84 protein-coding genes, 3 pseudogenes and 1 riboswitch (1 of these 88 running past the window's edge) are annotated in these 82315 nt (G+C 70.0%); of the genes and pseudogenes, 49 read left to right on the forward strand and 38 right to left on the reverse strand.

Annotation, left to right across the window (positions count from 1 at the left end):
- Positions 1 to 847: the 3' portion of a cystathionine gamma-synthase gene (locus tag AWC30_RS07895; protein ID WP_085109632.1), read on the forward strand. It extends 323 nt beyond the left edge of the window; only the last 847 of its 1170 coding nucleotides appear in the window; its start codon lies off the left edge, out of view; the stop codon is at positions 845 to 847.
- 6 nt (positions 848 to 853) lie between these two features.
- On the opposite strand, the gene greA is transcribed toward AWC30_RS07895, so the two are convergent.
- Together greA and AWC30_RS07905 are read right to left on the reverse strand one after the other, a co-directional pair.
- On the reverse strand, positions 854 to 1348 hold the full coding sequence (gene greA / locus AWC30_RS07900; protein ID WP_085109633.1) for a transcription elongation factor GreA: 495 nt from the start codon (positions 1346 to 1348) through the stop codon (positions 854 to 856).
- 219 nt (positions 1349 to 1567) lie between these two features.
- On the reverse strand, positions 1568 to 2002 hold the full coding sequence (locus tag AWC30_RS07905) for a DUF4307 domain-containing protein (protein ID WP_085109634.1): 435 nt from the start codon (positions 2000 to 2002) through the stop codon (positions 1568 to 1570).
- An 89-nt stretch (positions 2003 to 2091) separates the two neighbouring features.
- Between AWC30_RS07905 and mca the strand changes: the two genes are divergently transcribed.
- From mca to AWC30_RS07925, 4 genes are read left to right on the forward strand one after another with little or no spacing between them, the layout of a single operon-like run.
- On the forward strand, positions 2092 to 2964 hold the full coding sequence (gene mca / locus AWC30_RS07910) for a mycothiol conjugate amidase Mca (protein ID WP_085109635.1): 873 nt from the start codon (positions 2092 to 2094) through the stop codon (positions 2962 to 2964).
- On the forward strand, positions 2961 to 3251 hold the full coding sequence (locus AWC30_RS07915) for a hypothetical protein (protein WP_085109636.1): 291 nt from the start codon (positions 2961 to 2963) through the stop codon (positions 3249 to 3251). The genes mca and AWC30_RS07915 overlap by 4 nt, the downstream gene beginning before the upstream one ends.
- Positions 3238 to 5244, forward strand: coding sequence for a thioredoxin domain-containing protein (locus tag AWC30_RS07920; RefSeq protein ID WP_085109637.1), 2007 nt, complete (start codon positions 3238 to 3240; stop codon positions 5242 to 5244). The genes AWC30_RS07915 and AWC30_RS07920 overlap by 14 nt, the downstream gene beginning before the upstream one ends.
- Before the next feature lie 26 nt (positions 5245 to 5270).
- Positions 5271 to 5663, forward strand: a complete 393-nt coding sequence (locus tag AWC30_RS07925) for a nuclear transport factor 2 family protein (RefSeq protein ID WP_085109638.1) — start codon at positions 5271 to 5273, stop codon at positions 5661 to 5663.
- Between the two features lie 10 nt (positions 5664 to 5673).
- Here AWC30_RS07925 and trhA read toward each other — a convergent pair whose 3' ends face one another.
- A complete protein-coding gene (trhA, locus tag AWC30_RS07930) occupies positions 5674 to 6369 on the reverse strand; it encodes a PAQR family membrane homeostasis protein TrhA (RefSeq protein WP_234807992.1) in 696 nt (231 codons plus the stop codon).
- A gap of 71 nt (positions 6370 to 6440) precedes the next feature.
- Between trhA and AWC30_RS07935 the strand changes: the two genes are divergently transcribed.
- Genes AWC30_RS07935 through AWC30_RS07945 form a run of 3 tightly spaced genes read left to right on the forward strand, consistent with a single transcriptional unit; the run spans position 6441 to position 9603 of the window.
- Positions 6441 to 7232: a (2Z,6E)-farnesyl diphosphate synthase gene (locus tag AWC30_RS07935; RefSeq protein WP_085109640.1), complete on the forward strand. Its 792-nt coding sequence runs from the start codon at positions 6441 to 6443 to the stop codon at positions 7230 to 7232.
- Between the two features lie 45 nt (positions 7233 to 7277).
- A complete protein-coding gene (locus AWC30_RS07940) occupies positions 7278 to 8678 on the forward strand; it encodes a hypothetical protein (protein WP_085109641.1) in 1401 nt (466 codons plus the stop codon).
- A 49-nt stretch (positions 8679 to 8727) separates the two neighbouring features.
- A complete protein-coding gene (locus AWC30_RS07945; protein WP_085109642.1) occupies positions 8728 to 9603 on the forward strand; it encodes an alpha/beta fold hydrolase in 876 nt (291 codons plus the stop codon).
- On the opposite strand, the gene coaA is transcribed toward AWC30_RS07945, so the two are convergent.
- Positions 9575 to 10513, reverse strand: coding sequence for a type I pantothenate kinase (gene coaA, locus AWC30_RS07950; protein ID WP_085109643.1), 939 nt, complete (start codon positions 10511 to 10513; stop codon positions 9575 to 9577). The two genes, AWC30_RS07945 and coaA, sit on opposite strands and share 29 nt — an antisense overlap.
- A 72-nt stretch (positions 10514 to 10585) precedes the next feature.
- Here coaA and AWC30_RS07955 point away from each other — a divergent pair, with 72 nt between their 5' ends.
- From AWC30_RS07955 to AWC30_RS07970, 4 genes are all read left to right on the forward strand, one after another.
- Positions 10586 to 11776, forward strand: a complete 1191-nt coding sequence (locus AWC30_RS07955; protein ID WP_085109644.1) for a DUF885 domain-containing protein — start codon at positions 10586 to 10588, stop codon at positions 11774 to 11776.
- A gap of 183 nt (positions 11777 to 11959) precedes the next feature.
- Positions 11960 to 13246, forward strand: a complete 1287-nt coding sequence (gene glyA, locus AWC30_RS07960) for a serine hydroxymethyltransferase (RefSeq protein WP_085109645.1) — start codon at positions 11960 to 11962, stop codon at positions 13244 to 13246.
- Between the two features lie 38 nt (positions 13247 to 13284).
- Positions 13285 to 14109, forward strand: a complete 825-nt coding sequence (locus tag AWC30_RS07965; protein ID WP_085109646.1) for an acyl-ACP desaturase — start codon at positions 13285 to 13287, stop codon at positions 14107 to 14109.
- A 244-nt stretch (positions 14110 to 14353) separates the two neighbouring features.
- A complete protein-coding gene (locus AWC30_RS07970; protein ID WP_207568414.1) occupies positions 14354 to 15682 on the forward strand; it encodes an RNA 5'-3' helicase PhoH2 in 1329 nt (442 codons plus the stop codon).
- Here AWC30_RS07970 and AWC30_RS07975 read toward each other — a convergent pair.
- The 3 genes from AWC30_RS07975 to glpX form a co-directional block, all read right to left on the reverse strand.
- Entirely contained in the window at positions 15669 to 16751 is a 1083-nt protein-coding gene (locus tag AWC30_RS07975) for a hypothetical protein (protein ID WP_085109723.1), read from the reverse strand. The genes AWC30_RS07970 and AWC30_RS07975 overlap by 14 nt on opposite strands.
- 108 nt (positions 16752 to 16859) lie before the next feature.
- Positions 16860 to 18266: a class II fumarate hydratase gene (locus tag AWC30_RS07980; RefSeq protein WP_085109647.1), complete on the reverse strand. Its 1407-nt coding sequence runs from the start codon at positions 18264 to 18266 to the stop codon at positions 16860 to 16862.
- 28 nt (positions 18267 to 18294) lie between these two features.
- Entirely contained in the window at positions 18295 to 19356 is a 1062-nt protein-coding gene (glpX, locus tag AWC30_RS07985) for a class II fructose-bisphosphatase (protein WP_207568411.1), read from the reverse strand.
- A gap of 41 nt (positions 19357 to 19397) precedes the next feature.
- Here glpX and AWC30_RS07990 point away from each other — a divergent pair, with 41 nt between their 5' ends.
- Entirely contained in the window at positions 19398 to 20033 is a 636-nt protein-coding gene (locus AWC30_RS07990; protein WP_085109648.1) for a DUF4245 domain-containing protein, read from the forward strand.
- Between the two features lie 4 nt (positions 20034 to 20037).
- Here the strand turns inward: AWC30_RS07990 and AWC30_RS07995 are convergent, their stop codons facing one another.
- Complete coding sequence (locus tag AWC30_RS07995) at positions 20038 to 21189, reverse strand: AI-2E family transporter (RefSeq protein ID WP_085109725.1); 1152 nt, start codon at positions 21187 to 21189, stop codon at positions 20038 to 20040.
- 202 nt (positions 21190 to 21391) lie between these two features.
- Between AWC30_RS07995 and AWC30_RS08000 the strand changes: the two genes are divergently transcribed.
- The gene (locus AWC30_RS08000) at positions 21392 to 22264 is read left to right on the forward strand and encodes an SDR family NAD(P)-dependent oxidoreductase (RefSeq protein WP_234807985.1); all 873 of its coding nucleotides are present in this window, start codon (positions 21392 to 21394) and stop codon (positions 22262 to 22264) included.
- Between the two features lie 13 nt (positions 22265 to 22277).
- Here the strand turns inward: AWC30_RS08000 and AWC30_RS08005 are convergent, their stop codons facing one another.
- Genes AWC30_RS08005 through AWC30_RS08020 form a run of 4 tightly spaced genes read right to left on the reverse strand, consistent with a single transcriptional unit; the run spans position 22278 to position 25511 of the window.
- The gene (locus AWC30_RS08005; protein WP_085109649.1) at positions 22278 to 23396 is read right to left on the reverse strand and encodes a 3-beta-hydroxysteroid dehydrogenase; all 1119 of its coding nucleotides are present in this window, start codon (positions 23394 to 23396) and stop codon (positions 22278 to 22280) included.
- A 49-nt stretch (positions 23397 to 23445) separates the two neighbouring features.
- Positions 23446 to 23697 (reverse strand): exodeoxyribonuclease VII small subunit, encoded by a 252-nt coding sequence (locus tag AWC30_RS08010; protein ID WP_085109650.1) that lies wholly within the window; start codon positions 23695 to 23697, stop codon positions 23446 to 23448.
- Complete coding sequence (gene xseA / locus AWC30_RS08015) at positions 23687 to 24934, reverse strand: exodeoxyribonuclease VII large subunit (protein ID WP_085109651.1); 1248 nt, start codon at positions 24932 to 24934, stop codon at positions 23687 to 23689. The genes AWC30_RS08010 and xseA overlap by 11 nt, the downstream gene beginning before the upstream one ends.
- A 7-nt stretch (positions 24935 to 24941) precedes the next feature.
- Entirely contained in the window at positions 24942 to 25511 is a 570-nt protein-coding gene (locus tag AWC30_RS08020; protein ID WP_085109652.1) for a lipid droplet-associated protein, read from the reverse strand.
- A gap of 83 nt (positions 25512 to 25594) precedes the next feature.
- Between AWC30_RS08020 and AWC30_RS08025 the strand changes: the two genes are divergently transcribed.
- Positions 25595 to 26593 carry a 4-hydroxy-3-methylbut-2-enyl diphosphate reductase gene (locus AWC30_RS08025; protein ID WP_085109727.1) on the forward strand — a complete coding sequence of 333 codons (999 nt, stop codon included), beginning with the start codon at positions 25595 to 25597 and terminating at the stop codon, positions 26591 to 26593.
- 142 nt (positions 26594 to 26735) lie between these two features.
- Here the strand turns inward: AWC30_RS08025 and AWC30_RS08030 are convergent, their stop codons facing one another.
- Complete coding sequence (locus AWC30_RS08030) at positions 26736 to 27746, reverse strand: DUF6542 domain-containing protein (RefSeq protein ID WP_085109653.1); 1011 nt, start codon at positions 27744 to 27746, stop codon at positions 26736 to 26738.
- A 119-nt stretch (positions 27747 to 27865) separates the two neighbouring features.
- Between AWC30_RS08030 and ychF the strand changes: the two genes are divergently transcribed.
- A complete protein-coding gene (gene ychF, locus AWC30_RS08035) occupies positions 27866 to 28939 on the forward strand; it encodes a redox-regulated ATPase YchF (protein ID WP_085109654.1) in 1074 nt (357 codons plus the stop codon).
- A 194-nt stretch (positions 28940 to 29133) separates the two neighbouring features.
- A pseudogene (locus tag AWC30_RS18195) lies at positions 29134 to 29253 on the forward strand (type II toxin-antitoxin system RelE family toxin); the annotation flags it as partial.
- A 90-nt stretch (positions 29254 to 29343) separates the two neighbouring features.
- On the opposite strand, the gene arr reads toward AWC30_RS18195, so the two are convergent.
- Positions 29344 to 29754 carry an NAD(+)--rifampin ADP-ribosyltransferase gene (gene arr / locus AWC30_RS08045; protein ID WP_085109655.1) on the reverse strand — a complete coding sequence of 137 codons (411 nt, stop codon included), beginning with the start codon at positions 29752 to 29754 and terminating at the stop codon, positions 29344 to 29346.
- A gap of 104 nt (positions 29755 to 29858) precedes the next feature.
- Between arr and AWC30_RS08050 the strand changes: the two genes are divergently transcribed.
- The 3 genes from AWC30_RS08050 to AWC30_RS08060 are packed head-to-tail and all read left to right on the forward strand — an operon-like array spanning position 29859 to position 31402.
- Positions 29859 to 30155, forward strand: coding sequence for a hypothetical protein (locus tag AWC30_RS08050; RefSeq protein WP_133053673.1), 297 nt, complete (start codon positions 29859 to 29861; stop codon positions 30153 to 30155).
- A 16-nt stretch (positions 30156 to 30171) separates the two neighbouring features.
- Complete coding sequence (locus tag AWC30_RS08055; RefSeq protein ID WP_085109657.1) at positions 30172 to 30852, forward strand: cysteine hydrolase family protein; 681 nt, start codon at positions 30172 to 30174, stop codon at positions 30850 to 30852.
- Between the two features lie 37 nt (positions 30853 to 30889).
- Positions 30890 to 31402: an OsmC family protein gene (locus tag AWC30_RS08060; RefSeq protein WP_085109658.1), complete on the forward strand. Its 513-nt coding sequence runs from the start codon at positions 30890 to 30892 to the stop codon at positions 31400 to 31402.
- Here AWC30_RS08060 and AWC30_RS08065 read toward each other — a convergent pair.
- A complete protein-coding gene (locus tag AWC30_RS08065) occupies positions 31399 to 32292 on the reverse strand; it encodes a LysR family transcriptional regulator (RefSeq protein WP_085109659.1) in 894 nt (297 codons plus the stop codon). The two genes, AWC30_RS08060 and AWC30_RS08065, sit on opposite strands and share 4 nt — an antisense overlap.
- A 75-nt stretch (positions 32293 to 32367) precedes the next feature.
- Here AWC30_RS08065 and AWC30_RS08070 point away from each other — a divergent pair, with 75 nt between their 5' ends.
- Positions 32368 to 33609 (forward strand): MFS transporter, encoded by a 1242-nt coding sequence (locus tag AWC30_RS08070; protein ID WP_234807987.1) that lies wholly within the window; start codon positions 32368 to 32370, stop codon positions 33607 to 33609.
- Here AWC30_RS08070 and AWC30_RS08075 read toward each other — a convergent pair.
- Positions 33570 to 34265, reverse strand: coding sequence for a guanylate cyclase (locus tag AWC30_RS08075; RefSeq protein ID WP_085109660.1), 696 nt, complete (start codon positions 34263 to 34265; stop codon positions 33570 to 33572). The two genes, AWC30_RS08070 and AWC30_RS08075, sit on opposite strands and share 40 nt — an antisense overlap.
- Before the next feature lie 26 nt (positions 34266 to 34291).
- Here AWC30_RS08075 and AWC30_RS17775 point away from each other — a divergent pair, with 26 nt between their 5' ends.
- The gene (locus AWC30_RS17775; protein WP_165756461.1) at positions 34292 to 34450 is read left to right on the forward strand and encodes a hypothetical protein; all 159 of its coding nucleotides are present in this window, start codon (positions 34292 to 34294) and stop codon (positions 34448 to 34450) included.
- Here AWC30_RS17775 and AWC30_RS08080 read toward each other — a convergent pair.
- The gene (locus AWC30_RS08080) at positions 34447 to 35235 is read right to left on the reverse strand and encodes an adenylate/guanylate cyclase domain-containing protein (protein WP_372507098.1); all 789 of its coding nucleotides are present in this window, start codon (positions 35233 to 35235) and stop codon (positions 34447 to 34449) included. The genes AWC30_RS17775 and AWC30_RS08080 overlap by 4 nt on opposite strands.
- Positions 35236 to 35237: 2 nt before the next feature.
- A complete protein-coding gene (locus AWC30_RS08085) occupies positions 35238 to 36092 on the reverse strand; it encodes an alpha/beta fold hydrolase (RefSeq protein ID WP_234807988.1) in 855 nt (284 codons plus the stop codon).
- Positions 36093 to 36234: 142 nt separating this feature from the next.
- Between AWC30_RS08085 and AWC30_RS08090 the strand changes: the two genes are divergently transcribed.
- Genes AWC30_RS08090 through AWC30_RS08100 form a run of 3 tightly spaced genes read left to right on the forward strand, consistent with a single transcriptional unit; the run spans position 36235 to position 38943 of the window.
- On the forward strand, positions 36235 to 37149 hold the full coding sequence (locus AWC30_RS08090; protein WP_085109662.1) for an alpha/beta fold hydrolase: 915 nt from the start codon (positions 36235 to 36237) through the stop codon (positions 37147 to 37149).
- 9 nt (positions 37150 to 37158) lie between these two features.
- The gene (locus tag AWC30_RS08095) at positions 37159 to 38391 is read left to right on the forward strand and encodes a WS/DGAT domain-containing protein (RefSeq protein ID WP_109561978.1); all 1233 of its coding nucleotides are present in this window, start codon (positions 37159 to 37161) and stop codon (positions 38389 to 38391) included.
- A gap of 33 nt (positions 38392 to 38424) precedes the next feature.
- A complete protein-coding gene (locus AWC30_RS08100; RefSeq protein ID WP_085109663.1) occupies positions 38425 to 38943 on the forward strand; it encodes a DoxX family protein in 519 nt (172 codons plus the stop codon).
- Here AWC30_RS08100 and AWC30_RS08105 read toward each other — a convergent pair.
- Positions 38927 to 40336 carry a short-chain fatty acyl-CoA regulator family protein gene (locus AWC30_RS08105; protein ID WP_234807994.1) on the reverse strand — a complete coding sequence of 470 codons (1410 nt, stop codon included), beginning with the start codon at positions 40334 to 40336 and terminating at the stop codon, positions 38927 to 38929. The genes AWC30_RS08100 and AWC30_RS08105 overlap by 17 nt on opposite strands.
- Before the next feature lie 127 nt (positions 40337 to 40463).
- Here AWC30_RS08105 and prpD point away from each other — a divergent pair, with 127 nt between their 5' ends.
- The 3 genes from prpD to AWC30_RS08120 are packed head-to-tail and all read left to right on the forward strand — an operon-like array spanning position 40464 to position 44010.
- Entirely contained in the window at positions 40464 to 41966 is a 1503-nt protein-coding gene (gene prpD / locus AWC30_RS08110) for a 2-methylcitrate dehydratase PrpD (protein ID WP_085109665.1), read from the forward strand.
- Entirely contained in the window at positions 41966 to 42883 is a 918-nt protein-coding gene (gene prpB, locus AWC30_RS08115; RefSeq protein ID WP_085109666.1) for a methylisocitrate lyase, read from the forward strand. Before prpD ends, prpB begins: the two co-directional genes overlap by 1 nt.
- Positions 42883 to 44010, forward strand: a complete 1128-nt coding sequence (locus AWC30_RS08120) for a bifunctional 2-methylcitrate synthase/citrate synthase (protein ID WP_085109667.1) — start codon at positions 42883 to 42885, stop codon at positions 44008 to 44010. The genes prpB and AWC30_RS08120 overlap by 1 nt, the downstream gene beginning before the upstream one ends.
- A 9-nt stretch (positions 44011 to 44019) precedes the next feature.
- On the opposite strand, the gene AWC30_RS08125 is transcribed toward AWC30_RS08120, so the two are convergent.
- Positions 44020 to 44994, reverse strand: coding sequence for an acyl-ACP desaturase (locus AWC30_RS08125; protein WP_085109668.1), 975 nt, complete (start codon positions 44992 to 44994; stop codon positions 44020 to 44022).
- Positions 44995 to 45165: 171 nt separating this feature from the next.
- On the opposite strand from AWC30_RS08125, the gene AWC30_RS08130 reads away from it, so the two are divergent.
- Entirely contained in the window at positions 45166 to 46887 is a 1722-nt protein-coding gene (locus AWC30_RS08130) for a DUF3556 domain-containing protein (protein WP_085109669.1), read from the forward strand.
- A 313-nt stretch (positions 46888 to 47200) separates the two neighbouring features.
- Here the strand turns inward: AWC30_RS08130 and metE are convergent, their stop codons facing one another.
- The 3 genes from metE to AWC30_RS08145 form a co-directional block, all read right to left on the reverse strand.
- Positions 47201 to 49486, reverse strand: coding sequence for a 5-methyltetrahydropteroyltriglutamate--homocysteine S-methyltransferase (metE, locus tag AWC30_RS08135; RefSeq protein ID WP_372507099.1), 2286 nt, complete (start codon positions 49484 to 49486; stop codon positions 47201 to 47203).
- Between the two features lie 123 nt (positions 49487 to 49609).
- A riboswitch (cobalamin riboswitch) is annotated at positions 49610 to 49843 on the reverse strand.
- A 43-nt stretch (positions 49844 to 49886) separates the two neighbouring features.
- Positions 49887 to 50546 (reverse strand): NAD(P)-dependent oxidoreductase, encoded by a 660-nt coding sequence (locus tag AWC30_RS08140; protein ID WP_085109670.1) that lies wholly within the window; start codon positions 50544 to 50546, stop codon positions 49887 to 49889.
- 36 nt (positions 50547 to 50582) lie between these two features.
- Complete coding sequence (locus AWC30_RS08145; RefSeq protein WP_085109671.1) at positions 50583 to 51590, reverse strand: sensor domain-containing protein; 1008 nt, start codon at positions 51588 to 51590, stop codon at positions 50583 to 50585.
- Positions 51591 to 51774: 184 nt separating this feature from the next.
- On the opposite strand from AWC30_RS08145, the gene AWC30_RS08150 reads away from it, so the two are divergent.
- The 3 genes from AWC30_RS08150 to AWC30_RS08160 all read left to right on the forward strand — a co-directional run bounded on the left by AWC30_RS08150 (position 51775) and on the right by AWC30_RS08160 (position 54547).
- Positions 51775 to 52923 (forward strand): thiolase family protein, encoded by a 1149-nt coding sequence (locus AWC30_RS08150; protein ID WP_085109672.1) that lies wholly within the window; start codon positions 51775 to 51777, stop codon positions 52921 to 52923.
- The gene (locus tag AWC30_RS08155) at positions 52920 to 53720 is read left to right on the forward strand and encodes a crotonase/enoyl-CoA hydratase family protein (RefSeq protein WP_085109673.1); all 801 of its coding nucleotides are present in this window, start codon (positions 52920 to 52922) and stop codon (positions 53718 to 53720) included. Before AWC30_RS08150 ends, AWC30_RS08155 begins: the two co-directional genes overlap by 4 nt.
- Before the next feature lie 125 nt (positions 53721 to 53845).
- Entirely contained in the window at positions 53846 to 54547 is a 702-nt protein-coding gene (locus AWC30_RS08160; protein WP_085109674.1) for a CPBP family intramembrane glutamic endopeptidase, read from the forward strand.
- A gap of 21 nt (positions 54548 to 54568) precedes the next feature.
- On the opposite strand, the gene AWC30_RS08165 is transcribed toward AWC30_RS08160, so the two are convergent.
- Positions 54569 to 55366, reverse strand: coding sequence for an enoyl-CoA hydratase (locus tag AWC30_RS08165; protein ID WP_085109675.1), 798 nt, complete (start codon positions 55364 to 55366; stop codon positions 54569 to 54571).
- 89 nt (positions 55367 to 55455) lie between these two features.
- Here AWC30_RS08165 and AWC30_RS08170 point away from each other — a divergent pair, with 89 nt between their 5' ends.
- The 3 genes from AWC30_RS08170 to AWC30_RS08180 are packed head-to-tail and all read left to right on the forward strand — an operon-like array spanning position 55456 to position 58356.
- The gene (locus tag AWC30_RS08170) at positions 55456 to 56541 is read left to right on the forward strand and encodes a CaiB/BaiF CoA transferase family protein (RefSeq protein ID WP_085109676.1); all 1086 of its coding nucleotides are present in this window, start codon (positions 55456 to 55458) and stop codon (positions 56539 to 56541) included.
- 55 nt (positions 56542 to 56596) lie between these two features.
- Positions 56597 to 57361: a 3-hydroxyacyl-CoA dehydrogenase gene (locus AWC30_RS08175; RefSeq protein ID WP_085109677.1), complete on the forward strand. Its 765-nt coding sequence runs from the start codon at positions 56597 to 56599 to the stop codon at positions 57359 to 57361.
- Positions 57358 to 58356: an NAD(P)H-dependent flavin oxidoreductase gene (locus AWC30_RS08180; protein WP_085109678.1), complete on the forward strand. Its 999-nt coding sequence runs from the start codon at positions 57358 to 57360 to the stop codon at positions 58354 to 58356. Before AWC30_RS08175 ends, AWC30_RS08180 begins: the two co-directional genes overlap by 4 nt.
- A gap of 341 nt (positions 58357 to 58697) precedes the next feature.
- Here the strand turns inward: AWC30_RS08180 and AWC30_RS18200 are convergent, their stop codons facing one another.
- On the reverse strand, positions 58698 to 58826 hold the full coding sequence (locus AWC30_RS18200) for a hypothetical protein (RefSeq protein WP_109561980.1): 129 nt from the start codon (positions 58824 to 58826) through the stop codon (positions 58698 to 58700).
- Positions 58827 to 59004: 178 nt separating this feature from the next.
- On the opposite strand from AWC30_RS18200, the gene AWC30_RS08185 reads away from it, so the two are divergent.
- Positions 59005 to 61293 carry an MMPL family transporter gene (locus tag AWC30_RS08185; protein ID WP_085109679.1) on the forward strand — a complete coding sequence of 763 codons (2289 nt, stop codon included), beginning with the start codon at positions 59005 to 59007 and terminating at the stop codon, positions 61291 to 61293.
- A complete protein-coding gene (locus AWC30_RS08190; protein WP_085109680.1) occupies positions 61290 to 61931 on the forward strand; it encodes a class I SAM-dependent methyltransferase in 642 nt (213 codons plus the stop codon). Before AWC30_RS08185 ends, AWC30_RS08190 begins: the two co-directional genes overlap by 4 nt.
- Here the strand turns inward: AWC30_RS08190 and AWC30_RS08195 are convergent, their stop codons facing one another.
- The gene (locus AWC30_RS08195) at positions 61932 to 62651 is read right to left on the reverse strand and encodes an NAD-dependent deacylase (protein WP_085109681.1); all 720 of its coding nucleotides are present in this window, start codon (positions 62649 to 62651) and stop codon (positions 61932 to 61934) included.
- A gap of 36 nt (positions 62652 to 62687) precedes the next feature.
- Between AWC30_RS08195 and AWC30_RS08200 the strand changes: the two genes are divergently transcribed.
- Positions 62688 to 63110: an Rv1152 family transcriptional regulator gene (locus tag AWC30_RS08200; RefSeq protein WP_085109682.1), complete on the forward strand. Its 423-nt coding sequence runs from the start codon at positions 62688 to 62690 to the stop codon at positions 63108 to 63110.
- Here AWC30_RS08200 and AWC30_RS08205 read toward each other — a convergent pair.
- Both AWC30_RS08205 and AWC30_RS08210 read right to left on the reverse strand, forming a co-directional pair.
- The gene (locus tag AWC30_RS08205) at positions 63026 to 63880 is read right to left on the reverse strand and encodes a class I SAM-dependent methyltransferase (protein WP_085109683.1); all 855 of its coding nucleotides are present in this window, start codon (positions 63878 to 63880) and stop codon (positions 63026 to 63028) included. The two genes, AWC30_RS08200 and AWC30_RS08205, sit on opposite strands and share 85 nt — an antisense overlap.
- 12 nt (positions 63881 to 63892) lie before the next feature.
- A complete protein-coding gene (locus tag AWC30_RS08210) occupies positions 63893 to 64423 on the reverse strand; it encodes a DUF1697 domain-containing protein (RefSeq protein ID WP_085109684.1) in 531 nt (176 codons plus the stop codon).
- Positions 64424 to 64480: 57 nt separating this feature from the next.
- On the opposite strand from AWC30_RS08210, the gene AWC30_RS08215 reads away from it, so the two are divergent.
- Together AWC30_RS08215 and AWC30_RS08220 are read left to right on the forward strand one after the other, a co-directional pair.
- Complete coding sequence (locus AWC30_RS08215) at positions 64481 to 65170, forward strand: type 1 glutamine amidotransferase domain-containing protein (RefSeq protein ID WP_085109685.1); 690 nt, start codon at positions 64481 to 64483, stop codon at positions 65168 to 65170.
- A 36-nt stretch (positions 65171 to 65206) separates the two neighbouring features.
- A complete protein-coding gene (locus AWC30_RS08220; protein WP_085109686.1) occupies positions 65207 to 65650 on the forward strand; it encodes a PPOX class F420-dependent oxidoreductase in 444 nt (147 codons plus the stop codon).
- Here the strand turns inward: AWC30_RS08220 and AWC30_RS08225 are convergent.
- The 3 genes from AWC30_RS08225 to AWC30_RS08235 all read right to left on the reverse strand — a co-directional run bounded on the left by AWC30_RS08225 (position 65580) and on the right by AWC30_RS08235 (position 67927).
- Positions 65580 to 66962, reverse strand: coding sequence for an acyltransferase family protein (locus AWC30_RS08225; RefSeq protein WP_085109687.1), 1383 nt, complete (start codon positions 66960 to 66962; stop codon positions 65580 to 65582). The two genes, AWC30_RS08220 and AWC30_RS08225, sit on opposite strands and share 71 nt — an antisense overlap.
- A 79-nt stretch (positions 66963 to 67041) precedes the next feature.
- Positions 67042 to 67473 (reverse strand): hypothetical protein, encoded by a 432-nt coding sequence (locus AWC30_RS08230; protein WP_085109688.1) that lies wholly within the window; start codon positions 67471 to 67473, stop codon positions 67042 to 67044.
- 151 nt (positions 67474 to 67624) lie between these two features.
- The gene (locus AWC30_RS08235; RefSeq protein ID WP_085109689.1) at positions 67625 to 67927 is read right to left on the reverse strand and encodes a DUF732 domain-containing protein; all 303 of its coding nucleotides are present in this window, start codon (positions 67925 to 67927) and stop codon (positions 67625 to 67627) included.
- 110 nt (positions 67928 to 68037) lie between these two features.
- On the opposite strand from AWC30_RS08235, the gene AWC30_RS08240 reads away from it, so the two are divergent.
- The 3 genes from AWC30_RS08240 to AWC30_RS08250 are packed head-to-tail and all read left to right on the forward strand — an operon-like array spanning position 68038 to position 69500.
- Positions 68038 to 68613: an HhH-GPD-type base excision DNA repair protein gene (locus AWC30_RS08240; protein WP_085109690.1), complete on the forward strand. Its 576-nt coding sequence runs from the start codon at positions 68038 to 68040 to the stop codon at positions 68611 to 68613.
- A gap of 16 nt (positions 68614 to 68629) precedes the next feature.
- The gene (locus tag AWC30_RS08245) at positions 68630 to 68776 is read left to right on the forward strand and encodes a DUF1059 domain-containing protein (RefSeq protein WP_066857231.1); all 147 of its coding nucleotides are present in this window, start codon (positions 68630 to 68632) and stop codon (positions 68774 to 68776) included.
- A 19-nt stretch (positions 68777 to 68795) separates the two neighbouring features.
- Positions 68796 to 69500, forward strand: a complete 705-nt coding sequence (locus tag AWC30_RS08250; protein ID WP_085109691.1) for a maleylpyruvate isomerase family mycothiol-dependent enzyme — start codon at positions 68796 to 68798, stop codon at positions 69498 to 69500.
- Between the two features lie 7 nt (positions 69501 to 69507).
- On the opposite strand, the gene AWC30_RS08255 is transcribed toward AWC30_RS08250, so the two are convergent.
- Both AWC30_RS08255 and AWC30_RS08260 read right to left on the reverse strand, forming a co-directional pair.
- Positions 69508 to 70485, reverse strand: coding sequence for an Rv1157c family protein (locus tag AWC30_RS08255; RefSeq protein WP_085109692.1), 978 nt, complete (start codon positions 70483 to 70485; stop codon positions 69508 to 69510).
- 47 nt (positions 70486 to 70532) lie between these two features.
- Positions 70533 to 71135: a hypothetical protein gene (locus AWC30_RS08260; RefSeq protein WP_085109693.1), complete on the reverse strand. Its 603-nt coding sequence runs from the start codon at positions 71133 to 71135 to the stop codon at positions 70533 to 70535.
- Between the two features lie 110 nt (positions 71136 to 71245).
- Here AWC30_RS08260 and AWC30_RS08265 point away from each other — a divergent pair, with 110 nt between their 5' ends.
- Complete coding sequence (locus AWC30_RS08265; protein ID WP_085109694.1) at positions 71246 to 72499, forward strand: mannosyltransferase; 1254 nt, start codon at positions 71246 to 71248, stop codon at positions 72497 to 72499.
- Here the strand turns inward: AWC30_RS08265 and AWC30_RS08270 are convergent.
- The gene (locus AWC30_RS08270; protein ID WP_085109695.1) at positions 72486 to 72770 is read right to left on the reverse strand and encodes a 4a-hydroxytetrahydrobiopterin dehydratase; all 285 of its coding nucleotides are present in this window, start codon (positions 72768 to 72770) and stop codon (positions 72486 to 72488) included. The two genes, AWC30_RS08265 and AWC30_RS08270, sit on opposite strands and share 14 nt — an antisense overlap.
- Before the next feature lie 34 nt (positions 72771 to 72804).
- On the opposite strand from AWC30_RS08270, the gene AWC30_RS08275 reads away from it, so the two are divergent.
- Entirely contained in the window at positions 72805 to 73206 is a 402-nt protein-coding gene (locus tag AWC30_RS08275) for a (deoxy)nucleoside triphosphate pyrophosphohydrolase (protein WP_085109696.1), read from the forward strand.
- Here AWC30_RS08275 and modA read toward each other — a convergent pair.
- The 3 genes from modA to AWC30_RS08290 are packed head-to-tail and all read right to left on the reverse strand — an operon-like array spanning position 73193 to position 76403.
- Positions 73193 to 73966 (reverse strand): molybdate ABC transporter substrate-binding protein, encoded by a 774-nt coding sequence (gene modA / locus AWC30_RS08280; protein ID WP_372507084.1) that lies wholly within the window; start codon positions 73964 to 73966, stop codon positions 73193 to 73195. The two genes, AWC30_RS08275 and modA, sit on opposite strands and share 14 nt — an antisense overlap.
- Positions 73963 to 74991, reverse strand: a complete 1029-nt coding sequence (gene gnd / locus AWC30_RS08285; RefSeq protein ID WP_085109698.1) for a phosphogluconate dehydrogenase (NAD(+)-dependent, decarboxylating) — start codon at positions 74989 to 74991, stop codon at positions 73963 to 73965. Before gnd ends, modA begins: the two co-directional genes overlap by 4 nt.
- A gap of 23 nt (positions 74992 to 75014) precedes the next feature.
- The gene (locus AWC30_RS08290; protein WP_264000179.1) at positions 75015 to 76403 is read right to left on the reverse strand and encodes a glucose-6-phosphate dehydrogenase; all 1389 of its coding nucleotides are present in this window, start codon (positions 76401 to 76403) and stop codon (positions 75015 to 75017) included.
- A gap of 245 nt (positions 76404 to 76648) precedes the next feature.
- On the opposite strand from AWC30_RS08290, the gene typA reads away from it, so the two are divergent.
- Together typA and AWC30_RS08300 are read left to right on the forward strand one after the other, a co-directional pair.
- On the forward strand, positions 76649 to 78538 hold the full coding sequence (gene typA / locus AWC30_RS08295; protein WP_085109733.1) for a translational GTPase TypA: 1890 nt from the start codon (positions 76649 to 76651) through the stop codon (positions 78536 to 78538).
- Between the two features lie 265 nt (positions 78539 to 78803).
- Positions 78804 to 79904, forward strand: a complete 1101-nt coding sequence (locus AWC30_RS08300; protein WP_085109699.1) for an NAD(P)-dependent alcohol dehydrogenase — start codon at positions 78804 to 78806, stop codon at positions 79902 to 79904.
- A gap of 233 nt (positions 79905 to 80137) precedes the next feature.
- Here AWC30_RS08300 and AWC30_RS08305 read toward each other — a convergent pair whose 3' ends face one another.
- Complete coding sequence (locus AWC30_RS08305) at positions 80138 to 81244, reverse strand: AraC family transcriptional regulator (RefSeq protein ID WP_085109700.1); 1107 nt, start codon at positions 81242 to 81244, stop codon at positions 80138 to 80140.
- A 316-nt stretch (positions 81245 to 81560) separates the two neighbouring features.
- On the opposite strand from AWC30_RS08305, the pseudogene AWC30_RS08310 reads away from it, so the two are divergent.
- Positions 81561 to 81845: pseudogene (locus tag AWC30_RS08310) on the forward strand (IS1380 family transposase); the annotation flags it as partial.
- A gap of 74 nt (positions 81846 to 81919) precedes the next feature.
- Positions 81920 to 82315 (forward strand): annotated as a pseudogene (locus tag AWC30_RS08315) (helix-turn-helix domain-containing protein); the annotation flags it as partial.

The following is an 82315-nucleotide window of genomic DNA, read 5'->3' on the forward strand; positions in this document are numbered from 1 at the left end:
CGCCTACGGCGGAACCTTCCGGCTGATCGACAAGGTGTTCACCGGGTGGGGGATCGACCACACCCCGGTGTCGCTGTCCGACCCCGACGCGGTCCGCGCCGCGATCACCGACAAGACCCGGCTGATCTGGGTGGAGACCCCCACCAACCCGCTGCTGTCGATCGCCGACATCGCCGCGCTCGCCGAGATCGGGCACGCCGCGGACGCGAAGGTCGTCGTCGACAACACCTTCGCCTCACCGGCGCTGCAGCAACCGCTGACCCTGGGCGCCGACGTCGTCCTGCACTCCACCACCAAATACATCGGCGGGCACTCCGACGTGGTCGGCGGCGCCCTGGTCACCGACGACGAGGAGACCGACGCCGCGTTCGCGTTCCTGCAGAACGGCGCCGGGGCGGTGCCCGGCCCGTTCGACGCTTACCTCACCCTGCGCGGGCTGAAGACGCTGGTGCTGCGGATGCAGCGGCACAGCGAGAACGCCGCGGCGCTGGTCGAGATGCTGTCCGGCCACCCCGCGATCGCCCGGGTCTACTACCCCGGCCTGCCCGATCACCCCGGCCACGACGTGGCGGCCCGGCAGATGCACGGCTTCGGCGGCATGGTGTCGGTGCGGATGCGCGGCGGCCGCGCGGCTGCGGAGAAGCTGTGCGCGGGCACCGAACTGTTCATCCTCGCCGAATCGCTGGGCGGGGTGGAGTCGCTGATCGAGCACCCGGCGGCGATGACGCACGCCTCGACGGCCGGTTCCCAACTGGAGGTGCCCGACGACCTGGTCCGGCTCTCGGTCGGGGTGGAGGACGTCGCGGACCTGCGGGCCGACCTGCAGCAGGCGCTCGAAGGCGTCTAGCGGCGGCTAGCCGGTGTAGGGCTCGGCGCTGAGCAGCGTCACCGTGATGGTGCTGCCGTCGGGCACCGTGTAGCTGCGCTTCTCACCGACCTCGGCGTTGAGCAGCGCAGCGCCCAGCGGCGAGTTCGGCGAGTAGACCTCCAGGTCGCCCTCGTGGATGCCCTCCTGGCGGGTGGCGATGAGGAAGGTCTCGGTGTCGGACTCGTCGTCGTCGTAGTAGACCTTCACCACCGACCCCGGCAGCGCCACCCCGGACTGGGTGGGCGCCTCGCCGACCTTCGCGGTGTTGAGCAGATCCTGCAGCTGACGGATCCGCGCCTCCTGCTGGCCCTGCTCCTCCCGCGCGGCGTGGTAGCCGCCGTTCTCCCGCAGGTCGCCTTCCTCGCGGCGGTCGTTGATCTCCGCGGCGATGACCGGACGGTTGGCGATCAACTGGTCGAGCTCGGCCTTGAGCTTGTCGTGTGACTCCTGGGTCAGCCAGGTCAGCTGAGTCTCCGTCATCTGGTCACGCTCCTTGTGTCGTCTCCGCGAGGTGGTGCTCGAGCGGGCGCCGCCGCCGTCCGCTGGGAACGACGCGGTCACCCCGTGTATTGCCGTAACGCTGCGGTGCCAGTCTGTACCCGCGCTAATGCAGCAATACACGGTCCCAGCAGGAACCGTGTATTTGCTCACACGATACCACCGCGCGGCGCCCCACGGCGGGTCGAACGCGACCCGACCTCAGCTCGACCGCAGGTAGTCGGGCACCTCGGTGCCGCAGCCGTAGATGTCGCCCATCGCCGGCTTGGCGCTGGACTTCAGTTCCGTGGTCACCACCACCGTCGCCTGCGACGACGGCGGCACCAGCACCTCCCGCCGCCCGGTCTCGCTGCCGTCCTTGGCCCGGACCCGCACGATGCACTGCGCGGGCCGCGCCGGGTCGGCGCGGGTCACGGTGATGGTCACCGACACCGTCTCGTCGTCGATGAGCTCGTAGGCCACCAGCTTGCCGCTGACGTCGTCGCTGCCGAACCGCTGGTAGCCCAGCACCGCGATGACAGTCCCCGCGGCGATGGCCAGCACGGACACGGCGATGATCACCCGACGCCGCGGCGAGCCGGGCAGGCGACGGCGGCCGTACCGACTGCCGGGGCCGGGTGAGGCGGGTTGGGTCATGGTGACAGGATCGACTATCGGGTGGTCCTCGACAAAATGGAACTATTGGAACCAGAACGACACGACCGGACACAGGCAGGTGGGGGCACGTGAGTGGACTGCGGCTGATGGCGGTGCACGCTCACCCGGACGACGAGTCCAGCAAGGGCGCGGCCACCGTCGCGCGCTACGCCGACGAGGGGCATCGCGTGATGATCGTGACCCTGACCGGCGGTGAGCGCGGCGACATCCTCAACCCGGCCATGGACCTGCCGCACGTGCGCGGCCGCATCGCCGAGGTGCGCCGTGACGAGATGGCGGAGGCCGCCAAGATCCTGGGCGCCGAGCACACCTGGCTGGGGTTCATCGACTCCGGCCTGCCCAAGGGCGACCCGCCGCCCCCGCTGCCCGCCGACTGCTTCGCGCTGGCCCCGATGGAGGACGCCACCGCCGCGCTGGTGCAGGTGGTCCGCGAGTTCCGGCCGCACGTGATGACCACCTACGATGAGAACGGCGGTTACCCGCACCCCGACCACATCCGCTGCCACCAGGTGTCGATCGCCGCCTACGAGGCCGCCGCCGATCCGGCGATGTTCCCGGAGGCGGGGGCGCCGTGGTCGGTCGCCAAGCTCTACTACATCCACGGGTTCCTGCGCGAACGGATGCAGTTGCTCCAGGACGAGTTCGCCAAGCAGGGCCGGGAGGGGCCGTTCGGCAAATGGCTGGCGCGGTGGGACCCCGACCACGACCACTTCGCCCAGCGGGTCACCACCCGGGTGGAATGCGGGGCCTACTTCGACCGCCGCGACGACGCGCTGCGCGCCCACGCCACCCAGATCGACCCCAAGGGCGACTTCTTCGCCGCCCCCATCGACTGGCAGCAGCGGCTGTGGCCGACCGAGGAGTACGAGCTGGCCCGATCAAGGGTGCGCACGACACTGCCTGAAACCGATCTCTTCGCCGGAATCGAGGACCCCGAGTGACCCTGTTGTGGACGATCGCCCTGACCGCGGGGCTCTACGCCGACGACGCCCCGCCCAACACCGGCCCGGAGTTCGGCAAGGCCAGCCCGTTCGGCCTGCTGGTGGTGGTGTTGCTGCTGATCGGCACCGTGCTGCTGATCCGGTCGATGAACCGGCACCTCAAGAAGCTGCCGGGCACGTTCGACCCGGACAACCCCGAACCCGACCAGGCCGCCGACGAAGGCACCCTCGACCCGCCGGCCATCCCCGACGAGCCGCAGCGCGGGAAACCGCATGAGCAGGCCTGACCGCGCCGGCCGCAACACCCTGGCCGGGGCGACCAGCCCCTACCTGCGCCAGCACGCCGACAACCCGGTGCACTGGCGGCAGTGGACACCCGAGGCGCTGACCGAGGCCGCCGAGCGCGACGTGCCGCTCCTGTTGTCGATCGGCTACGCCGCCTGCCACTGGTGTCACGTGATGGCCCACGAATCGTTCGACGACGAGACGATCGCGGCGGCGATGAACGCCGACTTCGTCTGCATCAAAGTGGACCGGGAGGAACGGCCGGACCTCGACGCGGTCTACATGAGCGCCACCGTCGCGCTGACCGGGCACGGGGGCTGGCCGATGACCTGCTTCCTGACCCCCGACGGCCGCCCGTTCTACTGCGGCACCTACTACCCACCCGCCGCGTTCGTCGAGTTGCTCGCCGCGGTCACCAACACCTGGCGCCACCGCCGCGACGAACTCGAACAGGCCTCCGACCACATCGCCCACGAGCTCGCCGCGGCCGGCTCGGGGGTGCCCGGCGGCGGCCCGGCGCTGAGCGCGGCGCTGTGCGACCGCGCCGTGGCCACCGTCCTCGCCGACGAGGACCTCGCCCACGGCGGTTTTGGGGACGCCCCCAAATTCCCGCCGTCGGCGCTGGTGGAGGCGTTGCTGCGGCATCACGAACGCACCGGTTCGGCGGGCGCGCTCGCCGCGGTGGAGCGGGCCTGTGAGGCGATGGCCCGCGGCGGCATCTACGACCAGCTGGCCGGTGGATTCGCCCGCTACAGCGTCGACGAGGCCTGGGTGGTTCCGCATTTCGAGAAGATGCTCTACGACAACGCGCTGCTGCTGCGCTGCTACGCGCACTGGGCGCGGCGCACCGGCGACCCGCTGGCCCGCCGGGTCACCGACCAGACCGCGCGGTTCCTGCTCACCGATCTGGCCGTCGACGGGATGTTCGCCTCGTCGCTGGACGCCGACACCGCCGGACGGGAGGGCGCGACCTACGTCTGGACCCCGGAAGAACTGCGCGCCGCGCTCGGCGACGACGACGGCCGATGGGCGGCGCAGGCATTCGGTGTCACCGCCGCGGGCACGTTCGAGGCCGGCCGCTCGGTTCTGCGGCTGCCCACCGACCCCGAGGACGGCGACCGGCTGCACCGGGTGCGCGCCGCCCTGCTGACGGCCCGGCTCACCCGGGCACAGCCCGCCCGCGACGACAAGGTCGTCACCGCCTGGAACGGGCTGGCGGTCACCGCGCTGGCCGAGGCCGCCGTCGCCCTCGACGATCCGGGGCTCGCCGAGGCGGCCGCCCGCTGTGCGCGCGCCGTCACCGCCCGGCACCTGGTCGACGGCCGGCTGCGCCGGTCCAGCCTGGACGGGCAGGTCGGCGAGAGCCCCGGCGGACTCGACGACCACGCCGCGCTGGCGGTCGGCCTGCTCACCCTCCACCAACTCGACGGCGAGGACGGCCGGCTGCACACCGCGACCGGACTCCTCGACACCGCCCTGGACCGCTTCGCCGACCCGCAGCACAGTGGCCGCTGGTTCGACACCGCCGACGACGCCGAACAGATCCTGTACCGCCCGTCGGACCCGATGGACGGCGCCACCCCGTCCGGGGCGGCGACGATGGCCGAGGCGTTGCTGATCGCCGGGTACCTGGCCGACCCGCAGCGCGCCGGTCGCTATCGGCAGGCCGCCCTCGACACCCTGGCCGCCCACACGGTGCTGCTGGAACGTGCGCCGCGCGGCGCCGGGCATTGGCTGGCCGTCGCCGAGGCGGCGGTACGCGGGCCGGTCCAGATCGCGGTGGCCTGCGATCCGCGCCGGTCGACGCTGCTGGCCGAGGCGCGCACCCGGGCACCGGGTGGCGCGGTCGTGGTGGGCGGGCCCGCCGGCTCCACCGAGCTGCTGATCGGGCGGGACCGGGTGGGTGGCGCCGACGCCGCCTACGTGTGCCGCGGCACGGTCTGCGACCTGCCGGTCACCTCGGTCGACGGGCTCGCCGCGGCGCTCGGCGAGTAGCGCCGCGGCCGTGTAACCTGCCGCCCATGGCCACCGCAGAAGCCGCCGCAGCGCGCAGGCAGAAGATCACCGACACCGTCAACCGCTACCTGGAATTGGTCGCCGCCGGCGACGCCGACGGGTTGGTCGCCCTCTACACCGACGACGCGACCGTCGAGGACCCGGTCGGTGGCGACGTCCACATCGGGCCGGAGTCGATCCGGCGGTTCTACAGCGCGCTGCAGGCCGGCACGGTCACCACCGAGTTGGTGACCCTGCGGGTCGCAGGCAATGAGGCGGCGTTCCTGTTCCGGCTGACCATGCAGGTGGGGGACAACCGGATCCGCATCGAACCGATCGACGTGATGGCGTTCACCGAGGACGGCAAGATCGCCGCGATGAAGGCCTACTGGTCACCGGAGAACGTCGTTCCGCTGTGAGCCGCGGTGTTCAGTACAGCGCGGCGAACCAGATCGCGATGTACTGACAGATCGCCGCGACCGCGGTGAGCGCGTGGAAGAACTCGTGGTAGCCGAAGGTCCTGGGCCACGGGTCCGGCCAGCGCACCGCGTAGAGGATGGCCCCGATGCTGTAGAGGGCGCCGCCGACGGCCAGCAGCACCATCGCCGCCACCCCGGCGTGCTGCATGATCACCGCGATGAAGAACGCCGCCACCCAACCCAGCAGCAAATACAGTGGCACCCCCACCCACTTCGGCGCGGTCGGCCAGCACACCTTGAGCAGCACCCCGGCCAGTGCACCGATCCAGACCACCGCCAACACCAGCCGGCCCTGCGCGGGCCCCATCGCCAGCACCGCGAACGGGGTGTAGGTGCCGGCGATGAACACGAAGATCATCGCGTGATCGACCCGTTTCATCCGCATCCGGGCGGCCACCGATGCCCAGGTGATCCGGTGGTAGGTGGCGCTCACCGCGAACATGCCCACCACCGACACGGTGTAGACGAACGTCGACACCCCGGCCTTCGGACCGGCCAGCGGCCAGGTGACCGCGATCAGGGTGGCCCCGGCGATCGCCGCCACCACCGCCGAGACCAGATGAATCCAGCCGCGGGCCCGGGGCCGGGCCGCAACCGGCGGCGGCGCGAAATCGAGGGGCTGCACGAGGTTGGGGCCGGTGTCGATACTCACTCTTGCCTTCCCTCCCGCGGGATCACCGGTGGACGTTGCCGACCTTCACAGTAGTCTCGGATTCCGTGGCGATCATTCCGCAGCGTCTCAAGGAGCCGGTTTACCGGCTCTACGAGCTGCGCCTGCGCCAGGGGCTGGCCGCCAACCACTCGAAGCTGCCGCGGCACATCGCGGTGCTGTGCGACGGTAACCGGCGCTGGGCGCGTGACGCCGGCTACCACGACGTCAGCTACGGCTACCGGATGGGCGCCGCCAAGATCGCCGAGATGCTGCGCTGGTGCCAGGAGACCGGCATCGAGGTGGCCACCGTCTACCTGTTGTCCACCGAGAACCTGCAGCGCGACGCCGACGAACTCGGCGCGCTGATCGAGATCATCACCGAGGTCGTCGAGGAGATCTGCGCACCGGAGAACCGCTGGAGCGTACGCACGGTCGGCGACCTGGAACTGCTCGGCGCCGACGCCTCCCGCCGGCTGCGCGACGCGGTGGATTCCACTCGGGACAAGAACGGCGGCTTTCACGTCAACGTCGCGGTCGCCTACGGCGGGCGCCGCGAGATCGTCGACGCGGTGCGCGCCCTGCTCGGTAAGGAACTGGCCGAGGGCCACAGCGGCCAGCAGCTCATCGAGGCGGTGACGGCCGAAGCCATCTCGGAGAACCTGTACACCTCCGGACAACCCGATCCCGACCTGGTCATCCGGACCTCGGGGGAGCAGCGGCTCTCCGGGTTCCTGCTGTGGCAGAGCGCTTACTCCGAGATGTGGTTCACCGAGGCGTACTGGCCGGAGTTCCGCCGGGTCGACTTTCTGCGGGCGCTGCGCGACTACAGCGCCCGGCGCCGGCGCTACGGCCGCTGAGCGTTCGCACCGTTCCGCCGGCCCCTCGCGTGGAAGACTGACACCGTGGCTGCGTTGTCGGCGGTGGTGTTCGCCCTGAGCTGGTGGCTGGGCCTGTATCTGCTGGCGCGCAACCCGCGCAAGCCGGTGCTGGCGTGGGCGGCGGCCGGGCTGTGCGGGTTCGCGCTGGTGGTGGCCGTCGACGCGGTACGCCTGGTCACCGGGGGCGATCTGCTCGACCGGATCGAGATCTACCTCGTCGCCTTCCCGGCCGCCGCCTGGTTCGCGGTGCTGCTGGAGTTGGCGCGCCCCGCCGACCGCCGGGCGGGCCGGGCCGGCACCCTGATCCTCACCGCCGCGGTGACCGCGGCGCTGCTGGTGGCCGCGGCCCTGGCGGGCGGCGTCGGCGGGCCACTGCGGACCGGGCATTGGCTGATGTTCGCGGTCATCTCGCTGTCCACGCTGGCGGCCATGGGCCACGCCGCGCTGCGCACCGCCCAACCCGGCTCGGTGGTCGGGGTGGTCGTGGTGGCGACGCTGTTCTTCGCGTTGGCCAACGCGATCCTGATCATCCCGCTGGGGCTGATCCCCAGTGCGGTGGCGCTGGCGTCGACGGGTTTCGACGTTCTGCTGCTGGGCGTGGCGGTCGCGGTGTGGGATGCCTTCGACGAGGGGCAGGCGTTGCGCGCCGACATGCTCCGGTCGTTCCTGGGCGCGGTTGCGGTCGCGGTGGTCTTCGGACTGCAGGTGCTCGCCGCGATGGCGATGACCGAGACCGGGACCGCCACGCTGACCATCCTGGAATTCACCACGCTGGCGGTCGCCATCGCGCTGCAGGTCTTCGCCGGCCCGCTCTCCGGGCTGCTGGACCGGTTGGCGTTCTGGAACTCCCCGGCGCTGCGCGCCGACCGGGCCGCACTGCGCGACACCGAGTCGGCGTTGCCGCTGCGCGCGACCGGACCCCTCGACCACCTCGACGACGACACCTTCGCCCGGCTCACCCGCCGGGCGTTGAGCCACTACGGCGATCTGCCCAAGCTCATCGCCAGTCCGCTGACGGCGCTGCCGACGATCGATCAGCGGCTGGCCGAGCGCGGTGCCGCCGACCAGCCCCTGGAACGCGCCGCTGAGCTCAAAGCACTCCTGGCCGAGCACATCGGCAGGCTCAAACCCCGCGACGGCGGCGACTTCGGCACCACCGAGGAGTGGCGGCACTACAACGCGCTGTACTTCCCCTACGTCGCGGGGGTGCGCGCCTACGCCCAGAACGCCACCCCGGCCGGCCTCGACCCCACGGCTCGGCAGGCCTGGCGGTGGCTGATCACCGAGGTCCCGCAGCGCTCCCTGCACAACTGGCAGAACGCCGCGGCCCGGCTGATCGCCGCCGAGTTGCGCGCCGGCGCGGCGGCGGCCGGTGATGTGGCAGTAGGTGGCAGTGCGATGTCTACACCTGGCAGCCGCGGCTGAGCAGGGTCAACGGTGTCGATCACCGCGCAGACACCGTAGAGGAGCAGCCATGCCGACCCCGCCCGCACCGCAGCCCGACGACCGCGAGGTCGAACTGAGCATCGGCACCGTCCGCTACCGCGACGCGGGCGCCGGCGACCCGATCGTGTTCGTCCACGGCGTCTTCGTCGACGGCCGGCTGTGGCAACCGGTCGTCGACCGCCTCCGCGACCGGTACCGCTGCCTGACCCCGGACCTGCCGCTGGGCGCGCACGTCGTACCTGCCCGGCCGGGCGCCGACCTGCACCCCCGGGCGGTGGCGCGGGCGATCGGCGAATTCCTGGCGGCACTGGATCTGCGGGAGGTCACCCTGGTCGCCAACGACACCGGCGGCGCGCTCACCCAGCTGCTGCTGGCCGACGGCTGCGACCGGGTCGCCCGGGTGGTGCTGACCCCGTGCGACTCCTTCGACAACTTCCTGCCGCCCTCGATCCGGGTCCTGCAGATCGCCCCGAAAGTGCCCGGCCTGCTGGCCCTCGGCGGTGTGCTGCTGCGCGCCCGCTGGGTGCAGCGGCTGGTCTACCGGACGCTGGCCAAGGGGCCGGTGCCCGACGAGGCCCTGGCCGACTGGATGCGCCCGTTCAGCACCGATGCAGCGGTGCGCGCCGACGTCGGCCGGTTCCTGCGCGGCATCGACAACGCCGACACGCTCGCCGCGGCCGACCGTCTCACCGGGTTCGCCGCGCCGGTGCTGCTGCTGTGGCCCCGCAACGCGCCGTTCTTCCCCTACCGGCACGCCGAACGCTGGACCCGGATCATGGCCGACGCGACGCTGGTGGAGGTGCCCGACAGCCGCACCTTCGTCTGCCGCGACCAGCCGGCGTTCACCGCCGAGCGGATCGGGGCGTTCGTCGGCGCTACAGCTTACGGAGACGCAACCGGTTGATGGAGTGGTCGGCGTCCTTGCGCAACACCAGGGTGGCGCGCGGCCGGGTGGGCAGGATGTTCTCGATGAGGTTCGGCCGGTTGATCGAGCGCCAGATGTCCTTGGCCGCGGCGATGGCGCGGGTGTCGTTGAGCCCGGAGTAGTGGTGGAAGTGTGAGGCCGGGTCGGCGAACGCCGTGGAGCGCATGGCCAGGAACCGGGAGATGTACCAGTGCTCGATGTCCTCGATGCGGGCGTCCACGTACAGCGAGAAGTCGAACAGGTCCGACACCATCAGCGTCGGGCCGGTCTGCAGGACGTTCAGCCCCTCCAGGATCAGGATGTCCGGGTGGCGGACCACCTGTTTCTCGCCGGGGATCACGTCGTAGTGCAGGTGTGAGTACACCGGCGCGCAGGCGTAGTCGGAGCCGGATTTCACCGCGGTGACGAAGCGCATCAGCGCGCGTCGGTTGTAGCTCTCCGGGAACCCCTTGCGGTGCATCAGGTTGCGCCGTTCCAGTTCGGCGTTGGGGTAGAGGAAGCCGTCGGTGGTGACCAGGTCCACCCGCGGGTGGTGATCCCAGCGGGCCAGCAGGGCTTGCAGCAACCGGGCGGTGGTCGACTTGCCGACCGCCACGCTGCCCGCCACCCCGATGATGAACGGCACCGGCCGGTCCGGGTTCTTCGGCGGCTCGCCGAGGAACTCCGCGGTCGCGGCGAACAGCCCCTGCCGGGCCGCGACCTGAAGGTGCAGCAGACGGGCCAGCGGCAGGTAGACCTCTTCGACTTCGCGGAGGTTGACCTGCTCACCCAGGCCGCGCAGGCTGAGCACTTCTTCCTCGGTGAGCGGCAACGGGGTCGACATGCGCAGGGCACGCCATTCTTTCCGATTGAACTCCACGTAGGGGCTCGGCTCGCTCAGCCGCGGCATAGGGCCCAGTCTGTCAGGCCCGGGCCGGGCCGTAAGCGGGTGGGGCGGGTTTCGCCGCTAGCGTGGAGCCTCATGGAGCCCGCCACCCTGATCCGCGAATACCTGCTGCTCGGGCTGCGCTTCGACCGCATCGAGCCCGGTTACGTCGACGCGTTCACCGGTGACCCGGCGCTGCGCGCCGCGGTGGCCGACGAGCCCGCGCCCGAGCCGGCCGCGCTGGCCCGGCGGGCCGAGGAACTGTCGGCGGCGCTGCCCGCCGGCCTCGACGCCGACCGCGCGGACTACCTGCGGGCACATCTGCGGGCACTGGCGTGCGCGGCCCGCACGTTCGCCGGGGAACCGATCGGCTTCGTCGAGGAGGTGCGGGCCTACTTCGACGTCGAGATCGCCAAAGCCGACCCGGACGTCTACCGCCAGGCGCACCGCCGTCTCGACGACGCGCTCGGCGGGACCGGGCCGCTGGCCGACCGGATGGCCGCCCACCGTCGCGGCGAGGAGATCCCGCCGGCCCGGCTTGAGGCGGCCATCCACGCGTTCTCCTCGGCGCTGCGCGACCGGGTGCGCGCCGACTACCCGCTGCCGGACACCGAGACGATCAACTACGAGGTGGTCACCGACAAACCGTGGTCGGGGTTCAACTACTACCTGGGCGACTACCGTTCCACGGTCGCGGTCAACGCCGACCTCAAGCAGTCGATGTCCAACCTGCCGAGGCTGGTGGCCCACGAGTCCTACCCCGGGCACCACACCGAGCACTGCCGCAAGGAGGCCGGGCTGGTCACCCGCCTCGGCCAGGACGAGCAGACCATCTTCCTGGTCAACACGCCGCAATGCCTGATGGCCGAGGGGCTGGCCGACCTGGCCCTGCACGCCGCGGTCGGAGCGGGCTGGGGGCGGTGGGCCGCCGACATCTACGCCGACCTGGGGTTGCGTTTCGACGGTGAGCGGGCCGAGGCGGTCGCCGAGGCCGCCGCGGCGCTGGGCAGCGTGCGTCAGGACGCGGCGCTGATGCTCCACGACGAGCACCGCGACGTCGACGAGGTCGCCGGCTACCTGCGGCGCTGGCTGCTGGTCGACGACACCCGGGCACGGCAGATGCTGCGGTTCCTGTCCTCCCCGCTGTGGCGGGCCTACACCTCCACCTACGTGGAGGGCTACCGGCTGCTGCGCGGCTGGTTGGACGCGCGCCCGGCCGGGGTCGGCCTGACCGAACGGTTCACCCGCCTGCTCGACGAGCCGCTGATCCCGTCGGCGCTGCGCTGACACCGCGCAGCGAAGCGACCGCGGTGCTCGATCATCGAGCGGCGCCGGGACGGCCGGACACGCTCTTTCGGCGCCCCGGGGGCGTCCCGCCGGGGCCGGTGGCTGCTTTCGACCGGGCGGTCCGCCCGTGACAGACTGGAGGGCGTGACCGCTGCATCCCACGCCCCATCCGACACCTCCGTGATGTCGGCCTCGTTGGCCGAGGTCGACCCCGACATCGCCGATCTGCTCGGCAAGGAACTGGGCCGCCAGCGCGACACCCTGGAGATGATCGCCTCGGAGAACTTCGTGCCGCGGGCGGTGCTGCAGGCCCAGGGCAGCGTGCTGACCAACAAGTACGCCGAGGGCCTGCCCGGCCGGCGCTACTACGGCGGGTGCGAATACGTCGACGTGGTGGAGAACATCGCCCGCGACCGCGCCAAGGAGCTGTTCGGCGCCGAGTTCGCCAACGTGCAGCCGCACGCGGGAGCGCAGGCCAACGCCGCGGTGCTGCACGCGCTCATGAACCCCGGCGACCGGCTGCTGGGCCTGGACCTGGCCAATGGCGGCCACCTGACCCACGGGATGCGGCTGAACTTCTCCGGCAAGCTGTATGAGACCGCCTTCTACGGCGTGGACCCGGCCACCCACCTCGTCGACATGGACGCGGTGCGGGCCCAGGCCCGCGAGTTCCGGCCCAAGGTGCTCATCGCCGGCTGGTCGGCCTACCCCCGGATCCTCGACTTCGAGGCGTTCCGCTCCATCGCCGACGAGGTGGAGGCCACCCTGTGGGTCGACATGGCGCACTTCGCGGGGCTGGTGGCGGCCGGGCTGCACCCCTCACCGGTGCCGCACGCCCAGCTGGTGTCCACCACCGTGCACAAGACCCTCGGCGGGCCGCGCTCCGGACTGATCCTGGGCAAGAAGGACTTCGCCAAACAGATCAACTCGGCGGTCTTCCCCGGTCAGCAGGGCGGCCCGCTGATGCACGTCATCGCCGCCAAGGCCGTCGCCCTCAAGATCGCCGGCACCCCGGCGTTCGCCGAACGCCAGCAGCGGACCCTGACCGGGGCGCGCATCATCGCCGAGCGGTTGCTGGCCGACGACGTCGCCAAGGCGGGCGTGTCGGTGGTCAGCGGCGGCACCGACGTGCACCTGGTGCTGGTGGACCTGCGCGACTCGCCGCTGGACGGCCAGATGGCCGAGGACCTGCTGCACCGGGTGGGCATCACGGTCAACCGCAACGCGGTGCCCAACGACCCGCGCCCGCCGATGGTCACCTCCGGGCTGCGGATCGGCACTCCGGCGCTGGCCACCCGAGGGTTCGGCGAGACCGAATTCCGCGAGGTCGCCGACATCATCGCGGCCGCGTTGGCGGCCGGTGAGGGCGCCGACGTGGACGGTCTTCGGGCCCGGGTTACCAAGCTGGCCAGGGACTTCCCGCTCTACGACGGGCTGGAGGATTGGCCGCTGGTGGGCCGACACGCCTGAATTTCACATTTGACGTAAACCTCGGTTACAGTTACCTCATGGCACAGAAACCTGTCGCTAACGCGTTGACGCTCGAACTCGACCCGGTGGTCGGGGAGAACTACGACCGGCACCTCGACACCGAGGAGACCTGGTACGCCCACGATTACGTGCCGTTCGAGCAGGGCGAGAACTTCGCGTTCCTGGGCGGCCGCGACTGGGAGCCGGCGCAGGCGTCGCTGCCGCGCACGGTCACCGACGCGTGCGAGATCCTGCTGATCATGAAGGACACCCTCGCCAGTTACCACCGGGAACTGGTGGAGCACTTCATCCTCGAGGACAACTGGGCCAACTGGATCGGCCGGTGGACCGCCGAGGAGCACCTGCACGCGATCGCGCTGCGCGAGTACCTGGTGGTGACCCGCGAGATCGATCCGACGGCCAACGAGAACGTCCGCGTCGAGCATGTGATGAAGGGCTACCGGGCCGAGCGGCTCAGCCAGATCGAGACCCTGGTCTTCATGACGTACTTCGAGCGGTCCCATGCGGTGTTCTGCCGCAACCTGCGTGCCCAGGTCGAGGAGCCGGTGCTCAACGGGCTCATCGACCGGATCACCAGGGACGAGGAACGGCACGAGGAGTTCTTCGCCAACCTGGTGACGCACTGCCTGGAGAGCCACCGCGATGAGACGATCGCCGCGATCGCCTCGCAGGCCGCGGCAGCGGAGGTCATCGGCGCCGACATCGACGCCTACCAGGACAAGGTCGCCAAGATGGCCGAGGCAGGCATCTTCGGACCCGAGCAACTGCGCCAGGTGATCTCGGAGCGGATCACCGCATGGGGCGTGGCCGACCACCCCGATCTGGCCCAGTACGTTTCCTGACCCACGCCGCCGCCCGGTCGGCTCCGGCGTGGCACGGCGCGCCTGCGCTGCGGCGACGCGGTAGCGGGGGTAGCGTCGCAGTCGATGGCTAGCGACCTGCTCTGCTATCCGGGCGACACCTTCGAAGAGTGGACCGGCCCCGGTCCTGGTGCCGCGCCCCGCGTCGACACGCTCGCGGGGGGTCGCGCGAGCCATCCCCCTGGAGCGCTTCGTGACTGATTCGCCGTCGGTTCCTCAGAGCACCATCCGCAGCTACGTCATCGACACCTCGGTGCTGCTCTCCGACCCGTGGGCGTGTACCCGGTTCGCCGAGCACGAGGTGATCGTGCCGCTGGTGGTGATCAGCGAACTGGAGGCCAAACGCCACCACCACGAGCTGGGCTGGTTCGCCCGACAGGCGCTGCGGCTCTTCGACGACCTGCGGTTGCAGCACGGCCGGCTCGACCAGCCGGTCCCGATCGGGACCGAAGGCGGCACCCTGCACGTCGAACTCAACCACAGCGACCCTGCGGTGCTGCCGGCCGGATTCCGCACGGACAGCAACGATTCGCGCATCCTCACCTGCGCCGCCAATCTGGCCGCCGAGGGCCGCCGGGTCACCCTGGTCAGCAAGGACATCCCACTGCGGGTGAAGGCGTCCGCGGTGGGGCTGGCCGCCGACGAGTACCACGCGCAGGACGTCATCACCTCCGGCTGGACCGGAATGGCCGAACTCGAGGCGGCGCCCGAAGACATCGACACGTTGTTCGCCGAGGGTGAGGCCGACCTGGCGGAGGCGCGGGACCTGCCCTGCCACACCGGGGTTCGGCTGCTCGGCGGCGGTTCGCATGCGCTGGGGCGGGTCAACGCCGACAAGCGGGTGCAACTGGTCCGCGGCGACCGGGAGGTGTTCGGGCTGCGGGGCCGCTCCGCGGAGCAGCGGGTCGCACTGGATCTGCTGCTCGACGAATCGGTGGGCATCGTCTCGCTGGGCGGCAAGGCGGGCACCGGGAAATCCGCGTTGGCGCTGTGCGCCGGACTGGAAGCCGTGCTGGAGCGGCGCACCCAACGCAAGGTGGTGGTGTTCCGGCCGCTCTACGCCGTCGGCGGTCAGGAACTGGGATACCTGCCGGGCAGCGAGAACGACAAGATGGGGCCGTGGGCGCAGGCCGTCTTCGACACCCTGGAGGGGTTGGCCAGCGCGGCGGTGCTCGACGAGGTGCTCTCCCGCGGCATGCTGGAAGTGCTTCCGCTGACCCACATCCGGGGACGGTCGCTGCACGACTCGTTCGTGATCGTCGACGAGGCGCAGTCGCTGGAACGCAACGTCCTGCTGACCGTGCTGTCGCGTCTCGGGGCCGGTTCCCGGGTGGTGCTGACCCACGACGTCGCCCAACGCGACAACCTGCGGGTCGGTCGCCACGACGGGGTCGCCGCGGTGATCGAGAAGCTCAAGGGCCACCCGCTGTTCGCCCACATCACCCTGGTGCGCAGCGAGCGCTCACCGATCGCCGCGCTGGTCACCGAGATGCTCGAGGAGATCTGCGTCGACCCGGCGCTGAACGCCCCGCCGGGCCGATTCAGCGGCCGCTGACCTTCAGCGCGTCGATGATCTTCTGCACCTGGTCGTGACTGTCGCTGTCACCGATCGGCGTGGTGGCCACGAAGAACGTCACCGGATCGGTTTTGACGGTGATGATCACCAGGTTGTCCCCGGGGATCCCGCGGGTGGTGTCGGCGATGGTGACCTCGGCCTCCACCCGCTCGGCCTCCACCCCGTCGACCTTGATCGCGGATTTGGTGGGCGTGCCGAGGGTCGGCGACGCGCCCGCGAACCCCGGCCCGTCGGCGACGCAGGTCAGCAGCTTCGACGCCTGATCGGCGAGGCTCATGCTCGGCACGAAGTTGGTGACCCCGACCATCGCCTCCATCATCCAGTCCTCGGCGTCGGCGACCTCGCGGATCACCCCGACCACGTCGATGGCGTTGGGCAGGGTGGCGTCGGCGGCCGGCGCCCAGCCGGGGGCCGCGCTGAGCGGGAAGCCCAGCTGGCCGGCCTGCGCCATCGAGCCGGTCAGGCTGCCGCCGGAGACGTTTTCGGTGCAGTCGGTGGCGGTCTGTTCACCGCTGGCCGGCGCTGAGGTCGACGGGCTGGTCGACGGTGTGCTGCTCGCGGTCGACGGCGTCAGCGGCGGCTGCGAGACCGGGGAGGAGGTGATCAGCGACGGGGTGGCCGTGTTGGTGGTGTCGTCGCCGCGCAGCGCGAAGATCACCGCCACCGCCAGGATCGCGACGACCAGGACCGCCGCGATGGCGCCGATCACCCACGGGGTGCGCGACTTGCGCGGCGGCGGACCCACCGGGCCCGACGGCCCGGTCGGGTACGGGCTGCCCGGTGGGTAGCCGGGGTACTGGCCGCCCGGCGGGTAGGACGGGTAACCGCCCGGTGGCGGATACTGACCCGCCGGTGGCGGGGTCTGGTAGTACTGCGTCTCGGCGTAGGGGTCGGCAGGCGGCTGCTGTCCGGGTGGCGGCTGGTTGCCCCAGGCGGGATCCTGCCCGTAAGGGTTCTGCCCGTAAGGGTTCTGCCCGTACGGGTCCTGGCCGTAGGGGTTCTGGCCGTAGGGATCCTGGCCGTACGGGCCGCCGGGGGGAGCCGTCATCGCGGTACCGCCTTCACTGTCGTCATCCGAGGGCACCAGCCCCCGGGTATCCGTCGAGGTTCACGTTAGCGCGACGACAGGCCGGCCCGGCCCGCATGCACCGGGGCGTCAGTCGTCTTTGACCTTGGCCATCGCCAGCACGTCGAGCCGACGATCCAACTCCTCCTCGGAGAGCTTCTCGCCGATCAGGCCGCGGTCGATGACCGTCTGCCGGATGGTCTTGCGCTCCTTGAGCGCCTCCTTGGCCACCGCGGCGGCCTCCTCGTAGCCGATCGCGGAGTTCAGCGGCGTCACGATCGACGGGCTGGACTCGGCCTGCTGGCGCATGTGCTCCTCGTTGGCCACCAGCCCGACGATGCAGCGCTGGGCGAACAGCCGCGAGACGTTGGCCAGCAGCGTGAACGACTCCAGCACGTTGCGGGCCATCATCGGGATGTAGACGTTCAGCTCGAACGCGCCGCCCGCTCCGCCCCAGGCGACCGCGGCGTCGTTGCCGACCACCTGGGCCGCCACCTGGGTGACCGCCTCCGGCAGCACCGGGTTGACCTTGCCCGGCATGATCGAGCTGCCCGGCTGCAGGTCCGGCAGCTGGATCTCGGCCAGCCCGGTCAGCGGCCCGGACCCCATCCAGCGCACGTCGTTGGCGATCTTGGTCAGCGACACCGCGATCGTGCGCAGCGCACCGGAGGCCTCGACCAGCCCGTCGCGGGCGGCCTGCGCCTCGAACGAGTTCGCCGCGGGCCGCAGTTCGCTGATCCCGGTGTCGGCGACCAGCACCTCGACCACCTTGGGGCCGAACCCGTCCGGGGCGTTGAGCCCGGTGCCCACAGCGGTGCCGCCGATCGCCAGCTCGCCCAGCCGCGGCAGGCAGGCGCGGACCCGCTCCACCCCGGCCTCGATCTGGCGGGCGTAGCCGGAGAACTCCTGGCCCAAGGTCACCGGGACCGCATCCATCAGGTGGGTGCGGCCGGACTTGACCACGGTGCGCCACTGCTGGGCCTTCTCGGCCAGCGCGGTGTGCAGTTCCTGCAGCGCCGGGATCAGGTCGCGCACCGCGGCCTCGGTGGCCGCGATGTGAGTGGCGGTCGGGAAGGTGTCGTTGGACGACTGCGACATGTTGACGTCGTCGTTGGGGTGCACGGTGACACCGTTGGCCGCGGCGATCGAGGCGATCACCTCGTTGGTGTTCATGTTGGAGCTGGTGCCCGAACCGGTCTGGAACACATCGATCGGGAACTGGTCGTCGTGTCGGCCCTCGGCGATCTCGGCCGCGGCGGCGACGATCGCGTCGGCCTTCTCGGCGGCCAGCAGCCCCAGGTCCTTGTTGACCTGGGCGCAGGCGCCCTTCAGCAGCCCGAGCGCGCGGATCTGGGTGCGCTCCAGCGGCCGGTGGGAGATCGGGAAGTTCTCCACCGCGCGCTGGGTCTGGGCGCGCCACAGCGCGCTGGCGGGCACCCGGACCTCGCCCATGGTGTCGTGTTCGATGCGGTATTCGGAGTCGGCGCTGTCGGCCATCGGTGGGTAACCTCGCTGGGTCGGTGGGTCAGGGCAGGGGGTAGGCGGCTTTGGCGTCGCCGCTGAAGTCGACGGCCGAATACTCGGTGAGCTTCGACAGTCGGTGATAAGCCTCGATCATCCGCACGGTGCCGGACTTCGAGCGCATCACGATCGACTGGGTGGTGCAGCCGCCCGGGTAGTAGCGCACCCCGTTGAGCAGGTCGCCGTCGGTGACGCCGGTGGCGCAGAAGAACACGTTGTCGCCGGAGACCAGGTCCTCGGTGGTCAGCACCCGGTCCAGGTCGTAGCCGGCGTCGAGGGCTTTCTGCCGTTCGGCGTCGTCGGTGGGGGCCAGTTGGGCCTGGATCGCCCCGCCCATGCAGCGGATCGCGGCGGCGGCGATGATCCCCTCGGGGGTGCCGCCGATCCCGGCGAGCAGGTCGGTGCCCGACTCCGGGCGGCACGCGGAGATCGCGCCGGCCACGTCGCCGTCGGAGATCAGCCGGATCCGGGCGCCGGTGGCGCGGACGTCGTCGATCAGCTGGGCGTGGCGGGGCCGGTCGAGGATGCACACGGTCATGTCGCGCACCGACAGGCCCTTGACCTTGGCCACCGCCTCGATGTTGACGTTGATCGGGGCCGTGATGTCCAGGACGTCGGCGGCGTCGGGGCCGACGGCGATCTTGTTCATGTAGAACACCGCCGACGGGTCGAACATCGCGCCGCGCTCGGCGACCGCCAGAACCGAGATGGCGTTGGGCATGCCCTTGCTCATCAGCGTGGTGCCGTCGATCGGGTCCACGGCGAAGTCGCAGTCCGGGCCGTCGCCGTTGCCGACCTCCTCGCCGTTGTAGAGCATCGGGGCGTGGTCCTTCTCACCCTCGCCGATGACCACGATGCCGCGCATCGACACCGAGTTGACCAGCTCACGCATCGCGTCGACGGCGGCGCCGTCGCCGCCCTCCTTGTCGCCGCGCCCCACCCAGCGGCCTGCGGCCATGGCCCCGGCCTCGGTGACCCGGACCAACTCCATCGCCAGGTTGCGGTCCGGGGGCTCCGGGCGGGACGGGCGCGCCGCGGCGCCGGGGGTTGCGGTGGCGTCAGTCATGTGCCGATTGTCCCAGAAGGGGCGGCTGGGATACTGGTCGGGTGAGTACCGAGCCACAGCCGACGCCCAAGCCCGAGAAGCCGCGGGTGCTGCAGGACGGCCGCGACATGTTCTGGTCGCTGGCGCCGCTGGTGGTGGCCTGCATCGTGCTGGCCGGGCTGGTCGGGATGTGTTCGTTCTCCCCGGGTGGGGTGCGCAGCGGCCCGGCCCCCGACTACGACGCCGCCGCGGCGTTGCGTGCCGACGCCGAGACCCTCGGGTTCCCGGTGCGGCTACCCGCGGTCCCCGAGGACTGGCACTCCAACTCCGGTGGCCGCGGCGACATCGACGGCGGGCGCACCGACCCGGCGACCGGCCAGCCGACCCGCGCGGTGCTGTCCACCGTCGGCTACCTCACCCCCACCGGCCGGTACATGGCGCTCACCCAGAGCAACGCCGACGAGGAGAAACTCGTCGGTTCGATCCGCCCGTCGCTGCACCCGACCGGCACCGTCGAGGTCGACGGCGTCGACTGGGTGGTCTACCGCGACAGCGAGACCGAACCGGTCTGGACCACCCGGATCGGCGGTCCGGGCGGCTCCGCGCAGGTCGCGATCACCGGCGCGGGTGACGAAGAGGAGTTCCGCACCTTCGCCGCAGCCGTCCAGTCCCAGGACCCGCTGCCCTGGCAGCATTAGCCGATCAGGTGCGGGCGAACCGGTCGCGTAGTTTCTGCAGCCAGGCCGGCCCGGCGGAGTCGTCCTCCTCGTCGGAGTCCCCCTCGTCGGAATCGAGTTCGACGCCCTTGTAGACGGCCAGATAGACGTTGATCGTCGTGACGATCACGATCATCAGCACCGGGCCGATCACGATGCCCCAGAAGCCGAACATGGTGATCCCGGCGAACACCGCCAACAGCATCAACGCCGGATTGAGTCGCGCGTCACGGGGCACCAGGATGGGCCGCAGCACGTTGTCGATGTTGGTCACCACCACCAGGTGGAACAGGAAGACGAACGCCCCGCCGATGATGTTGCCGAAGAACATCATCCCGATCCCGAACGGCATGGTCACGATCCCGCCGCCGAGCGGGATGATCGACAGCGCGGTCAGCAGGATCGCGAAGATGAAGAACCCGCGGTGGAAACCGCCGAGGTAGATCGAGGCGGCGCCGGCCACCCCCTGGCACAGGGCGATGACGAACTGACCGCTGACGGTGCCGCGGACCATCGAACCCATCTTGCCCAGGTACAGGTCGGTGACGTCCTCACCGAGCGGGTTGAGCCGGCGGATCAGGGTCTGGATCCGGTCGCGGTGGATCAGCAGCGCCAGGAAGACGTAGAGGAAGATGATCGCGGAGGTCACCGCGCCGGCGATGCCGCCGACCGCACCCTGCACCTGGCCCAGCAGCCACTCGCCGCCCTCCTGCCCGACCCGGACCATGCCGCTGCGCAGCATCTCCGGGGTGACCGTCACATCGACGTAGGGCAACCGGTCGAGGGTGTCGTTGACCACGGTGAGCGCCTTCTCGCCCAGCTTGTCGGGGGTGGTGTCGCCGACCCACTCGGTGACCTGATCGACCATCCGGGAGACCTGCAGGACCGCGAGCACCAGGCACCCGCCGATCGGGATGAACACGATCCCCAGCGCGGCCAGCAGCGTCGCGGTGGCCGACAGTCCGGTCGGCAGCCGGCGCTTGAGCCGGTTGAACATCGGGGTGAACAGGTAGGCGCCCACCGCAGCGACCACGATCAGCACGAAGTAGCTGCGCAGGAAGTAGGCGCCGAAGGCCAGGGCGGCCACCGTCGCCACCGCCAGCGAACGGCGTTGGGTGAGGGTGAACTCCCGGTTGATCGCCATCACGATCGGGTGCACCTCGTTTCGGCTCGGCGGATCGCACCGCGCACACTCCTGGGACATCATTTCGTGTTCGGAGGATTGCCATCAGAGGTTTGCCTCAACCGCGGTGCTCCGCGCGGGGCGGCGGCGCTTGTTAGCCTACGGCGGAACCGCTTCGGCTTCGCTCACGCGGGCCGCGACACCAGGAGAATTCCCGATGGCCGCCGGGCTGTACCCCACGGTGATGCGCCACACCATCAACGCGCTGACCCGGCCGCTGCCGATCCCGCGGCCGTTCACCCCGAGTCTGCGGGACCGGGTCGAGGGCCGGACCGTCTTCATCACCGGGGCTTCGGGCGGGCTGGGGCGTCGGCTCGCCGAACGGGTCGCCGAGGCCGGCGCGACGGTGGTGGTCACCGCGCGCCGCGGCGACGAACTCGATGAACTCGTCGACCGGATCCGCGCCGCGGGCGGGACCGCGCACGCGATCCCCGGCGACCTCGCCACGGGTGACGGCGTCGACGCGGTCGCTGCGGCGGTGCTCGACACCGTCGGCGCGCCCGACGTTTTCGTGTGCAATGCGGGTCGGTCGATCCGCCGGTCGATCGCCGACGCCGAAGACCGGCTGCACGACTACGAACGCACCATGGCCATCAACTATCTGGGCGGCGTCGGGCTCACGCTGCGATTGTTGCCCGCGATGCGCCGCCGCGGTGGCGGGCACGTGGTGCACAGTTCCTCGATCGGGGTGCCGTCGAATCTGCCGACCTTCTCGGCGTACGTCGGCTCCAAGGCCGCACTGGATGCGTTCTTCCGGATCGCGGCGATCGAAAGCCGTTCCGACGGTGTGCGATTCACCAATGTTCATCTGCCGTTGATCGACACCGATATGGCCGCCGGATCCGACTGGGACGGCTACTCCCGGCTGTCCCTCGACGAGGGCACCGACATGCTCGTCGACGCGATCCGGCGCCGCCCGCATCAGCTCAACAATCCGCTGGGCTCGCTGACCGCGCTGGCCTACGCGACGATGCCCGGTACGTTCACCCGGCTGACCAGCCGCATGCACCGCCAGGTGCACGGCGCCTGAGGCCGGGGCCGGATCACTCCGGCGGGGGAGGGGCCACGACCGTGACCGCGTGCTTGTCGGTTTCGGCCTTGACCTTCTCGAACAACTCCACGTAGTAGGGCAGGCAGCGCTGCATGGCCTGCTCGGTGGTGTAGAGCTGCTGGTAGCCGAGGTCGCGGCCGGCCTTGGCGATGGAGAAGTAGTTGTCGATGTAGAGCCGCTCCACCGCGCCGGGTTCCACCAGCGGAGCGGGCAGCCCGAACCGGTAGTGCGCCCACTGCCACGCCGCCATCGCGGCGCGCACCGGCGCGCCGGGCACCCGCAGCTTGGGGAAGGGCTGGCCGCAGGCCTCCATCACCGGTCGGGCGAACTCGAACATGTTGATCGGTTCGCCGTCGTTGATGAAGTAGGCCTGCCCGGGCGCGGTGCCGTCGGGCACCAGGTGCTCGGCGGCGAGGAGGAACCCGTGCAGCAGGTTGTCGATGTAGGAGTTGTCCAGCTTGGCGTTCTTGCCGCCGATGAGCACCTTCACCTGGCCGGAGAGCATGTTCTCGAACAGCCGACGGAACATGGTCTGGTCGCCGTCGCCCCAGATGCCCGACGGCCGGATCGCGCAGGTCAGCATGCCCGCCCCGTCGGCGGAGTTGGCGGCCAGCACGAATTTCTCGGCGGCCACCTTGGTCTCGGTGTACAGGTCGTTGTAGTCGGTGGTGTAGGGCATGGTCTCGTCGCCGTTGCGGATCCGCTTGCGTCCGCCCATCACCACGCTGTTGGAGGAGGTGTAGACGAACCGCTGCACCCCGGCCAACTGGCCGGCCTCCACCAGGTTCTTGGTGCCGTCGACGTTGATGGCGAAGCTGCGCCGGCGAATCTCGTCGGTGACCTTGGCCCCGCCGGCCAGGTCGATGATCGCGGCGGTGTGGAAGACGGTGTCGATGCCCTCGACCGCGGCGGCCACGGTTTCGGGGTTGGTGATGTCGCCTTCGAGCACCTGCAGCTTGGGGTGTTTGTCCAGCGGCGAGGCGGCCAGGTCGAACGAGCGGACCTGGTGGCCGCGTTCCAGCAGGGTCCGCACCAGGTTGGCGCCGACGAAGCCGGATCCGCCGGTGACCAGGCAGCGGCCGAGTTCGGTGGTCAGTGATGCGTCACCCATGGCGGGGAGCATAACTGAAACGCGTTCCAGGATGACGATTTCGCGGCGGTCAGTCCGCCTCGGAATCGGTGTCGCCCAATGCGTCGGCGACCCGCTGCCGGGCCCCGGCCAGATGCTCCTCACACCGTTTGGCCAGGGCTTCTCCGCGCTCCCACAGGGCCAGCGACTCGTCCAGACTCAGCCCGCCCTCCTCGAGCCGGCGCACCACGTCGATCAACTCGTCGCGGCAGTCCTCATAGCCGAGATCACTCATGGCTCTAGCCGAATCGTCGGACGCCGGGTCCGGACCCTTACTCGCCATCGCTGCTCCCCTCACTCGTCGCGGCCAGGGCGCCGTCGCCGACCCGGATGCGCAGTCGGGTCCCGGCCGGCGCATCGCGCACCGACCGCACCACGGTTGCCGCGGTGCCGTCGGCCGGCACCGCCTGGACCAGGGCGTAGCCGCGGGCCAGCGTCGCGGCCGGCCCCAGCGTGCCCAACCGGGCGCCCAGATGCTCGATCCGCTCGGTCTCCCCGGCGACCAGCCGGGTGATGTCGCGTCGGATGGCGGCCCGGGCCCGGTGCACGTCGTCGGCGCGGGCGGTCAGGGCCGACAGCGGGTCGGCGAGCACCGGGCGGCCGCGCAGCTGGGCCAGCACCCGCTGCTCGCGGGTCACCCAGTTGTGCAGCGCGCGGGCGCTGCGCCGGCGCAGGTCGTCGAGCAGTTCCTGCTCGGCGGCGGTGTCGGGCACGATCCGCTTGGCCGCGTCGGTGGGGGTGGCCGCCCGCAGGTCGGCGACCAGATCGCACAGCGGGTTGTCGGGCTCATGGCCGACGGCGCTGACCACCGGGGTGGTGCACGCGGCGATGGCGCGACAGAGGGTCTCGTCGGAGAACGGCAGCAGGTCCTCCACGCTGCCGCCGCCGCGGGCGACCACGATCACCGCCACCTGCGGGTCGGCGTCGAGGTCGCGCAGCGCCGCGACGATCTGGGCGACCGCGGTGGGGCCCTGCACCGCGGTGTTGCGGATCGCGAAACGCACCGCGGGCCAGCGCGCGGCGGCCACCGCGGTGACGTCGCGCTCGGCGGCGCTGGCACGCCCGGTGATCAACCCGACCGTGCCCGGCAGGAACGGCAGCGGTCGTTTGAGGCGCGGGTCGAACAAGCCCTCGGCGTCGAGAAGCCGGCGCAGCCGTTCGATGCGGGCCAGCAGCTCCCCGATGCCCACCGCGCGGATCTCGCTGACCCGCAGCGAGAAGGTGCCGCGACCGGTGTAGAAGTTGGGTTTGCCGTAGACCACCACCCGCGTGCCCTCGGTCAGCGGCACCGGCGCGGCGGCGACCAGATCGCGGTTGCAGGTGACGGTCAGCGACATGTCGGCGGCGGGGTCGCGCAGCACCATGAACACGGTGCGGGCCTGGGCGCGCACGTTGATCTGGGTCAGTTGCCCCTCGACCCACACCGAACCCAGGCGGTCGATCCAGCCCGCGATCCGCACGGCGGCCGCCCGAACCGGGAACGGGTGCTCGGCCGACCCGCCCTGTGCGGGTGCGGTCATCGACCGGTCACTTGGCCGACGCGCGGGTGATCCTGTTGGCGAGCAGCGTCTGGAACGGGGCGCGAGCCTTGGTGGACTCCTCGTAGGCGAGCAGGTCCTGCAGGTCGGTCACGCTCAGCGAGGACAGCCGGGCCCGCAGCTGCGCCAGGGTCAGCTCGGGGTAGTTCATCTCGGTCACCACTTCCGGGGCCGGCGCGTCGGGGTCGGCGGCCGGCTCGTCGCTCGTCGGCTCGGGCTGCCCCTCGGTGGTGGAGTACAGGGCGAAGCGGCCCTCGGTGCGACGCTCCCCGTTGCCGGGCGCGGTGTCGGCGGGCTCGTCCGCCGATTCCGGCAGGTCCTCGTCGAAGGTCGCCCACTCGGGCTGCTCGTCGCTGGGCGGGAAGATCGTCTCCAAGGTGGCGTCGCCCTTGATCGCCATCTCGGCCAGGTTCTGCTGCGCCATCATCACCATGTGCGCCGCCTGACTGGCCAAGGTCATCGGGTACATCAAGATCGTCCGGGGCAGTTTGCGGGTCTCCTCGACGGCGATCGTCGCGGCACCAACCAGCAGCCGGACCCCATACGGTGCAGTAGCCATGTGTCAAGAGTGCCTCAACCGGGCGTGTAGACCAAACAGCGGCCGGTGGCAATCGGGTGCCGCCGGAACGTAGGCTGGTGATCATGCCGCCTACCGTCAACATGGGAATTCCCGGTGCGGCCAGTTCTCTCATCGAACCTCCGACCGGGAAACGAGTACTGCTGGCCGAGCCGCGAGGCTACTGCGCGGGCGTCGACCGCGCCGTGGAGACGGTGGAACGGGCGCTGGAAAAACACGGCGCACCGGTCTACGTCCGGCACGAAATCGTCCACAACCGCCATGTGGTGGACACCCTGGCCGAAGCCGGGGCGGTGTTCGTCGACGAGACCGACGAGGTCCCCGAAGGCGCCATCGTGGTGTTCTCCGCGCACGGCGTGGCACCGACCGTCCGCGAGTCGGCCGCCGAGCGGGAACTGCAGGTCATCGACGCCACCTGCCCGCTGGTGACCAAGGTGCACAACGAGGCCAAGCGCTTCGCCCGCGACGACTACGACATCCTGCTGATCGGTCACGAGGGTCACGAGGAGGTCATCGGCACCGCCGGTGAGGCCCCCGACCACGTGCAGCTGGTCGACGGGCCCGACGCGGTGGACTCGGTGGTCGTGCGCGATGTGAACAAGGTGGTGTGGCTGTCGCAGACCACCCTGAGCGTCGACGAGACCATGGAGACCGTGGACCGGCTGCGCGAGCGGTTCCCGACGCTGCAGGACCCGCCGAGCGACGACATCTGCTACGCGACCCAGAACCGGCAGACCGCGGTGAAGGCGATGGCGCCGGAGTGCGAGCTGTTCATCGTTGTCGGCTCGAGCAACTCGTCGAACTCGATGCGGCTGGTCGAGGTGGCGTTGGGGGCGGGCTGCCCGTCGGCGCACCTGGTCGACTACGCTGGTGACATCCAGGAGTCCTGGCTGGAGGGCGTGCAGTCGGTGGGGGTGACCTCCGGCGCCTCGGTGCCCGAGGTGCTGGTGCGTGGCGTGCTGGAGAAGCTGGCCGAGCACGGCTACGACAGCGTGCAGCCGGTGACCACCGCCAACGAGACCCTGGTGTTCGCGCTGCCGCGGGAGATCCGCGCGCCGCGGTAGTCCCACGGGGCCACGCCGGCCCTGGCCTTGCCGGCCCCCTTTTCCCCTCGACTCTGCGTTGAGCAGACAGAAGTGCGAGTAGATCGTTTGGTGGCCGCAGAGTCGATGCGGCGTGCCGGCCGCACGGCGGCGGCAGGTCCGGTCAGATGTCGAATTCCCAGGAGTCGGCGCCCCGCGGCGACCGCGGTTCGGGCGCGCCGCGGTAGCGGACCCGGGAGACCGGGTGGTGAGTGCCGTTGTCGGCGGTGGTGGGCACCCGTGGCCGTCGCGGCGGCGCCCATTCCGACGCGGTGGACGACTCGTAGCGGCCGGTACGACGCTCGTAGCCGCCGGTGCGGGGCTCACGCAGCGGGTCGCGGGGCGTTGGGCGCCGGCGCGGCGGCGGAACAGCCTCGGTGGGGTCGTACTCCCGGCGCGGCCGCGGCCGGCGGGGGCGATCGGTGGTGCGGGCCGCGTCGCGGGTGCGCTGGCGGCGACGCCGCTCGGGGGTCTCCTCGGCGGGACGGGGCCGACGCCGACGCGCCGGTTGTTCGGCGCCCTCGGGGCGGGGTCGACGCCTGGGCCGCTCGGTGGGCTCCCGGTCGACGGTGTGGCGACGGATCCGCCGGCCCGTCGACGTCGGTTCGGACCCGCCACCCCAGATCGAGCGCAGCTTCGCCGCGATGACGGCCAGCGGGCTCTCGGTCGGGGTCTCCTCGACCTCGGCGGCCGCAGCGGGGGAGGCCAACCCCAGCAGCCAGCGGATGACGCCGATCAGCAGCACCAGCGCCGAGGTGAACAGCATCAGCGGGAACCGCTCGATGAGCGGGTAGCCGCAGTTGATCAGCAGGTTGCGCAGCCCGCCGTAGCTGGATCCGTGGAACAGGAAATAGGCGCCCGGCACGGCGCCGAAGAGGATCAGTGGCGGTTGGATGACGGCGGTGAACACCCCCGACTGGCGCACCGCGAGGACGGCGCCGACACAGCCGAGGACGTAGAAGGTGGCGAAGACACCGGTCAGTTCCTTGGTGCCGGTGGTGGCGTCGAATCCGAAGCCGATCAGCGTCATCGTCACGGCCACGAGCACCGCTGCCCACCACGGAACCCCGGCGACACCGGGGTGGATGGAACGGTGATCGGCGGGCACCGCCCACCGGGCACGCTGTGCTGACACAGGTAGACCGTACCGGCTGAGCGGTCGGTGACGCCGCATCGAGGCCCTCAGGTGTGGCGAACGCCCCAGCATCCCGGCGTCGTCGCCCACCGGCGTCGGCCCGATAGACTCTGGTCCCTGTGAGCTTGAGCCTGGGGATCGTGGGACTGCCCAACGTGGGCAAGTCGACATTGTTCAATGCCCTGACCCGCAACGACGTACTGGCCGCGAACTACCCGTTCGCCACCATCGAACCCAACGAGGGTGTGGTGCCGCTGCCTGATCCCCGGCTGGCGACGCTGGCGGAGATCTTCGGCTCCGAACGGATCCTGCCCGCGCCGGTGACGTTCGTCGACATCGCCGGCATCGTCAAAGGCGCCTCGGAGGGGGCGGGACTGGGCAACAAGTTCCTGGCCAACATCCGCGAGTGCGACGCGATCTGCCAGGTGGTGCGGGTGTTCTCCGACGACGACGTCACCCACGTCGACGGCAAGGTCGACCCGAAGGCCGACATCGAGGTCATCGCCACCGAGCTGATCCTCGCCGACCTGCAGACCCTCGAACGGGCGCTGGGCCGGTTGGAGAAGGAGGCCCGCACCCATAAGGACCGGCGCCCGGTCTATGAGGCGGCGCTGGCCGCCCAGGAGGTGCTCGACGGCGGTACGACGCTGTTCGCCGCCGGGATCGACACTTCCTTGCTGCGGGAGCTGAACCTGCTGACGAGCAAGCCGTTCCTGTACGTGTTCAACGCCGACGAGGCGGTGCTGACCGACGAGGCGCGGGTCGCCGAGCTGCGTGAACTGGTCGCCCCGGCCGACGCGGTCTTCCTCGACGCCAAGATCGAGGCCGAGCTCGTCGAGCTCGACGACGAGTCGGCGATGGAGCTGCTGGAGTCGATCGGGCAGGCCGAGCGAGGCCTGGATGCGTTGGCGCGCGCGGGGTTCCACACGCTGCGGTTGCAGACCTTCCTGACCGCAGGGCCGAAAGAGGCGCGGGCCTGGACCATCCGGCAGGGCGACACCGCCCCGAAGGCCGCCGGGGTCATCCACACCGATTTCGAGAAGGGCTTCATCAAAGCCGAGACCGTCTCCTTCGACGATCTGGTCGAGGCCGGGTCGATGGCCGCGGCCAAGGCTGCCGGCAAGGTGCGGATGGAGGGCAAGGATTACGTCATGGCCGACGGGGACGTGGTGGAGTTCCGGTTCAACGTCTAAGCGTGCGTTGGCGGCGGCGCGCAAGCTCGGCGTACCACCGGTGGTGGCATGGGAGGAGGGCGCGACGACCCCGACGATCGCCGCAGTCGCCGTGCACGCCTGGTCATCCCTGAAATCGACACGATGACGGTGCAAAAGACCGATTTTTGGCTCTCTGTGCCTGCTGACGTGTCGATTTCAGGCGTTATCGCCCGCGATCGGGCGGAAGGTTCTCCGCCAAGCGTGGCGGATTCAGGGTGGTCTATGAAATTCACGACGACAAAGTCGTGGTTCGGGTCATCGACGTCCGTCACCGGCGAGACGTCTGTCGGTGACGCCATTCGGTGGAGGTCCGGTCCAACGGGTGAACGCGCATCGGTTCACGCGGTCAGCGGTCCGGTCGAGGTCCGTGTCCTATCCAGGTCCTAGTTGATGATCTCGTCGCGCTCGTCCGCCCGCAACGCGGCCAGCCGGTCTCGCCACTCCTGGAGGGCTGTGGGAGACAATCGCGGCCAGTCGTCGACTTCTGCGATGACCCGGAGGGGTTCTTTGCTGCGGTAGGAGCGGGTCGGATTGCCGGGGAACTTCTTGTCGGTGACGTTCGGATCGTTCTCGAACGCGCCGGTCGGTTCGACCAGGTACACCCGTGGGGCACCGGGCCCGGCCGCGAGCTCGGCAGCCAGTCCCGCGCCGTCACGCAGGGCGGTGAAGTAGATGTGGTTCATGGTGATTTCGGGCCGGTAGTTGGAACGAAAGCCCGCAGAGAGTAGCTCTCCGACCGCCAGGTCCGCCTTCGTGCCGTGGTAGAACGGCCCGTCGTCAAGCACCGGCTCCATCGCATCAGGCTATCGGGAGCACCCCCCGTCACTTCCGGAAACGGATCGCGAGGTGTGTCCCGGCCGTGACCGCAACGTGACAGCCATCCCGCACCCTCGTGGACATGGCGGCGGTCGAAGCGATCTATCTCGTGGCGGCCGTGCTGTGGATTCTGGTGGTTTCCGCCGCGGCGATCGTCGGATGCCGCGTTGCGCTCACCGTGCGCAGAAAGCGCAGCCGGGTGCGGCGGTGGGCGACGGCGGTGCGTGCGCCGATCGATATCGTCATCTCGTTGCGCGGCGGGGCGCGGACCGCGCCTTCTCGGACCCCCGCCGGCATCGCATTGCAACTGCAGCGGCTGGCCCGCCGGCGGCCGCCGGCCCGGTGGGCGGCGCTGCCCGCCGGGGCCAAACGGCGGTGAGGAGCGAGAGACCCGGATGAGCGAGTACACCGGGCCGCATTGGGACACCGCGGCGCTGCTGGTGATCGATCTGCAGCGTGACTTCCTCGACGACGGTGTGGCGCCGATCCCGGGCACCACCGCGGTGGTGCCTGCCGTTGCGGCGCTGGCCGCGGCGTTTCGCGCGGCGCACCGGCCGATCGCGCATATCGTCCGGCTGTACGAACCCGGTGGCTCGGATGTCGACCTGCCCCGCCGGGGCGCGATCGAAGCCGGTGCACGGATCGCCGCACCCGGCTCAGCCGGTGCGGAGATCGCCGCGGGCGTCGCACCACCGGCGACCCGGCTGGATCCCGCCGCACTGCTTGACGGGAAAGCGCAACCTGTCGGTGAGCGGGAAGTGGTGGTCTTCAAGCCCCGCTGGAGCGCGTTCCACCGCACCGGGCTGGCCGACTGGCTGGCGCAGCAGGACTGCGACACGGTCGTCGTCGCCGGCTGCAACCTCCCGAACTGCCCGCGTGCCACCCTGTTCGACGCCAGCGAGCGTGACCTGCGCGCGGTGCTGGTCACCGACGCGGTGTCGCAGACCAGCCCCGAACGGCTCGCCGACCTCGCCGGCATCGGCGTCGCACTGCTCACCGTGGCGGAGGTGACGCGCGCGTTCGCCGGCACTCACCCGCCGGGCGCCGGGCCCGGCGTGCAGACCGTGGATCACTGAATTACGCTTCGCCGAACGATTAAGGGAAGGTAGTTCCGTGACCACCTCAACGAGCCATATCGCTGAACTGATCGCCGGGACCGAGGCGGCGGTGACCGCCGACCCGGCCAACGCCCAGACGGTGTTCAAAGCCGAGGCGATCGCCCACGACGCGGTCGCCAGCACTGTCACCCTGGGCAAGTACCGCATCGAGGTCGACGAGCCGCCGGCGCTGGGCGGGCAGAACACCGCCCCCAACCCGGTCGAGTACTACCTGGCCTCCCTGCTGTCCTGCCAGGTGGTCACCTGGCGGTTCTGGGCGGAGAAGCTCGGCATCGCGGTCGAGGACATCTCCGCCCGCGCCGAGGGCGACCTCGATGTGCGCGGCTTCTTCGGGTTCGACGACGCGGTCCGCGCCGGGTTCAACGAGGTCCGCGTGGTCGTGACGGTGAGCGGACCGGAGACCCCCGAGCGTTACCGGGAACTGCACGAGGCCGTCGAGGCGCACTGCCCGGTGCTGGACCTGACCCGCAACCCGACCACGGTTCGCACCACGCTGGAAACCCGCTAGCCGGCCCCTCCCGGCAGCAGCGACAGAAACGCCCGGGCCGCCGGGTTGGTGGGAGTCGCGGTCCGGCCGGCCAGCGCCAGGCGCCGCGTCGGCGGCTCGCCGCCCGCCGCGACCGGGGCCAGCCGCGCCACCGGCAACCCGCTGAGCCGGGCCACCGGTTCGGGGACGACGGCCACCCCCAGCCCGTGCCGGACCAGGCTGAGTGCCTGATCCATCTGGCTGGTGCGAAACGCGATCCGGCAGGTCACCGCGGCCTCGGCGAACAGCGCCTCGACCGCGGTCTGCAACCCCAGGCCGGCCTGGAACTCCACGAACGGTTGATCGGCCAACTCCGGTAGGGCCACCGCGGCCCGCCGGGCCAGCGGGTGCTCATCGCCGACGACCAGCACCAGGTCTTCCGGGTAGTCGCGCAAGGCCACCAGCCGGGCCGGCAGCGGGGTGGCATCCAGGGCCACGAACGCCAGGTCAAGATCGCCGTCGTCGAGCGCGGCCAGCAGGTCCAGGGTCGGCGCCTCGCGCAGCAGCACCTGCACGCCGGGATGGCGGGCGTGCAGCCGCGCGATGGTGGCCGGCAGATCCACCGCGGTGAAGGTCTGCACCACCCCCAGCGCCAGTTGCCCGGCGTCGGTGTCGCGGACGGCGGCCACCGCGGCCTCGGCGGCCTCGACCGCCCGCACCACCCGGCGGGCATGCTCGAGCAGCACGCGCCCCGCCGCGGTCAGCACGACCGAGCGGGTGGTCCGCTCGAAGACCGTCACCCCCAACTCGCCCTCCAGGGTGCGCACCGAGGCGCTCAGGCCCGATTGGGAGATGTGCAACTCGGCGGCGGCGTGGGTGAAGTGGCCGGTTTCGGCGACCGCGAGGAAGTGCTGCAGCTGCCTGACCTCCATAAACTAATCATAGTTCTTAAATCAACAAGATTGAGTTGTTTTACAACAAAGTCAGGCGCGGGGAGCATGGAGCGCATGCCGCAGACCACCGCCGCCCCCCGCATGGACCGCCGCCTGGTCCTGGTCATGGCGATCACCTCCGGGCTGGTGGTGGCCAACAGTTACTACGCCCAACCCCTGGTCGGCACCATCGCCGACCACTTCGGCGCGTCGACCACCAGCGTCGGGCTGATCGTCACCGCCAGCCAGGTCGGCTACGCCATCGGGCTGGCACTGCTGGTCCCACTCGGGGACCTGATGGAGCGACGCCGGTTGCTGACCGTGATGCTCGTCGCCACCGCCGGCTGCCTGCTGGCCATGGCCTTCGCCCCGAACTGGCCGGTGCTCGCGGCCGCCGCGATCCTGGTGGGCCTCGGCTCGGTGGTCGGTCAGGTGCTGGTCCCGTTCGCCGCGACCCTGGCCTACGAGGAGGAGCGCGGCCGGGTCATCGGCAGCGTCATGACCGGACTGCTGCTGGGCATCCTGCTGTCCCGGGTGGTCGCCGGCCTGATCGCCGGCGCCGCCGGCTGGCGCGCGGTGTTCGTCGTCGCCGCGGTACTCATGGTGGTCGCCTGCGCCCTCGTGCGCACGCTGCCGGTGCGCGCCCCCGAGGTGCGGATGAGCTACGGCACACTGCTCGCCTCGGTCATCGAGATCGTCCGCGAGGAACCGGTGCTGCGACTGCGGATGTGGTACGGCATGCTCACCTACGCCTGCTTCGGAGTGTTCTGGACCAGCGTCGGCTTCATCCTCGCCGGCGGCAACTACCACTGGTCGGACACCAAGATCGGGCTGTTCACCCTGTTCGGCGTCGCCGGCGCAGTGGCCGCCAAATTCGCCGGCGCGCTGGCCGACCGCGGCTACGCGCAGGTGCAGACCGGGGCGTTCGTGGCGCTGACCGCGCTGAGCTTCCTGCTGCTGTGGATCGGCGAAGCCCAGGTGGTCGCGCTGGCGGTCGGGGTGGCGCTGCTGGACCTGGGCATCCAGGGCACCCACATCACCAACCAGAGCATCTTCTACCCGCTACGCCCGGAAGCCCGCAGCCGGCTCAACACCGCCTACATGACCAGCTACTTCGCCGCCGGCTCGGTGGGCAGTGTGCTCTCCGCGGTGATCTACGGCGCCTACGGCTGGGGTGCGGTGTGCCTGCTCGGCGCGGCTTTCCCGGTGATCGGCACCGGGATCTGGCTGGTGGAGATGGCGCGTCGGTCGGCGCCGTCCGCCGCTGCCACCGCCGATCAGCGGGCCAGCACCTCGATCTCACTGCCGAGCCGGTAACCGGGCACCAGCGGAAGGACGTCGCCGCTCCAGAACGTCCCCGGGTCGAACCAGCTCGAATCCTTGCCGGTGTCGATCAACCCCATCTCCTCGTAGGTGATCGCCACCGTCTCGGCGCAATACGCACTGCGCAGCCCCGCGTCCCGCCTACGGGCCTTACGTCGCTGGGAAACCTCACGAATCTTCTTGTCCACGAACGGGATCCCACGAGTCCAATCATCGGGCGTCGGCAGCCGGCCGCGAAACCACCGGGCGGTCAGCCGAGCGGTCGACGGGAACGGGGTGCCGTTCATCCGGGCGATCACCCGCAGTAGCCGATCCTCCTGCTCCCGGGTGGCATACGGGGTCAGCTGGCGCAGCCAGCACCGCTGCCCGTACCGGCCCATCCACTGCTCGACCGCCTCGCGGGCGTCGTTGAGTTGCACACCGCGCTGATGGGTCCCGGTCCACACGTCCAGCAGCTTCTGGCCCAACTCGGCGTGCCACATCAACGGCGGCAGGTCGTCGATGGCCACCGTCATCCCGACATGGTTCACCGGCGCGTTCGACAGCGCCTGGATGGCCCGGTCCGGGCGGGAACTGCCCCGAAACAGCCAGATGTCGCCGGTGCGGGTCTCCTCCAGCGCGCGGCGCAGGCTCACGGTGCTCGCAGTCACCCCAGCACTGTAGGCAGACTGTGACCATGCGCAAGTACTGGAAGTGGCTGGGGTTGGCCGGAGCCGTGGGCGTCGCCGCCGGTGGGGTGCTGGTCGTGCGGGACCAGCGGCGCCGCAAGGCCTACACCGCCGACGAGGTCCGCTCCCGACTCCACCAGCGGCTCGCCGAAAGCCAGCAGCGCTAACCCGCCACCGGATACAGCCGATGGCGACCGCTGAAACCCTTCAGCTCGACCTCGTGGCCCTCGGCGAAACCGATGGTGTCGATGCCGTCCAGGGCCGTGCGCACCGGCTCGCTCACCAGGATCTGACCGCCCTCGGCGGCGGCGGCGACCCGCGCGGCCATCGCCACGTTGCGGCCGAACAGGTCGTCGCCGCGGCGTACCGAGCGGCCCAGATGGGCCCCGATGCGGACCCGAAAGCCGGTGCGGCGCGACCGTAGTGACTCCTGCACGGCGATGGCGCACCGCAGCGCGGGCTCCGGCGCGGAGAACGCGATCATGAAGCCGTCGCCCTGCCCCTTGACCACCAGCCCGCCGTGTTCGTCGACCAGGCTGCGCACCAGCTTGTCGTGCGCGGCGATCAACTTCACCCAGGCCCGATCGCCGATCCGCTCGTTGAGGGCGGTGGAGCCCTCGATGTCGGTGAACACCAACACCACGGTGCCGTCGCCGGCCACCCGGGCCAGATCGGGCCGCTCCACCTGCGCCCAGCCGGCCAGATCCTCGATCGAGCTGCGCACCGCGGCGCCGAAACCCTCCCGCCGCACCAGGTTGGCGGTCTGCCACACGGTCTTCACCGCCTCCCGGCCACCGGAGAGCAGCAGCGCCCGGGCATCGAAGCGCTGCCGAAGCCGGTCGACCTCGGCGTCGCTCTGCGCCAGCCGGCGGGACCCGACCCGCCACAGCACCACCAGCGCGACCGCCTCGGCCAGTGCGATGACGGCCAGCACCCACACCGCGACCGTCACGGTCAGCTCGACTCGGAGACGAAATCGACCACCGCGGCACTGAACGCGTCGTTGTCGTCGCCGGCCGCGGTGTGGCCCGCGGAGCCCAGTTCGACGAACTCCGCCGCGGGCACTTTCGCCAGGAAGTCCTCGACGCCGGCAGTGCTCACCACATCGGAGAGCTTGCCGCGGATCAGCAGGATCGGGATCGTCAGATCCATCACCGCCCGTTCGAGTTTCGCGGTGCGCAGCGCCGGATCGTCGCCGGGCTTGGTCAGCAGCGCCGGGTCCCAATGCCAATACCAGCGCCCGTCTCGCTCCCGCAGGTTCTTCTTGAGCCCCTCGGTGCTGTCCGGCCGCGGCCGGTGCGGCAGGTAGGCAGCGATGGCGTCGGCCGCCTCGTCCAGGCTGGCGAACCCGTCGACGTGGCGGAACATGAAGTCGCGGATACGGGCGCTGCCGCTCTTCTCGAACCGCGGCACCACGTCGACCAGGACCAGCCGGGTCACCCGCTGCGCACCGGCCTGTTCGGCGGCCAGGATCGCGGTGAGCCCGCCCAGGCTCGCACCGACCAGCGCCACCGGGCCGCCGATGGCGTCGATGACCGCCAGCACGTCGGTGGCGAGTGTCTCGATCGCGTAGTCGGCGCCGGGGGAGCGCTCGCTGTCGCCGTGGCCGCGGCTGTCCAGAGCGACCACGTGGAAACCCCGCCCGGCGAGCACCTGGCCGGTCTTCTTCCAGGAGAACCGGTTCTGCCCGCCGCCGTGCAGCAACAGCACCGTCGGGTGGGCGCCGTCGGCGGCGGCGCGGTTCCACTCGTCGGCGACGAGCACCACCCCGTCGGCGCCGGTGTAGCGGGTGGTCTGCGGCTGCTGCACCCGCTCACCGTAACGCCCGCCGCCCGGCCATCGGCCGCTGCCACGGTGGGGGTACCCGCGGGCGTCGCGCATAGGTTGTAATCGGAGGGCGGCCGGGCGGCGCCCGGGGACACGGCGAGCGAAGTGAGGCGGGCAGACAGTGATGACCGAACCGGACTGGATCGACGTCCCGCCCGCCGATGACTCCCCGGTGGCGCTGAAGGCCCTGAGCTGGGGGCCGGCCGAGGGGCCGGTCGCGCTGTGCCTGCACGGCTTCCCCGACACCGCCTACGGGTGGCGCAACCTGGCACCACGGCTGGTCGATGCGGGCTACCGGGTGGTGGCGCCGTTCCTGCGCGGGTACGCGCCCTCGGCGATCGCGCCGGACGGCTCCTACCACATCGGCGCGCTGATGCACGACGCGCTGCGGGTCCGCGAGGCGGCCGGCGGCACCGCCGACGACGTGGTGATCGGGCACGACTGGGGGGCCCTCACGGCCACCGGACTGGCCGCCATGCCCGACAGCCCGTTCACCAAGGCGGTGGTGATGTCGGTGCCGCCGGTGGCGGCGTTCCGCGCGGCCACCGGCTGGTCCGACCGGCTGCGGCTGGCCGGTTTGCTGCCGGCGCAGGCGCTGCGCAGTTGGTACATCGGCTTCTTCCAGCTGCCGGTGGTGCCGGAGCGGGCCGCCGCGCGGGTGGTTCCGCTGCTGTGGCGGCGCTGGTCGCCGGGGTACGACGCCACCGACGACCTCCGCCACGTCGATGCGGCGATCGGCACCCCGGAGGGCTGGCGCGCGGCGCTCGGCCCCTATCGGGCCACGATCCGCAACCCCCGGCCGCCGGCACGCTACGCCGAACTGCACCGGCACTGGCAATCCGCGCCGCGGCTCCCGACGCTGTATCTGCACGGCCGCGACGACGGCTGCATGACCGCCGACTTCGTGCCCTGGGCCAGCCGGGTGCTGCCGCCGGGCAGTGACGCCAAGGTCATCGACCGGGCGGGGCATTTCCTGCAGCTCGAGGCCGCGGACGAGGTCGGCGACGCGGTGCTGGCGTTCCTCGACGTCCCGGGCTGAGCCGCCGTCGTGCCGGTGCACCCGATGGCCGCCGTGGACGCCCAGTTCTACTGGATGGCCGCGAAAATCCCCAGCGACCAGTTCCTGCTGTATGCCTTCGCCGGCGAGCCGGCGCATTTCGACGCGGCCGCCGACGCCGTGTCGGACCGGGCCCGCGCCTGCCCGGCCCTGACGATGCGGGTCGATGACGGCAACCCGCTGACCTACCCGCGCTGGGTGAGCGGGACACCGCCGCCGCCGGTGATCCACCGGCTCGACCGCGCCGACTGGACCGGGTGCCTGGACGCCGTGGCCGCCCTGGGGGAGCGGCAACTCGACGCGCGGGTCATGCCATGGCGCCTACACCTCTTCCCGGGCGTCACCGACATCCCCGGCGCGGGTACCGGGACGGTCGCGGTGTTGCAGGTCGCCCACGCGCTGGCCGACGGTGGCCGGGCCTCGGCGTTGGCCGCCTGGCTCTTCGGCCGACCCGATCCGGTGCCCGACGTGCCGGTCGTCCCGCGCGGGTTTCTGCCCCGGCGGGCGGTGGCGGCCGCGCGCGCCCATCGCCGTCTGGACGACGACATCGCCGCCGGAGTGATCGCCGCCAAATCCGGGTCGCGGCCGTTGCTGAGCACCAACGCGCAACCGGACGGTCCGCGCACCCTGCGCACCGTGGTGCGCCGACGCGCGCAACTGACCGGACCGACGGTCACCATCGCGGTCCTGACCGCAGTCGGCACCGCACTGGCCGCCCACCTCGACGAGCCCACCGACACCGCGGGCGCAGAGGTTCCGATGGCCAAACCCGGCCCGCGACTGGCCCACAACCATTTCCACAACGTCAGCGTCGGCCTGTACCCGCGGCTCGACCCGGCGCAGCGCGCGGAGCGCATCGCCGACGAGTTGACCGCCGCGCGCCGCCGCGCCGAACACCCGGCCACCGCTGCCGCCGACCGTGCGTTCGCGGCTGTGCCCGCGCCGCTGTTGCGATGGGGCGTCGGCCGTTTCGACGCCGCCACGCGCCCCGATCAGGTCTCGGGCAACACCGTGGTCTCCAGCGTGCACCGGGGTCCGGCCGACCTGCGGTTCGGTGACACCCCGGTAGTGCTCACCGCCGGCTACCCGGCGCTCTCCCCGGCGATGGGCCTGACCCACGGTGTGCACGGCATCGGCGACACCGTCGCGATCAGTGTGCACGCCGCGCACGCGGCCCTCGATGATGTCGACGCCTACCTGCGGCACCTGGAAGCGGCGCTCTAGCAGCCGGTCGGCTCTGCCACTAGCGTGGCGGTCATGAGCACCGACACCGCACTGGACACCGCCCTGTTGATCCTGCGCCTGCTGCTCGGCCTGACCCTGGCCGCGCACGGGCTGAACAAATTCTTCGGCGGTGGACGGATCCCCGGCACCGCCGACTGGTTCGAGAGCATCGGGATGAAGCCCGGACGCGTCCACGCGATCGCCGCGGCCACCACCGAAACCGCCGCCGGGCTGGGCCTGGCCGCCGGGCTGCTCACCCCGATCCCGGCCGCCGGGTTCGTCGCGCTGATGGTGGTGGCCGCCTGGACGGTCCACCGCGCCAACGGATTCTTCATCGTCGGCGGCGGCTGGGAGTACAACCTGGTGCTGGCCGGGTCGGCGGTCGTGGTGGCGATGCTCGGCGCCGGTCGCTACAGCCTGGACTGGCTGATCTTCGGCGACGACTGGGCCGCGGGCTGGTGCGGACTGCTGATCGCGTTGGGACTCGGGCTGGCCGGCGCCATCGGGCAACTGGTGCTCTTCTACCGCCCGACGGTCAGCCGGGACCGGTAGCCGGCGAGTACGGCAGTCCGCTGCTGGTGTTCTCGTCGACCACCACCGGCCTGCCCAGGTACGGGAAGGCGCGCTGCGCACACGACGGTCGGCTGCAGATCTTGCACCCGGCCCCGATCGGCACGGCGGTCGAAGGATCGTCGAGCGCCACCCCGGTGGAGTAGACCAACTGATCGGCGTGCGCCAGATCGCAGCCCAGTCCGATCGCGAAACTCTTCTGCTGGCCGAGGTATCCGCGCGACTCGGGGCTGGTGGTCTTGGCGATCCAGAAATAGGATCGGCCGTCGGGCATCTGGGCGACCTGGGTGACCAGCCGGCCGGGCTGGGCGAACGCGTCGTGGACCACCCACAGCGGGCAGCTACCGCCAACACGGCTGAAGTGAAACGCGGTGGCCGACTGACGTTTCGAGATGTTGCCCGCTTTGTCGGTGCGCACGAAGATGAACGGCACGCCGCGCAGTTGCGGGCGCTGCAGGGTGGACAGCCGGTGGCAGACGGTTTCGAATCCCACCTCGAACCGGCGGGCCAGCAGGTCGATGTCGTAACGCAATTCGGTAGCCGCGGTGTGAAACTCGGTGTAGGGCAGCAGGAAGGCGCCGGCGAAGTAATTGGCCAGGCCGATCCGGGCGACGCCGCGCGCCTCGGTGCTCAGGTGCGCATCCTCGGCCAGGATCGCCGAGATAAGCTCCGCCTGGCTGAGCAGCGCCAGCTGGGTGGCGATCTGGAAGGCGCGCTGGCCGGGCAGCAACCAGTGGGCGACCCGTAACACTTTGCCCGGGGCGTCGAAGTGGCGTTTGGTCTGCTCGCCGAGCCGGGTGTCGACGTGGACCACGATGCCGAAGCGCTCGGCCATCAACTCGGCGAGCTGGATGTCCAATCCACCGACCCGCATGCCGTGGTCGCGGAACATCTGCTCGGCGGCGGAGTCGAGCTCGCCGATGTAGTTGCTGCGGTCGTAGAAGAAATCCCGCACCTCCTCGAACGGCATCGGCCCGTCGGGGGCCGGGTCGGCGGCCGCGCGGAACCGGTAGCCCTCCAACTCGTCGCTGGCGTCGCGAAGCCGGCGATGCATGCTCACCACGGCCCGGCCCAGTTCGGGCATCCGGGCCACCAGCTCCTCGATCTGGCTCCCGGTCGCGGGATGCTCACCCGCCTCGGCGGTGAACACCTCGGCGAGGTCGGCGGCCAGCCGCGCGTCGGTGTCGGGGGAGAAGTAATGCGCGGGCAGATCGAAGCGCTCGGTCAACACCAGCAGCACCGAGACCGTCAGCGGACGCTGGTCGTTCTCCAGTTGGTTGACGTAGCTGGCCGACAGATCCAGCGCGCGTGCCATCGCGACCTGGGTGAGCCCACGCTCCTCGCGCAACCGTCGGAGCCGGGCGCCGGAGAACATCTTGGCCACCGCAGAACTGTACCGCGCCGATCGTTCACAACATTCGCATCCGGCTCGGCCTGAGGACGCAAAAATCCACATCAACAGGGGGCTTCCGCTTCTCGCGATCCTGCATATGGTGTGAATCATGCAGACTCATTCCGTTCACACCCGCCGCAGTGCCGAGGCGTTCCCCCGCACCGACGAACTGGCCTGGAAGATCGCCGAAGTGGCCGCCGACCCGGTGGCCGTGGAACCCGACACCGAGGCGATGGTGATCAACCGGATCATCGACAACGCCGCGGTGAGTGCCGCCGCGGTGCTGCGGCGCCCGGTCAGCGTCGCCCGCGCGCAGGCGCTGGCCCACCCGGCTGAGCCGGGCGCGGCGGTCTTCGGCGTCACCGGCGGCTACTCCGCGGAGTGGGCGGCCTGGGCCAACGGCGTCGCGGTGCGTGAACTGGACTTCCACGACACCTTCCTGGCCGCGGACTACTCCCACCCCGGTGACAACATCCCGGCGCTGGTCGCCGTCGGCCAGCACCTGGGCTGCACCGGCGCCGACCTGATCCGCGGGCTGGCCACCGCCTATGAGATCCAGATCAACCTGACCCGGGGGATCTGCCTGCACCAGCACAAGATCGACCACGTCGCCCACCTCGGGCCGTCGGCCGCGGCCGGACTGGGCACGATGCTGAACCTGGACACCGAGACCATCTACCAAGCGATCGGCCAGGCCCTGCACCTGACGACCGCCACCCGGCAATCCCGCAAGGGCCTGATCTCGAGCTGGAAGGCGTTCGCCCCGGCCCACGCCGGCAAGATCGCCATCGAGGCGGTGGACCGCGCGATGCGCGGGGAGGGCTCCCCGGCGCCGATCTGGGAGGGCGAGGACGGTGTCATCGCCTGGTTGCTGGCCGGCCCCGAGCACACCTACCAGGTCCCGCTGCCCGGCCCCGGCGAACCCAAACGCGCCATCCTCGACAGCTACACCAAGGAACATTCCGCGGAGTACCAGAGCCAGGCGCCCATCGACCTGGCCCGCCGGATGCGCGAGCGCATCGGCGACCTCGACCAGATCGCCACCGTCGTGCTGCACACCAGCCACCACACCCACGTGGTGATCGGCACCGGCTCGGGCGACCCGCAGAAGTTCGACCCCGACGCGTCGCGGGAGACCCTCGACCACTCGCTGCCCTACATCTTCGCGGTGGCGCTGCAGGACGGCAGCTGGCATCACCAGCACTCCTACGCACCGGAGCGGGCCCACCGGCCGGACACCATCGAGCTCTGGCGCAAGATCTCCACGGTCGAGGACCCGGAGTGGACCCGCCGGTACCACTCGACCGACCCGGCCGAGAAGGCGTTCGGTGCCCGCGCGGAGATCACCCTCAAAAACGGCGACGTGATCAGCGACGAACTCGCGGTCGCCGACGCCCACCCGCTCGGGGCGCACCCGTTCACCCGCGAGCAGTATGTCGCGAAGTTCCACGAGTTGGCCGCCGACGTGGTGGAGCCGGCCGAACGGGACCGGTTCGTCGCCGCCGCCGAAGGCGTCTCGGCGCTGGCCGGCGGCGAGTTGGCGGCCCTCAACGTGCGGATCGAGCCGGCCGTGCTGGACAAGGCGCCGAGCATCCCGGCGGGGATCTTCTGATGGCCGGCCTGCTGAACGCGGCCGCGGACCCCGCCGACAAGCGGGCGGCGTTTCGTCGCGGACTCGATTCGGGCCGGCTGCAACGGTTCCCCGGCGCGTTCTCGCCGCTGGTGGCGAAGCTGATCGCCGAGATCGGCTTCGACGGCGTCTACGTCTCCGGTGCGGTGCTCTCCGCCGACCTCGGCCTGCCCGACATCGGGTTGACCACGCTGAGTGAGGTCGCGGCCCGCGCCGGACAGATCGCCGCCGCCACCGACCTGCCGACCCTGGTCGACGCGGACACCGGGTTCGGGGAGCCGATGAACGCCGCGCGCACCGTCGCGGTGCTCGAGGACGCCGGCCTGGCCGGCTGCCACCTCGAGGACCAGGTCAACCCGAAGCGCTGCGGACACCTGGACGGCAAGGCGGTGGTGGAGACCGCCGACATGGTCAAGCGGTTGCGGGCGGCGGTCTCGGCGCGCCGGGACCCGAACTTCGTGGTCTGCGCACGCACCGACGCCGCCGGCATCGAGGGGATCGGCGCGGCGATCGAGCGGGCCCGCGCCTACGCCGACGCCGGTGCGGACATGATTTTCACCGAGGCACTGGCCGGCCCGGCCGACTTCGAACGGTTCCGTTCCGCGGTCGACATCCCGTTGCTGGCCAACATGACCGAGTTCGGTAAATCCGAGCTGCTCACCGTAGAGCAACTGAGCGATCTCGGCTACAACGCGGTCATCTACCCGGTGACGACGTTGCGTCTGGCGATGTTCGCCGTGGAGGAGGGCCTGCGCGAGATCGACCGGGCCGGCACCCAGGACGCGCTGCTCGACCGGATGCAGCACCGGAGTCGGCTCTACGAGCTGCTGCGTTACGCCGACTACAACCAATTCGACGACGAGATCTTCAATTTCACCGTGCGCGAAGGAAACCGATGATGATGACCGCCGATGCCGAACCACAGATCCGCAAGGGGCTGGTCGGGGTCGTGGCCGACACCACCGCGATCTCCAAGGTGGTCGCCGAGACCAACTCGTTGACCTATCGCGGGTATCCGGTTCAGGATCTGGCCGCGCACTGCAGCTTTGAGCAGGTGGCTTACCTGCTGTGGCACGGCGAGTTGCCCACCGACGCCCAGTTGGCGCTGTTCTGCCAGCGGGAGCGGGCCAGTCGCCGGGTGGACCGTTCGATGCTGTCGCTGCTGGCCAAGCTGCCGGACACCTGCCATCCGATGGATGTGGTGCGCACCGCGATCAGCTATCTCGGCGCCGAAGACCCCGAGGAGGACGACGGCTCGGAGTCGGCGAACTTCGCCAAGGCGTTGCGGATGTTCGCGGTGCTGCCCACCATCGTGGCCACCGACCTGCGCCGGCGGCGGGGTCTGGAGCCGATCGCCCCGCACAGTCAACTCGGCTACGCGGAGAACTTTCTGAACATGTGCTTCGGGTCGGTCCCGGACCCGGTGATCGTCGCCGCCTTCGAGCAGTCGATGATCCTCTACGCCGAACACGGCTTCAACGCCTCCACGTTCGCCGCCCGGGTGGTCACCTCGACGCTGTCCGACACCTACAGTGCGGTGACCGCCGCGATCGGCGCGCTCAAGGGTTCGTTGCACGGCGGTGCCAACGAAGCCGTCATGCACGACATGCTCGAGATCGGTGACGCGTCCCGGGCCGCGGAGTGGTTGCGCGGCAAGCTGGATCGCACGGAGAAGGTGATGGGCTTCGGTCACCGGGTCTACAAGCGCGGTGACTCGCGGGTGCCGACGATGAAGCAGGCCCTGATCCGGGTGGCGGGTGCTCGCGACGGGCAGCGGTGGCTGGACATCTACACCGTGTTGGAGACCGCGATGGCCGAGTCGACCGGGATCAAACCGAACCTGGACTTCCCGACCGGGCCGGCCTACTACCTGATGGGATTCGACATCCCGATGTTCACACCGCTGTTCGTGATGAGCCGGATCACCGGATGGACGGCGCATATCATGGAGCAGGCCACGTCCAACGCGTTGATCCGGCCGCTGAGCGCCTACTCGGGGCGCCCGCAGCGCGCCGTCGGGGTCTGACGCGCGGCGTCAGTTCCGGCTGCCGGCCGCGGCTTTCGCGTCGCGGTCGGCCTTGGCGGCCTGACGCGCCAGCAGGTGGGCACGACGCTCCTCGAAGCGCACCACATCCTGCTCGAGTTTCTCGACGAACTGGCCGAGCTCGTTGCGGATCTGGTCGCCGCGGGCGGAAAGGTCGGTGCGCTCGAAGACCTTCCAGGTCCGCAGTACCGGCATGACCACCTCGTCGAGGTGCTGGCGCAGGTCGTAGATGCCGTGCTTGACCATCAGCACGCCGTTGCGGCGCCAGTTGGGCATCCCGCGCCCGGGCATGTCGAAGTCCTGTATCACCCGGTTGATCGCGTCCATGGTCTGATCGGGCGCCAGGTCGAAGGCCGAACCGGTCAGATCCCGGTAGAACACCGCGTGCAGGTTCTCGTCCTGGGCGATCCGGCGGAGCATGCGGTCGGCGATCGGGTCGTTGCAGACCCGGCCGGTTTGCCGGTGGCTGACCCGGGTGGCGACCTCCTGCAGGGTGACGTAGGCCGACTGGATCAGCACGCCGCTGAAGTCCTCGGGGGCGTGGACACCGCGGGCGACGTGCGCCATCCGCGCCTTCTCCAACTCCACCGGGTCGACCCCGCGGGTGACCACCAGGTAGTCGCGCATGGCGATGCTGTGCCGGTTCTCCTCGGCCGTCCAACGGCCGATCCAGGTGCTCCAGGCGCCGTCGTGGGAGAAGTTCTCCGAGATGTAGCGGTGGTAGGACGGCAGGTTGTCCTCGGTGAGCAGGTTCACCACCATCGCGACTTTGGCGACCTCGGAGAGTTCCGACTGCTCCTCGGACCAGTCGGTGCCGCCGAGCGCAGCGTAGTTGCGTCCCTCATCCCACGGCACGTAGTCGTGCGGGTTCCAGGTTTTGGCGATCGCGAGGTGCCGGTTGACGTAGTCGCCGACCACCGGTTCGAGTTCTGTCAGCAGTTCGACTTCGGAGAGTTCCTTGGCCATCGTGCCCCCGCCTGTCAAGTGGGACCCGCAATATCCGTCCCACGATGTGTTTAGGGCCAGCGCCAACGCTACACGGCCAGCGCTTCAGGGTCACATCCGCGGAAGCGCTGCGGCGTGTTGTCAGCGGCGCAAACAGCCCCATTTTTTTAGAACACGTTCTAGTGTACGGCCATGGGGTTTCTCAAGCCAGAATTGCCGGTCGTCGACTTCCCGACCTGGAGCAAAGGCACCCGGAGTGAGAAAATCCGCCCGATGGCGCGGCACTGGGCCGAGGTCGGATTCGGCACGCCGGTGGTGCTGCACCTGTTTTACCTGGTCAAGATCGGGCTCTACATTCTCGGCGGCTGGCTCGTCGCGCTCAGCACCGACGGGATCGACGGCTTCACTTCCGTCGGCACCTGGTGGAGCGAACCGATCGTGTTCGAAAAAATCGTGCTGTTCACACTCCTGTTCGAGGTGATCGGGCTGGGCTGCGGGTTCGGCCCGCTGAACAACCGGTTCTTCCCGCCGATGGGGTCGATCCTGTACTGGCTGCGGCCGGGCACGATCCGGTTGCCGCCGTGGCCCGGGCGCGTCCCGCTCACCCGCGGCACCACCCGCACCCCGGTCGACGCCGCGCTGTACGGCGCGCTACTGGTGATGACCGGCTGGGCGCTGTTCTCCGACGGCACCGGACCCATCCCGCAGCTGGGCACCGAGATCGGCGTGCTGCCGGCCTGGCAGATCGTCGCGGTGCTGGCGCTGCTGGCGGTGCTGGGAATGCGCGACAAGGTGATCTTCCTGGCCGCCCGCGGTGAGGTCTACGGCCCGCTGGCGGTGGTGTTCCTGTTCGACGGTGCCGACATCATCATCGGCGCGAAGCTGATCTTCCTGGTGATCTGGGTGGGTGCGGCCACCTCGAAGCTGAACCGGCACTTCCCGTTCGTGATCTCGACGATGATGAGCAACAACCCACTGATCCGGCCGCGGGCACTCAAACGGCGGTTTTTCCGGTCGTTCCCCGACGACCTGCGCCCGGGCCGGCCGTCGAAGCTGCTGGCCCACCTCAGCACCGCGATCGAGATGGGCGTCCCGCTGGTGCTGTTCTTCTCCCACGGCGGCTGGCCGACGGCGATCGCCGCGTTCGTCATGGTCTGCTTCCACCTGGGCATCCTGGCGGCCATCCCGATGGGGGTACCGCTGGAGTGGAACGTCTTCATGATCTTCGGGGTGCTGGCGATCTTCGTTGCCCACCCCGGCGTCGGCCTGGGCGACCTGAACCATCCGGTGCCGGTGATCGCGCTGTTCGTCCTCAGCGCCGGCACCGTCGTGCTGGGCAACCTGTTTCCGAACAAGATCTCGTTCCTGCCCGGGATGCGGTACTACGCCGGGAACTGGGACACCAGCCTGTGGTGCCTCACCGCCGCCGCCGAGGAGAAGATCAGCCGCGGCGTCGTGGCGATCGCGAGCATGCCTGCCGCGCAGCTGGAACGGTTCTACGGCAGCAAGGAGGCCGCCCAGATCCCGATCTACATGGGGTACGCCTTCCGTGGCTTCAACACCCACGGCCGCGCCCTGTTCACCCTGGCGCACCGGGCGCTGGCCGACGTCGATGAGGACGACTACACCCTCACCGACGGCGAGCGGATCTGCTCGACGGCGGTGGGATGGAACTTCGGCGACGGCCACATGACCAACGAGCAGCTCATCGCGGCGCTCCAGCAGCGTTGCGGCTTCGAGCCCGGCGAAGTGCGGGTCGTCATCCTCGACGCCCAGCCGATCCACCGCCAGACCCAGCGCTACCGACTGGTCGACGCGGCCACCGGCGAGTTCGAGCGCGGGCAGGTCCGGGTGGCCGACATGGTCGACCGTCAGCCCTGGGACGACGATCTGCCGGTGCAGGTCACCGGCTGAACCGCGCCTGGACCTCGTCGATGTGTGCCCAGGCCCGGTCGGCGCCCGCCCATGCCCGTCGGCGCGTGCCCAGGTCCCGTCGACGCGTCGCCCAGGCCCCGTCGACGCGTCGAGATAGAAAATATGCAGCGAAAGGTCGAGAGAAGGCCTGCATAGCTTCACTCTCGCGGGCGTGGGGTCACGCAAGGGGGCGCCGACGGCAGCCTCGGCGGGCGTGGGGTGACGCAAGGGGGCGCCGACGGCAGCCTCGGCGGGCGGGTGACGAGTTAAGCGGGCCAGGGCCGGCGAGCACGCCCGCCGGCCCTCGAACCGCTCAGGCGTCGGGGCGGACCTGCTGGGCCGCGGCCACCAGGTTGGTCAGCGATGCGGTGACCTCCTCGGTGCTGCGCGTCTTCAACCCGCAGTCCGGGTTCACCCACAGCCGCTTGGCCGGAACCGCCGCCAGCGCCTCGCGCAGCGAGGTCACCATCTCGTCGGTGCTGGGCACCCGCGGGGAGTGGATGTCGTAGACGCCGGGCCCGACGCTGTTGGAGAAGCCGATCGCGTTGAGGTCCTCGAGCACCTCCATGTGCGAGCGGGCCGCCTCGATCGAGGTGACGTCGGCGTCGAGGTCGGCGATCGCACCGATGACCTCACCGAACTCCGAGTAGCACAGGTGGGTGTGGATCTGGGTGGAGTCGGCCACCCCGGAGGTCGCCAGCCGGAACGCGCCGACCGCCCACTTCAGGTAGGCGTCCTTGTCGGCGTTGCGCAGCGGCAGCAGCTCGCGCAGCGCCGGCTCGTCGACCTGGATCACCGCGATGCCGGCGTCCTGCAGGTCGACGGTCTCGTCGCGGATCGCCAGCGCCACCTGGTTGGCGGTGTCGGCCAGCGGCTGGTCGTCGCGGACGAACGACCACGCCAGGATGGTGACCGGCCCGGTCAGCATGCCCTTGACCGGCTTCTCGGTCAGCGACTGTGCGTAGGTCGCCCAGTCCACCGTCATCGGGTGCTGGCGGGTGACGTCACCGAAGAGGATCGGCGGGCGCACGCACCGGCTGCCGTAGGACTGCACCCAGCCGTTCTGCGGGGCGAAGAAGCCGTCCAGCTGCTCGGCGAAGTACTGCACCATGTCGTTGCGCTCCGGCTCGCCGTGCACCAGCACGTCCAGCCCGAGCTGCTCCTGCAGCGCGATCACGTCGGCGATCTCGGACTTCATCCGCCGGATGTACTCGTCCTTGTCGATCTTCCCGGAGCGCAGCTCGGCGCGGGCGATGCGGATGGCCGAGGTCTGCGGGTAGGAGCCGATCGTGGTGGTCGGCAGCGGCGGCAGGTGCAGCCGGGCATCCTGGGCCTCGCGGCGGGCGGCGGCGTCGCCGCGCTGCGCGCCGGTCGAGGTGATCGACGCGATGCGGCTGCGGACCTGCTCGTTGCGCAGCCGCGGGTCGGCCTTGCGCGACGCCACCGCGGCGTTGGACGCTGCGATCTCGTCGGCCACCGCCTCGCGACCGTCGCGCAGCGCCCGCGCCAGCGTCACCACCTCGGTGACCTTCTCGGCGCCGAACGCGAGCCAACTGCGCAGGTTGTCGTCGAGGTCGGTCTCGGCGGCCAGGGTGTAGGGCACGTGCAGGGTCGAGCACGACGTGGACACCGCGACCGTGGCGGCCGACCCGCGCAGCGTGGTCAGTGTGTCGAGCGCGGACTCCAGGTCGGTGCGCCACACGTTGCGGCCGTCGACCACCCCGGCCACCAGGGTCTTGTCGGCCAGTTCCGGAACGGCGGCGACGTCGGCGCCGGCGCCGGCCACCAGGTCCACGCCGATCGCCTCAACCGGGGTGCGGGCGAGCGCACCCAGCGCCGCGCCCGGGTCGCCGAAGTAGGTGGTGACGAACAGCCCGGGCCGCTTGGTGACCGCGCCCAGCGCGGTGTAGACCCGCTCGGCCAGCGCGGGAGCGTCGGCGCTGATGTCGGTGACCAGCACCGGCTCGTCGAACTGCACCCACTTCGCGCCGGCCTCGGCCAGGCGGCCGAGCAGGTCGGTGTAGAGCGGGATCAGCTCGTCGAGGCGCTCGATGGGGGCGGATGCGCCCTCGACGGCCTTGCTCAACAGCAGGAAGGTGATCGGGCCGATGACCACGGGGCGGGCGGGGATGCCCTGCTCCAGCGCTTCGGTCAGCTCATCGAGGACCTTGGTGGCGTCCAGGCTGAATCGGGTGTCGGGGCCGATCTCGGGAACGATGTAGTGGTAGTTGGTGTCGAACCACTTGGTCATCTCCAGCGGCTGGATCGTGTCGGTGCCGCGGGCGGCCGCGAAGTAGCGGTCCAGGGCGTCGGGGACCTCGGCGACCCGCGGCGGCAGCGCACCGAGCATCACCGCGGTGTCGAGGATCTGGTCGTAGTAGGAGAACGTGTTGACCGGTACCGAGTCCAGGCCGGCCTCGGCGAGTGCGGCCCAGGTGTCGCGGCGCAGGGTGGCGGCGACGGACTCCAGCTCCTCGCGGCTGGTGCGGCCCGCCCAGTAGCCCTCGGTGGCGCGTTTGAGCTCGCGGCGCGGACCGATGCGGGGCGATCCGGTGATGGTGGCGGTAAACGGTTGAGCGGTCACAGATTCGTCCTTCACTAGCGGGTCTGGTTATCGCCCGACGGACGCATGGTCGATCCGGTCGGGTGCGAACTGCCGACGTAGCAGTGCAACCGGGACCGCCCGGCGCCCATTCCTCGAGGCGACAAGCCCCCGGGCGCGGCGCGCCCGGCACAGCAGGCAGGTCTTCGGACTCGCAGGCGCGCACCCGATGGTGCACCTACTGGCCGTCGCTTCCCGGTCGCGCCTCCGCGACCAGTGCCGATGACGGCGGTCGTTCCTGCATACCGCTGCGGGACAGTCCCGGATTCTCACCGGGTTCCCTCTTGCGAGGCATGCGCTTCGCTCGATGTCGATGCCTGGCGGCGCCGACAAACCTGCTGCGCAGCCGAGGTTACCGTCTGTCCCTGGCAACCGCCCGGTGGGTTAAGCCCGGGGTTTAAGCCCCGGCGATCGCCTCGGCGATCGGGGTGTCGCCGTCGTTGAACTCGACGGTGCGCCGGATCGTGGCCGCCCCGGTGTCGGAGGCCAGCACCGCGGCGATCACCAGTGCCACGTTCTCCCGCGACACCTCGCCCTTGCCGTGTTCGGGGCCGAGCGCGATCCGCCCGGTTGCCGGCTCCAGGGTCAGCCGGCTGGGGCCCAGCACTGTCCAATCCAGGTTGGTGGCCCGCAGATGGGCGTCGGCGGCGGCCTTGGCCTCGGCGTAGTGGAAGAACGGCTCGTCGGCGGGCACACCGTGCTCGGGGCCGGCGCCGAAATAGGAGACCATCACGAACCGTCGCACCCCGGCCTGGCCGGTCGCACCGATGATCCGGATCGCCGCGTCGCGGTCCACGGCGTAGGTGCGGTCGGGGTTGCCGCCGCCGGCGCCGGCGGAGAACACCACCGCGTCGTGCCCGGCGATGAGCTCCGAGAGCGCTTCGACGTCGAGTTGCTCGATGTCACCGACCACCGGGGCCGCACCGGTCACCGCGACCTCCTCGGAGTGGTCCGGGTTGCGGAACACCGCGGTCACCTCGTCGCCGCGCTCGGTGAGGATCCGGTGCAGGTGCATGGCCACCTTGCCGTGGCCGCCGAAAACGATGATGCGTGCCATGCCGCCAGGCTACCGGGGGGGCGCGCCGGTCGCGGGTCAGCTGACCTTGCGCATGATGGCCCGGGCCAGCCCGGTGCCGTAGCCGCCCGAGTTGCCGTCACTGCACACCAGCACGTCGACGATGACGTCGGCGTTGACCCCCAGCGCCCGGTCGCAGCCGATGGTGCCCTCCATCGGATTGCGGAAGATGATCGTGTTGATCAGGTCGCCTTCGCTGCCCGACGACTTGCCGACCGCGGTGGTCTTGCCGTCGTAGCTCGCGCCGTCGCCGTACGCCGCGGTCACCGGTTTGTACGTGCAGTCCGACATGTCGGCGTACCGGTCGTTGAAGAAGCGTTTCGCCGCGGCGGCGTCCGGAAATCGCACCGCCGCCTCGATGACGCTGGTGGAGACCTTGTCGCCGGGCCCGCGGAAGCCCTGCACCGCCATCGCCGTGAAGCCGCTGCCGGCGTAGACGGCGGCGGTCGCCGGGATGAAGTTGCCGGTGCACTCCGACGGCGTCACGGTCACCTTCGTCAGCGGCTCGGAGCCCGATTCGCCCGGGGCGGGGGTCATCGTCGTCTTCATCCGGTCGTTGATCTGCGCCGGCGACTCCAAAAGCCCGGCCAGGTCGCCGGCCGACGGACTCGACGCGCTGGTCGTCGAACTGGTGGGACTCGCGGCGTCGCTACTCGGCGGCGCCGCCTCGGCGCTGGACGGCGAGGCGGTGGTCGCGGTGTCGTCGGACCCCGAATCGTCGCGCGTCACCCCCACCACAACGAACATCAACACCAGCAAAGCGACCAGCAGGCCGGCACCGACCATCAGCAGTTGCCGGCTGTTCGACGGGGGCGCCCCACCCGGCCCGCCCAGCGGGGGCGGCCCCGACGGCCACGGCTGTCCGGGCGGCTGGTACCCCGGATGAGGTGGGTAGCCGTACTGCTGCGGCGGCGGGCCGTACGGCGGGGGCTGCCGGTAAGGGCCGGGCGGCACGCCGGGGCGTCGCCGTGGGTCGCCACCGGGGGGAAAGCCGTGCTGCGGCGGCAGGTGCGGCGGAACACTCATCGGCGGGGGCCCTTCGTCGACCAGGGGTGGCGGGGAAACCCGTTGAGTTTAACGGCCGCGCGGCGGAGCCCGGCGCGCCGAATCGCCACCCCCGCGGGCGGCGCGGCAGAACACTAGCCGACAATCGGGTGGACGACGCCGTCGCCGGGACGGCTGGAGGGTCTGCGGTTCAAAGGAGAGCGCCATGGCAGAAGCGGTCATCGTCGAGGCGGTGCGATCACCGATCGGTAAACGCAACGGTGGGTTGTCCGGGGTGCACCCGGCTGATTTGTCCGCACAGGTCCTCAACGGCCTGGTGAACCGCACCGGGATCGACCCGGAGATCGTCGACGACGTCATCTGGGGTTGTGTGATGCAGGCCGGTGAGCAGGCCCTCGACATCGGCCGCACCGCGCTGATCACCGCCGGCTGGCCGGAGAGCGTTCCGGGTGTGACCGTCGACCGGCAGTGCGGCTCCAGCCAGCAGTCGGTGCACTTCGCCGCGGCCGGCGTCGTCGCCGGGCACTACGACGTCGCCGTCGCGGGCGGGGTCGAGTCGATGTCGCGGACCCCGATGGGATCGTCGCTGGCCAACGGCGGCCGGCCGTACTCGAAGACCTACCTGGACCGCTACGACGGCGTGGTGCCCAACCAGGGCATCGGCGCGGAGATGGTCGCCGAGCAGTGGGGCTTCAGCCGCACCCAACTCGACGAGTTCTCGCTGGCCTCGCACGAGAAGGCTGCCACGGCACAGGATTCCGGAGCCTTCGACGACGAGATCGTCGCCATCAAGGACGCCGACGGCAACCCGGTCCTCAAGGACGAGGGCATCCGGCGCGGCACCACCATGGAGAAGATGGGGCAGCTCAAACCGGCCTTCAAAGAGGACGGCGTCATCCACGCCGGTAACTCCAGCCAGATCTCCGACGGTGCGGCGGCGCTGCTGTTCATGTCGGCGGAGAAGGCCAACGCACTCGGCCTCAAACCGCTGGCGCGGGTGCACACCGCGACGCTGGCCGGCTCCAACCCGGTCATCATGCTCACCGGCCCGATCCCGGCCACCCAGAAGGCGCTGAAGCGCTCCGGACTGTCGGTCGACGACATCGGTGTGTTCGAGGTCAACGAGGCCTTCGCGCCGGTGCCGATGGCCTGGCTGGCCGACATCGGCGCCGACGAGAAGAAGCTCAACCCCAAGGGCGGCGCGATCGCGCTCGGCCACCCGCTCGGTGGCTCCGGCGCCCGGCTGATGACCACGATGCTCTACCACATGCGCGACAACGGGATTCAGTACGGCCTGCAGACCATGTGCGAAGGTGGCGGGCAAGCCAACGCGACGATTTTGGAGCTCCTGTGACCGACAACGCGACCCAGCCCGGCGCTCTCACCGAACGCCGCAACAACGTCCTGGTGATCACGATCAACCGGCCCGAAGCCCGCAACGCGGTCAACGGTGCGGTCAGCACCGCGGTCGGCGACGCCCTGCAGTCCGCGCAGGACGACCCGGAGATCCGCGCGGTGGTGCTCACCGGCGCCGGCGACAAGTCGTTCTGCGCCGGGGCCGACCTCAAGGCGATCTCGCGCGGGGAGAACCTCTTCCACCCCGAACACGCCGAATGGGGTTTCGCCGGCTACGTCCACCACTTCATCGACAAGCCGACCATCGCCGCGGTCAACGGCACCGCGCTGGGCGGCGGCACCGAGCTGGCGTTGGCCAGTGACCTGGTGGTCGCCGAGGAACGCGCCCAGTTCGGGCTGCCGGAGGTCAAGCGCGGCCTGATCGCCGGCGCCGGCGGCGTGTTCCGCATCGTCGACCAGCTGCCCCGCAAGATCGCGCTGGAGCTGCTGTTCACCGGCGAGCCGATCAGCGCCGAGGAGGCGCTGAAGTGGGGGTTGATCAACGACGTCGTCGCCGACGGCACCGTGCTCGACGCCGCACTGGCGCTGGCCGAGCGGATCACCGTCAACGCGCCGCTGTCGGTTCAGGCCAGCAAGCGGATCGCTTACGGCGCCGACGACGGGGTCATCACCGCCGAGGAGGCCGGCTGGAAGCGCACCGGCCGCGAGTTCGGGACGCTGCTCAAAACCGAGGACGCCAGGGAGGGCCCGCTGGCCTTCGCACAGAAGCGCGAACCGGTGTGGAAGGCGCGCTGAGCGGCGCCGTTCCGCGCTGCGCCGGCCCGCAGGCGGCGACGCATCCCGTCGTACCGTTTCGCCACCGTCCACCGTGGCGGTCGCCTAAGTTGAGGTGATCGGCGACGGTAAGGGAGGCGTCCGGTATGAGCCAGCCCGGTCTGATCCGTGAGTTCGGTGAGATCATCACCACCAAGGCCGTCCCGCACAACGAGGCGCCCGCCTGGCAGCTGCGCCGCCGCATCGTCGTCGTCATCGTCCTGATCGGCGGGGCGGCGTTGATGCGGTTCGCACTGGGGCACGACCCCGGCGAGCCGGTCTTCTTCTGGTCGATGTTGGGCCTCGCCGCGCTCTGGGCCGGGGGCGCGCTGGCCTCCGGGCCGCTGCACCTGGGCGTGGTCCGGTTCCGCGGCCGCTACGAGCGGCCGGTGTTCACCGGGACCGCCATCGGCCTGGTGCTCGGTGGGCTGTCCGTGCTCGCTGTGTGGGCGGCCCGTGGGCTGCCGGCCCTCGCCGAGCCGACCGAGCGGCTGATGGACTACGTCAACCACGGCAGCCCGCGGTTGATGCTGGTTCTGGTGGTGCTCTCCGCGGTCGCCGAGGAGATGTTCTTCCGCGGCGCGGTGTACACCGCGGTGGTGCGTTACGCGCCGGTCGTGGTGTCGACGCTGCTGTTCGCCGCGGTGAGCCTGGTGGCAGGCAGCTGGCTGCTGGCGCTGGTCGCCGTGGTGCTCGGGCTGGTCTGCGGGGTGGAGCGCCGCGCCACCAACGGGGTGCTCGCGCCGGTGCTGACCCACCTGGTGTGGGGGTTCATCGTGATCCTGGCGCTGCCGCCGATGTTCTCCTGAGCGGTCAGGAGTCCTGAGCGGTCAGGAGTCGCTGAAGCGGGCCGTCCGCTGCTCCTGGAACGCCCGGACTCCCTCGCGGAAGTCGTGGGCGGCCAGCAGCTGGGACTGGCCCACGTACTCGCGGTCCAGGGTGCCGTCCAGCTCGGTGAGGGTGGCCGCGTTGATCGCGTGTTTGGTGCGGGCCAGGGCCACCGCCGGGCCGGCCATCAGCGCGGCGAGCACCTTGTCGACCTCGGCGTCGAACTCCTCGGCCGGGTAGACCGCGCTCACCAGTCCCTCGGCCAGGGCGTCGGTGGCGGGCAGGCGCTCGGCCAGCAACGCCATCCGCATCGCCCGGATCCGGCCGATCGCGGCCGCGACCAGCGCGGAGGCACCGCCGTCGGGCATCAGGCCGATCTTGGTGAACGCCAGCAGGAAGAACGCCTTCTCCGAGGCGAGCACCAGATCGCAGGCCAGGGCCAGCGAGACCCCGACCCCGGCGGCCGGGCCCTGCACCACCGCGACCACCGGCCGCGGCAACGCGGTGATCGCGCGCACCGCCCGGTTGGCCGCCACGATGATCTCGGTGGGAACCCCGTCGACCGCGTCCTCGGCGCCGATCCCGGCGCCGGAGCTGAACCCGCGCCCGGCGCCGCCGAGGCGCACCACCTTGACCCGCGGGTCGCGCCCGGCGGCCTCCATCGTCGCGGCGATCCCGTCGAGCACCGGAAGGGTGACCGAGTTGAGGCTTTCCGGGCGGTCGATCGTCACCGACAGCACCCCGTCGGCGAGGGCGACGGCGAGCCCGTCGACAGGTGTCAAGTCGTCCACTGGAGTCATGGGCCACACCTTAAGCGGACGGGTTGTCGGGGTCTCAACCGCGGCTGCGATGATGCACACCACACACCGGATGACGAGGAGGTCAGGGTATGGCGGGTCCACTGGCAGGGTTGCGCGTGATCGAGTTGGCGGGGATCGGGCCGGGGCCGCACGCCGCGATGATCCTCGGGGATCTGGGTGCGGACGTGGTCCGGGTAGAGCGGCCGCCGCGCGGCCCGGCCGGCCCGGCCAAGGACGCGATGTTGCGGAACCGGCGCTCGGTGACCGCCGACCTGAAATCCGACGAGGGGCGCGACCTGGTGCTGCGTCTGGTGGCCAAGGCTGACGTGCTCATCGAGGGCTTCCGTCCCGGGGTCACCGAGCGGTTGGGGCTGGGGCCGGAGGACTGCGCGAAGGTCAACGAGAAGCTGATCTACGGCCGGATGACCGGCTGGGGTCAGGACGGGCCGCGGGCCTCGCAGGCCGGCCACGACATCAACTACATCTCGCTGAACGGGGTGCTGCACGCGATCGGGCGCAAGGGGGAGCGGCCGGTCCCGCCGCTGAACCTCGCCGGCGACTTCGGCGGCGGGTCGCTGTTTCTGCTGGTCGGGATCCTGGCCGCGCTGTGGGAGCGTCAGCAGTCCGGCAAGGGGCAGGTCATCGACGCCGCGATGGTCGACGGTGCGGCGATGCTCTCGGCGATGATGTGGAGCTTCCGCGCGCAGGGCATGTGGACCGATGAGCGCGGCACCAACATGCTCGACACCGGCGCCCCCTACTACGACACCTACACCTGCGCCGACGGCCGCCATGTCGCGGTCGGGGCGATCGAGCCGCAGTTCTACGCCGAGATGCTGGCGAAGCTGGGGCTGGACGCCGAGGACCTGCCGGCCCAGAACGATTTCAGCCGCTGGCCGGAGTTGCGGGAGCGGCTGACCGCGGCGTTCGCCGAGCGCGACCGGGATCACTGGGCGAGCGTGTTCGCCGGCTCGGACGCCTGTGTCACGCCGGTGCTCGCGTTCGGGGAAGTCGAAAGCGACGACCACATCAGCGAGCGGTCGACCTTCTACGACGTCGACGGGCATCTGCAGCCGCGGCCGGCGCCGCGGTTCTCCCGCAGCCAGCCGGGTCTGCCGACCCCGCCGCCGGCGCCGGGAGCCGACAACGAAACCGTCCTCGACGATTGGGTATAGTCCAACCAACCAGTAGGTCGGGCCGTCCCGCGGCCGACAGGAAGGAATCGGATCAGTGGAGATCAAGGACGCGGTGGCCGTCGTCACCGGCGGCGCATCGGGGTTGGGTCTGGCGACCACCAAACGCCTGCTCGACGCCGGCGCCCAGGTCGTGGTCATCGACCTGCGCGGCGAAGACGCCGTGAAAGCACTCGGTGACCGGGCCCGCTTCGTCGAGGCCAACGTCACCGACCCCGAGGCGGTCACCGCGGCCCTCGACGTGGCCGAGTCGCTCGGGGCGCTGCGCATCAACGTCAACTGCGCCGGGATCGGCAATGCCATCAAGACCGTCAGCAAGCACGGCGCCTTCCCGCTCGAGGAGTTCACCAAGGTCCTCCAGGTGAACCTGGTCGGCACGTTCAACGTGCTGCGGTTGGCCGCCGAGCGGATCGCCAAGACCGACCCGATCGGCCCGGCCGAAACCCAGGAACGCGGCGTCATCATCAACACGGCGTCGGTGGCGGCGTTCGACGGTCAGATCGGCCAGGCCGCCTACTCCGCGTCCAAGGGCGGGGTGGTCGGCATGACCCTGCCGATCGCGCGTGACCTGTCCCGCGAACTGATCCGGGTGTGCACGATCGCGCCCGGGCTGTTCAAGACGCCGCTGCTGGGTTCGCTGCCCGAGGAGGCGCAGAAATCGCTCGGCGCGCAGGTGCCGCACCCGGCCCGCCTCGGCGACCCCGACGAGTACGGCGCGCTGGCCGAGCACATCGTGGTCAACCCGATGCTCAACGGCGAGGTCATCCGCCTCGACGGTGCGATCCGGATGGCGCCGCGATGAGCCTCACCACGAAGTTCACCGAGACGTTCGGGGTCGAGCACCCGGTCGTGCAGGGCGGCATGCAGTGGGTCGGGCGCGCCGAGTTGGTGGCCGCGGTCGCCAACTCCGGGGCGCTGGGCTTCCTGACCGCGCTCACCCAGCCGACCCCGGCTGATCTGGCCAAGGAGATCGAGCGGACCCGGCAGCTCACCGACAAGCCGTTCGGGGTCAACCTCACGATCCTGCCGACGATCAACCCGCCGCCCTACGACGAGTACCGGCAGGTCATCGTGGACTCCGGCATCAAGATCGTGGAGACCGCCGGCTCCAACCCGGAACCGCACCTGCCGATGTTCCACGACAACGGGATCAAGGTGCTGCACAAGTGCACCTCCGTGCGGCACGCGGTGAAAGCCCAAAAACTGGGTGTCGACGGGATCAGCATCGACGGCTTCGAATGCGCCGGTCACCCCGGTGAGGACGACATTCCCGGCCTGGTGCTCATCCCGGCGGCCGCCGCCAAGATCGACATCCCGATGATCGCCTCCGGTGGGTTCGCCGACGCCCGCGGCCTGGTGGCCGCGCTGGCGCTCGGCGCCGACGGCATCAACATGGGTTCGCGGTTCATGTGCACCGTCGAGTCCTGCATCCACCAGAACGTCAAGGAAGCCATCGTGGCCGGCACCGAGCTGGACACCGAGCTGATCTTCCGGCCGTTGCGCAACACCGCGCGGGTCGCCTCGAACACGGTGTCGCGGGAAGTGGTCGACATCCTCAACAAGGGCGGCCAGTTCCCCGACGTGCAGGAGCTGGTCTCCGGGGTGCGCGGCAAGAAGGTCTTCGATGACGGCGACCTCGACGCGGGCATCTGGTCGGTGGGCACCGCGATGGGCCTGATCAACGACATCCCGACCGTCGAGGAGCTGGTCTCGCGGATCGTGGCCGAAGCCGAGGACCTCATCACCGGCCGGCTCAGCGACATGGTGGAGGCCGACGCCGAGGAGAACGTGGCTTAGAAGATACGCCACGGGAGGGCACGCCACCGGGGAGAACACCGCCCAGAGAGTGCCGCCTGGAGGCGGGCGCGCCCGACCGCCAGGCGGATAACCCCTGAAATCGACGCGTCAGCGGGCACAGAGAGCCAAAAATCGGCTTTTTCCCCCGCAAACGTGTCGATTTCAGGGGAGAACGGCCCACCGTGGCGGTCGAGGGCGGGAAAAGAAAAGGCCCCGGAGGTCCGGGGCCGGAAAAACAGGTGGAAACGAACCGTGACACACGGCGGGGTGAAGACGGGCGTGACCGTGCTTTCGCACGGTCACCGGTGGTTGCGGGTCAGGTGCGCCCGCGACCGGGTCGGCTACGCGGCAGGCTGGGTCAGCTCGTCACCAAACTGCTCCGAGGTGTCACCCTCCACGAGCACATCGCCGTGGTAGAGCGCGTCGAAGTCGACCTTGATGACGTCTGAGCTTGAGTCGTCGATCCACATGACTTGAACTGTATGGGTCACTATTAAGGAATCATTGAGTCACGATTCGGAAAACCGTGGCAATTCCTACCCCCGAGTAGGTTTTCTCGGTTTCCGCCGGTGAGAACCCCGACACGGTCCGCCCGGAAGGTGACGCGGCGAACGGTCCGATGGTGCGGCCGGAGGGGAGAACGACCTGGTGTTGCAGCGAATCGCCCTGCTGGGAATCGCCGCGCCGCGGCGGGTGACCGCGGTCGCCGCCCTGCTGATGATCGCCGCGGCCGTCTTCGGCGTCCCGGTAGCGCAGAAACTGTCGGCCGGCGGATTCCAGGACCCGCACGCCGAGTCCAGTCGCGCGACGCAGTTGCTCACCGAGAAGTTCGGGCAAAGCGACCAGCAGCTGCTGATCCTGCTCACCGCCTCCGACGGAGTCGACGCCGAACGGGCCCGCGCGGCGGGCGCCGAGATCGTCGACCACCTGGACGGCTCGCCGTGGGTGCTCAGCGTGACCTCACCGTGGACCGCGCCGCCGGCGGCCGCCGCCGAACTGGTCAGCCGCGACGGGCGGTCCGGGCTCATCGTGGCCAACCTCGACGGCGGTGAGAGCGACGCGCAGCGCTACGCCAAAACCCTCTCCGACGAACTGGTCCACGACCGCGACGGAGTGCAGGTGCGCGCAGGTGGGGTGGCGATGCTCTACGCGCAGATCAACCAGCAGACCGAGCACGACCTGCTGCGCATGGAAGCCATCGCCATCCCGCTGAGCTTCCTGGTCCTGGTGTGGGTGTTCGGTGGGCTGCTGGCGGCTGCGCTGCCGGTCGCGGTCGGCGCGCTGGCGATCGTCGGCTCGATGGCGGTGCTGCGGCTGATCAGCGCGGTGACCGACGTGTCGATCTTCGCGCTCAACCTCACGATCGCGATGGGGCTGGCGCTGGCGATCGACTACACGCTGCTGATCATCAGCCGCTACCGCGACGAGATCGCCGACGGCACCGAACGGGACCGGGCGGTGGTGCGCACACTGGCCACCGCGGGGCGCACCGTGGTGTTCTCCGCCATCACCGTCGCCCTGTCGATGGCGGCGATGGTGCTGTTCCCGATGTACTTCCTCAAGTCGTTCGCTTACGCCGGCATCGCGGCCGTCGCGTTCGCCGCGACCGCTGCGATCGTGATCACCCCCGCGGTGATCGTGCTGGCCGGCGACCGGCTCGACGCGTTCGACGTGCGCCGGTTGGCCCGCCGGCTACTGCGCCGGCCGCCGCCCGGCCCGCGCGCCGTGCAGGACCTGTTCTGGTACCGCTCGACGAAGTTCGTGATCCGGCGCTGGCTGCCCACCGGGGGTGCGGTGGTGTTGCTCCTGCTATTCCTCGGCGTGCCGTTCCTCGGGGTGAAATGGGGTTTCCCCGACGAGCGGGTACTGCCGCCCACCGCATCGGCCCACCAGGTCGGCGACGAGTTGCGCACCGGTTTCGAAGACAACTCCGCCAACGCGGTCACGATGGTGATCCCCGACGCCGACGGGCTGTCCCCGGCCGACCTGCAGCGCTACGCCGCGGAACTGTCGACGGTGCCCGACGTCACCGCGGTCTCGACCCCGGCGGGCGCGTTCGTCGACGGTCGCCCGGCCGGCCCGCCGGTCGCGCCCACCGGGGTGGCCGACGGGAGCGCGTTCCTCACCGTGACCAGCGCGGCCGAACTGTTCTCCGACGCCTCACGCGATCAGGTGCAGCGGTTGGACGCGGTGCCAGGCCCGGACGGCCGCACCGTGTTGATGACCGGTCTGGCACCCACCAACCGCGACATCGTGGACACCATCGTCGCGCGCACGCCGTTGGTGCTCGCCGCGATCGCGGTGGTCACCTTCCTGCTGTTGTTCCTGCTGACCGGCAGCGTGGTTCTGCCCGTCAAAGCACTGATGCTCAACGTGTTGTCGTTGACCGCGGCGTTCGGCGCGTTGGTCTGGATCTTCCAGGACGGCCACCTCGGCGCGCTGGGCACCACCCCCACCGGCACCCTGGTCGCCAACATGCCGGTGCTGCTGTTCTGCATCGCGTTCGGGTTGTCGATGGACTACGAGGTCTTCCTGATCTCCCGAATCCGGGAGTACTGGCTGGCCTCGGGCCGCACCAGCGCCGACAACGATGAGAGCGTGGCGCTGGGATTGGCCCGCACCGGTCGGGTGATCACCGCCGCCGCGCTGGTGATGTCGATTTCGTTCGCCGCGCTGATCGCCGCGCAGGTGTCGTTCATGCGGATGTTCGGGGTGGGGCTGACGCTGGCGGTGCTGGCCGACGCCACCCTGGTGCGGATGGTGCTGGTCCCGTCGTTCATGCACGTGCTGGGCCGCTGGAACTGGTGGGCCCCGCCTGTCCTCACCCGACTGCACGACCGGTTCGGCATCAGCGAGGCGGCGGAGGACCGGGTCGGGCCGTCGGACCGGCCGAGGCCTATCGTGGCCGGTGATACACCGTCGGGAGGTAAACCGTGAGCAATACCGCAACCGTGAACAATCCGCTGTTCGCCCGGCTGTGGACCTACCTGTCCAGCCACGAAACCGAGTGGCTGCACGACCGGCGCCGGGAGAACCTCGCCGGACTGTCCGGCCGGGTGCTGGAGGTCGGCGCGGGCACCGGCACCAACTTCGCGTTCTACCCCGACACCGTGCGGGAAGTCGTCGCCGTCGAACCCGAGCCACGCCTGCGGGAGGCCGCGATCCAGGCCGCAGCCGACACGCCGGTCCCGGTCACCGTGGTCGCCGGCACCATCGAAACCGTCGAGACCGGCGACCCGTTTGACGCGGTCGTCTGCTCGCTGGTGCTGTGCTCGGTGCACGATCCCGAGGCGGTGCTGCGCCAACTGCGGGAGCGGCTGCGGCCGGGCGGCGAACTGCGCTATTTCGAGCACGTGGCCAGCGCCGGGGCGCGCGGCGGGCTGCAACGGGTCGTCGACGCCACTTTTTGGCCGCGGCTTTTTGGGAATTGCCACACCCACCGCGACACCGAGCAGGCCATCGTCGCCGCCGGGTTCACCCCGCAGGACTCGCGGCGCGGCAGGCAGTTCCCGGCCTGGGCGCCGGTGCCGGTCTCGGAATTCGTGCTCGGGCGGGCGCTGCGCCCCGCGGCCTGACTAGTCGCGGCCGAGCAGTTCGGGCAGCCGCTGCAGCAGGGTGGGCAGCGCTTCGCTTGCCGACTCGCGCAGCACCGCGCTGGCGCTGCCGGACAGCGGCGTCGGCTCCGGGTTGACCTCCACCACCGCGGCGCCGCGCGCCAGCGCCAACTCCGGTAGCCCCGCGGCCGGATAGACGATCGACGAGGTTCCCACTACGACGACCACGTCGGCGGTCTGGGTCGCCTCGACGGCCCGCTGCCACGGCGTGGTGGGCAACTGCTCACCGAACCAGACGATGTCCGGGCGGATCAGGTCCCCGCAGCCACAGAGCGGCGGCTCGACTTCCAGCGCGGGCTCGGCCATCGCCGGCAGCTCACCGCGGTACGGGGCGTCGCACCCGGCGCAGCGGAACCTGAAGAGGCTGCCGTGCAGGTGGTGCACAGTGCTGCTACCGGCCCGTTCGTGCAGGTCGTCGACGTTCTGGGTGACGACGGTGACTTCCGCGTAGTCCTCCCACGCCGCGACCGCCCGGTGCCCGTCGTTGGGGTCGACCTGCCCGACGAGGTGGTGACGCCACAGATACCAGCCCCAGATCCGCTCCGGATGCTGCTGCCAACCCTGGATGCTGGACAGTTCGTAGGGGTCGAAGTGGGCCCAGAGGCCGTGCTTGTCGTCCCGGAAGGTCGGCACTCCACTCTCTGCGGAGATCCCCGCGCCGCTGAGCACCGCTATTCGCATGCCCCCAACCTAGCGAACCGCTGCGATACTGGGCGGATGGAGCTGGCGCGGTGGCTGAAGGTGGACCCGTCGGATGCCGCGCCGCTGTTCGACCAGATCAGGGTCCAGATCATCGACGCGGTGCGCGACGGAACCCTGGCGCCGGGAAGCCGGCTGCCCACCGTGCGTGAACTGGCCGGCGACCTGCGTCTGGCGGTCAACACCGTGGCGCGCGCGTACCGGGAGCTGGAGGAGGCCGGGATCGTCGAGACCCGCCGCCGGCTGGGCACGTTCATCGCCCGCACCGACCCCGCCGACGCGGTGATGGCCGCCGCCGCGGCCGCCTACGTCGACGTGGTGCGCAAGGTCGGTTTGGGCCACGCCGAGGCGCGTCGCTATCTCGATGCGGCGTTCGATTCGGGGGCGAACTCCACCAGCGTGAGGGCCCCGCGTAGCCAGTCCAGCAGCGGCACCGAATAACTCATCCCCAACACCGTGTTGAACACCGGGCCGCGGCCGCGCGGCAGCCGCAGGTCATGCACGGTCTGCACTCCGGGCAGCGTCATCAGCAGCTCGGCGAGCGCATGCGCCGACCGGCTGAACGGCATCGGCGGCACCCGGTAGCGGCGGGAGGGGCGCAGCCCGAGACCGGAGCGGCTCAGCGCCGACAGCCACAGCGGGGCCAGGTCGAACAGCATCTGGGCGCCGGGGAACCGGTGTGCGCACTCGGCGATCAGCTCCAGGGCCTGTTCGGGTTGCAGGTACATCAGCAGCCCCTCGGCGGTGATGAACACACCCTGCGAAGCGTCGACCCGGTCCATCCAGCTGTAGTCCAGCGCGGACTGCGGCAGCGCCACGACCCGCGGGGAAGACGGCAGCAGCCGCGACCGCACCTCGATGACCGGCGGCAGGTCCACCGTCAGCCAGCGGAAGGCGGGATCGGGGATGGCGGCGTCGAGACGCCAAAAGCTGGTCTGCAAGCCCTCGGCCAACGCGACCACCGTCGCTGCGGGATGGCGGTCCAGATAGCGGCGGGTGTGGGCGTCGAACGCGGCGGCGCGCAGCGCCATGTCCTGGCGGGTTCCGCCGAACTTGGCGAAGTCGTAGTCGATCGATTCGACCAGTCGGATCGCCATCGGGTCGTCGATGATCGCGTCGGGGCGGGCCGCTTCGCGGGCGCGGGAATTCAGCGTCATCAACGCCGTCTCGGAGACGCCGTCGAGGGTGACCGGGTGTTTAGTGGGACTCATCAATGAGCGACCCTACCCGGCGAGCACCTTGGTCAGCGTCCGCAGATTGCGGGTGGTGGTCGACGACTTGTAGCGGGCCTTGCCCATGGTCTTGCCGATCGCGCTGTCGAGGGTGGCGGACTTGGGCGCCTGCCAGTAGAGGACCCCGTCGCCGCGTTCGATCTGCTCGCCGGCACCGCCGAGGGACGCCAGTTCCTCGAGCACTGCCGGGTCGGCGACGAAGGTGACGTAGGAGTGGTAGCCGTCGACTTCCGGCTCGAACGGGTAGGCGGCGACGATGGCGGCGACCGTGGCCAGCGGGTAGACCAACACCCACGCCTCGTAGCCGAACCGGTCACGCAGCGCCGCTTCGGCGCGTTCGCGCACCGACTGCCCCGGCGCCTCCGCCTCAACGATGACGTTGCCGCTGGCCAGCACGGTGCGTACCGCGGTGAAGCCGGCGGCGGTGAGTGCCGCGGCGACGTCGGCCATCTTGATCCGGACACCGCCGACGTTGACGCCCCGCAGAAACAGTGCGTAATTCTCGGCGGTCTCGGCGGTCATGCCCCGAGGGTAAGGGCATCGGTGGCGGCGTCGCGACGGCAGCGCAATCCTGGAGGGATGACCAAACGCATACTGAACGTCGTCTCCAACGTCGCGCACTACGCGGACCCCGCCGAGCCCACCGGGCTGTGGCTCTCCGAACTGACACACGCCTACCAGGTCTTCGACGAGGCGGGCTACCAGCAGAGCATCGTCAGCCCCCAAGGTGGTCTGTCACCGCTTGAGCCGCGGTCGCTGAAATTTCCCTTTTTCAACAAGAGCGCGAAAGCCTGGAAGGACGATCCGGCGAAGATGGCATTGCTGGACGAAACCGCGGCGCCCGAGGACATCGACTCCGCTGACTTCGACGCGATCTACTTCACCGGCGGGCACGCGGTGATGTTCGACTTCCCCGACAGCGACGGCCTGCAGCGGATCACCCGCGAGATCTTCGAGCGTGGCGGCGTGGTGTCCGCGGTCTGCCACGGCTACTGCGGCCTGCTCAACACCCGGCTGTCCAACGGAGACCTGCTGGTCGCCGGCCGCGAACTCACCGGGTTCGCCTGGGTAGAGGAGGTCCTGGCCCGGGTCGACAAGCTGGTGCCCTACAACGTCGAAGCGGAGATGAAAAAGCGCGGCGCCCACTACAAGAAGGGCTTGATTCCGTTCGCCTCGCATGTCGTCGTCGATGGCCGGTTGGTCACGGGACAGAACCCCGGTTCGGCCAAGGCCACCGCCAAGAAGGTCGTCTCGGTACTGGGCAGCTGAGGCGGGCAGGTCGCGTGGCGACGTAGGATTTCCGGTATGGCCCGCCAGGTGTTCGACGACAAACTGCTGGCGGTGATCGGCGGCAATTCGTTGGGCGTGCTGGCCACCCTCAAACGCGACGGGCGTCCGCAATTGTCGAACGTGTCCTACCACTTCGACGCCCGCGAACAGCTCATCCGGGTCTCGATCACCGAGCCGCGCGCCAAGACCCGCAACCTGCGCCGCGATCCGCGCGCCTCACTGCTGGTCAGCTCCGATGACGGCTGGTCCTATGCGGTGGCCGAGGGGACCGCGCAACTGACCCCGCCGGCGGCGGCGGTCGACGACGCCACCGTGGCCGGCCTGGTCGAGCTGTACCGCCACATCGCCGGTGAGCACCCCGACTGGGACGAGTATCGCCGGGCCATGGTCACCGACCGACGGGTGCTGTTGACACTGCCGATCGAGCATCTGTACGGGGCGCCGCCGGGACGGTACTGAGGATCGGGGTGCGGTCGGCCAGCAGTCGGGCGCCGACCAGCGCGGTCAGCAGGACCGCCATGCAGTAGAGCCCGTCGTCCTTCAATCCCCACTTCACCGAGACCAGGGTGGCGGCGCCGGCGACGCACAGCAGCAGCCCGACCGCCGCGCTCCGCAGACCGGGCGCGGTGATCGCGCCGCCGTCCCAGCCGGGCAACGGCGCGTTCTCGACCGGCTGCAGGGTCACGAACAGGAGCGCCACCAGCACCGTCATCACCGCCACCTGCGCGACGCTCAGCGCGAGCAGGTGCGGTTCACCGGGATAGCGGGCCAGCCCGAGGTAGTCGAAGACCAGGTGCACGCCGAGCAGCGCGGGCATGTGCCACAGGTAGAGCGTCATCGCGCCGGAGTTGCCGATCGCGGCGAGCCACCACACCCGCGGGCGCTGGGCCCACCGGGCGATCGCCGGGGCGGCCGCAATGGCGAAACAGCACATCATGGCGGCGTGGCCGGCCAACAGCAGTGACGGCGGGGACATGTTGGCGATGCGCTGGCCTTCGATGCCGACCAGGCTCAGTTCATAGGGGCCGGCGGTCAACAGCACCAGGTTGACCGCCAGTATCGCCAGCCCGGCGACGAGGCCGGTGCGGGCGCTGAGCAGTCGGCGGCGGTAGGCCACGCCGAGCATGCCCGGGATCAGCCACACGCTCATGTTCAGGTAGCCCAGCAGTGGTGCGCCCGGCGCGCCGGTGGCATCGGCGGCATGCAGTCGCAGCGCGTCGACCGCCGCGATCAGCAGGTACACCCCGGCGACGCCGGTGACCAGGCGGCCGACGCTGGTGATCCGGTACAGCAGCGGCACCGCGGCGAGCACCAGCATGTAGGCGCCGAGGAACCACAGCAGTTGCACGCTGATCCCGGCGATCGGCCGGTAGACGTCGACCGGCAGCAGCAGGCGCAGCGCGGTGAGTGCCACCGCCCAGAACGCCAGGTAGTAGAAGACCGGCCGGTACAGCCGGGTCGCGCGCCGCAGCAGCCAGCCGCCCCAGCTGCTTCCCGGCCGCCAGGACTGCACGCAGGCCGCCGCCCCGGCGAAGAAGAACAGCGGCATGATCTGGAAAACCCAGGTCAACGCCTGGAACACCACCGAGGTGGTGAGCAGGTTGTCCCAGTGGAAGATCTGGTCGCGGATGACGCTGGTCGCCATGATCGTGTGACCGGCGACCACGCCGACGAGCGAGACGATCCGGATGACGTCGATCGCCCTGTCCCGGTCGGCCGGGGTCTGCGCGGCCACCTCGGCGGGGGAGGGGAAACCCAGTAGCTGTGTCATGCGCAAAACGCTAACGGCGCCCCGGGTAGGTAATTCCCCTTAATTTCCGCTCGGTCGCTGGACCGGGCGATGGGTGGTGTCAGTCGGTGGCGCTGGACGGCTCGTCGGCCTCAGCCCGGGCCAGCCGAGCCTGCACCGCTGCCCACTCGGCTGCGTTGAGGAAGTAGTTGGCCAGCGCCATCGCGGCGGAGGCGTTCTCTTCCGCGTTTTCCGCGGCGCGCTCGGCGTTTTTGCCCTTCAGATCCTTCTGCCACTGGTCGAAATCGGTCCGCATCGCGGTGACCTGCCGCTCGACTGCGGTCCTGGTCTCCGCCCACCAGCTGCGCGAACCCTCCTGCGCCTGCGCGATGGTGTCGTCGAACTCCTCTTTCTTGCGCTCGAACTCGTCCTCGAGTTCCTGTCGACGGGACTGCAACGCCGCCTTGCCCTTCTCGGCGGTGTCGGTGAACGAATCCTCGAAACGCTTGACCCGTTCGGCCAGTTCGCTCAACACCTCGGACAGTGGGATCACGGTGCTCCTTATCGCGGGTTACGCCCGGTTCAGGCCGATCGGACGCGGCCGGCGGCGGTTGCCGGCGACCATACCCGAACCGGCGCTGACCTGCGCCGCGTTGACGTGAAGGCCAGCGGGGGCAGGGCCGCAGGAACCGGTGTCCCCGGGGTTACTGCACCGGGCAGGCGTATTGGCGGGCCACGTCCATCAGGCGCTGGTTGGCGCCCGGGCCGATCACACCCTGCGCGGTCAGCTCCCAGCCGATCAAGCCGGGGACCCCGCCTTCGCAGGCTTGGTGTGCGACGCGCCATGCGGTGTCGGGGTTCAAGTGAAACCCGTTGCGTTCCAAGCCCTGCATGTAGTTGTCGAACTCCGGCGTGCCCTGGTCGGGCACCGCGTTGGCGGCGCCGGCGAAGGCGATGGCGGCGATCACCGCGGCGATAAGAGGTGCGAACAGCCGTCTCATGGTCATCCCTTCACGTGTTCGGTTGTCGAGACCAGATTTGCACACGCCGCTGACACCGGGGAGGGGTACCTCCCGGTTCTGCGGGGGCGCGGCAACGCCATCCCTAGACTGGGGGCGTGTCGAACCTCTACCTGAGCGGTGATCCCGCCGCGGACACCCTGCTGGAGTCGGAGCCGTTCGCGCTGCTGGTGGGGATGCTGCTCGACCAGCAGGTGCCGATGGAGACCGCGTTCGCCGGACCGAAGAAGATCGCCGACCGGATGGGCGGGCTCGACGCCGGCAAGATCGCCGCCCACGACCCGGAGAAGTTCGCTGCGGTCTGCGCGGACAAACCCGCCGTGCACCGGTTCCCCGGCTCGATGGCCAAGCGGATCCAGTCCCTGGCGCAGATCGTCGTCGACGACTACGCCGGCGACGCGGCCAGAATCTGGACCGAGGACGACCCGGACGGCGCCGAGGTGCTGCGCCGACTCAAGGCGCTGCCCGGCTTCGGGGAGCAGAAGGCGCGGATCTTCCTGGCGCTTTTGGGCAAGCAGTACGGCGTCACCCCGTTGGGCTGGCGAGAGGCCGCCGGCGATTACGGCAAGGCGAACACCCACCTGTCGATCGCCGATGTGGTCGACGCGGCGTCGCTGGACCGGGTGCGCGCCACCAAGAAGAAGATGAAACAGCAAAAAGCCCAACGCGGGTGAGAGGAAGGACGGCGACTTGAAGACCCACCTGACATGCCCCTGTGGTGAGGCCATGGTCGGCAAGGACGAGGACGACCTGGTCGAAATCGTCCAGAAGCATCTGGCCGACGTGCATCCCGGTATGGAGTACGACCGGGACGCGATCCTGTTCATGGCCTATTGACCGGCGGGGTCCGCGCGCGATGAGCGACCACCTCAACGCCGCCGACGCCTACCGGCTGGTGCACCGCCGCGTCGACGAGCTGCTGCGCGGCCGCGCCGACGTCGCCGACCGCGCGGTGCCGGCCTGCCCGGACTGGACCGTGCACCAGACCGTCAGCCATCTGGCCGGGGTCTGCCAGGACGTCTTGTCCCAAAACCTGCAGGGCGCCGGCACCCCGTCCTGGACCCAGGCCCAGGTGGACCGGCTCGCCGACCACGACCTCGACGAGCTGCTCGACGCGTGGGCCGAGTCCGCCGCCCCGGTCGCCGAGGTCCTCGAACACGCACCGCCACTGATCGGCGGCCAGCTGGTGTTCGACACCCTCACCCACGAGCACGACCTGCGCGGCGCGCTCGGCGAGCCCGGCGCGCGCACCGGCGATCCGGCATTCGCCGTCGCGGCCGGTTTCCTGACCGCCAGCTTCGACCGCGCCATCCGGGACAACGGGCTGCCCGCGGTGCTGCTGGTCGGCCCGACGCTGGGCTCGGTCCTGCTCGGCGACCCGTCGGCCCCCGGCAGCCCGATCGTCGTCGAACTCACCGACTTCGAGATGCTGCGCGCCCTCGGCGGACGCCGCAGCGTCGCTCAGCTGCAGGCGCTGCCCTGGCAGGGCAACCCGGGTCGCCTCCTGACGGTGTTCACCGGCAGCGCGGTGTACCCGCCGGAGGCCGACCTGGTCGAGTGACCGGCGGTCAGGGCACCACCGTCGCGCCGATGGTCGGCATGAACTGGCACTGCTTGTCCTTGGTGGTGACCTGGCCGAAGATCGTCGACATCACGCTGCCCGAGCCGGTGTCGACGATCGCCGTCAGCGTGGTCGGGCCCTCGGGGTTGATGTCGTCGCGCGGCGTGAGCGCGACGGTGCCCGACTTGCCGGTGGTCAGGTTGACCCAGGTGACGTTCAGCGGCAGTTTCTGCTTCTCCGCCGGCCCCGGTGTGCCCACCGCGGTGAACACGTACGCGGTCTGGCCCGGCCCCGGCCCGGGAGTCGGGATCTTCGCCGGCCCGGCCACCGACAGCGCGCTGGCGATGACGTTGCCGCCGTCGGCCAGGCAGTCGGTGCCGATGGAGGGGTACATGAACTCCTGGGTCGGCGGGGCGTCTGGGCCGAAGTCGGGGTTCGCGGCGGCCTCGGCCGCGGCGGGCTCGACCGCCGGCACGTCACCCGGTGCCTCACCGGGTTCGGCCGGCGGGGCCGCGGCCGGCGCGTCGGCCGGCCCGGGCGGAGTGGGCTTGGCGGCCATCGCGTGCGGCTTCTCGATCGGCACCGGGCCGACGGCGTTGGCCGGGTTGACCCCGGTGGGCAGGTGCGCCTGCGCCCCGGGCTCCACCCCCGCCGCCGCCGGCATGTGCGCGACCGGTTCGGCCTGCACGAAGTCGGCCACCGAATCGGCCACCTGCTTGGAGTCGGCGGGCGCATCGTTGTTGCCCTTGAACGCCGCGGCGGCGGCCATCAGCAACTGCACGGCACCCTCCGGGTCGGCGGCCGCCTGCTGGATCACCGGGCTCAGCTGCTCGATGGCCGGCAAGCCGGGCATCTGCGCGGCCGAGGCCGGGTCGGCCGGCGGTGCGGCCGGGTCGGCCACCGCGGTGGTGGCCAGTGTCAGCGCCGTCGTCGAGGCGATGGCCACGGCGGCGATGCCGGTCGTCAGGTGCGAAGTCCGTGCCACGATCTACTCCCGTGTTCGGTGGTGGGTGGGGGTGGAGTTCGGTCGGGTCAGGGCAGCGCGGAGACCGGCATCAGGCTGGCCATGTCCGGCACCAGACCGGCGACCGGCGAGGTCGCGACCGGGCTGGTCACCGGGGCGACGCCGGGCGCGGTGCCCACGGCGCCCGGGGTGGTCGCGGCGGGCAGGCCGCCGGGCAGCAGCGAGGTGAAGTCGCCGGGCAGCGACACCTGCTGGGGCAGCGGCACCGGCAAGCCCGGCACGTTGGGGATGTTGAACTGCGCGTTGGGCACCAGCTGGTTGGCACCGGTGACCGGGCTGGCCGGGGTGACCGGGTTGGTTGCGGTGATCCCGGGCAGCGGGCTGGCGGCCGCCGGCTGCGGGACGGCCGGGCCGGGCTGCGGCAGGTTGACGCTGGCGGTCGCGGTGGGCGGCTGCGGGGCGGGGGCGGTGGCCGGCAGCCCGGTGAGGTTCTGCAGCAGCTGCGGCGCGGCGGCCGGCACGCCGGCGAGGTGCTCCACGGCGGCCGGGCCGGGAACGGCCGGGTTGGGGGCCGGAGCGGTGTCGGCCTTGGCGATGCCGCCCATCAGCAGGGCGGCGGAGGATCCGGCCACGACGGCGGTGGCGGTGAGCAGGCTCCGGGTGAAGGACATGTGTGGTTCCCCAATTCGTTCGACGGCGTGTTCATCGCCGAACGTATTCCGTTGCAGGAGTTACTCAAGTGACACGTGTGGCATTTATTCAACCGTTACTGACGTGAGCGATGCCGGTGACCAAACCGATACTGACTAGAGTCGTGCGAATCGACGCCTCATCCGTGGCGCCCCGTCGCCAGCTCCCCCGATACGCCGCCCCGCTGTTGCTGGCGCTGAGCGTCTGCGCCCGGCTGGCCTGGACTTATCTGGTGCCGCACGGCACCAACTTCGTCGACCTGCACGTCTACATCGACGGTGCCGCCGCCCTCAACCACCCCGGCACGCTCTACGAGTACACCTACACCGAACAGACCCCGGACTTCTCGCTGCCGTTCACCTACCCGCCGTTCGCCGCGATCGTCTTCTATCCGCTGCACCTGGTGCCTTTCGGTGTCGTCGCCCTGGGCTGGCAGCTGGGCGTCATCGCCGCGCTCTACGGCGTGGTCCGCGTCAGCCAGCGGCTCCTGGGCATCACCGGCGCCCGGCGTGTCGCGATGCTGTGGACGGCGGTAGGCATCTGGACCGAGCCGGTGCGCAGTGCCTTGAACTACGGCCAGATCAACATGCTGCTGGCGCTCGCGGTGCTGGTGGCGGTCTGCAGCGCGCGCTGGTGGCTCTCCGGGCTGCTGCTCGGGTTGACGACCGGCATCAAGCTGACCCCCGCGGTCGCCGGGCTGTATTTCCTGGGCGTGCGGCGCTGGGCGACGGTGGCGTTCGCCGCGGTGGTCTTCGCCGCCACCATCGCGGTGTCCTACCTGGTCGTCGGCGACACCGTCGGCTACTACTTCACCGAACTGCTCGGCGACGCCAACCGGATCGGCCCGGTCGCCACCATCTTCAACCAGTCCTGGCGCGGCGGGCTGTCCCGCATCCTGGGCTACGACGTCGGGCACGGCCCGCTGCTGCTGGGTGCGATCGCCGCGACCGCCGTGTTGGCTTGGCTGGCCTGGCGGGCGCTGCGCACCGCCGGCGGCGCACCCGACCGGCTCGGTCTGCTGCTGGTGGTCGAACTCTTCGGACTGTTGGCCTCACCGATCTCGTGGACCCACCACTGGGTCTGGCTGGTTCCGTTGATGATCTGGCTGATCCACGGCCCGCTGCGTGACCGGCCCGGTGCCCGTCTCCTCGGCTGGGGCTGGCTGGCACTCACGCTGATCGGGGTGCCGTGGCTGTTGGGCTTCGCGCAGCCGTCGATCTGGGATATCAGCCGACCCTGGTACCTGGCGTGGCCGGCGCTGGTCTACCTGGTGGCGGCCCTGATCACCCTGGCCTGGATCGCGGTCGCCGGCCGGCGCACCACGGCGCCGATCAGTTCTCGATGATGCCGCTGATGTCGCGTGCCATCGCGACGTCCTTGTCGGTGATCCCGCCCTCCGAATGCGTCACCAACGCGAACGACACGGTGCGCCAACGGATATCGATGTCGGGATGATGGTCCTGGCTCTCGGCGTGCTCGCCGACGCGGCGCACCGCATCGATGCCGGCCAGAAACGACGGAAACTTCTTCGAGAGTCGCAGGGCACCGTCGGCGTGCTCCCAGCCGGGAAGCTCGGGCAACGCCGCGGCGACCTGCTCATCGGTTAACACAGCCATCCCTCGACGATAGGCCGGTATAACGTCCTTCGCTATGACGGAACAGATCGTGGTGGCTGCAGCGGTCATCCGCAAGGCCACGCTGCTGGTGGCCCAGCGGGTGCGGCCACCCGAGTTGGCCGGCCGTTGGGAACTGCCCGGCGGCAAGGTCGGCCCCGGCGAGACCGAGCCCGCCGCGCTGGCCCGCGAACTCGCCGAGGAACTCGGCGTCGATGTCGATGACGTCACCGTCGGGGAGCGTCTCGGCGCCGACGTGGCCCTATCGGCCACCACGACACTGCGCGCCTACCGGGTGCTTCTCCGCGGTGGGGAGCCGCGCGCTTGTGATCACGGCGCACTGCGCTGGGTGCGTGCCGCGGATCTGCCCCACGTCGACTGGGTGCCCGCCGACCGCGAATGGCTCGACGACCTGGCACGCGCGCTCAACGCGGACTGAGCCCGGAGGCCGACGCCCGGGCGAAGCCGGCTTCCCGCAGAATCTCCTGCCCGTCCCCGTCGGTGACCATCTCGACGAAGCGCCGGGCGAGCTCGTCGCGGGTCGAATCCCGCAGCACCGCGATCGGATAGTGGGTGACCGCCTCGGCCGCCGCCGGAAACGTCACCGTGTCGACCTTGTCCCCGGCGGCGATCGCGTCGGTGATGTTGACCAGACCGGCGTCGGCCTGGCCGGTGACCACCTTGTTGAGCACGTCCTCGACGTCGGGTTCCTCGCTGACCGGGTCGAGGTGAACACCGGTGAGGTCCTCGACCCGGCGGGTCGCGACACCGCACGGCATCGGTGGCGGGCTGACCACCACCGCCACCCCGGGGCGGGCCAGGTCGGCGAACGCCTCGATGTGCTTCGGGTTGCCCGGGGCGGTCACGATCACCAGCGTGTTGGACGCGAAGGTGACCGGGTCGCCGACAGTGAGGCCGGCGTCGGTCACCCGGTGCATCTGGGCGGTGTCGGCGGAGGCGAAGACGTCGGCGCCGGCACCCTCGATCAGTTGGGTAGCCAGGTCGGCCGCGCCGCCAAAGTTGAGGTCCACGGCGGCGCCGGGGTTCTGCTGCTGGAATCGGTCGGCGATCGCGGTGAACGTCGGGCGCAGTGAGGCGGCCGCGTAGACGACCACGGCCGAGTTCGACGACCCCGGCGCGCAGCCGCTCAGGCCGGCGGCCACCAGCAGCACCGCCGCCATCGCGGCGGAGCGTCTCACAGGCCGGCAGCCGGTTTCTCGTCGTGCCCGCCGAACTGTTTGCGCATCGCCGAGAGCGCCTTGTCGGCGAACTCGTCGAGGTTGCGCGAGGAGAACCGCGAGCCCAGAGCCGCGGTGATCACCGGTGCGGGCACGCCCTCTTCGATCGCGGCGATCGCCGTCCAGCGGCCCTCGCCGGAATCGGAGACCCGACCGGCGAACTTCGCCAGGTCGGGGGACTCCACCAACGCGGCAGCGGTGAGATCGACCAGCCACGAACCGATCACGCTGCCGCGCCGCCACACCTCGGCGACCTCCGCCAGATCCAGGTCGTAGCGGTAGTACTCGGGATGAGCCAACGGCGCGGTCTCGGCGTCGGAGCTGGCCTGGTCGTCGGCGCCGATGTTGGCGCGGTGCAAGATGTTGAGGCCCTCGGAGATGGCGGCCATCATCCCGTACTCGATGCCGTTGTGCACCATCTTCACGAAATGCCCTGCGCCACTGGGGCCGCAGTGCAGATAGCCGTGCTCGGCGGGGGTCGGCTCGCCGTCGCGACCCGGGGTCCGCTCGGCGGCGTCCACGCCCGGCGCCAGCGACGCGAAGACGGGTTCGACGGTGGCCACCGCGTCCGCGTCCCCACCGATCATCAGGCTGTAACCGCGCTCGAGCCCCCACACCCCGCCGCTGGTGCCGCAGTCGAGCAACCGGATGCCCCGTTCGGCCAACTGCTCGGCGTGGCGGATGTCGTCGCGGTAGTAGGAGTTGCCGCCGTCGATGACGATGTCGCCGGAGTCGAGGGTCTCGGCGAGTTCGTCGATCACCGAATCGGTGATCGAGCCGGCGGGCACCATCACCCAGACCGCCCGGGGAGCGGTCAGCTTGTCCTTGAGTTCGGCCAGCGAGCCCACCCCGACCGCACCCTCGCCCACCAGGGTCTCGACGGCATCGCGGTTACGGTCGAAGACCACGCACTCATGGCCGTCGCGCATCGCCCGGCGCACCAGGTTGGCGCCCATCCGGCCCAGGCCGATCATCCCCAACTGCATCGCGTTGTCCTCTCTCTCGTCGGTCAGGAGTCGGCCAGCCACGGCTGCTGCCAGCCCGGATACCCGCGCACCAGCTTGTTCGCCTCGTCCGGGCCCCAGGAGCCGCGCTCATAGCGGTGCACCGCGGGCGGATCATCGAGCAGCGGCTGGACGATCCGCCAGGTCTCCTCGACCGCGTCCTCGCGGGCGAAGAGGCGCCGGTCGCCGTGCAGCGCGTCGTGCAGCAGCCGTTCGTAGGGCAGCAGGAGCTCGCCGAGCTGCTCGGCGAACAGGGTGTCCAGGTGCACCGGGTGCAGCGCGTCCTTGCCGAGTGCGGAGATCTGCAGCCGCAGACCGGGATCGGGGTCGATGCGCAACACGATCTGGTTGGGGGCGGCCTGCGCGGGTTTGGGCAGGAACGGCAGTGGGGGAGTGCGACGCAGGAACAGTCGAACCTCGGTGACCTTGTGCGGCAAGCCTTTACCGGCGCGCACGAAGACCGGAACGCCGTACCAGCGCCAATTGTCGATCTGCAGCCGCAGCGCGGTGTACGTCTCGGTCTCGGAGTCCGCGGCCACACCAGGCACGTCGGCGTAGCCGTCGTACTGACCGCGCACGTAGTGGGCGACGTCGATCGGGGGGATGGCGCGGAAGACCTCGACCTTCTTGTCGCGCAGCTCGTTGCCGCCGGCCGAGGTCGGCGGTTCCATCGCCACCAGGGCGAGCACCTGCAGCAGGTGGTTCTGCACGACGTCGCGCAGCGCCCCGACCGCGTCGTAGAAGCTGCCGCGGTCCTCCACCCCGAAGTCCTCGGCCATGGTGATCTGGATGGCCGACACGCTGCGCCGGTCCCACACCTCGGAGAGGGCGGTGTTGGCGAACCGCAGGTACTCCAGCTCGATGACGGGTTCCTTGCCCAGGAAGTGGTCCACCCGCAGGATCTGCTCCTCGTCGAGCACCCGGTGCAGCCGGTCGTTGAGCCGGCGCGCCGACTCGAGGTCGTCGCCGAAGGGCTTCTCCACCGCCACCCGCGCGTTGCCGGCCAGCCCCGCCTTACCGAGCTGCTCGACGATCGGACCGAACAGGGCCGGCGGCATCTCCAGGTAGTACAGCGGCTGTTCGGCGTCACCGACCTTCTCCGCCAACTGCCGGTAGAGGCCGGCGTCGGTCACATCGCCGTGCAGGTAGGAGAAACGCTGCGCCAGCCGGTCGAACACGTCGTCCTCGACGCTGCCCTCGGTGGCGGTGATCGCCTCGCGGGCCCGCGACATCAACTCCGCCACGCTGATGTCGTCGGCCGCCACCCCGAGGATCGGGCAGGTCAGCAGCTTGCGTCGCTCCAGCCGGTACAGCGCGCGAAACGTCATCTTGCGGGCCAGATCCCCGGTGATGCCGAAAATCACCATCAGATCCGCGGTACGCGCCTGGGTCACCGGCGATTCCCTTCCCGCCGCCTCGGGAACGCGGCGCAATGCTGCTCGGTTCAGGATGGGGCTGGCCCCCAATCTGCCAGTCGGCACCTGATCCCGCCAGGGTGGTCGGGCCCGCCGGGCGCCCACTCCCAGGACAATCACAGGGCGGCGAGGCGCCGGAACCCCGCGCGACCAGCGGTGAGAAGTACGTCACCGGGGCCGGTCTCGGTTTCGCGATCACCGCGTCGCGCTGGCAGAATCGGCCGGTGCAGTTCCGCAATGTCGCCATCGTCGCCCACGTCGACCACGGCAAGACCACCCTCGTCGACGCCATGCTGCGCCAGTCCGGCGCGCTGGCCGCCGAACGCGGCGAGGCCACCGAGCGGGTGATGGACTCCGGTGACCTGGAACGCGAAAAGGGCATCACGATCCTGGCCAAGAACACCGCGGTGCACCGCCACCACGCCGACGGCAGCGTCACCGTCATCAACGTGATCGACACCCCCGGTCACGCCGATTTCGGCGGCGAGGTCGAACGCGGCCTGTCGATGGTCGACGGGGTGCTGTTGCTGGTCGACGCGTCCGAAGGGCCGCTGCCGCAGACCCGGTTCGTGCTGCGCAAAGCGCTGGCCGCGCACCTCCCGGTGATCCTGGTGGTCAACAAGACCGACCGGCCCGACGCGCGGATCGAGGAGGTCGTCGAGGCCAGCCACGATCTGCTGCTCGATGTGGCCGCCGACCTCGACGAGGCCGCGCAGCAGGCCGCCGAGCACGCGCTGGGGCTGCCGACCCTGTACGCCTCCGGGCGTGCCGGGATCGCGGCCACCGTCGCCCCGCCCAACGGTCAGGTGCCCGAGGGCGACAACCTCGACCCGCTGTTCGAGTTGCTCTTCGAGCACGTCCCGCCGCCGTCGGGTGACCCCGAGGCGCCGCTGCAGGCGCTGGTCACCAACCTCGACGCCTCCAGCTTCCTGGGCCGGCTGGCGCTGATCCGCATCGCCAACGGCCGCATCCGCAAGGGCCAGCAGGTGGCCTGGATCCGCGAGGTCGACGGCGCCGAGACGACCACCAGCGCCAAGATCACCGAACTGCTGGTCACCGAGGGCGTCGAGCGCACCCCCACCGAGGAGGCGGTCGCCGGGGACATCGTCGCCGTGGCCGGCATCCCCGACATCATGATCGGCGACACGCTGGCCGACCCGACGGCTCCCGTGGCGCTGCCGCGCATCACCGTCGACGAGCCGGCGATCTCGGTGACCATCGGCACCAACACCTCGCCGCTGGCCGGGAAGGTCTCCGGGCACAAGCTCACCGCCCGGATGGTCAAGAACCGCCTGGACGCCGAACTGGTCGGCAACGTCTCGATCCGGGTGGTCGACATCGGCCGCCCCGACGCCTGGGAGGTGCAGGGCCGCGGGGAGCTGGCGCTGGCCATCCTGGTCGAACAGATGCGCCGGGAGGGCTTCGAGCTGACCGTCGGCAAACCGCAGGTGGTGACCAAAACCGTCGACGGCACGCTGCACGAGCCGTTCGAGCAGCTCACCGTGGACTGCCCGGAGGAGTACGTCGGCGCCATCACCCAGCTGGCCGCCGCCCGCAAGGGCCGGATGACCGAGATGACCAACCACACCAGCGGCTGGGTGCGGATGGAGTTCACCATCCCCAGCCGCGGGCTGATCGGATGGCGCACCGAGTTCATGACCGAGACCCGCGGCACCGGCATCGCCAACGCGGTGTTCGACGGCTACCACCCGTGGGCCGGGGACTTCCGGGCCCGGCACAGCGGGTCGCTGGTCAGTGACCGCTCGGGCACCATCACCCCGTTCGCGCTGCTGCAACTGGCCGACCGGGGCACGTTCTTCGTCGAACCCGGACAGGACACCTACGAGGGGATGGTGGCCGGGATCAATCCGCGGGCCGAGGACCTGGACATCAACGTCACTCGGGAGAAGAAGCTGACCAACATGCGCTCGTCGACCGCCGATGTCATCGAGACGCTGGCCAAGCCGATCGATTTGGACCTGGAGCAGGCGATGGAGTTCTGCGCGGTCGACGAGTGCGTCGAGGTCACCCCGGAGGTGGTGCGGGTGCGCAAGGTGGAGCTCTCCGCGACGGCGCGGGCGCGCAGCCGGTCGCGGGCCAAGGCGCGCGGTTGAGGAAATCCCCGAACTGAGTCGATGATCTGCTTGTGACCTCGAGGAGTCGTTCGGTCACCCCAGCACCCGGGTCGGCCAGGACGCGAAAAATGGTGAAACGCGACCAGTCGCCGCCGTGATCACAGTCCCACGAGGGCACATCGTCCGACGGTTTCGGTGTCTATCCCTTTCGTGGGGTTCACAACCGTCCGTTATGGAGACGCGCGGACCTGGCCCGGTCGGCGAGAATCGAAGGAGGTCAGAAAAAGAACAGAAGGGGCAAGTCATGCAGATTCTCGCCGCAGTGGTCGAGAGGGCGGGCGCGCCATTCACGTTGACCGAGGTGGACCTCCAGGCTGCCGAGGCGGACGAAGTTGTCGTGCAGATCGCGGGAGCCGGAATCTGTCACACCGACATCGCCGTCAGAGAGGGTCACCTTCCGTTCCCGTTGCCCGGGGTTTTGGGTCACGAGGGCAGCGGGACTGTGCTCTCGGTCGGCGCAGACGTGACAACTGTGGTCCCAGGCGACCATGTGGCGATCAGCTTCAACAGTTGCGCGAAATGCCCGCGCTGCGCCAGTAACGAGCCCGCTTACTGTCACCAGTTCATGGAATACAACTTCAGCGGCCAACGGACTGACGGCTCATCGGGGCTCAGTGCAGGTGGGACTGCACTGGGCTCCAATTATTTCGGTCAATCGTCGTTTGCCACGCATGCGATTGCGCGTGAGCGCAACGTAGTGAAGTTGGCGCCTGGAGTCCCCGCGGAACTCGCGGCACCCCTGGGATGCGGCATTCAGACCGGTGCCGGGTCGGTATTCAACTCGCTCGACGTTCAACCCGGTTCGACGGTCGTCATCGCCGGTGCGGGCTCGGTGGGGCTCGCTGCGATGCTGGCAGCCGTTGTTCGCCAGGCCGAATACATCGTGGTCATCGAACCTCTCCAGAGCAGGAGAAACTTGGCACTCGACCTCGGTGCCACCCATGTGATCGATCCCGGCACAGGCGATCTCGTCACACAGGTTCGAAATATTGCTCCCGGTGGCGTCGATTATGCGCTCGATACCACCGCAGTCGCTTCCGTCGCCGAACAACTCGCCGCGACCCTTGGGGTACGCGGCGTGCTGGGCCTGCTCGGTGTTCCCGCGGACCCCCAATCAGCCTTTTCGATCGGATTGTTCCAGGTTCCGCTGCTCGGACTGACCGTCCGGGGGATCGTCGAGGGCGACGCCGATCCCCAAACGTTCATCCCCTACCTGCTCGATCTTTATAAGGCGGGCAAATTTCCCTACGACAAGTTGATCACCATGATGCCGTTCAGTGAGATCAACGAGGCCATCTCCGCCCAAGCACGCGGCGATGTCGTGAAGGTTGTGCTTACTCCCTAAGGGCCCCGGGATAGGACGCTATGACGTTGGCGGGCCGGGGCGTCTCGTCTCTGACGGGGTCGAGGAACCGCTGCTGGTTCAGCCCGGTGCAGGAGGGGCGCCGTTGGACGGACCGCATGCTGGTCACGATGGCAGAGAGATTGAGGTGCCGCGCGGTCCGACGTGCTGGCTACTTGTGTTCCCGGCGTAGGAGTTCCATTCGGTGGCCTTGGATGGTCATAACCGCGGCGTGGCTAACCGGCGTCGGTTGCCGGCGGTCGTAATTTGTCGGCGAGACGTTCACGGTAGGAAGAGGGGCTGTGTCCCGTCCACCGTTTGAATGCCCGCGTAAACGCTCGGGTTTCGCCGTAGCCGACCAGCTCTCCGATCTGTTGCACCGGCATCGAGCTGCCGAGGAGCCGTTGGACGGCGAGGTCGCGGCGGATGCTGGCCATGATCTCCCGATACGAGGTTGACTCGTCGCGGAGCCTGCGCCGCAGCGTAGGCTCCGACATGTTCATTTGGTGTGCCACCGAGCTGAGGGGAGGGAAGACGAGCGGCAGGTCTCGGGTGCCCAGCAGTGTTGTTCTGACTCGCCGTGCGACGCTGAACTCATCGGCGGGCGACGACATGAAGCCGAGCGGAGCCGCAGCGAGGAACCGTTTGAGTTCAGATCGGGTGCGGACAATTGGCCGTTGCAAAAACGCGCGTTCGAAGACTATCGATGTGGCCGCGCTGTCAAAGTGTTGTGGGCACGGGAAGATGTATTTCAGTTCGTCCGCGTATTCGTTCGGCCTCGGGTAGTCGAACGTCGCCGCCACCAGCGGGGGTAGTGCCCCGGCCAGCCACCCCACGAGCCGGTACCAGATCGTCGCCCAGAATTCGATGAAGTAATGGTTGGGGTCGAGCTCCGTGCACGCGAATTCGATCCGCATGCTGAGGCAATTCTCATCGCCGTCGAGTGTCATCGCCATCGCATCGGTGACAAGGTGATAGAACAGCGTCCCCTTGCGGAGTGCCGATTCCAGCGAAGGTTCATTGATGATCCCGTAGGCCATCAGGGCGAATGTCCCGGGGCGTGCCGGTCGCCCGAGGAAGCCCATGAACTCGTCGTCGAGGGAATACCACATCAACTGAACGAGACGGGCGAGCAGGACCACGTCGCCGCGCCAGGCCGGGTCGAAGACTTGCTTGCTGTCGAGGCCGATCTCCGCCAGGAGCATGTCGGGGTCGATGCCATGACGTTCGGCACTTCTAATGGTCTCTTGGAAGTAATATGCGCATGACGTCGCCATGGTTTCGCAAGCTTCCTTCAGCTGTGTCGGGATGAGGGACCGCCTGGTGGCCAGTCGCTGGATCATTGCCGTTGGTGGGTCTTAGTTCACTGTAGGGCGAACTCGGCTCGAGTGGTCCCGACCGTGGGCGGAATGCAGCCGGTTGGTGGCGTCGAAGGGTCGCCGGCCTCGCGATCTCCGAGGCCTTCCACAGGAAGCTGAATGGGTAGTCGTTGATCGGTTTCGCGCGCGGTCGGCCGGCACCGTGAAAGGCCCGCCTCAGCCTGAATCCATCGATGGAATGGTTGCCGAGTGTGTGTTGTAACAACAGAAGTGCCCTTTGACCTGGGAAAATCGGAGTTGCTGACACTTCGATCGTCCTGGTAGAAAGGGCACCTCTCAAGTGCAATTGTTGCATGCCGCGGGCAAGACTCACGCACGTTTTGATGACCCGAATCTCATGTCGCACGCGGGACTGGTGCCGGCGATGCGGTTGGCCGAGCTGGTCGGTCTGGAAAGGCTTGCTGCCCGCCATGTTCGGGTGAACGCCGAGGTGGGCGCGAACGCGGGGCTCAAGATCGGGTCGTTGATCGCGGGGATGGTCGCCGGCGCCGATGACATCGAGGGGATGGACCTGCTGCGCCACGGTGCGATCCCGGCCACCTTCGGCGGGATCCGCGCTCCCTCTGTCGGTTCCGGTCGAAAAGTGAGCAGGTGATTCCGGTCGAAAAGTGAGCACCCTTCGATTGGAGAGTGATCACTGTGGAGGATTGGGCCGAGATCCGCCGGTTGTATCGGTCGGAGAAGTTGTCGCAGGCTGCGATCGCGCGGGAGCTGGGACTGTCGCGAAACACCGTGGCCAAGGCGCTGCGCGCCGATGAGCCGCCGCGGTATGAGCGAGCGCCGGTGACGACGTCGGCGTGGGCGCAGATTGAGCCGGCGGTGCGAAATGTGCTGAGAAGTCATCCGAGGATGCCGGCGACGGTGATTGCTGAGCGGGTGCGCTGGGCCGGTGGGCATTCGTGGTTCAGCGAAAATGTGGCAAGGATTCGCCCGGAGTACGCGCCAACTGATCCGTGCGATCGGTTGGTGCATTTACCTGGTGAGCAAGTGCAGTGCGATCTGTGGTTCCCGGGTCAGTTGGTGCCCGACCACAGC

Source organism: Mycolicibacillus trivialis (assembly GCF_002102395.1).
GTDB lineage: Bacteria > Actinomycetota > Actinomycetes > Mycobacteriales > Mycobacteriaceae > Mycobacterium > Mycobacterium triviale.

Coding starts and splice junctions, on each gene's coding strand:
- greA (WP_085109633.1), bottom strand. CDS start 1,348: ATGACGGAGACTCAGCTGACCTGGCTGACCCAGGAGTCACACGACAAG.
- AWC30_RS07905 (WP_085109634.1), bottom strand. CDS start 2,002: ATGACCCAACCCGCCTCACCCGGCCCCGGCAGTCGGTACGGCCGCCGT.
- AWC30_RS07920 (WP_085109637.1), top strand. CDS start 3,238: ATGAGCAGGCCTGACCGCGCCGGCCGCAACACCCTGGCCGGGGCGACC.
- AWC30_RS07925 (WP_085109638.1), top strand. CDS start 5,271: ATGGCCACCGCAGAAGCCGCCGCAGCGCGCAGGCAGAAGATCACCGAC.
- AWC30_RS07945 (WP_085109642.1), top strand. CDS start 8,728: ATGCCGACCCCGCCCGCACCGCAGCCCGACGACCGCGAGGTCGAACTG.
- coaA (WP_085109643.1), bottom strand. CDS start 10,513: ATGCCGCGGCTGAGCGAGCCGAGCCCCTACGTGGAGTTCAATCGGAAA.
- AWC30_RS07955 (WP_085109644.1), top strand. CDS start 10,586: ATGGAGCCCGCCACCCTGATCCGCGAATACCTGCTGCTCGGGCTGCGC.
- glyA (WP_085109645.1), top strand. CDS start 11,960: ATGTCGGCCTCGTTGGCCGAGGTCGACCCCGACATCGCCGATCTGCTC.
- AWC30_RS07965 (WP_085109646.1), top strand. CDS start 13,285: ATGGCACAGAAACCTGTCGCTAACGCGTTGACGCTCGAACTCGACCCG.
- AWC30_RS07975 (WP_085109723.1), bottom strand. CDS start 16,751: ATGACGGCTCCCCCCGGCGGCCCGTACGGCCAGGATCCCTACGGCCAG.
- AWC30_RS07980 (WP_085109647.1), bottom strand. CDS start 18,266: ATGGCCGACAGCGCCGACTCCGAATACCGCATCGAACACGACACCATG.
- glpX (WP_207568411.1), bottom strand. CDS start 19,356: ATGACTGACGCCACCGCAACCCCCGGCGCCGCGGCGCGCCCGTCCCGC.
- AWC30_RS08000 (WP_234807985.1), top strand. CDS start 21,392: ATGGCCGCCGGGCTGTACCCCACGGTGATGCGCCACACCATCAACGCG.
- AWC30_RS08005 (WP_085109649.1), bottom strand. CDS start 23,396: ATGGGTGACGCATCACTGACCACCGAACTCGGCCGCTGCCTGGTCACC.
- AWC30_RS08010 (WP_085109650.1), bottom strand. CDS start 23,697: ATGGCGAGTAAGGGTCCGGACCCGGCGTCCGACGATTCGGCTAGAGCC.
- xseA (WP_085109651.1), bottom strand. CDS start 24,934: ATGACCGCACCCGCACAGGGCGGGTCGGCCGAGCACCCGTTCCCGGTT.
- AWC30_RS08020 (WP_085109652.1), bottom strand. CDS start 25,511: ATGGCTACTGCACCGTATGGGGTCCGGCTGCTGGTTGGTGCCGCGACG.
- AWC30_RS08025 (WP_085109727.1), top strand. CDS start 25,595: ATGCCGCCTACCGTCAACATGGGAATTCCCGGTGCGGCCAGTTCTCTC.
- arr (WP_085109655.1), bottom strand. CDS start 29,754: ATGGAGCCGGTGCTTGACGACGGGCCGTTCTACCACGGCACGAAGGCG.
- AWC30_RS08050 (WP_133053673.1), top strand. CDS start 29,859: ATGGCGGCGGTCGAAGCGATCTATCTCGTGGCGGCCGTGCTGTGGATT.
- AWC30_RS08055 (WP_085109657.1), top strand. CDS start 30,172: ATGAGCGAGTACACCGGGCCGCATTGGGACACCGCGGCGCTGCTGGTG.
- AWC30_RS08065 (WP_085109659.1), bottom strand. CDS start 32,292: ATGGAGGTCAGGCAGCTGCAGCACTTCCTCGCGGTCGCCGAAACCGGC.
- AWC30_RS08070 (WP_234807987.1), top strand. CDS start 32,368: ATGCCGCAGACCACCGCCGCCCCCCGCATGGACCGCCGCCTGGTCCTG.
- AWC30_RS17775 (WP_165756461.1), top strand. CDS start 34,292: ATGCGCAAGTACTGGAAGTGGCTGGGGTTGGCCGGAGCCGTGGGCGTC.
- AWC30_RS08090 (WP_085109662.1), top strand. CDS start 36,235: ATGACCGAACCGGACTGGATCGACGTCCCGCCCGCCGATGACTCCCCG.
- AWC30_RS08100 (WP_085109663.1), top strand. CDS start 38,425: ATGAGCACCGACACCGCACTGGACACCGCCCTGTTGATCCTGCGCCTG.
- AWC30_RS08105 (WP_234807994.1), bottom strand. CDS start 40,336: ATGTTCTCCGGCGCCCGGCTCCGACGGTTGCGCGAGGAGCGTGGGCTC.
- prpD (WP_085109665.1), top strand. CDS start 40,464: ATGCAGACTCATTCCGTTCACACCCGCCGCAGTGCCGAGGCGTTCCCC.
- prpB (WP_085109666.1), top strand. CDS start 41,966: ATGGCCGGCCTGCTGAACGCGGCCGCGGACCCCGCCGACAAGCGGGCG.
- AWC30_RS08120 (WP_085109667.1), top strand. CDS start 42,883: ATGATGACCGCCGATGCCGAACCACAGATCCGCAAGGGGCTGGTCGGG.
- AWC30_RS08125 (WP_085109668.1), bottom strand. CDS start 44,994: ATGGCCAAGGAACTCTCCGAAGTCGAACTGCTGACAGAACTCGAACCG.
- AWC30_RS08130 (WP_085109669.1), top strand. CDS start 45,166: ATGGGGTTTCTCAAGCCAGAATTGCCGGTCGTCGACTTCCCGACCTGG.
- AWC30_RS08140 (WP_085109670.1), bottom strand. CDS start 50,546: ATGGCACGCATCATCGTTTTCGGCGGCCACGGCAAGGTGGCCATGCAC.
- AWC30_RS08145 (WP_085109671.1), bottom strand. CDS start 51,590: ATGAGTGTTCCGCCGCACCTGCCGCCGCAGCACGGCTTTCCCCCCGGT.
- AWC30_RS08150 (WP_085109672.1), top strand. CDS start 51,775: ATGGCAGAAGCGGTCATCGTCGAGGCGGTGCGATCACCGATCGGTAAA.
- AWC30_RS08160 (WP_085109674.1), top strand. CDS start 53,846: ATGAGCCAGCCCGGTCTGATCCGTGAGTTCGGTGAGATCATCACCACC.
- AWC30_RS08165 (WP_085109675.1), bottom strand. CDS start 55,366: ATGACTCCAGTGGACGACTTGACACCTGTCGACGGGCTCGCCGTCGCC.
- AWC30_RS08170 (WP_085109676.1), top strand. CDS start 55,456: ATGGCGGGTCCACTGGCAGGGTTGCGCGTGATCGAGTTGGCGGGGATC.
- AWC30_RS08180 (WP_085109678.1), top strand. CDS start 57,358: ATGAGCCTCACCACGAAGTTCACCGAGACGTTCGGGGTCGAGCACCCG.
- AWC30_RS18200 (WP_109561980.1), bottom strand. CDS start 58,826: ATGTGGATCGACGACTCAAGCTCAGACGTCATCAAGGTCGACTTCGAC.
- AWC30_RS08195 (WP_085109681.1), bottom strand. CDS start 62,651: ATGCGAATAGCGGTGCTCAGCGGCGCGGGGATCTCCGCAGAGAGTGGA.
- AWC30_RS08200 (WP_085109682.1), top strand. CDS start 62,688: ATGGAGCTGGCGCGGTGGCTGAAGGTGGACCCGTCGGATGCCGCGCCG.
- AWC30_RS08205 (WP_085109683.1), bottom strand. CDS start 63,880: ATGAGTCCCACTAAACACCCGGTCACCCTCGACGGCGTCTCCGAGACG.
- AWC30_RS08210 (WP_085109684.1), bottom strand. CDS start 64,423: ATGACCGCCGAGACCGCCGAGAATTACGCACTGTTTCTGCGGGGCGTC.
- AWC30_RS08215 (WP_085109685.1), top strand. CDS start 64,481: ATGACCAAACGCATACTGAACGTCGTCTCCAACGTCGCGCACTACGCG.
- AWC30_RS08220 (WP_085109686.1), top strand. CDS start 65,207: ATGGCCCGCCAGGTGTTCGACGACAAACTGCTGGCGGTGATCGGCGGC.
- AWC30_RS08225 (WP_085109687.1), bottom strand. CDS start 66,962: ATGACACAGCTACTGGGTTTCCCCTCCCCCGCCGAGGTGGCCGCGCAG.
- AWC30_RS08235 (WP_085109689.1), bottom strand. CDS start 67,927: ATGACCATGAGACGGCTGTTCGCACCTCTTATCGCCGCGGTGATCGCC.
- AWC30_RS08250 (WP_085109691.1), top strand. CDS start 68,796: ATGAGCGACCACCTCAACGCCGCCGACGCCTACCGGCTGGTGCACCGC.
- AWC30_RS08260 (WP_085109693.1), bottom strand. CDS start 71,135: ATGTCCTTCACCCGGAGCCTGCTCACCGCCACCGCCGTCGTGGCCGGA.
- AWC30_RS08265 (WP_085109694.1), top strand. CDS start 71,246: ATGCCGGTGACCAAACCGATACTGACTAGAGTCGTGCGAATCGACGCC.
- AWC30_RS08270 (WP_085109695.1), bottom strand. CDS start 72,770: ATGGCTGTGTTAACCGATGAGCAGGTCGCCGCGGCGTTGCCCGAGCTT.
- AWC30_RS08275 (WP_085109696.1), top strand. CDS start 72,805: ATGACGGAACAGATCGTGGTGGCTGCAGCGGTCATCCGCAAGGCCACG.
- gnd (WP_085109698.1), bottom strand. CDS start 74,991: ATGCAGTTGGGGATGATCGGCCTGGGCCGGATGGGCGCCAACCTGGTG.
- AWC30_RS08300 (WP_085109699.1), top strand. CDS start 78,804: ATGCAGATTCTCGCCGCAGTGGTCGAGAGGGCGGGCGCGCCATTCACG.
- AWC30_RS08305 (WP_085109700.1), bottom strand. CDS start 81,244: ATGATCCAGCGACTGGCCACCAGGCGGTCCCTCATCCCGACACAGCTG.